This window comes from Bradyrhizobium sp., assembly GCF_035935975.1.
In the GTDB taxonomy this organism is placed as follows: domain Bacteria; phylum Pseudomonadota; class Alphaproteobacteria; order Rhizobiales; family Xanthobacteraceae; genus Bradyrhizobium.
On record NZ_DASYWN010000010.1, the window covers coordinates 172,801 to 286,840 of the forward strand.

The following is a 114,040-nucleotide window of genomic DNA, read 5'->3' on the forward strand; positions in this document are numbered from 1 at the left end:
CCGTCGAACAGCACGCGGCCGGACTTGGCGCGCCGCAGTTGCAGCACCGCACGCCCCAGCGTCGACTTGCCGCAGCCGGATTCGCCGACCAGCCCCAGCGTCTCGCCGCGCGCGACCTTCAGGCTGACCCCGGAGACGGCGTGCACCGTCCTGTCGCCGAGACCGTATTCGACGACGAGGTTGTCGACGTTCAGAAGCGGCTCTTCGCGCAGGGCAAGCTGCATCATGCGCCGACCTCTTCCGTCATCTGGATCGGATGGAAGCAGGCGTAGAGATGATCAGGCATCTCCGCGCCCTTCAAGTCAGGCTTCGCCTCATGGCAGCGCCCCGCGGCATAGCGGCAGCGCGGCGCAAAGGAGCAGCCTTTCAGCGGCCGGGTCGGATCGGGCGGACGGCCGGAGATCGCGGGCAGCGGCGTATGCGGCGCGGTCTCGAGCTTCGGGATCGCCGCCAGCAGCGCCTCGGTGTAGGGCATGTGCATGCGCTTGAACAACGCCTGCGTCGGCGCGCGCTCCACCACCCTGCCCGCATACATCACCGCGACCTCGTCGGCGCGGCCGGCGACGACGCCGAGATCGTGGGTGATGATGATCATCGCCATGTGGCGGCGGCGCTGCTCGCGCGCGAGCAGATCGAGGATCTGCGCCTGGATGGTGACGTCGAGCGCCGTGGTCGGCTCGTCCGCTATCAGCAGCTTCGGCTCGCAGGACAGCGCGATCGCAATCGCGATGCGCTGACGCATGCCGCCGGAGCATTGATGCGGATATTGCGCGAGCCGCTGCTCCGGCGCGGGGATGCCGACGGCGGCCAGCAGCTCGATGCTGCGCTTGCGCGCCGCCGGCGCATCGAGCTCGAGATGCTCCTGGATCGTCTCCATCAACTGCGTGCCGATGGTGAGCACCGGATTGAGCGAAGTCATGGGGTCCTGGAACACGACAGCGAGGTCGCGCCCGCGCAGGCGACGCAGCCGCTCCGCGTCGAGCCGCACCAGATCCTGGCCGTCGAACATGACGCGGCCCGTCAGCTTCGCCTTCTTCGGCAGCAATTGAAGCACCGCGCGCGACAGCATGGTCTTGCCGCAGCCGGACTCGCCGACGATGCCGAGCGTGCGACCCGCCTCAAGCGACAGATCGACATGATCGACCGCGCGCAGATTTCCGCGCGGGGTCGGCAGCTCGACCGCGACGTCCTCGATGGTCAGTAGCGGGGTGCTCACAGCGCCCCCTGACGCGGGTCGGTCAGTGCCCGCATGGTGTCGCCGACGAGGTTGAACGCCAGCACGGTCAGGAATAGCCCCGCCGCCGGCAGGAAGGCGAGTCGCGGCGCGACGTCGAGACTATCGCGGCCCTCACCGATCATGCTGCCCCAGCTCGCCATCGGCGGCGGCACGCCGAGGCCGAGGAAGGACAACGCGCCCTCGACCACGATGGTGACGGCGACGCCGAGCAGGAAGAAAGCGAGCAGCGGCAGGATCACGTTCGGCAACAGCTCGCGCAGCAGGATGCGCGCATGGCTGGCGCCAAGGGCTTCGGCCGCAATCACGAACTCGCGGCGCGCCAGGGTCAGCGTTGCGGCGCGCGCCACCCGCATGAAGGCGGGAATGCCGAGCACGCCGAGGATGATCGTCAGATTGGGAATCGACTGGCCGAGATAGGCGGTCACCGCAAGCGCGAAGATCAGCGGCGGAAAGGCCAGCAGCACATCCATGCCGCCGACCACCAGCGTCTCGAACCGCCCGCGGAAATAGCCGGCAAACAGGCCCAGCGCGCCGCCGAATGTCAATCCGATCATCGGCGCGATCAGCCCAACCGTCAGCGACACGCGCGCGCCAAAGATCAGCCGGGCGAGCTCGTCGCGGCCGAGCCCGTCGGTGCCGAGCCAGTGCTCGGTGGAGAACGCCGCGCGGCGCTCCAGCATGTCCATGTCCACGGGGTTCTGCAGCGGCAGCACCGGCGCGAGGATCGCGAGCGCAAGGATGATCACGAGCCAGGCGCTCGCGAGCCAGAACAGCAGACCGAGCTTGCGCTTGCGGCGGCTGGGTGCAGCCGTCGCCTCGTCCTGCATCGACAGCTCAAGCGTGGCCATGGCGGATCCTCGGATCGAGCACGGCGTAGAGCATGTCGACGATGAAATTGACGATGACGAAGCCGCAGGCGACCAGCAGCACCACGCCCTGGAGGATGACGAGGTCGCGGGTGTAGATCGCGCCGACCAGCAGCCGCCCGATGCCCGGCAGCGCAAAGATCGTCTCCACGATCAGCGTGCCGCCGAGCAGGCGGCCGATATTGATGCCCGTCACCGTCACCAGCGTCAGCGACGAGGGCTTGAGCGCGTGCACGAACAGGATGCGCGCCGGCTTGAGGCCTTTGGCCTTGGCGAGCGCGATATAGTCTTCCTGCAATGTCGCGATCATGTCGGAGCGCAGCACGCGCATGATGCCCGGCCATTCGGCCAGGGCCAGCGTCAGCGCCGGCAGCACGAAGAAGCGCAAATTGCCGAGCGGCTCCTCGGTGAACGGCACATAGCCGGTCGCCGGCAGCCAGTGCAGCTCGACCGCGAACAGGTAGATCAGCAGGATCGCCATCAGGAAGGACGGCATCGACAGCATGGCGAAGGCGCTGCCGGTCATGAACCGGTCGAACGCGCCGCCTGCGCGCGCGGCGCAGGCGATCGCAACGGGAACGCCGATCAAGAGGCCGATGAACTCGGCCATCAGCATCAATTGGAGCGAGACCGGAATGCGCTCGGCGACCGCCTGCAGCACCGTCTGCCCGGTGCGGAACGAGCGGCCGAGATCGCCCTGCAGGACGTGCCCGAGCCAGCTCAGGTAGCGCCACCACAGCGGCTGGTCGAGCCCCATGTCATGGCGAAGCGCGGCGACATTATCCGGCGTCGCCTGGTCGCCGAGGATGACATAGGCGAGATCACCCGGCAGCAGCGAGGCGATCAGGAAGGTGAGCAGCGAGACCGCGAGCAGCACCGGCAGGATGGCAAGCAGCCGCCGCACGACGAAAATCAGCATCGCGCGATCATTCCAGCCAGGTGGTCGAGACGTCGATCACGCCGTTGTAGATCTTTGGAAAGCCTTTCAGCTTGGCGCTCGACAGCGCGTAATAGGTGTTCTGGAAGGTCCAGAACCAGATCGCCTCCTTGTTGATCAGGCGGCTGATCGCGCAATAGTCCTCGGTGCGCGCCGCGACGTCGGCGGTGACGCGGGAATGGTCGAGCAGCCGATCGAGCTCCGGATCGACGAAGTTCGCCAGCGACAACGGGCTTCCGCTGCGGAAATTCGCGTACATCTGCGGATCGGGATCGGCGAGATCGACGATGCGCCAGGGCACGAGCTGGAACTGACGCGCGAAGGCGCGCGGCGGGATCGTGGCCTGGTCGACCTGCTCGATCTCCATATTGGCACCGGCGCGCTTCCAGAATTGCTGCAGCACCTGTCCGATCATGCGGCCGCGCGGCGTGGCGGTCACCAGCATCTTGAACTCGACCGGCTTGCCGTAATCCTTCAGCAGCGCCTTGGCCTTCTCGAGGTCGAACGGCAGCGCGCCGTCGTCCTTGCACTTGACCCAGGAGCCGTCGCCATAAGGATTGCTCGCGGGCCGGCTCAGGCCGTTGCTGATCGCTTGCGACATCTTCGGGCGGTCGATCGACATCACCAGCGCCTGGCGCACGCGGACGTCGTCGAACGGCGCCACCTTGGTGTTGAAGGCGTAGACCTGCGCGCCCGAGCCCTTGTAGGTGTGCACGGTGAGCTTGGAGTCCTTCTGCGCCTTCATGATGTTGTCGGCGTCGTTCTCGTCATCCCAGATGATGTCGGCTTCGCCCGATTGCAGCGAGGCGAACCGCGACTGCGCGTCGGGCAGCGGCTTCAGGATGATACGGTCGAGATAGGGACGGCCCTTGTTCCAGTAGTCCGGGTTCTTCTCCAGCACCATGCGGTCGCCGGCGGTCCATGATTTCAGGATGTAGGGACCGGTGCCGACGGGATTGCGATTGTAGTCGGCGCCCTTGGTTTTCCAGGCCGTCGGCGAATGAATGACGTTGTTCGAGCTCTGGATGGTGATCGTGGCCGGCAGGTTCACGGAGGGATCGGTCAGATTGTAGACGATCGTGTATTCGTCCGGCGCCAGCACCTCCTTGACGTTGCTGATGTAGAAGGCACAGCGGCACTTGTTGGCGGGGTCCTTCTGCCGGTCGAAATTCTCCTTGAAGGCCTGCGCATTGAACGGCGTGCCGTCGTGGAATTTCACCCCCTCGCGCAGCTTGAAGGTCCAGGTCTTGTAGTCGTCGGAATGCGTCCAGGACACCGCGAGTTTCGGCGCGGCCTCGCCCTTGTCGTCGAGCGTGGTGAGCGTGTCGAAGATCGCGGCGGCGGCGGTATTGGTCGACGTGTCGTAGACGCCGACCTTGAGCGGATCGAAGCCCGAGATGTCCATCTCCTGGCCGACGGTGATGCTGCCGCCCGATTTTTGCGCGTGCGCAGGCGAGACAAGCGCAAATGCCGCAACAAGGAAAATCGGCGCGCAATTGCGCGCTGCGGCAACAATCTTCGTCATGGTTCCTCCCGGGATCCCTCGTCCGATGTTTCGGATCGTTGAATGACTCGGGCGCGAGATTGGCGACAAATGCTCGCCACGGCAAGAGGAACACAAGGGAGATCAAATGCCGCATGCGCGTAGCGCAGCGCAAATGTTGCTCAGTGTGTCGCGGCTGTTTTGCCTGTCGGAATTGACGCGTCGTTCGACAGGCCGACCTCGTCACGCAGCGCATCGGTATGCTCGCCGAGCGCGGCCATCGTCTTCGCCGGCGTGGTGTCGGCGCCCGACATCCGGAACGGCAGATTGAGCACCTGGAAAGAGCCGCCCGCGTCCTCCACCGGGGAGAGCGCCTGGCGATGTGCGAGCTGCGGATCGGCCAGCGCCTCGGACACGGTGCGATAGGCCGAGGCCGGCACGCCGGCGGCGCTCAATGCGACGAGACACGCTTCGGTCGAGAGCTGCTTCGACCAGGCCTCGACGCCATCCATCATGTCGGCCCAGTTCTCGCGGCGCGGCGCATAACTGGAGAAGCGCGCATCGGCGATCCATTCGGGCCGCCCGATCACGCCCATCAAGCACTGGAAGGTCTTCTCGCTGGCGACCGTGATCATGACGTAGCCGTCGGCGGTCTCGGTCGGGCCGAACATCGGGCGCGGCGGCGGCTTCACCGCGAATTGCGAGCTCTGCAGCTCGATCACCGTCAGGCTCAGCATCGACTCCAGCATGGAGACGTCGATGTGCTGGCCCTGCCCGGTCACGGTACGCTGATAGAGCGCAGAGGCGATCGCGCCAAAGCCGTAGGTGCCGGTGACGACGTCGGCATGATAGATGCCGCAATAGTCCGGCCTGACCCGGCCGGGCTGGTAGGCGAGATGCGCCATGTCGTAGCCGGAGGCCGCATGGATCACCGGTGCGTAGGCCGGCAGCTCGGCCGAGGGGCCGCTCTGGCCATAGCCCGAGATCGAGCAGTAGATCAGCCTGGGATTGACCGGGCGCAGGCTGTCATAGTCGAGCCGCAGCCGGCGCATCACGCCCGGGCGAAAGTTCTCGACCAGGATGTCCGATGTTGCGACCAGCCGTCGCACCGCCTCCCGCCCGTCCTCGGACTTGAGGTCGAGCACGATGCTCTTCTTGCCGACATTGAGCTGGCCGAACACGGTGCTGCAGCCCTTGCGCAGCGGCGGCCGGGTTCGCATCGTCTCGCCGCCGTCGGTCTCGATCTTGATGACCTCGGCGCCCATGTCCGCGAGCATCCGCGCGCAATGGGGACCGGCGATGGTGGTCGAGAAATCCAGCACCCGCAGGCCCGCGAAGGCCTTTGTCGTCGTGTGTTCGTGCTTATCTGATAGCTGCATCCCCGGCGGTCCCTTAGGAACGATCAACGTTCTCTGTTGTTGGTGCGCCGACCCTAGAGGGCGGCGGCTGAGTAGGAAAGTCTTTACCGAACGAACGCATCGCGCGGGCAGGCTGAGATATCCAGGAGCAACTGGACCCGATCTTGCATAGCAGCAATCGGGATCGGAAGAGGGCAATCGTTCTTGAGGGTCTTGTTCGTCACCACGGAGATGGACGACTTCGTCCGCGTCGGCGGACTTGGTGCCGTTTCCGCTGCCCTCCCCCGAGCGCTCCGCCCCTTCGCCGATATCCGGATCATGCTGCCCGGCTATCGCGACATCATCGAACAACTCACGCATATTCAGATCGTTGGACGCTGCCCGGCATTTGCGGAGATGCCCGCCTGCTCGCTCGGCCGCGCCGCGACCAAGGACGGCCTGCCGGTCTATGTGCTGTTGTGCTCACAACTCTACGACCGGCCCGGCAACCCCTATGGCGACGAGTCCGGGCGCGACTGGCCCGACAACGACATCCGCTTCGCGCGCTTTGCCTCGGCAGCCGCTGAGCTGGCCATGGGCAAGCTGGACAAGAATTGGGCAGCGGACCTGGTCCACGCCAACGACTGGCAGGCTTCGCTCGTGCCTGCCTATCTCGCCTGGCGCGGCGCCAGGCTACCGTCGATCCTGACCATCCATAACCTCGCCTATCAGGGCCTCTTCCCGAAGGAGTCGCTGCGGCGAATTGGCATCCCCGAAAGCTCCTTCCACATCGACGGCGTCGAGTTCTACGACCAGCTCTCCTTCCTCAAGGCCGGCCTCGTCTACGCCTCGCACCTCACCACCGTCAGCGGCACCTATGCGCGGGAGATCACGACGGAGGAATTCGGCTGCGGCCTCGAAGGCCTGCTCCGCGTCCGCTCCGATGCGGCCGAGCTCACCGGCATCCTCAACGGCATCGACGAGAGCTGGGACCCGCGCTCATGCTCCCAGCTCGCCCAGCAGTTCGGCGCCGGCGACTGGATCGGCAAGAAGGCCAATGCGGACTACGTCCGCAAGCAGTTTGGCCTCGCGGTCTCGCGCGGGCCGATGTTCGCGATCGTCGCGCGCCTCGTGCACCAGAAGGGCATCGACCTCGTGCTGTCGGCCGCCGACGAGATCATCGATTCCGGCGGGCAGATCGTGGTCACCGGCTCCGGCGAGCCGGCGCTCGAGCAGGCCCTGATCGACGCCCATCGCCGCCGCCCCGACGCCATCGGCGTCACCATCGGCTTCAACGACGCCCAGGCGCGGCGCATCTTTGCCGGCAGCGACTTTACCTTGATGCCGTCGCGGTTCGAGCCCTGCGGCCTCAGCCAGATGTACGCCCAGCGCTTCGGCTCGCTGCCGATCGGCCACCAGACCGGCGGCCTTGCCGAGACCATCACCGACGGCGAGACCGGCTTCCTGTTCTCAAGACCCTCGCACGAATCCTTCCTCGGCGGCGTCCGCCGCGCCTTCTCCGCCTTCATGGCCCAGGACCAGCTCGACACCATGCGCCGCAGCGCCATGGGCCGGTCGTTCTCGTGGAGCATCTCGGCGGGGAGTTACAACGCGCTGTATCGGAAGCTGGCCTCGGTGTGAGGCCGGGGCCAAGGCGCTTCCACATCCTCCGTCATTGCGAGGAGCGAAGCGACGAAGCAATCCAGACTGTCCCAGCGGAGGGATTCTGGATTGTTTCGCGGAGGCTGTCATCAGGCCGCGCTTCGCGCGGACCCGGTGGCTCGCAATGACGATGTGGAGAGAGCGCGCGTCTCATCACCGCTCTCGTGCCCCGGACGCAGCGCAGCGTCTCTTCGACGGTGCGCTGCAGAGCCGGGGCCCATGTCACGCCGAAGTCCGCGGCCCCTGGGTCCCGGCTCTGCGCCGCAATGCTCGCGCATTGCGGCTTGTCCGGGACACAAGATTTGAACGCTCACCCCTTCCCGCGCGCATCCATCTGCGGGCGGCCGATCCAGGCGCGGTTGAGACAGCGGGTCATCCAGTCGGGCCCGGTCCCGCCATTCAGCCGCGTCATCGCTTCCTGGTAAGGGCCGACATAGCGCAGCCGGTCAGGCAATTTCGGATAGACGCGCCTGATCCATCTCAGCGCGTTATCAGCCGCTCGCGCGTCACGCGGATCGAGCTCAAAGCCAAAGCCCGCACGTATCGGCTCCGGCAGCATCCGCGCCGTGAGCGCGCGGTACCAGCGCGGCGGCCGCAGCCACGGACGTGCGCCGCCAAAGATCTGCGCGGCGATCTCCCGCGCGGCCGGGCTGACGGTCAGCGTCTCCGACTGCGTCATCGCAGCCGTGTAGGCGGCAAAGCCGGCCCAGTCCGCCGGCAAATCGTCGCCCGTCAATCCGAACAGCGCGCCGAACGTCCGGCTCCCCGTCCAGTAGCGCTCGCGCTCCTCCACCGAGAGCTGCGGCAGGACCAGGTCGTGTGCCATCAGCGCGCTCTCGACCAGCGTCGCATGAACCCAACGCAGCGAGGGGATGTCGTTGGCGCAGTAGCGCGAGCCGGCCGCGAACGGACCGACCGTCTCGGGCATCTCGCCGACGATCATGCTGTGCCGCCGATGTAATTGCCGCGACGACAGCAAGGCCCGGTCGAGCGAGCCGAACACCATGGCGAAGACGATGTCGAAGGTGCGGTGAAAGCGGCCGATCGGATCGGCGAAGGTTTTTGAATGCTCGGCGATGGCGGCCGCGACCCAGGGATGGGCGAGTTGAAGCAGCAGCGCGCGCCCGGCGCCGAGGAAGATCACGGCCTCGCGGTCGATCCGCCAGGTCACCGTATCAGGACCGAACACGCCAGCAACAGGTCCCGCCGCATCGATGCGGACCCGATCGAGCGCCAATTCCAGATCGTTCGCGGACACCACCTGCAGGGCCTCACCGACTTGCGGACCCCCAACGATCCGCAAGACCTATGGCAATTCGATGAACGGCGGACGCAGCTCCTATTCCGCCGCCATCGGCATCTCGTCGATATGCTCGTGCAGCACCACGCCGGCGAGCGGATCGAATTCGCCGATCCACGGTTTTCGCGCGAGCACAGACTTCGTATGAGCATAACCAGCGTGCCAGCGCCGCGTGATCCCGGACGGGCTGAAATCGATGTCCTTGGTATGGGTCTCGCGATCAAGCTGCGGTGCCAGCAGCCGCACCACATGCATGCGGGTCGGACAGCCGTAGCTCGCGAGCTCGCGCACGGCCGGGTCATTACGGTCGCTCTCCGGAAGCCGTGCCGCAAGCTGGTTGATGACGTGGCGCAGGCGATGGGTCTGCTGCTGGCGCACGATCTGGCTCGCGATGCGGCTGGAATACTGTACGTCCTTATGGCGGTTCAACACCTCCGCCATCGTCGTCGGCTCGGCACCGACGGGATTCCACAGATGCACGGAGAAGATCAGCGAATCCTTGCGCGGATTGTCGTCGAACACCGCTTCCGTCGGCGTATTCGAGAGGATGCCGCCGTCCCAATAGAGCTCGCCATCGATGCGGATCGCCGGGAAGGCCGGCGGCAGCGCGCCGGAGGCCATGATGTGCTTCACCGTCAGCTCGCCGTCGCGGCTGTCGAAGTAGCGCATTTCGCTGGTGCCGACATGGGCCGCACCGACCGTCAGGCGCGGCGCGCAGCGATTGGCGAGATCGAAATCGACCAGCTCGCACAGCGTCGTCTCCAGCGGCGCAGTCGAATAGTAGCCGGCGTGATCGGCGCCCAGCGGATAGGAATCCCCGGCATGCGCCAGCGGGTTGGGTCGGAAGAAGCCGGGAATGCCGTGGGTCACCGTCGACCAATAGGCCAGCTTCTCGTTGAAGCCGGGAAATCCGGAGCGCCAGTCCCAGACCGGCTTCTGCTCCATCCGCTTCCAGAACTCCCTCAGGCGCGCGAGCCGGTGCTCCGGCGCGTTGCCTGCGATGAGGCTGGCATTGATGGCGCCGATCGAGGTGCCGATGATCCAGTCCGGCTCGATGCCGGCCTCGTGGAGCGCCTGGTAGACGCCGGCCTGGTACGAGCCGAGCGCACCGCCGCCCTGAAGCACGAGGACGACCTGGCCCGGCAGGTTCATGCTCTTTCGCTGCCCGCTGTCCTGCATGTCGTTCATGTCTCGCTCCTGTCGAGCCTATGGGTATCATTCGCCAAGTGTACGCCGGGTATAAGGCTATTGTTACGTCTTGCCGTTCTCGGCGATCGCCGGGCCTTTTGGAAATGCCGGCTGGCTTCCGAAACCATACGCGCGCGCTATCGCCGCCAGCATATCATTCCCTGCCCCGATCGGTTAGATTTCGGGCCGATCTCGCTGGGAGCCGATCCATGGAAATGCACCAGGTCCGCTACTTCCTGGCGGTGGCGCAGCTCTTGAATTTCACCCGCGCCGCCGAGGAGTGCAACGTGACGCAGCCCTCGCTGACGCGCGCGATCAAGCAGCTCGAGGCCGAGCTCGGCGGCGACCTGTTTCGCCGCGAGCGCCCGGCTGCCCAGTTGACCGAGCTCGGCCAGCGCATGCATCCGCTGCTGAAGCAGTGCTATGACGCCGCAATTGGCGCGCGCTCGCTCGCTTCCTCGTTCAAGAGTGGGGAAATCGGCGCGCTGCGGGTCGCGCTGACCCATTCGATCGACCTTGCGCTGCTGATTCCGTATCTCAACGAGATCAGGCGGCAGTTCAACCGGCTCGAGCTGCGCTTCCTGCGCGGAACCAGCCGCGAGGTCGGCGAATTCCTCAAGAAGGGAGAAGCGGAGCTCGGCATCGCGGCCGAGATCGACGAAGCCTGGGAACGGCTCGACGTCTGGCCGCTGTTCACCGAGACCTTCGATCTCGTCGTCAGCCGGGAGCATCGCCTCGCCGGCCAGGATACCATCGAGCCGGACGATCTGCGCGCCGAGCAATTGCTCGGCCGCAATTATTGCGAGCACTCCCGGCGCATCTCCGCGAGCCTGCGCGAGCACGGCGTCGACGTCGATCACGGCCACGAGATTTCGAGCGAGCGCGACCTGATCGAGCTGGTGGAGGCCGATATCGGCATCGCCATGATGCCGCACAGCTCACCGGTGCCGGACAGCCTGAAGCGCGCCACCGTCGTCGGGCTCGACGCCCGCCGCACGGTCAGCCTCTACGGCGTGGCGGGCCGGCAGCGCACGGCGGTCGCCAATGCCGTGATGCGCATGCTGCGTGGCGCGGACTGGCGCATTGTTGCGGGGTAGCCGCGGGTACGATCGCCGCTCTTTCCCTCTCTCACAAAGCGGAGAAGGAAAAACGAGCGCGTTGCGCGAAATTCACCTCTCCCGGCTCGCACCTTCCAACGCCGCAAGCAGGTCGTCGATCTCCATGCGCTTGCGGAAATCGGGATCGACGAAGCGGGCTTTCACGATCCCGTCGCGACCGACGACGAACACGGCCGGGATCGGCAGCATCCAGCCGTCATTGCCGTGAAACTTCGCCATGTCCTGGTACGACAGCAATTGCTGGATCTCGGTGCCAAGCCAGATCGCGAGATTCAGAGATAGGGCATAGCCATTGTCGAGATCGGTCAGGATCGGAAACGGCGCGTTGGCCTCGTCCTTGAGGTATTCCGTGAATTGCTGGGTCTCAGGCATGATCGCAACGACCCGCGCGCCCATCGCCTTGATGCGCGCTCCGGCCTGGGCCACCGCGCGCATGTTGAGGCGGCAATACGGGCACCAATGTCCGCGGAAGAACATCACCGCGACCGGACCGCTCTCCAGCAGTGCGGACAAGCTGACGAGGCGTCCGCTTTCGTCGGGCAGCATGAACGGCGGCATTGCATCGCCCGGACGCGGCGCGGTCTCGCCGCCGCCATTGCCGTTCAATCGTACCACCAGGCGATCGACCGCCTCGCCATAGGCCGGGAAGACCTCGCGGCTCACATCGGCATAGGCGCGAAGCTGCTCGTTCAGCGTTCCCTCCATGTCACGGCAGCGCTGGAAGGCAGACTTGAGCCGCTCGGCGTCGGCTGGTGAGAGGGACGTCATGTTCCGCTCCGGCGTTCGAGATGCGAATACTAGGTTCGAGGTCCGGCCGCCCGCAAGGGGCGGCCGTTACGTGAGGGCCGGTTCAGTTCACGTAGAAATTGCCCGTCGGGTCCAGCCGGCCGGAGGCGGAGTACAGCGTGCCGTTGTCCATGAAGAAGACGGTGTTCTCGGGCACCTTCTTGGCGTTCTTCATCATAGCCTCGTGGTTCTTCTCGGCGGGGGCCATGGCCATCGCCGACATCTTGCCCGGCCCGCCATAGACATAGGCCATGCCGGCCTTGAAGTCCCAGGTGGCCTGTGAGAAGGCCGACGTGGCGATGACCGCGAACGCAGCGGCGGCAATCATGGTTTTGGACACTTTCGTCATGAGATGCTCCTCCGGATTGACGTGAACGCCCGCCAATCGGGCGCTCCGCCATCGGACGGCGGATTTGCCGAAAGCGGAAATGCCGATGCCCAATCGGTTCGATAGCCGCCGCGCATCAACATAGCGCGTGGCTATCGCATCGAGAGCGAGTCGGCATTTCAAGATGGCCGCGGTCTCGACGATGCTCCCGCCATAGCCGGCGACCATCGCGGTTACGGCCAACACAGGAGATTTCCATGTCGAAGCATCGCACTTTCCTGCGCGCGGTCTTGCCGTGCCTCGCCATCGTCGGCGCATTGACGTTACCTGCGCAGCCCGTGCTCGCGGGCGAATGCGCCGCCGACAAGATCAAGCCGAATGCGCATCAGATGGTGGACTACAAGCCGGTCGGCGTCACCGACGTCACGCTCGGCGCGATCGACCTCGGCAAACAGCCGGCACATATCGAAGGTCGCGAGCTGCGTTTCCGCAAGCTGACCATCGAGCCCGGCGGCATCGTGCCCTGGCACAGCCACGACGACCGCCCGGCCCTGATCTTCGTGCAGCAGGGCGAGATCGTCGAATACGCCTCCAACTGCATCGATCCGATCGTGCACAAGGCCGGCGACATCCGCCCCGAGGTGTTCGGCACCTCGCACTGGTGGAAGAACCTCGGGAAGGAGACGGTCATCCTCTATGTCGGCGACGTCCGCAAAGATCCCAACGACCATCACATGTAACGAGCGCCCCGGCCCCAGCGTACTCGTTACCCGGATGTGGCGTCCGGTATCCCACCATGCCGCAAGGCGTGCCGGGCGCCACATCCGCCACTGGAGATGCAGAGCCATGACCGATCTGTCCGCACAGTTGAAGCCGGCCGCGATGGCGGTGGATGTGCATTCGCCGGGGTTTGCGCTCCGATCAGTCGTGATCGGCCTCACCGCATTCCTGACCGTCGTCGACCTGTTCGCGACGCAGGCGATCCTGCCCTCGCTGACACGCCATTATGGAGTGACGCCGGCAGCGATGGGATTTGCCGTCAACGCCAGCACCTTCGGCATGGCCATTGCGAGCCTCGTCGTCGGCTTCTTCAGCCCGCGCATCAACCGCCGGACCGGCATCCTGGTGAGCCTTCTGCTTCTTGCAATCCCCACCAGCCTGCTGGCCTCCGCACCCAATCTTGCCGTCTTCACGACTTTGCGGATCGCCCAGGGCCTTTGCATGGCATCCGCCTTTGCGCTCACCCTCGCTCATCTCGGCGAGCAATGCAGCGCCATGGACACAGGCGGCGCGTTCGCCGCCTACATCACCGGCAACGTCGCCAGCAACCTCGTCGGCCGGCTGATCTCGGCAGCGGTCGCCGAAGGCCTCGGGCTCGCATGGAACTTCTATTTCTTCGCGGCACTCAACCTGGCCGGCGCGGTGCTGGTCTATTTCACCATCCAGCGCGTGCGGCCGATGCATACGATGACGCCGATCGGATCGCCGCTGGAAGCCGCGATCACTCACTGGCGCAATGCGCAACTCCGCGCCGCCTTCGGGATCGGCTTCTGCATCCTGTTCGCCTTCATCGGCACCTTCACGTTCGTCAATTTCGTGCTGGTCCGGCCGCCGCTGTCGCTGGGCATGATGGACCTCGGCCTCGTCTATTTCGTCTTCCTGCCATCGGTGATCACGACCTTGCTGGCCGGCAGGGTAGCCGCGCGCCTCGGGACCCGGCCGGCGATCTGGGGCGCACTTGCCGTTGCCGGAATCGGCTTGCCACTGATGCTGACCGCTCGCCTGGGGGAAGTGCTCGCCGGGATGATCCTGGTCGGGGTCGGGACATTCTTCGCGCAAGCCGCCGCCACCGGATTCGTGGGACAGACCGCGACCGACAACCGCGGCGTCGCCAGCGGCACCTATCTTGCGTGCTATTTCGTCGGCGGACTTGTCGGCACGGCCGTGCTTGGCCGGCTGTTCGACGCCTTCGGCTGGCATGCCTGCGTCGCCGGGGTTGGCGTCGCGCTCGCGGCCGCAGCCGTGCTGACGTTGGCCTTGAAGCGCTAACGCTTGACCGGGGCTTCCTGCGGCGGCGGCTCGTCGTCGGCGATGGCGCGCCAGGCGGCGCCGTCGAGATCGTCGTACTGACCGCTGCGCAGCGACCAGAGGAAGGCGACGAGGCCGGCCCCTCCTAGCATCAGCGCCAGCGGCACCAGGATGACCAGGATCTCCATTACGTGATCTCCCGCGCGCTGCGCGCCCGCAGCGAATTCAGCATCACCAGGATCGACGATCCGCTCATGGCGGCCGCGGCGATCAGGGGCGTGACGACGCCGCTGATCGCAACCGGCACCGCCAGCACATTATAGCCGATCGCGAGCCAGAGGTTCTGCCGCATCAGGTGCAGCGCCTTGCGTGCGGAATCGATCGCGGCGACGACAGGAGCCAGCGGCCGGCCGAGGAAGACGAGATCGGCGGTGGCCTGGCTGAGATGGGCGGCCGAGATCGGCGACATCGAGACATGGGCCGCCGCCAGCGAAGGCGCATCGTTCATGCCGTCGCCGACCATCAGCACCTTGGTGCCGCGCCGCTTCAATTCCTCGATCCGCGCGATCTTGTCGGCAGGCGTCACGCCGGCGCGCCATTCGGCGATGCCGAGCGCATGGGCCGCCGCGATCACCGCCGCCTCGCGGTCGCCGGACAGGATCTCGATGCCGATGTGACGGTCCTTCAGCGCCGCGATCACGGCTTGGGCATCCGGGCGGAGCCCTTGGCGCACCGACAAAATGAACTTTTCGCTGCCCTTGCTGAACGCGACGATGGAGGCTTCGGGATCGAGATCGTCGGTCAAGCCGACAAGGGTCTCGGCGCCGCAGAAGGACGGACGGCCCAGGCGGATCTCGACGTCGTCGACCGTTGCGCGCACGCCCTGCCCGGCTTCCTCGACCGCGCTGACGATCGGCGACCTTGCGCCCGCGGCCTGTGCGACCGCGGCGGCCACCGGATGATGGCTCGACAGCGCGAGCCGGCCGGCCAGCTCGAAAATGTCGGCGGGGATATCGGCCGCGTTGATCACCTCGAGATCCGGCAGCGTCAGCGTACCGGTCTTGTCGAAGATGACGTGGTCCGCTTCCGCCAGCCGCTCGATCGCATCGCCCGCATTGAGCAGGACGCCGGCCTTGAACATTGCGCCCGAGGCCACCGTCTGCACGGTCGGAATGGCAAGGCCGAGCGCGCAAGGACAGGTGATGATCAAGACGGCCACGCCGGTGACGATCGCATCGTGCCAGCTCGCACCGGCGATGACCCAGCCCAGGATGGTGATCAGCGCGGTCGCATGCACCACCGGCGCATAGAGCCGCGAGGCGCGATCGGCGAGCCGCATGTAGCGCGAGCGCGCCTGCAGCGCGTGGTCGAGCAGCCGCGTGATCTCGGCGAGCAGCGTCGCTTCGGAGGCCGCCGAAACCCGCACCCGCAGCGTGCCGGAGATGTTCATCGAGCCCGCATAGACCGGCGTACCCTGCTCCGCCGTGACATAGAGCGTCTCGCCGGTGATCAGGCTCTGGTCGATCTCGGAGCGCCCCTCGATCACGGTGCCGTCGACCGCGCACCGCTCGCCGGGCCGGAGCAGCACGATGTCGCCGGGATGGATCGCCGCCACCGGCACCTGCGAGATCTCATCGGGCCCGACGAACTTGGCCGCGGTCTCGGCCTTGAGCGCGGCGAGATTGCCGGCAACCGCGCGGGTCCGCCGCCGCATGTTCTGGTCGAGGAAGCGGCCGACCAGCAGAAAGGTCAGCAGCATGATCGCGGCATCGAAATAGGCGTGCTCGGCGTGGTGGATCGTCTCGACCACGGACATGCCGAGCGCAAGGCACACGCCGATCGAGATCGGCACGTCCATGTTGGTGGTCTTGTTCGCCAGCGCGCGCCATGCCGAGCGGAAGAACGGCTGGCCGGCATAGGCCGCCGCCGGCAGCGCGATCAGCGCCGACAGCCAGTGGAAGAAGTCGCGCTGCTCCGGCAGCATGTCCGAGACGTTGCCGGACCACACCGGGATCGACAGCATCATTACGTTCATGGTGGCGAACGCGGCGACGCCGAGGCAGCGCAGCAGGAAGCGGGATTCGGCGACCTCTGCCACCTCAGCGCTTTCGGTCTCGTAAGGGTAAGCCTTGTAGCCAAGTTCCTCGAGGCGATCGATGAAGCGGGCCGGATCGAGCGTTCCCTGCTTCCATTCCAGCGCGACGCGGCGGTCGGTGAGGTTCACGCGCGCCAGCGTGACATCGGGGATGGCCGACAGTCCGCGCTCGATCTTGGCCATGCAGCCGGCGCAGTGAACGCCCTCGACCGCGAGATCGATGTGCTGGAGGCCCTCGCCTGCGGCGCGGACATAGTGAGAGAAATCCCGCGTGACCTGCATGGCAAAATCCTTCAGTTCAGGATCACGCGATTACGCGACATGAACACGCGTGTGCCGCGCGCCTCGCCTTCGATCACGAGGTCCCACTGTCCCGGGGCGACGGAGGCGACATTGCCGCGATAGATGCCGATGCCGGATTCCGAGAGATCGAGCTGGAGATCGGCGCGCTTGTCGGTCGGCCGTTCCAGACGGCCGCCGAATTTCAGGCCGCTCATCGGCTGGCCCTTCGCATCGCGCGCGTCGACCTGGAGCGTGGCGGCGCCATCGGCGCGACGCTCAATATGGGCATTGACCTGCCATTTGCGCGCGGCCTGGTCCTGCGCCGCGGCGATCTCGCGGTCATAGGTGAGGCCTGCGGCGTAGGGGCTATCGACGTCGGTGCCGGGCAGCGTTGCGATCGCGAGCTTCATCATGGTGACGTTAACGCCGATCACGAGCCCGAAGAAGGCGACCAGCATCAGGAACACCTTGGTTCCGGTCAGCGGCTTGGCGGCCATGGCAGTCTCCTGAACTTACGGCGCGACGAAATTGTCGGTGGCGGTGGCGACTTCGCCGAGGCCGATGTCGGTGACGCGGAAGCGCACGGGGATCGACTTCTCCGGATTGCTGTCCGCGGGCGCGGTGACCAGCAGGCGCAGCTCGCTGGTGGTGTCGCGCGGGATCACGATCATCGGCCTGTCAGGCGTCACCGAATCGACGCCGACGACATGCGTGGTCAGGTTGGCCGGACCGTCCGCGTCGATGGCGATGACGCGGTCGTAGCCGCTCTTGTTCAGCAGCCGCACCGTGTAGGCGTTGCGGATCGAGCCGTCGCTGAGCTTGACTGCGACCGGATTGCGGTCATGCAGCACGTTGACGTCGAGCAGGCTGCGGGTCGCCAGCGTATAGATCATGAAGCCGCCGACGGCCGCGATGATCGCGCTGTAGACGACGGTGCGGGCCCGGACGATGCGGTAGATCGGCGCCTTGCCTTCCTGGCGGCGCTGGATGTTGATGTCGTTGTCGTAGCCGATCAGCCGCTTCGGCCGGCCGATCTTGGTCATCACGTTGTCGCAGGCGTCGATGCAGAGTCCGCACTGGATGCATTCGAGCTGCGGCCCGTTGCGGATATCGATGCCGGTCGGGCACACCGCGACGCATTGATAGCAATCGACGCAGTCGCCGACCTGTTCGCCGAGCGCGCGCAGCTCCGCCGCCTTCTTCACCGAGGTGCGCTTCTCGCCGCGGTCGTAGCGATAGGTGACGTTGAGCGCCCATTCGTCGGTGAGTGCGGCCTGGATGCGCGGCCAGGGGCACATATAGGTGCAGACCTGCTCGCGCATGTAGCCGGCGAGCACAAAGGTCGTCGCGGTGAGGATGCCGATCCAGATATAGGCCATCATCGGCGCCTGGAAGGTCAGCAGATCCTTCACCAGCGTCGGGGCGTCGCTGAAATAGAGCACCCAGGCGCCGCCGGTCCACCAGGCGATCATGAGCCAGATGAAGTTCTTGAGCGCGATCTCGGAGACACGCCGGAGCGTCAGCGCGCCGGCCGCCTTGTCCTTCCGCATCCGCTCGCGGCGATCGCCCTCGACGAAGCGCTCGACGGCGTAGAACAGATCGGTCCACACCGTCTGCGGGCAGAGATAGCCGCACCAGATGCGGCCGCCGACCGAGTTCATCAGGAACAGCGTGATCGCGGCGACGATCAACAGACCGGTGAAGTAGTAGACCTCCTGCGGCCACAGCTCGATGAAGAAGAAATAGAAGCGGCTGTTGGGCAGGTCGATCAGCACGGCCTGGCTGGGGGCGCCGAGGCCCCGGTTCCAGCGCACGAAGGGCAGGAAATAGTAGACGCCGAGGCAGAACGCCATCAGGCCCCATTTGATCCGGCGGAAGGTGCCGGAGACACTTTGGGGATAGACCTTCTTGCGGGCCGCGTAGAGCGGGCCGAAGTCGTCTTCCGATGTGAGCTCGTTCGGGTTCACGGTCTTGTTCATCGCGTTAGAACATCTCGAAGTGGTGCGATTAAACCTAGACCCGGCGCCGCCGCGTCGATTGATCCAGCTCAAGCGGGGGCATTTTTGTCTGCCCCCGCTTGTTATCGTTCAGCTATTTGCCGCCGCCCAGCGAGTGGACGTAGACCGCCATCGCCTTGATCGTGGCGGGGTCGAGCCGCCCTTCCCAGGCCGGCATGACGCCGGCGCGGCCCTGGCCGATGGTCTCGATCAGGGTCGCCTCGTCCGAGCCGTACAGCCAGATCTTGTCGGTCAGATTCGGGGCGCCCATCTCCGGGTTGCCCTTGCCGCCGTCGCCGTGACAGGCGACGCAATTCTCAGCGAAGATCTTCTCGCCCTTGGCGGCGTCATAGCCCTTGCGGGTCGACAGGCCCGACAGCGCGCGTACATAGTTGGCGACCGTGACGATCTCGTCGGCCTTCAGCACGCCATCCTTGCCGAAGGCGAGCATCTGGCCCTCGTGCGTCTTGGCGTGGCCGGAGCGGGCGCCGAACTGGATGGTCTGCATGATCTGGTCGAGCGTGCCGCCCCACAGCCAGTCGTCGTCGTTCAGGTTCGGAAAGCCCTTGGCGCCGGCGCCGCCGCTGCCGTGACACGGCGCGCAATTGTCGCCGAACACGGTCTTGCCCTTGGCGCGGGCGAGCGCCAGCAAGGCCGGGTCCTTCTCGATGTCGGCGAGCGAGGCCTTGCCCAGCACCGCCATCTTGTCACCGCGGATCTTCTCGAGATTGGCGAGCTCGACCGCGACGTCGGCGCGCGACGAATAGCCGAACAGGCCGGTGGTGTTGCTGGAGATCAGCGGCCAGGCCGGATAGACGATCCAGTAGCCGATCGCCCAGACGATGGTGAGGTAAAAGGAAATCACCCACCAGCGTGGCAGCGGCGTGTTGAGCTCCTTGATGCCGTCCCATTCATGTCCGGTCGTGGACTTGCCGGTGACGGAATCGATGTCGCTATGATGATCGGTCATGATCTCTTACTCCTCCCGCAGCGGCAGGCTCGCCGCTTCGTCGAACGCAGCCTTGTTGCGGGGCCAGAATGCGTAGGCGATGATCGCGAGAAAGATCGCGACGAACACCGGCGTCCAGATCGTGGTGACGAGACCGGACGCGAGATTGTCGAGGGTCAGGATGGCTTTCATCGTTGATGCCTTCTCAGCGAAGATTGGCTTTCTCGTTGTAGATCTTGAAGTCGACCAGCGTGCCGAGCATCTGCAGATAGGCGATCAGCGCGTCCATCTCGGTCGGCGTGCCGGGCTTGCCGTCGAAATTGCGCACGACGGCCTTGGCGTAGCGCTTGGTGAAGGCGTCTGAGCCGGCATTGTCGGGATCGGCCTGGGCCTTCAGGTCGGCGCCTGCGCTCGCGATCTGGTCGTCCGTGTAAGGCACGCCGACGGCCCGGAGCGTCTTCATGTGGTCGGCGATCGTATCCGGATCGACCTCGTTCTGGCCGAGGAAGGGATAGCCCGGCATCACCGATTGCGGCACGATCGCGCGCGGGTTGGTCAGATGGGTGACGTGCCAGTCGTCGGAGTATTTGGCGCCGACGCGGGCGAGATCGGGGCCGGTGCGCTTCGAGCCCCACTGGAACGGGTGGTCGAACATGCTCTCGGCGGCCAGCGAGAAGTGACCGTAGCGCTCGACCTCGTCGCGCAGCGGCCGGATCATCTGCGAATGGCAGAGATAGCAGCCTTCGCGGACGTAGACGTTGCGGCCCGCGAGCTCCAGCGGCGTGTACGGCCTGACGCCGTCGACCTTCTCGATCGTGCTCTTGAGGTAGAACAGCGGAGTGATCTCGACGAGACCGCCGATCGCGATCACCAGCAAAATGCCGACGACCAGGATGATCGAGTTCTTTTCGAAGACTTGGTGGCGTGTCCAGAACGACATGGAAGACTCCTCATTCCGCCGGCTGAAGCGCGACGGGCATCTGGACTTCCTGTTCGCCGACGCGAACGGTCATCCAGAGATTGTAGGCCATGATCAGCGCGCCGATCAGGAACAGACCGCCGCCGGCGGCGCGGATGATGTAGAAGGGATGCATCGCCTCGACGCTCTCGATGAAGGAATATTCGAGGAAGCCGAGCGAGGTGTAGGCGCGCCACATCAGGCCCTGCAGGATGCCGGACACCCACATCGCCGAGATGTAGAGGACGATGCCGAGCGTCGCGATCCAGAAGTGCCAGTTGACCAGCTTGAGGCTGTAGAGGCCCTTGCGATTCCACACCCACGGCACCAGGCAGTACAGCGCGCCAAAGGAGACGAAGCCGACCCAGCCGAGCGCGCCGGAATGCACGTGGCCGATGGTCCAGTCGGTGTAGTGGCTGAGCGAGTTCACCACCTTGATCGACATCATCGGGCCTTCGAAGGTCGACATGCCGTAGAAGGCGACGGACACCACCAGCATGCGCAGCACGGGATCGGTGCGCAGCTTGTCCCAGGCACCCGACAGCGTCATCAGGCCGTTGATCATGCCGCCCCAGGAGGGCATCCACAGCATGATCGAGAAGGTCATGCCGAGCGTCTGCGTCCAGTCCGGCAGCGCCGTGTAGTGCAGATGGTGGGGACCGGCCCAGATGTAGAGGAAGATCAGCGCCCAGAAGTGGATGATCGACAGCCGATAGGAATAGATCGGCCGCTCCGCGCGCTTCGGGATGAAGTAGTACATGATGGCGAGGAAGCCGGCGGTCAGGAAGAAGCCGACCGCGTTATGGCCGTACCACCACTGGAACATGGCGTCCTGGATGCCGCCCCAGGCGACGTAGGACTTCGAGCCGAACACCGAGACGGGCAGCGCCGGGTTGTTGCCGAGATGCAGCACGGCGATCGTCACGATGAAGGCGAGATAGAACCAGTTCGCGACGAAGATGTGCGGCTCCTTGCGCTTGATGATGGTGGCAAGGAAGACGAGGAGATAGACGACCCAGACGATGGTCAGCCAGAGGTCGGCATACCATTCCGGCTCGGCATATTCCTTCGACTGGGTGACGCCGAGCAGATAGCCCGTGCCCGCGACCAGGATGAAGAAGTTGTAGCCGACCACGACGAACCAGGGCGCGAGATCGCCGGCGAGGCGCGCGCGGCAGGACTTCTGCACGACATAGAAGGACGTGCCGACCAGCACGTTGCCGCCGAAGGCGAAGATCACCGCGGAGGTGTGCAGCGGCCGCAGGCGGCCGAAGCTGGTCCAGGGCAGATCGAAGTTCAGCGCCGGCCAGGCCAGCTGCGAGGCGATGATGAGGCCGACCAGGAAGCCCGCGATGCCCCAGAACATCGCCATGACGGCGGTGAACTTGATCGGGCCCATGTTGTAGTTGGGGCGCCCGTTGATCTCCTGCGGCGGCAGCTCCGCCGGGCGATCGAAGTAGCGGTTGATGATGACGAACACCGCGGCGAGACTCGCCGCCGCGCTGAGCGCGGCATGGAAGGCGAATGGCGCATCCAGCGCCTTGGCCGAGGCGATCACGCAGAGGAAGGCGGTGACTGCGAACACGACAGCCAGGCCGCTTTCACCGATGGTCATGGATTTGGAGATGGAGGGCTGGCTCATGCGGATTCTCTCTGAAAGAACACGGGGCCAGAAACCACATTCACCCTCGCGGGGAATTGATTGAAATCAAGACATGCGTTTTGGTTCTAAGTGTCGGGCAGACATTTTTCGGGATGCCTCCGTATTTTTGCGGCGCAGCTAGTCGCAGTGCCCTCTCCCCTTGCGGGAGAGGGCAGCAAGGACCGTGCTACAAGCTCATTGGGGTGAGGGGTTGGTTCCGCCCAGACGGTCTTTCCGTGGAGAGAACCCCTCATCCGGCGCTTCGCGCCACCTTCTCCCGCAAGGGGAGAAGGGAAGAAGGCAACTCGTCAGTCGCGCGCGGTCGCCTTGAGTGCGGCGATGACGTCCTCGCGGGCGATGATTCCGACCAGCTTCTGCGCACCGTCGAGCACGATGATGCTCCTGATGCGGTGCTCGACCATGATCTGGAGCACGCGCGTCAGCCGCGTGTCGGGACTGACATAGATGAACTCCGGCGTCATGACGTCGCCGATCTTGCGGCTCATCAGGTCGTGATAGCGCGGCAGCATCTGGCTCGGCGAGAACGCGAAGCACTTCAGGATGTCGAACTTGGTGACGATGCCGACCACCTGACCGTCGTCCTCGACCGGATAGGAGTTGAAATCGTCGATCTCGAACATCTCGCTGAGCGCGAGCAGATCCAGGTCGCGCTGCACCGACTTGACGTCGCGCGTCATGTAGCCGTCGACGGTCTCTTCAAGAAATTTGTACACGGCGCGTCCTCCTCGAATGGCTTTGGCCGGGCGGCCGTCAGTGCGACAGCAGCACGCTGCGCGCCGATTGGGTGACCAGATGTTCGGTGAAGCCGCCAAGGATCAGCTCGCGGAAGCGCGAATGACCGTAGGCGCCTGCAACGATCAGGCCCGCGCCGACATCGCCGGCGACCTGCTCCAATTGCGCGACGGCGGTTTCGTTCCGTGCAGCCTCCGAGATGCGCGCGCTCGCGGTGACGCCGTGACGGGCGAGCCAGGCGGCCACGTCGGTGACGCCGGCCATCACCGCCGAACGGTCGGCATCGCTCTCCGGAACCTCGACGATGGTGACGTCCCGCGCCTTGCGCAGCATCGGCAGCGCGTCAACCACTGCGCGCCGCGCTTCCGGCGTGTCCTTCCACGCCACCAGCACGCTGCGCAAATCGAGCCAGTTGGCCCGGTCGGGCACAACGAGCAGCGGACGGCCGGCCTGCATCACCAGATCCTTGGGGCTCGCCAGCGCGAATGCGTCGGAGAAGGCCGGGCTCTGCCCGCCGCTGACGATGATGTCGGCGCAGCGCGCCTGCGCCAGCACGAATCGCGCCGGAAAATCCATGGCGCTGCGCCATTCCACGCGGCCGCCGCGCGCCTTCGTGGCGGCGCGAAACTGGGCCTCCAGATCGGCGAGGCGCTTCCTGACGGAGGCTTCCTCCCGATCGATCAGGTTCTGGGCCTCCGCGCCGTCGGTGAAATAGAGCGGCGGCGCGAACCGCCCCGCCGCAACCCCGATGATGGCCGCCTCGAATCGCTCGGCGAGCTCGCCCGCGACCTGGAGACGCGCCTCGTTGGACTGGTCGAGCGCCAGGCTGACCATCACGGTCGCGTATGTCATCGGGATTCTCCGCAATGCTGTGAACTGGCGCGAAATCTAGCCTCGCCGGCGCAAGACAGGATGAGCTAGATCAAACCGCCGGGTGCCACCATGCGGGAAATCCGCCAATGGAATCAGACATCCGACCTTGCCTCCGGCCCGCCCATGGGCGAAATTGCCGCCATGTTCGCGGCGCCCCGCCCGCCGCACCAAAACAGGGAGCCACTGCTTGTCGCCGACCCGCGTAACGCATCCGCCAGACGATCATCGCGGCGAGCATTTCCGGGTCCGGATCGAGGGGTTCGGCGTCGGGACCTGGGATCTCGACCTCACGACGCGGGCGCTGGAATGGTCGGAAACCGCGCGGATGCTGCTGGGGATCGAGCGCGGCCAGCCGGCGAGCTACGACCTGTTCCTGTCACGTCTCGAGCCAGGGGACCGCGCGCGCGTCGAGAGCGCGATCCGGCAGGTCATGGAGCGCGGCGGCGGCTTCGACGTCTCTTTCAGGATTGCCGGCAACTCCGACCGGGGCAAATGGATCAGGGCCCGCGCCGGCCTGATTCGCGATGAGGCCGGCGTCGCCCGTCATCTCAGCGGCATCCTCCTCGACATCGACGAGGAGAAGCAGGTCGAGGAGGCGCTGCGCACGCGCGAGACCCACCTCCGCTCCATCCTGCACACCATTCCCGACGCCATGATCGTCATCGACGGCCGCGGCATCATACAGCTGTTCAGCACCGCGGCCGAGCGCCTGTTCGGCTGGTCCGAGCAGGAAGCGATCGGCCAGAACGTCAGCATCCTGATGCCTGAGCCGGACCGCACCCGCCACGACAGCTACATCGCGCGCTATCGCAGCACCAACGATCCGCACATCATCGGCATCGGCCGCATCGTCACCGGCAAGCGCCGCGACGGCACCACCTTCCCGATGCATCTGTCGATCGGCGAGATGCAGTCCGGCGGCGAGCCCTATTTCACCGGCTTCGTCCGCGACCTCACCGAGCACCAGCAGACCCAGGCGCGGCTCCAGGAGCTGCAATCCGAGCTCGTCCACGTCTCGCGGCTGACCGCGATGGGAGAGATGGCCTCGGCGCTCGCGCACGAGATCAACCAGCCGCTGGCGGCGATCAGCAACTACATGAAGGGATCGCGGCGGCTGCTCGCCGGCAGCACCGATCCGAACACGCCGAAGATCGAAAGCGCGATGGATCGCGCGGCGGAGCAGGCCCTGCGCGCCGGCCAGATCATCCGGCGCCTGCGCGACTTTGTCTCCCGCGGTGAGTCCGAAAAGCGGGTCGAGAGCCTGTCCAAGCTGATCGAGGAGGCCGGCGCGCTCGGGCTTGCCGGCGCGCGCGAGCAGAACGTGCAGCTCCGCTTCAGCCTCGATCCGGGCGCCGATCTCGTGCTCGCCGACCGCGTGCAGATCCAGCAGGTGCTGGTCAATCTGTTCCGCAACGCGCTGGAGGCGATGGCGCAATGCGAACGGCGCGAACTCGTCGTCGCCAACAAGCGCGTCAGTGAAGACATGATCGAGATCGAAGTCTCCGACACCGGCTCCGGTTTCCAGGACGACGTCATCCCGAACCTGTTCCAGACCTTCTTCACCACCAAAGACACCGGCATGGGCGTCGGACTGTCCATCAGCCGCTCGATCATCGAGGCTCACGGCGGGCGCATGTGGGCCGAGAGCAACGCATCGGGCGGCGCGACATTCCGCTTCACCTTGCCGGCAGCCGACGAGAACTGAGCTATGACGACCAAGGGACATGTCTACGTCATCGACGACGATGCAGCGATGCGGGACTCGCTGAACTTCCTGCTGGATTCCTCCGGCTTCGGCGTCACGCTGTTCGACGACGCGCAGAGTTTTCTCGACGCCCTGCCCGGTCTTGCCTTCGGCTGCATCGTCTCCGACGTGCGCATGCCGGGCCTCGACGGCATCGAGCTGCTCAAGCGGATGAAGGCGCAGCAGAGCCCGTTCCCGATCCTGATCATGACCGGTCATGGCGACGTGCCGCTCGCGGTCGAGGCGATGAAGCTCGGTGCGGTCGACTTTCTCGAAAAGCCGTTCGAGGACGACCGCCTCACCACCATGATCGAGACCGCGATCCGCCAGGCCGAGCCCGCCGCCAAGAACGAGGCGATCTCGCAGGACATCGCCGCGCGCGTCGCCTCCCTCAGCCCCAGGGAGCGCCAGGTCATGGAGGGCCTGATCGCCGGCCTCTCCAACAAGCTGATCGCCCGGGAATACGACATCAGCCCGCGCACCATCGAGGTCTACCGGGCCAACGTCATGACCAAGATGCAGGCCAACAGCCTGTCGGAGCTGGTCCGGCTGGCGATGCGGGCCGGCATGCTCAACGATTGAGGCAAGTCAAGTTGGGATTCTTTGGCTGTGATAGCCAAGGCTGCATGATCGAGATTGGCTCGCACCCCCAGCGACTCCCAATGGCATCAGCGGCAAAGCCCACCGTCTATGTGGTCGACGACGATGCCGCCGTGCTGGGCTCGCTACAGTTTCTGCTGGAAACCGACGGTTTTGCCGTGCGGACCTTCAGGAATGCGACCGCGCTGCTCAATGCCAGCGGGGCGCCGGGCGCCGATTGCTATGTGATCGACTACAAGATGCCCGACATCAACGGGATCGAGCTCGCCGGCCGGCTGCGCCAGTCCGGCGGCGACGTCCCTGTCATCCTGATCACCGGCTATCCGGACGTGAATATCTCGGCCCGGGCGGCCGCGGCAGGCGTCAAGGACGTGATTTTGAAGCCGCTTCTGGACGAAAACCTGGTCAAACGCATTCGTGGCGCGATCCAGGAACGGCGCCGGAATTGACCTACGGGATTCTACGTAGGCCCTCGTAGCCCGGATGGAGCGCAGCGCAATCCGGGATCTGCTTCAGCAACCGACGGCCCCCGGATTTTCGCTTCGCTCCGTCCGGGCTACGAGCCCCATGACCATGACCTACGGGACTATACGTAAGGGCCCCCCCTTAAGATATCTCGCGAAATTTTCGAAGCACCCGATACCGCGTACTAAAGCGCCATCACAACGGAGATGGCGCAGATGCTGACCCAGACGCTCAACACCCAGGCGATCAACACCCAGATCGGTGGCAAGATTGCTCCCGCCCATCCCGTGACCGATCAGTTCGGCGCGATTGCCGGCCATGTCGGCCTGGTCGCCACCGAGTTCTCCTATCGCAAGGACGAGGAAATCTACGGCGAGGACGAGCCGTCCGAATACGTCTACCAGGTCGTGTCCGGCGCCGTGCGCAGCTACAAGCTCCTCTCCGACGGCCGCCGCCAGATCGGCGCCTTCCATCTTCCCGGCGACGTGTTCGGCCTCGAATCCGGCCCGACCCACCGCCTCGCCGCTGAAGCCATCATCGACACCACCGTCCGCCTCGTGAAGCGCGCGAGCCTCGAAAAGGCCGCCGGCACCGACGTGCAGGTCGCCCGCAAGCTCTGGGCCATGACCGCCTCCGAGCTGCGCCACGCCGAAGATCACATGCTGCTGCTGGGCCGCAAGACCGCGATGGAGCGCGTCGCGACCTTCCTGCTCGAAATGGACCGTCGCCTCGCCGTCGCCGGCATGATGGCGCTGCCGATGTGCCGCCGCGACATCGGCGACTATCTCGGCCTGACGCTGGAGACCGTCTCGCGCGCGCTGTCGCAGCTCCACGCCCAGGGCATTCTCGGTTTCTCCGGCGCCCGCCAGATCGTGCTGCGCAACCGTCAGCGCCTGCACAATCTCGACGCCTGATCCTTTTCTTCCTCCCCCCACCCACTTGGCCGGCTGACCTTGTTCAGCCGGCCATTTCTTTTGGCGCGGCCAGACCCGTGCGCCGCGTCTCCGGCATCACGAAGAGAATCAACAGGAGCCCCGTCGCCGCGACGCCCGACAGGCCGATGAACGCGGTGGCATTGCCGAACTTGTCGCTGACATAGCCGCCGAGCACGGTGCTCAGCGATGCGCCGATCCCGGTTGCGGTGCCGACGATGCCCTGGGCGAGGTTAAAGTGCCCGCTGCCGAAGGCGACATCGGCCACGATCAGTGGGATCATCACCGCGAACACCGCCGCGGTGATGCCGTCGAACACCTGCACGGCGACCAGCAGGTACGGATCGCGCACGGTGGCAAACAGCAGGCCGCGAATCGTCAGCGCGCCGAAGCCGATCAGCAGCAGCGGCCGCCGACCCCACGCCTGCGCCTTGCGCCCGACGGAGGGCGACAGCAGCGCCACGATCGCCTGCGGAACGACGATGCAGAAGGCGACGAGTACCGTCGCCCACTGGCTCGACCGCGCCGTCACGGCGCTCGCCATCAGCGGCATCATCGCGGCGTTCGCCAGCTGCAGCAGCAACACGCTCAGCGCAAAGACGATCAGCGGCTTCTGCCGGATCAAATGCCAGATATTGGTGTCCCCGGCGACCTCGGCCTCGCGCGGCATCTCGCCGTGACAGCGCGCGATATCCACCTCCTCCTCGCGAATCCGCGACAACGCGATCAGGGTCGGGATCGCCAGCAGGAAGGTAACGAGGAACACCGAGCGGCTCGACAGCAGATAGCCGGCCGTGCCCATCACCGCGGCGGCAACACCATTGCCGAGCGAAGCAAAGCGCGCATTGCGGCCGAGCCGTTCACTGATCGCGAGCGGGCCGACGAGGCCGAGACTGATCGCGGCGATCGCCGGTCCCAGCACGCAGCTCGCGGCCGCATGCAGCGTCGCCGCCGTCACCACCACCGGGAAGATCGGCATCGCCGCATAGGCCAGCGCGCAGAAGCCGATCGTCACGATCGCCAGCGCCGCCACCAGCCGCTCGGATTTGGCGGCATCGATGATGGCGCCGCCCGGCATCTGCCCGATCAGCGCGACGATGCCGCCGATCGACAGCACGAGGCCGATCTCGACCTGGGTCCATTTCTGCGTCGTCAGATAGACCGCGATGAAGGGACCGAACCCGGTCTGCACGTCGGCGAGGAAGAAGATGAACCAGTCGAGGCCGCGCAGGCTCTGGCGCGACGGCGCAGGGATGCCCGCAGGCGGCGGCACGACGACGTCGTGCCGCTCAACGCGGCCGGCACGATCCTCGGCGGCATGGTTCGGCTTGCTCGACAACAGCACCGGCGGCCATCCCTCCCCGTGCCTCACTGTATCGCTTGCAGCGGTTGCAGGCTGCCGGACGCACCTAACACGACCATCGGCGTGTCTTCCTTGTACTCGGGCGCGGCAGCGACCTGCGCCTTGGTCAGTTCCAGCGTGATGCTGTCCTTCTTGTTGGCAATCTTGCCGAACCGCATTGCGTTCCAATCCACCACGATCTTGCGGCTGCCGACGCCGAGAAAGCCGCCGAAATCGATCACGGCGGCCCGCACATGTCCGCTCCGATCGACGATGACGTCGACGATGCGGCCCATGTCCTCGTCCGCGGCGCTGCGCACGTCACGGCCGAGCACGCCGTGGGCATCGCTCGCGCCGATGATTGTCACCGACGGCGGCGGCGCAGCATCCTTTGGCGTCACCGGCACAGTGGAGGCCGGCGGCTGCACCGTGGCCGGCGCATTCGCCTCACTTGGAGGCGTAGTTGGAACGACCGCAGGCGGCTCCTCCGCCGCGCGTGATACCGCGACCGTCAGGCTGGCTGCGATCGCCATGCTCAGGACCACCGCTCCGATCGTACGCATGGTACCCTCCTCGCCGGCGCCGTCAGCGCGCCAGCACGATCGACACCTGAATCTGGCCGCGCGTGCGCAGGACTTCCAGCGCGACGTCGTCGCCGTGGCGGCTGACGCGCAAATCCACGCTGGATTCGCCGAGGCGCAGGTCGCGCAGGATCACCTCGTGCAGGAATGCCGGCAGATGCGGATTGCGCAGACGGATCTCGCCGCGCGCGACGTCGAACTCGAGACCGAGCGCCGCCTCCAGCAGCGTGAAGGGCGTGGCGCTGGCCCAGGCCTGCGGCGCGCAAGCGACCGGATACAGCGTCGGGCCGCGTCGCTTCTCACGACGGAAGCCGCAGAACAATTCCGGCAGCCTGCGCAGATCCATGTAGGTCGCGGCATCGAACAGGCCCTTGAAGACATGTGCGACCGAATGCTTGAGCCCGTAGCGCGCAAGCCCGAGGGCGATCAGCGCGTTGTCGTGCGGCCAGACCGAACCGTCATGATACGACATCGGGTTGTAGCGCACCTCGGTTTGCGCGACGGTGCGGATGCCCCAGCCCGAGAAGAAATGCGGCCGCATCAGGTCGGCGGCGACGAGCCGCGCGCGATCCTCGCGGACCATGCCGCTGAACAGCACCTGCCCGGCATTCGAGGTCCGTACCTTGCATTGCCGCTTCCTGCCGTCGAGCGCGAGCGCGTAGGTGCCGAGCTCTTCGCACCAGAACGCCTGCTCGAAGCGCTCGGCCAGCGCTTTGGCTTCGGCTTCGAGCTTGCGCACGCGGTCCGGCCTGCCGAGCCGCAGCGCGCAACGCGCGGCCAGCTGCTTGGCGGCGTAGACGTAGCCCTGGACTTCGGCGAGCGCGATATTGCCTTCCGCAAGCTGGCCGTCGGCATGGAAGATCGCGTCGTAGGAATCCTTCCAGCCCTGGTTGGCCAGCCCCTTCTCCGTCGCGCGCTGATATTCGACGAAGCCGTCCTGATCAGGGTCGCCGGGACCGTCGATCCAGGCCAACCCCGCCTCGATGGCGGGCCACAGCTCGATCAGGGTCTTCTCGTCGCCGGTGCGCTCGAAATAGGCGCCGGCAAGCAGGATGAACAAGGCGGTGGAATCGACGCTGCCGTAATATTGCGAGAACGGCACCTCGCGCAGCGCCGCCATCTCGCCGCCGCGCATCTCGTGCAGGATCTTTCCCGGCGCGGCATCGGCGAGCGGATCGACGGCCTTGGCCTGGAAATGCGCAAGCCGCCTGAGCACGCCCTTGGCGACGCGCGGGTCGACCCACAGCATCTGCAGCGCGGTGATCAGCCCGTCGCGGCCGAACGTCGTCGAGTACCAGGGAATGCCGGCATAGGGATAGCGGCCCTGCGGCGTCTCCGTCATCAACATGTTGAGGTCGGCCATGGCCTGGCACAGCACCTCGTTGAAGATGTTGTTGGAGGTCTCGATGCTGGCCGCGCCGATGGTGGATTGCCGCATCTCGCGTCGGTGGGCCAGGAGGCCCCTGAAGAACCGCGCCGGCTTCTCCGCGACCGGCCGGTTGCAGGATACGGCCACGAACAGCGACTTCGATTCATGCGGATCGAGCTCGACCTGCCAGCTTGCTGCGTTCACCGACAGCCGGGTCGGACGCGGGTCGAAATGCAGTCCTGTCGTGCGCTCGGCATCGTCGAGGCCGCGATATTCGAACAGCACGTCGGTCGGTCCAAGCAGCTTGCTCGTGCCGGTGCCGCGGCGTGGGCGTCGCTCGCCGCGGACCTCGAACAAATCTGCAAAGTCGTTGTCGAACAGCAGCGTCAGATCGAAGCTGGCCCGCTGCTCGCCATGGTTCTGCACGCCGATGCGCTGATACGCCGTGCCGCGCCACAGGAAGATCGTGCGCACGATGTGCAAGAGATCCTTCTGGAAGACGAGGCGGCCCTGGCGATAGATGTCGGGATTGGTGAGATCGACGGTCAGCGCCGAATTGTCGTCGCGCAGGTTAGAGCCGAGCAGCAACGGCTGGAGATCGTCGAGCACCAGCTCCAGCCGCGCCAGATAGCGCGTGTCGTGGTGAAACAGCCCATCCGGCCCGCCGGCCGAGGCGCCGATGTCGCCATGGCTGTCGAGCACGATGAAAGTGTCGTCGTGCTTGAGGGACCGCCGCGGGCGCGCGGCGGGCCCCGTCATCGGGATGTAGAAGGTCTGCTCCGCGACGGCCTCCACCGTCTGCGATACGGAAATGATCTGGCTAACGGCTTCGGCTGCCATGAGCTGCTCCCCTGCGCCTTGTTTCGAAACGCGACCAACGCGAACGCGACTGTTGGGTTTACGCTGCGAACTTCGCGAGCCGGCTCATCTCCTGCGTCACCAGCTCACGGTAAGGACCGTGACCCTGCATCAGGCGGTCGGGCGCACCGTCCTCGATGATCTTACCGTGCTTCAACACGATCACGCGGTCGAAATTGCGCAGCGTCGCCAGCCGGTGCGCGATCGCGATCACGGTGCGGCCGCGCATCAGGCGCGACAGTGCCTCGCGGATCGCCTCCTCGGATTCGCTGTCGAGCGCTGCGGTCGCCTCATCCAGCAGCAGGATCGGCGCGTCCTTCAGGAAGGCGCGCGCGATCGCGATGCGCTGGCGCTGGCCGCCGGACATTTTGACACCGCGGTCGCCGACCATGGTGTCGAGGCCCTCGGGCAGGCTGTCGATGAAATCGCAGCGCGCCGCGATCGCCGCGCGCAGCACCTCGTCGTCGGTCGCGTTGGGGCGGCCATAGCGGATGTTCTCGCGGATGGAGCGATGGAACAGGGAAATGTCCTGCGGCACGACCGAGATGGCCTCGCGCAGGCTCTGCTGCGTCACCATCGAGATGTCCTGGCCGTCCACGGTCACGCTGCCCTCGTCCACGTCGTAGAAGCGCTGAAGCAGCGTGAACAAGGTCGACTTGCCGCCGCCGGACGCACCAACCAGGCCGACGCGCTGGCCGGGCTGCAGGCGCAGGCTGAAGCGCTCGAAAATCTTGTCGCCGCCGGGATAGCCGAACGTGACATTGTTATACGCGATCGCCGCACCGCTCTTGACCAGCGGCTCCGCCTCGGGGTGATCGCGCAGTTCGTGCGGGATCAGCAGCGTCGCGATCGCCTCGGTCAGGCGCGCCACGTGCTGGGTGACATCGACCAGCGCCACGGCGAGGTCGCGCGTCGCGCTCAGGATGGAGATGCCGAGCGTACAGACCAGCACGACGTCGCCGGTGGTTGCCTCGCCCTGCTGCCAGAGCGTGACCGCCCAGGCCATCAGCGCGATCGTCAGCAGCACGGTGACGGCCGCATGAAACAGCCGCAGCTTTTCCAGATAACGCAAGCTGCGGCTTCGTGCGGTCAGTTCCCGGTTGACCGTCGCGTCGAAACGCTCGTGCTCGTGGCCGATGCCGCAGAAGGCACGGACCAGCGGCATGTTGCTGATGACGTCGATCATTTCGCCATCGACGGCCGCAGCCTTGTCGGCGAAGTCGTCATGCAGCGGCTTGCCCGCGGCAGCCAGATGGAACATGGCGATCACCATGCCGCCCGCAATGACAGTCAGGCCGAGCGCCATATAGGGACTGACGGTTCCAATCAGCGCGATTGCCGCAATTGTGGCAATGCACGGTGGCAACACATTCCAGACGAACATGTTCTCGACCGTGAACACGGCGTTGGACGTGGCGGTAATGCGGCTCGTCAGCATGCCAGGCATGCGGTCGGAGAAGTAACTCGGCGCATGCCCCGTCAGATGACGAAATATGTCACGGCGTAAATCGCCCGTGACACGAACGAAGGTAAAGCTCGCTGTCCAGCTCGCGATGCGCCACAGGAAATTGTCCGCGGCGATCAGCGACATGAGCAGAATGAATGCCAGCCATACGCTGCCACCATGCGAGGTTCCCGCAGACAAACTGTCGACGAGGGATTTGACGCCGTATTGCGTGCCTACGGAGCAGGCAACGGCCGCGACGACAGCGGTCAGGATCACCATATGCGACGCCAGCCGTCGTCGAAGATAGCGCAAGACAAAGGCAAATGGCCTGCGCGCGTATCCAGAAAGATGATCCATGTGACTACCGACCCCGTCGTGATGATTTGAGTTTCTCTGTTAGCCGATTGAACATCGACCGCTTCGCCTCGGTTCCCGGGCAAAACCATCACGACATGCGGATGCGGGCGATGTGAGATCAGCTGATGGCAGCATCGCGGCCGCGTCGCAGTGTGTCGAAGAAGTAACGTTCGCTACAAGGAACTTCGCAAATGCGAGAACGTTCCCTCGACTGGCATGCCGGTGCCGTGACACGGCGGGGGCTTAACTTCCATGATTGCACAGAGGAGAAGGTGAGATGCGCATCGCGCAGGTAGCTCCGTTGACGGAGGCTGTTCCACCCAAGCTGTATGGCGGCACCGAGCGGGTGGTGCATTGGTTGACGGAAGAGTTGGTTGCCCTCGGACACGACGTGACACTGTTCGCCAGCGGCGACTCGCAGACGTCGGCGAAGCTGGACGCATTGTGGCCGCGGGCGCTTCGCCTTGACGGTTCCGTGCGTGATCCCAACGCGCTGCATATGGTTCTCCTCGAGCGCGTGCGGCAGAAATGTGACGACGAGGAGTTCGACTTCCTCCATTTCCATCTCGATTATTATCCGTGGTCGCTGTTCCACCGGCAGCCGACGCCGTTCGTGACCACGCTGCACGGCCGGCTCGATCTGCCGGAGCATCAGCCGGTGTTCAACACCTTCTCCAGGATGCCTGTGATCTCGATCTCGAACGCACAGCGGCGGCCGGTGCCGCAGGCGAACTGGGTGACGACGATCCATCACGGCCTGCCGGAGAATTTGCTGACGCCGAAGCCGGCCAAGCAGGAATATCTCGCCGTGCTCGGCCGCATCGCGCCGGAGAAAGGCGTCGACCGCGCCATCAAGATCGCGATGCATTGCGGCATTCCGCTCAAGATCGCGGCCAAGGTCGATCGCGCCGACCAGGACTATTACGACGAGATGATCAAGCCGATGATCGTGAACAATCCGCTGGTGGATTTCATCGGCGAGATCGGCGATCATGAGAAGTCCGACTTCCTGAGCGGCGCGCTCGGCTTGCTATTGCCGATCGACTGGCCGGAGCCGTTTGGTCTGGTGATGATCGAGTCCATGGCCTGCGGCACGCCGGTCATCGCGTTCAACCGCGGCTCGGCGCCTGAAATTATCGACGAAGGCCTCACCGGCTTCGTGGTCGAGGACATCCTCAGCGCGGCCGGTGTGGTCAACCGTCTTGCGCAACTGGATCGCACCGCCATCCGCAAGCAATTCGAGAAGCGCTTCACAGCGCGGCGGATGGCGCTCGACTATCTCGCGGCCTATCGAAGCTTCACCGAGGCCACCGCGCCGCGGATCAAGCTGGTGAGCAGCGCGGAGTAAGGGGGCACGCTGCCGCTACACAACGAACTGTCATGCCCCGCGAAGGCGGGGCATCCGGTACGCCGCGGCTTCTCGGTTCAGCCACGACCGTCTCGGCGTACTGGATCGCCCGGTCAAGCCGGGCGATGACACCGAGTGTGGGGCGAGCGGTGACAACGAAAATGAGGCGGTTGTCTCGCCCTAATCCACCACCGCCCGCTTCGGCTCCACGATCTCGAACATCCGCGGAAACTCGTCCATCAGCCCCATCAGCTCGGCGAGCCGCATCGGATTGCCCGACAGCTTGACCTTCCCTGCCGCGACCGCTTCCGGAAAGCTCGTCAGCTTCGCGATCACCTCGTCCAGCGTGGCGCGCGCGAGCGTGAAGCTGGCGTCGGCGGTCTCCGCCTGCACACCTTCCGTGTAGGTGAGTGCGCAATTCTCCAGGTTGAGCACGAAGGTCTCGCCGGTGTCGGAAAAACTCCAGTTCAGCACGATGTGCTTGCCTTCCGCCTTTGGCCCGTTGAGGCGGATGCCGAGCACGTCCCAGAGCTGCGAGGTGCGGAGCGCGGCCAGCGTCTCGCGCGGCATCGGCGGGCGTGCCGGGGTCTTCGGCATGCCCTGCCGCAATTCCTGCGCGCCGAACAGATAGGCGTTGCGCCAGGTCGAGCTCTCGGCGGCATAGCCTAGCTGCTCCAGCGTATCCGCCAGCAGCGCGCGCGCCGCCGCATTGTCGGGCTCGGCGAAGACGAGATGGCTGAGCGCCTGCGCGATGAAGCGGAATTCACCCTTGTCGAAATCCGCGCGTGCGCGCGCGAGAATGGCGTCGGCACCGCCCATATACGCGACATATTTCTTCCCGGACTCGACCGGCGGCAGCGGATCGAGATTGACCGGATTGGCGTCGTACCAGCCGAGATACTTTTGGTAGATCGCCTTCACATTGTGACGGATGTGGCCGTAATAGCCCCGCCCATGCCAGGCACCCTCGAGGCTCTTCGGCAGCTGGATCGTCTCGGCGATCTCGGTTGCGGTGAGGCCATGGTTCATCAGCCGGATCGTCTGGTCGTGCGCGAACTTGTAGAGGTCGCGTTGCTGGCGGATCATCGTGCCGATGCGATCGCGGCCCCACACCGGCCAGTGATGCTGGCCGCACATCGCCTCCGCCTTGCCGTCCCAGAGCTGCAATGCCTCGCCCAGGTACTTCGACCACGCCAGTGCATCGCGCACGTCGGCGCCGCGGAACGGCAGCAGATTGTGGAAATTATGCGTGCAGTTCTCGGCGAGATTCAGCAGCTTGTAGCGCGGGATGAAGAAATGCATCTCCGCCGGCGCCTCGCTGTTCGGCGCCATCTGGAATTCGAATTCGACGCCGTCGATGACGCGCTTGTCCCCGGTCGCCATGATCAGATCGGTCGGCCGCAGCAGCGCGACGCCGCCCGCGGCCATCGACTTGCCGAGCCCGTTGTCGACCTGCCCCCGCACGCCCTTGGCGAGGAACGGCCCGAACTGGTATTGCGCCCGGCGCAGCATCGCCGGCCCCGCAATGATGTTCTCGGAGACGGCATGCTCCATGAACAGGTTCGGCGCGATGATCGGCACGCGCCCCGTCGCCAGCGCATCCTCCTCGAGCACGCCGCGCGCGCCGCCCCAATGGTCGGTGTGGGTATGCGTGAAGATGATGGCCGCGACCGGCCGCAGGCCGCGGTGCTTGAAGTAGAGGTCGAGCGCGGCACGCGCACCCTCGATCGAGGTCAACGTATCCACGACGATGACGCCGCTGTCGCCCTCGATCAACGTCATGTTGGCGATGTCGAGCCCGCGCACCTGGTAGACGCCGGGCACCACCTCGAACAGGCCATGATGCATGTTGAGCCGCGCCTGCCGCCACAGACTGGGATTGACCGTGGCCGGCGCCTGCTCGTCCGACAGGAAGCCGTAGGGCTTCAGGCTCCAGACCGTCCGCCCTTGCGGATTGGTGATCTCGGCATTCTCGATGCTGCCGAGAAAGCCGCGCGCGGCATCGTCGAAATCCCGCGTGTCGGAAAACGGCAGCGCATTCAGCATCGCCGTTTGCTGCGCGATGACGGACGGCGTTGCGTCCTTTGGCTCGCGGCTCGGTTCAGTCATGTTTGTTTCCTCCCGGTTGCGGGCATCTAACCGCATCTCGCGGATGATTGCCATCGCCGGTGGAGGAGGAATGCGTAGCCCGGATGGAGCGAAGCGCAATCCGGGGCCTTCGATCCAGACGTGAGAGAATCCCGGATTACGCGGCGAGCTCTTCGGCGGCCGACTGCCCCGCTGCGGCCGGGTCGGGCATGCACAGTTCGCCGGCCAGCACATAACCACCGCGGCTCGCCTTGGCCCGGTAGAGCGCCCTGTCCGAGCGCGACAACAGCGCCTCGGCGGTTCGGCCATCGTCCGGCGCGACGGCGACACCGACGCTGACACCGAGCTCGATGACCTCGCCGTCAACGTCGTACGGCGCGCTGATCGACTGAACGATACGCTCCGCCATTGCTTCCGCGTCCGTCGCCACGCGCCGCACCAGAACGAACTCGTCGCCGCCCATCCGCACCACGAGGTCCTCCGGCGCCGCGATTGCCCTGAGCCGTCCGGCGACCTGCTTGAGCAGCGCATCGCCGACGGGATGGCCGAAGCGGTCGTTCGCTTCCTTGAAGCGATCGAGATCGAGCGTATGGACGGCGATCGTCCCGGCCGCGAGCATGGCGGGCAAATCCGCCGCCAGTACCGCACGATTGGCGAGGCCCGTCATCGGATCGATGCGCGACAGCTGCTCGAACTGCCGCTTGAGCGTGATCTGGTTGATCGAGGCGTTGAAGCTCAGCCGCACCATCTCGAAACTCGCGACCACGTACATCAGAATCAGAAGCCCGAGGCCGACATGGCGCAGATCCGGCTGCATGAAGGTCACGATCGCGGCGGGCGCGGCGATGGCGACGAGGTCGAGCAGCGCCGCGACGGGACGCAGCGCCAGCCGCGCCACCACGCCGGCACCAAAGCCGAAGCCGATACCGATCGCCATCACGGAGCAGAGCGCATCGCCCAGCACGATGCTGCGCGCGGCAAACAGGCCGAGAATGAAGGCCGTCACGACGGTGCCGGCCACATAGCGCCGCTCCCAGCGCACGGCCTCGGCCCGGCCGAGTTGCGGCGGCCGCACAAGGCGGCGACGGAATGCAAGAATCTCGACCAGACGGACGATGGCCACCACCACGCCGGCGACCGTCAGGGCCGCCGTCACCCTGTCGCCGGTCTCGTAGGTCGTGATGGCGCCGACCATCGCCTGGCAGGCGGCCGCGAGAATGGTGGGCATCGTCGTGCCGTGAAGGCCCGTGATGACTTCCAGATAGACGGCATCCGAAATCGACGCCCGTCCGGATTCCATTCTGTTGAACAACATGCCAGCCCCATCCCGCTGGCATGGTCCTACCGCATATCCGTAAAAATGCGTGCGCCGGAACGCGATGGCATTTGAACGCGCGGGTTTACCGCGCGTTCACCATGCGATGCAGCGATCCCGGTTCAGTGCATCCCCAGCACCCGCGGCAGCCACAGCGTCAGGTCCGGCCAATACGTCACGATGACGAGGAAGCCGAGCATCGTGATCAGCCACGGCATCACCGCGACCGCCAGATCCGTGATCCGCATTCGCGCTATCATGGAGGCAACGTAGAGGTTCAGGCCGACAGGCGGATGGCAAAGGCCGACCTCCATGTTGACGTCCATGACGATGCCGAAATGGACGAGGTCGATGCCGAGCTTCTTGGCCGCCGGCGCCAGGATCGGGGCCATGATCAGGATGATCGAGTTCGGCTCCATGAAGTTGCCGGCGAGCAGCAACAGGATGTTGACCACCAAGAGGAAGCCGACCCAGCCGAGATTCTGCGCCGCGATCCAGTCGGCGAGCGTTGCCGGCAGGTTCTCGTTGGAGAGCACGAACGAGAACAGCACAGCGTTGGTGACGATGTAGAGCAGCATCGCACTGGTGTTGGCGGCGCGCAGCAGCACCCGCGGCACGTCCACCATCTTGATCGCCTTGTAGACGAACACCGCGATGACGAAGGAGTAGACCGCGGCCATCGCAGCCGCCTCGGTCGCGGTGAACAGGCCGCTATAGATGCCGCCGATGATGATGACGACCAGCATCAAGCCCCAGATGCTCTCGCGAAAGGTGCGGACGGTCTCGCCCCAGCTCGCCTTCGGCAGCCGCGGATAGTCGCGCTTGCGCGCCAGCCACCAGGTGACGATGCAGAGCATCGTCGTCAGCATGATGCCGGGCAAGAGACCCGCGACGAACAGCGCGCCGATCGAGGTGTTGGTCGAGACCGCGTAGACGATCTTCGGGATCGACGGCAGCATCAGGATGCCGAGCGAGCCGGCGACGGTGATGATGCCGGCGCCGAAGCGCATCGGATAGCCGTGGCGCACCATCTCCGGCAGCACGATGGCGCCGATCGCCGCCACCGTCGCGACGCTCGAGCCGCAGACCAGCGCAAACATGGCGCAGGCGACGATGCCGGCGAGCCCAAGGCCGCCATGCCAATGGCCGATCAGCGAGGTCGCAAAGTTGATCATGCGGCGCGCGACGCCGCCATGGGTGAGGAAATTGCCGGCGAGGATGAAGAACGGAATCGCCATGATCTCGAAGCCCTCGATGCCCGTGAAGAGCTTCATCGAGACGGCTTCGATCGGCACCGTGGTCAGCGTGAACAGGAACGTCATCACGGTGAGGCCGAGCGCGATCGAGACCGGGATGCCGGTCAGCATCAGCGCGATCAGCAGCGCGAACACGGTTGCGGCGCGCATCCAGTGCGGCAGCACCAGCACGCCGAACTTCTCGGCAAGGCACATGGTGAAGATCAGGATCGGCGCCATGATCAGGATGACGCCGAGCGGCGACACTTTTCGCGCGGCGGCGCGGGTGGCCGCGCCGGCGGGCTGCGGATGCAGCGCCGGCGAGCCGTCGGCCTCGACACCCTCGACATGGCTCTCGTCGTGATGCGGCAGCTCGCCGGTCCAGTAATAGGACCAGGACACCTGCAGGAAGCGGAAGCACATCAGGCCCGAGCCGAGCGGGATCGCGAGATACACGAACCACATCGGCGCTTCCAGATCGTTCGACTGCTGGCCGGTCTTGAACATCTCGCTCACGAAGGAGGCGCCGAAGGCGGCGATCATGCCGGTGAACAGCGCGCCGCAGAGCAGCGAGAACAGGATCACGTGCTTGCGCGAATGCTCGGGCAGGCGATTGACGAGCAGGTCGACGCCGACATGGATGCCGGTGCGCACGCCATAGGCGGCGCCGAACTTGGCCATCCAGATGAACATGTAGATGCAGAGTTCCTGCGCCCAGGACAAATCGAGCTCGGACAGGAAGGTGAACACCGCCATCGACAGCGAGGCGAGCCAGGTCATGCCGTGCGCGGCCGCCCACCTGGAGAGCGCGATCGATTCGCCTGCCCCGTAACGGTGCACCACCGCGATGAAGATCAAGCCGGTTGCAGCCGCGATGAGCGTTGCGATCAACCATTCTTCGAGATGATTGAGCGCCTGATTGAGCACGCGAAGCAAATCAAAGTCCCCCTATCGATGCGAAACGGTCGGGAGTGCGTACACTCCCGACCGTTGGTATTATTCTCCCGGAAACCGCGTCAGTTCATCTTGACGTCGAGTTCCTTGGCAACGAGATCGAGCACTTCCTGCCCGACCCGACCCTTGGCCCAGGTGTAGGTCGGCCGCATCGCCTCCTGCCACGCCTTGCGGTCGGCGTCGCTCAGATAATGCAGCTGGGTCTTGCCCGCCTTCTTGATCTCGGCGAGCGCATCCTCGTTCTCCTGATGCGCGATCAGATTGGTGTAGTCGGTCGCCTCATTCATCGCCTTCTCGAGCTGGGCGCGAGTGTCGGGCGGCAGGCCGGACCAGAACTTCGAGTTGACGATGACGGCATACTGTAGATGCGCGTGATAGGACACGGTGATGTCCTTCTGCACCTCGTAGAACTTCTGCGTCAGATAGTTCGAGGCGGTGTTCTCGCAGCCGTCGACGACGCCGGTCTGCAGCGCCTGGTAGACTTCCGAGAACGCCATGATCTGCGGGATCGAGCCGAGCAGGCGGAAATACTGGTCGGCGATCTTCGAGCCAGAGATGCGGAATTTCAGGCCCTTGAAGTCCTCCGGCTTCATCAGCGCGCGGTTCGACGACACCATGTGGAAGCCGTTGTCCCAGTAAGCGAGGCCGGTGATGCCCTTGGCTTCCAGCTTCTGGAACAGCCATTTGCCGACCGTGCCCTTCATCGCGCTGGAATAGGTCGCGTCATCCTTGAACAGCCAGGGCAGGTCGAGCGCCTCGAATTCCTTGATGCCGAGCGGGGCGAATTTCGCGGTCGACGGCGCCAGCATCTGCACCGAGCCGAGCTGAAGCGCCTCGATCTCCTCCTTGTCCTTGTAGAGCGAGGAGTTCGGATAGACTTCGATCTTGACCTTGCCGTCGGTGTACTTCTCGGCGAGTTCCTTGAACTTCAGCGCGCCCTTCCCCTTCGGGGTGTCGTTGGCGACGACGTGGCTGAACTTGATGACGATTGGGCTCTGAGCCTGGGTAACTGCAGGGGCGAGAGCGAACGCGGCCACAGCGACCGCGAGAAGCAGTTTGCGCATGAAGGACCTCCCCAATAACCCCTGAGAAACCGGGTCTTTTTTGTTTTGCTTTGTTGTGCGCCTTCAGTAGTGGCAGCAATCCGCCACCCGAACAACTAGACCTAAGCCCAATTTGCCGCAGCCAAGCTATCTTGACGGCTGCGGAATGCGCAACCCGCCACGCGCGCCCGCCCCCGGGAGCGAGCGCTTATGTCGCATTGCGGCAATGCCATCAGTCCTTGCGCTGGGCAACCATGAACAGACGCCGGAACGGAAACAGCGTCTGCCCCGCGGCATTCTTGGGGTAGGCTTTCGCCACGCGCGCGCCATAGGCCGCCTCGAAGGCCGCCTTCTCGTCGCCCTGCAAGATGTCGAGATAGCGCGTCAGCCAGGTCCCCTTTGTCCATTCCTTCACGGGATTCTCGCCTTCGAGCACCTGGAGATATTCGGTCTCCCAGATGTCGACATTGGACGACATCGGCGCAAGCAGATCATGATAGAAGGCCGGCCCCTCGACCGGCGGCGGCGTGACGAGATGCTCGACCTTGGACCGCCACGGTCCATCCAGCGCGGTCTCGCCGATCAGCACATGCGACGGCGCCAGGAAGTTGCGCGGCATCTGGACCGCAAGCACGCCGCCCGGCGCGACCTTCTCCATCACTGACGGAAACAGTGCCGCATGATTGGGCAGCCAGTGCAGTGCGGCATTGGAATAGACGACGTCATATTGTTTCGCGGGACGCCAATGGCCGAGGTCCTCGTGCGACCACTCGACGTCAGGCGCCGCCTTCCGTCCCGCCGCGACCATCTCGGCCGAACCTTCCACGCCCGTCACGGTCGCCTCCGGCCAGCGCTCCTTGATGAGCTTGGTGACATTGCCCGCACCGGCACCGAGGTCGGCGATCGTGCGCGGGCCCAGATCCGGAATCCGCATCAACAGATCGACGGCGGGCCGGAGCCGATGGCCGGAGAATTTGAGATATTGCTGCGGATCCCAGACCATCATTCGCGCCTTTTCTTTTTCGTGTTTCCTTCACCGGCGCTTCTGGTTACCACTGCTCGTCCCGCTCAGGCAATTCGCAATGCCTGCGGGACGGGTAGGAAACCAACACCCAACGAACGACAACAAGCAAAAGCAAACAAGAGAGCGTGACCATGGACCTCGGGCTCAAATCCAAAACCGCTGTCGTGACAGGCGCGAGCATCGGCATCGGCCGCGCCATCGCCAAGGGATTGGCTGCTGAAGGCGTGCGTGTCGTCGGCCTGGCACGGCGCACCGACCTGCTCGCAGAGCTCGTGAAGGAGGTCGGCGGCGGACTGATCACGCCGCTCGAGCAGGACGTGATGGCCAGGGACGCCGCCGAGAAGATCGCAGCCTTCGCGTTGAAGGAGCTCGGCCATGTCGACATCCTCATCAACAATGCCGGCGGCAGCCGCCCGCTGCCGGTCGATGCGCCCGACAGCAAATGGGACGAGGCGATCGCGCTCAACTTCACCAGCTACCGCCGCATCGCGCATGCGCTGCTGCCGCAGATGATCGAACGCAAATGGGGCCGCATCGTCAACATCACCGGCAAGTCCGAGCCGGAAGGCCTCAACGCCGCCTTCGCGGCGAAGGCTGCCGTGCACGCCTGGGCCAAGGGCCTGTCGCGCGAGATCGGCGAGCACGGCATCACCATCAACTGCATCCCGCCCGGCCGCATCATGAGCGAGCAGATCCGCCGCAACTACCCGCCGGATTATCGCGAGCGTTTTGCCGAGGAGGAGATCCCGGTCGGATACTGGGGCGAGCCGGAGGACCTTGCCGCGCTCGCGGTGTTCCTGGCATCACCGGTGGCGCGGTACATCACGGGCACGGTGATCCCGGTGGATGGGGGGCTGAGAAGGTATCAGTTTTAGTAGCTCGCCGATTTACACGCGGAAGGCGGACGCCGCGCAGGAATAGCGAAGGCGGCGACCGCGCCTTACGCCCCGCACATCCATCGCTCATGTCCCGGACGCAGCGGCCCGAGCGAGTCATCGCGCCTCGTAGGATGGGTAGAGCGCAGCGAAACCCATCGACGGCATCCGAGGCGACGCATGATGGGTTTCGCAAGTGCTCTACCGATCCTACGCATGCGAACGCGCGCCGCGCGCACGACAGATGCTTGATCTAGATCAAGCCCGCCACGACAGCGCCATCCCGGAATATGCGCGATGGCCGCGCAGAATGCGCCGCCCGCAGCAAGGAGTTGATCGATCATGACCTCCGCGAAGTGTTTGCGTACCCTCGTTATCGCCGGAGCCGGCGCTCTGTTGCTCGGCACCGCCGCCCAAGCCGGGCCGATCCCGACGCATCTCTCGACGATGAAATCGATGGTCGAGCCAGCCACGACTGAAGTGCAATGGCGCGGCGGCTGGCGTGGCGGCTACGGCTATCGCGGCGTCGGCTATGGCTATCGCGGCGTCGGGTGGGGCTACCGCGGCGGCTGGGGGTATCGCGGAGGCTATGGCTATCGCGGCTACGGTTATCGCGGCCTCGGATACGGCGTCGCCGGCGCCGTCGTCGGCGGCGCGATTGCGCGCAGCGCCTATTACGGAGGTTACGGCAGCGGCTACTACGGTGGCTATTATGGCGGCGGCTATCCCGCCTACAGCTACAGCTATACGCCCGCGTACAGTTATGGTTACGGATATGGCGGCGACTATTGCCCGCCCTCTGGCAGCTACGCCGGCTACTGGTAGCGAAGATTGGGAGGACGGCTTGCCGCCGTCCTCCCCTCGATCGGGATCCCTAGTTTAGTGCCAGCCCGTAGGATGGGTAGAGCGAAGCGAAACCCATCATCTTTCCTCGTGCAGACGGCTGATGGGTTTCGCAAGCGCTCTACCCATCCTACCAGCTGCCGTCGGGATTTCTCGTCTAGTTCGGCGGCAATTCTCCCGCACGCTTCAGCGCAACGCCTGTCATGATCTGGTCGTCATGCAAGGGCGAAGAATCGCCGATCTCATGACCGAACATCCCTCGCGCGAGCAGCAACACCTCATCGTCTTTATCGAGGTGGATCACAGAGTCCCTGTTCAGCACGTTGCCTGACCATCTTCGCCAACCTTTTACATAGGTCGTGACGGCCGGATCGTTCACGCTCGATACGCCCGCATATTTCTTCGCCAGGGCCGTCAGAACGAAGGAGCCCTCTTCGCCATAGCCGTAGCGATCGGTGAGAAGATTGTACCAGGCCGCCGTGCCGTGCTCGGGGGTAACGTAGATCGTCGTGACATTGCCGCCGCCGTCAGGCTGCGTGACGCCGACATAGCCCGGAAAATTCTTCTGCCAGTTGGAGATGTTCAGCGCGCCCGGATTGTTGGTCCGGATCGACCGCTTGATCGACGTGTCGTAGGGCGTGCTGGAGAAGACTCCGCCCGGCGTGAGGCTGCGGTAATTCGGCCCGGCCACGGCGGCTGCCAAGCCGATGCCGTCCTGCAGGCCGACCAGCCAGCCGTAGCGCGTCTTCGGGTTGTTGTTGAACACCGTGAGTGGCGTGACCTGAATCGCATTACCGTACTGCGTGTCGTTCCCCCTCGAGCAATGAACGACGCTGTTCTCATCGACGATGATGCCGATGTGTCCCTGGTGCCCGTGCTGGTCCGGATAGACCACCACCGCGCCGGGCTTCTTGCTCGTCGCGTCGAAAATGCCGACGGATTGCCCGACATCCGTCCATACCCCGGTCGTCTCGATCCAGCCGCCGTTGAAGTGAACGTAAAACTGATCCGCCGTCTTTCGGCTCATGCCGAGGCACCAGGCCACGAAACCCGAGCAGTCGCATAGACCGTCGTGGCCCGGCGTCGCAGAGCCGGGATTCATTCCGCCTTGTCCAAGCTTATAACGAATTCCCTGTTCGACCGCCGCGTGGGCGCGCGCGAGGACTGCAGCCACTTGCATGTTCGCTCTCCGGGATGGGTTGATAACGCGGGGATGGTACAATCTGGAATTGCGAAGCCGCAAGCTGGCCCGAGCGCGACCGAACGCCCTACCCCCGCTCTACGATGACGAACGGCGGCGGCCCAAGGAGCCAATCGTTGCGAGAGTTCTTGCGGTGCAAAAGGCAGTGGTCCGCCTAGGGCATGATCCGGAAAAGTGCGCAGCGGTTTTCCGAAAAGATCATGCCCAAACAACAACCTAAAGCGCGATGACGATTCATCCAAATCTCATCGTGCTTTAGGGCTGACGCGCCGACGGACGCGGACATCACGCTCTGATGAGGAGAGCGCACCCTGGTCTTTGCCGGGTCAGCGCACGATAGCATTCCGCCAGTGTTTTGCCCGACGGGTCAATGTCATGGCCACGTCGGATGCCGTCGCGTTGCGTTTCGAAAAACCCCTTTTCGATCAAGGGGCCTTCTACTGTGCATGGGGTTGTTTTTCGACTTTTTGTTCTGGAGCCCTCACTCCGCCTGCAAAATCTCCGCGATCGCAGCGCCCGCTTCGATGGTGCCGAGCCTGCCGCCGACGTCGCGCGTCGCCCTGCCCGCACCAATTGCCTTCGCCACCGCGGCCTCGATCGCACGCGCGGCTTCCTCGTAGCGGACCGCGCCGCTGTTCTCGCCGTGCCAGGCCAGCAGCAGCGCGGTGGAGAGGATCAGCGACACCGGATTGGCGATGTCCTGCCCGGCGATATCAGGCGCTGAGCCATGCGCCGCCTGCGCCATGGCGTAGCGGTCGCCGACATTGAGCGAGCCGCCGAGGCCGAGACTGCCGGAGAGCTCTGCGGTGAGATCCGACAGGATGTCGCCGAACATGTTGGTGGCGACGATGACGTCGAAGCGATTGGGGCTGCGCACCACATGCGCCATCATGGCATCGACGAGGATGTCGTCGACCGCGAGGCCGGGATAGCCTTTCGCTGCCTCGCGGCAGATGTCGAGGAACATGCCGTCGCCGATCTTGAGCACATTGGCCTTGTGCACGATGGTGAGATGCTTGCGCCGCTTCATCGCCAGGCGACAGGCGGCGTGCGCGATGCGCTCGCAGCACAGCCGCGTGATCCGGCGCAGCGAGATCACGACATCGGGCGTGACCAGCATCTCGCCATTGCCCTGTTCCATGTTGCGGTCGGCGTAAAACCCTTCGGTGTTCTCGCGCACCACGACGAGGTCGAAATCGCCGAGCCGGCCGGGGCGGCCGGCATAAGTGCGTGCTGGCCTCACATTGGCGTAGAGGTCGAGGCTCTTGCGAAAGTGCCTCGACGGATTGATCTCGCCACGCGCCTCGTCCTTGAAATCGAAGGTTGCGGTCGGCCCCAGGATCAGGCCGTCGGCGCCGCGGACGATGTCGAGCAGTTCGGGCCGCACCGTCGTGCCTGATAGCTTCAGGCTCGCATGCCCGACCGCGTGCTCCTCCAGCCGCAGATTGAGCTGAAAGCGTTCGGAGGCCGCGCGCAGCACGCCCGATGTCGCGGTCGTGATCTCGGGTCCAATGCCGTCACCCGGCAGAACGACGATTTGCATGGCGTTTCCCCAAAATGGCAGTCACGGCGCGATCATACGCCGGTGCGAGGCGTCATCGCCTGACCTTCGCGCATACAATGCATGCGCGCTTGTGCCTGTGGAAGCGGCCTGCGGCGTAGTACATGCCAAAAGTCCCCTTGAGGCACGCCGCCGGAGCCACGCGCGAACGCAATGACAATCACGTTACCTGCCGCCGCGCGCGAGCCCGATCATCCCATTGCCGACGGCCTGCCCGCCACGCAGCGGCGCTGGGCGATCGCCGCGATCTTCACCGCGCTGGCGATGGCCTCGCTCGACACCGCAATCGCCAACATCGCGCTGCCCGCCATTGCCGCCGACCTGCACGTCTCGCCGGAGCAGTCGGTCTGGGTCGTCAACGTCTACCAGATCGCGCTGGTCGCGACGCTGTTGCCGCTCGGGGCTCTCGGCGAAATCGTCGGGCACCAGCGCATCTATCTCGGCGGCCTGATCCTGTTCACCGTCGCCTCGCTGTTCTGCGCGGTGGCGTGGTCGCTGGACAGCCTGCTGGTCGGACGCACGCTGCAAGGCCTCGGCGCCAGCGGCATCATGAGCGTCAACACGGCGCTGGTGCGCTTCGTCTATCCCGGAAAGATGCTCGGCCGCGGCTTCGGCCACAACGCGCTGGTGGTTGCCACCGCCTTCACCTTCGGCCCCTCGGTCGCCTCCGCCATCCTCGCGCTCGGCCCGTGGCCCTGGCTGTTCGCCGTCAACATTCCCTTCGGCCTGGTCGCGACCGGCATCGGCTTTGCGATGCTGCCGAAGACGCCGCGCGCCGATCACGGCTTCGACTTTCTCGGCGCGCTGCTGGCGTCGGCCTGCCTCGGCCTGTTCATCACCGGCATCGGCAGCGCCGCACACAATCTGTCGCCTGTTGTCGTCGGCGTCGAGCTGGTCTCGGCGCTCGCGCTCGGCTTCATCCTGACGCGCCGCCACGCCGATCATCCCGCGCCGATGCTGCCGATCGATCTGTTCAGCCGGCCGATGTTCGCGCTGTCGGCGGCAACCGCCGTGTGCTCCTTTGCCGTGCAGGGTCTCGCCTTCGTCTCGCTGCCATTCTATTTCGAGGACGTGCTCGGACGCTCGCAGGTCGAGACCGGCTTCTTCATGACGCCCTGGCCGCTGGTCGTCGGCATCATGGCGCCGATCGCGGGCCGCCTCTCCGACCGCCATGCGGTCGGCTTGCTCGGCGGCATCGGCCTCGTGCTGCTCGGCCTCGGCATGGCGCTGCTCGCGATGCTTCCATCCAATCCCGCCATTCCCGACATCATCTGGCGGATGGTGATCTGCGGCATGGGGTTCGGCTTCTTCCAGGCGCCGAACATGAAGGCGGTGATGTCGAGCGCGCCGCCCCATCGCAGCGGCAGCGCCTCGGGCATCGTCGCCACCGCGCGCCTGACAGGCCAGACCACGGGCGCCGCACTGGCTGCGCTCTGCTTCGCGCTGGCCGGCCACGACGGCGCGACCGTCGCGCTCGCGCTCGGCGCCGGGTTTGCCGCGCTCGGCAGCGTCATGAGCTTTCTGCGGCTGGCGGTTAAGTAGGCGGAACGGGTTCGCCCGCGCCACGCCCTAGAAAGCCGCAGGGATCGGCTGGCTCACGGTCGCCGCCGCGTCGAGCGGCTCGCAAGTGATCTTCCGAGTCAGGCTTGGCCAGCCCGCGGTGCCGCGCGTCGGCACAAACGTGTCGCCCTGGGGCTTCAGCACGATCGGCTCCGATTTCAGGCAGACGTCAGGAAATGCGATGCCATGTCCGCCGCCTTGCGTGAAATGCCCGACCAGCATCTGGGAGGCCTGCATCATTGCCGCCGGCGAAGCCCGCATCGGGCGTGCGGGGTCGAACGCACGATAGCACGGCCAGTCGGTGTGATTGGCCGCGAACTCATAGACGATCCTGCAAGCCGCCCCCGCCGATTTCTCGAAGGGTGCATCCGAAGGCGCCGCGGCGTCGCGCTCGAAAACCAGGGTCTCCAACGTCAACGCCTCCGTCGTCGCATCGGGGGCGACGGGCTTGCCCGGCTCGACCGCGATCTCGCCGCGCGAAAACACGAGCTTGGTCCTGGGCTGGGCATCTCTGGTCTCCAGCACCATCATCGGCCGCTCGGCCCACGACCGGTCCAGCACCACGTCGCCGCCGCCCATGGTCAGCCGCACATTGCCGACCGCCGGATTGTCGTTGGCGAAATCGATCATGCGCAGGTACACGTTCGACTTCGATGCTTCCAGGCTCAGGAAGCGCAAATCGTCCACCTGGCGCGAGATCGGCATCATCGGATCGAAGCGGTCGTCGATGTTGAACCGCACGATCCTGTTCAGCCTGGCTGCGGCCGGTCCCTTGGCGGCCGCCGGCGGCGCGACGTCGATCACGAGCAGGGACCCGCCCGGCGAATAGGTGTTGCCGAGCGCGCGCTGCCAGAGTGCGGTCAACGGCGACTCCGTCCGCAGATCGACGTCCCGCGCGAAAGATATCTGCTGCCCGGGCCGGATCACCGAAAAGTTCTGGAACGCGCCGAGCGCCGCGCCCTTGCCGACGCCGTCTCCGGAGAAGTTGACGCATTTGGACTGGTCGTCGTTTCCTGAACCCTCGATCGGCCTCGACGCTGAACGCGAGCAGAAGCTGAGATCGTGCGCGGCTGTCTTTTGCGGACTGATGGCGGTCGCGTAGATGGGGTCCGGCGCGCCGGGGATCTCCATCGGGAGCGGAGAGGTTGCGAACATGTCGACCTCGACCATGGTCAGGGATGAGCGCGCTTCGATCGAGCAGAGATCCCGCTTCGGCAATGTGTTGGTAAGCAGTCGCGCCGCATCGGCAAGGACGATGCAGGAGGTGGTGTCGCGCGGGTTGTTCCGGCTCATCCAGATCAGGTGATCCTTCCCTGCACCGTCGACCAGCAGATACGGCGCCGCATGACGGCGGCGTGGCGGCAACCACACCGGAACGGTTTGCGACAGCATGGGCTTGCGCCCGAGCAGCGCCTCCGGCAGCTTGGTCACGCCGACCGACCGCAATTCGGCGCTGACCTGGTTCTGATCCTGCATGGTGTCGAAGACGGGCAGCTTCGCGCAGGTCGTGCAGGTGACGGCGACAGCGGACCTGACGTTCTCGAAGGTCAGGATGACCTGATCCGGCTCGCTGCGATATTTGACGGGGTCCACGGCCTTGAACGGGTGATCCACCACGCGGCTGGCGACGAAGCCGTTCGAGCGCGATGGATCGGACTCGAACTCGAAATAGGTCGATCGATCCCAGCCGCGATAGGAGCCGTATCCGCCGAGACTGACGCCTGCCAGAACCATCTTCGAATCGGTCTGACATCGGATCGCGCTGCTCGCCTCGCTCCCGTTGCGAATATAGGTGCACAGCCGGAACGCCGCGTTTTGCAGGATTCGGTCGCAGTCGCTCTGGCTATAGCCGTAGGTGGCAAGGCCATGGCGATAGCAGAGGTCGTGAGCGACGCAGGCCTGCCGGAAGCGCTGGAGCACCAGATGACGCTTGCCGGCGTCATCCTTGCTGCCGTCGAAGAAGATGTTGGTCAGCGCCGGAAGACTGCAGTTCAGCCCCTCGCCGCTGCCGCCGAGCGTGCTGACGACCTCCGGCCCGGACTGGAACGCAGTGATCGTGGCAGGCATCTCTCCGTCGGAGATGTCCTCGACGTTCTTGTAGAGGGAGTCGGCGACGAACGAAGGCACATAAGCAAGCGTAAGCCCCAACGCGATCGCCGCGATCACCGCGACCGACCAGCCGATCATCTTCCTGGACATGACCTACCCCGCCAAAGCCGAGCTCTCCGCAATCGGATCCTGATCGCCGCCGGGTACTGAATCTCGCCGGGCCGGCGCAATTGCCGGCGCGACCGCGAAATCGCGAGCGGTGTCATCCCGATCACGATCAGCCCGAGGTTGTTTTGCTGTCAAGCGAACAGCTCACACTTGCCGCCCGGAATTCGGCTCCAGCGACCGGGCGGATCGACGCAGCCGCGCGCTACGGCCGGCGCGTCGATGCGCCGTCGGTGGGAGACCGCTCTAGTCTTTGGATGTCAGGCCAGATGCCGCGCACCGACCGAAGCAACCGAATTGGCCATGTCCGCGTCCAGCGCAACGAGGCGCTCGTCGATCCCCGCGATGACCTTGCGCGAGAACGGGCCGAGATGCGCATAGGCCGCGATCATCTGCACCGCGATGCGCGCCGACGACGTGTCGCGCTTGGCGCAGTTCATGAAAGTCTGCCAGAGCGGGCGCCCGTCCGGAATGGACGTGACCACGCGGTGCACGGTCTCCATCGCCCCGACCCTCGCGCGGATATCGCCTTCGGCGAGTTCCTGACGTTGCCTGGACCGGTCGAGCAGCGTCATCAGCTTGTCGACGCGGCCCGCATAGGCCGCCGGGCTGTAGATCCGCTCCAGCACCGTCCTGTAGTCCAGGAGAATATCGCGCAGTGGCCGCACCGGATCGAAATTGATGCCGTCCGTGCACTGGTCGCCGCCCGTCGCGGATGCCAGATCGTGACCCACGTGCAACCGGCCCTCCTTCTCAAGCCGACGCGTGAGCTGCGTATTCGGCAACGCATAGAGCAGGCCCACCATGGCGACCGGAATTGCGGCCTCCTCGATGAAGTCGACCATGGCATCCGCCATCGCGACCTTCTCGTTGTCGAAGCCGACGATGAAGCCCGCAGTGACCAGCATGCCGGCAGCGTAGATCTTATGGATGCTCTCGGCGATGTTGCGCCGCGTGTTCTGCTTCTTCCGCATCGCGACCAAGGTTTCGGGGTCCGGGCTCTCGATGCCGACGAAGATGCCGAAGAAGTTGGCGGCGCCCATCAGCTCCAGCAACTCGGGATCGTCGGCCAGATTGACCGAAGCTTCGGTCGACAGCTCGAAGGGATAGCCGTGAGCGCGCTGCCATTCGGCAAGCTGGGGCAGGAACTGCCGTAGTGACTTCTTGTTGCCGATGAAATTGTCGTCGACGAAATCGAGATGGCCGCGGTAACCCATCGCGTAGAGCGTTTCGAGCTCGACGAACATCTGCTCCGTCGTCTTGGTCCGCGGCACGCGGCCGTAGAGCTCGATGATGTCGCAGAACTCGCAGGTGAACGGACAGCCGCGCGAATATTGCACACCGAGATAGAGGTAGTCCTCGAACCTCAGCAGATCGAAGCGCGGCACCGGCGTCTTGGTAACGTCGGCCTGGAATTTTGGCGCGGTAAACACGCCGGAGCGTGCACCGCTGTCCCAGGCCGCAATAAAGTCGTCGATGACGCTCTCGGCTTCCCCGAGCACGCGGAAGTCGGCCTTCTCGTAGATGTGCGGGCTCGACGTCGGATCGGGACCGCCGACCACCACCGGCTTGCCCGCGGCGCGGCACTTGTCGATCAGGCGCAGCGTGTCAACCTGCTGCGGCATCATTCCGCCGGTGAAGACGACGTCGGCCCAGGCAAGATCGTCGTCGTCAAATGGCTGCGTGTTGCGATCGATCAGCCGGATCGTCCAGCTCTTCGGCAGCATCGCGGCAACGGTGATCAGACCCAGCGGCGCGGCCGGGCGCCGCACCCCCATCAATTTGCAGGACTCGCCAAAGCTCCAGAACGACTCCGCCGTGAACAGAGGATAGAGCATCAGCACATTGCAAGGGCTCGCCACGTCGATGGAACTCCTTCTGCTTCGGACGCAGTGTAGCAAAGCGTGTCCGTCTTGCACCCCGGCAAAAAGGACAAACTGTCGCCGCAGCGCAGCGGTGCGCGGGTTGGGAACCGGCGTTCACGAACGAACGGCGCCCCAGGCCGCTGCCTTGGCGCGCAGAGAGAGATCGCCCCACCCGCCCGGGCCGGGCGAGGCAAAACACCGCGGGCCCCCCAATCTTCCCGCGCCGGCGAGAATCTTCGTCAGCCACCCCTCGGACTATTGATTTGAACAGTTCCAATTTGCCAGACACATTGTTCCCTGAGTCCAATCGGTGGATTGGGCCAATCAGGGGACTGCGATGGCAAACCTAACAATCAACGGAAAAACCCTCACGCTCGACGTCGAGCCGGATACGCCGCTGCTCTGGGCGATCCGCGAGAATGCCGGCCTGACCGGCACCAAATATGGTTGCGGCATTGCACAATGTGGCGCCTGCACGGTTCACATGGACGGCGTCGCCACCCGCTCCTGCGGAATCTCGGTCGCCGAGGCCGAGGGCAAGAAAATCACCACGATCGAGGGGCTCGCGTCCGGGAACACGCTGCACAAGGTGCAGCAGGCCTGGATCGCCCAGGATGTCCCGCAATGCGGCTATTGCCAGAGCGGCATGATCATGGCGGTGGCCGCGCTTCTCGCCGAGAAGCCGAAGCCGACCGATTCCGACATTGACGAGGCCATCACCAACATCTGCCGCTGCGGCACCTTCCAGCAGGTGCGCGAAGCGATCCACACGATCGCCAGCGCCTGAGGAGCCGCCCCATGAACAAGCACGTCTCTCCCAAGATGAACCGCCGCGCCTTCGTCGTCGGCACCGCCGCAGTCGGCGCAGGTCTCGCCATCGGCCTCGACCTTCCCTTCGGCGGTCCCGCCGTGGTGCGCGCGGCCGACGGCTCGCCCGAGGTCAATGCCTGGGTCGTGGTCAGGCCCGACGACACCGTCGTGATTCGCATCGCCCGCTCGGAGATGGGCCAGGGCTCGCTCACCGGCCTCGCCCAGCTCGTTGCCGAAGAGCTCGAATGCGACTGGTCGAAGGTGACGACCGAATATCCGACCCCCGGCCAGAGCGTCGCCCGCAAGCGCGCCTGGGGCGACTTCTCGACCGGCGGCAGCCGCGGCATCCGCTCCTCACAGGACTATGTCCGCAAGGGCGGCGCCACCGCGCGCGTGATGCTGATCGAGGCCGCCGCGAACGAGTGGAAGGTGCCGGCGTCCGAATGCACCGTCGCCAAGGGCGTCATCACCCACAAGGCGTCTGGCAGGACCACGACTTACGGCAAGGTCGCCGAAGCCGCGGCGAAGCTGACGCCGCCGGCCGACGTCAAGCTCAAGGACCCCAAGGACTGGACCATCGCCGGCAAGGGCCTGCTGCGGCTCGACACTGCCGAGAAGACAAACGGCACGATGATCTACGGCATCGACGTCAAGCTGCCGGGCATGCTGAACGCCGCGATCAAGGACTGCCCGGTGTTCGGCGGCAAGCTCAAGAGCTATGACGAAGCCAAGATCGCCGGCATGAAAGGCGTCAAGAAAGTCGTCAAGGTCGGCGATACCGCGGTTGCGGTCGTTGCCGACACCTGGTGGCACGCCAAGACCGCGCTGGAAGCGCTGCCGATCGTCTGGGACGAGGGCGAGAACGCCAAGGTCTCCAGCGAGACGATCGCGAAGTGGCTGGCCGAGGGCCTGGACAACGACCAGCCGGCATATGTCGGCAACAAGAACGGCGACGCCAAGGCCGCGATCGCCAGCGCCGCCAAGAAGGTCGAGGCCGTCTACAGCTACCCCTACCAGAACCACGCCACGATGGAGCCGATGAACGCCACCGCGCTCTACACGACCGACAAATGCGAGGTCTGGTGCGGCACGCAGAACGGCGAAGCCGTCTTCGCGGCGGTGCTGGAGGCCTCCGGTCTGCCGGCGGACAAGTGCGACATGTACAAGGTGATGCCCGGCGGCGGCTTCGGCCGGCGCGGCCAGACCGACTATGTCCGCCAGGCAGTGTTGATCGCCAAGCAGATGCCGGGCACGCCGGTCAAGCTGCTGTGGTCGCGCGAAGAGGACATGGCGCACGGCCGATATCATCCGATCACCCAGTGCAAGATGACCGGCGCGTTCGACGCCAACAACAACCTGGTCGCGCTGCACTACCGCCTGTCCGGCCAGTCGATCCTGTTCTCGCTGCGCCCCGAAGCGCTGCAGAACGGCATGGACCCGGCCGCATTCCAGGGCGTCGCCCAATCCGGCGAGGCCGCGTTCGGCTATTCGGTGCCGAACCTGTTGATCGAGCATGCGATGCGTAACCCGCACGTTCCGCCGGGCTTCTGGCGCGGCGTCAACGTCAATCACAACGCGATCTACATGGAATGCTTCATGGACGAGCTTGCCCAGGCCGCAGGCCAGGACCCGCTCGAGTTCCGCCGCAAGCTGATGGGCAATCACCCCAAGCATCTGGCGGTGCTCAATGCCGTGGCCGAGAAGATCGGCTGGACCACGCCGGCGCCGAAGGGTGTCTATCGCGGTATCGCGCAAGTGATGGGCTATGGCAGCTATGTGGCCGGCGCCGCCGAGATCTCGGTGACCGACGGCAGCAAGATCAAGGTGCATCGCATCGTCGCCTCCACCGATCCTGGTTACGTCGTCAATCCGGCGCAGGTGGAGCGGCAGATCGCCGGCTCCTTCGTCTATGGCCTTTCCGCGCTGTTCTATGGCGGCTGCACCGTCAAGGACGGCAAGATCGAGCAAACCAACTTCGACACCTACAATTCGATGCGCATCAACGAGATGCCGAAGGTGGAATCGGTGATGGTGCCGAGCGGCGGGTTCTGGGGCGGCGTCGGCGAGCCGACCATCGGCGTTGCCGCGCCCGCGGTGCTCAACGCCTATTTCGCGGCGACGGGTAAGCGTATCCGCTCGGTGCCGCTGCGCGACCAGAACATCACCTTCGCTTGAGACAACATGCTGCGGCGGCGAGAGATCGCCGCCGCGGCCCCATTGCAGATGCACTTGATGACGACACGCCCGGTGACACGGCGAACTGCCGTGTTCGGCATCACCATGGCGGCCGCGACGCTGGCGCGGCCATCGCTCCTGCGCGCGCAGTCCACGGGGCGTGTCGTCGTGGTCGGCGGTGGCTTCGGCGGCGCGGCGTGCGCCCGCGCGCTCAAGCGCGCGCAGGCAGATCTGCAGATCATCCTGATCGAGCCCAATGCGGTCTTCACCTCCTGCCCCTTCAGCAACGAGGTGATCGCGGGCCTGCGCGACATCGAAACGCAGCAATTCGGCTACGACAAGCTGGCCGCCGACGGCGTCACCGTGATCGGCCAGGCCGTGACCGCGATCGAACCGGAGCGGCGCAGCGTCGTGACGACCGATGGCGTCGCGCTCCCCTATGACCGCCTCGTGCTCTCCCCCGGCATCGACTTCCATTTCGATGCGCTACCCGGTTATGACGACACCGCGTCGGAAAAAATGCCGCACGCCTGGAAGGCCGGTGCACAGACCCTGCTGCTGCGCCGGCAGCTGGAAGCGATGGCGGACGGCGGCACCGTCGCCATCGCTGTCCCGGCCAATCCGTCGCGCTGTCCGCCGGCGCCTTACGAGCGCGCCAGCCTGATTGCGCACTATCTCAAGGCGAAGAAGCCGCGCTCGAAGGTGCTGGTCCTCGATGCCAAGGACAGTTTTTCGCAGCAACGCCTGTTCGAGAAGGCCTGGAAAGAGCTCTACGGTGACATGATCGAGCGCATCGCGCTGTCGCAGGGCGGCCGTGTCACCTCGGTCGATCCTTCGACCGGAACCATCGTCACCGAGTTCGGCAACTACACCCCCGACGTCGCCAATGTCATCCCGCCACAGCGCGCCGGGCGCATCGCCGAGGCCGCGGGCGCTACGGATGCGACCGGCTGGTGTCCGATCGATCCTGTCACGTTCGAATCGAAGCTCGTCAAGAACATCCACGTCATCGGCGATGCCTGCCTCGGCGGCGGCATCCCCAAATCGGCATCAGCCGCGAGCGCGCAAGGCAAAGCCTGCGCGAGCGCCATCGTCAGCCTCCTCGCAGGCCGCGCCCCGGACGCCCCGCGATTGACCGGCGTCTGCTACAACACCGTTGCGCCCGGTTACGGCTTCTCGCTGGCCGGCAATTACCAGCCGAAGGGCGACATCTTTGCCGAGGTCGAAGGCGGCGCGACCAGCCCGGTCGATGCGCCGCGCGAGCTGCGCGCCCGCGAGGCGAGTGAAGCCGAGCGCTGGTTTCAAACCATCACGGCGGACACCTTTGGCTAGAGCACTTCTCCATATCGCAGCGCTGATCGGCGCCGGCCTTGTTCTGACTTCCGGAGCAAGAGCGGACGAGCTCGTGCCCTACAAGATCATCGGTGACACCATCCCGGAACCACTCACGGGCACACCGGGCGATCCCGCGCGCGGACGCGCGCTGGTGGTGGCGCGCACCACGACCTGCATCCTCTGCCATTCCGGTCCCTTCCCGGAGGCGCGGTTCCAGGGCGACCTCGCGCCCGATCTCACCGGCACCGGCAGTTGGTGGTCGGCGGGCCAGTTGCGGCTGCGGCTGGTCGATGCATCGCGCTTCAACCCGCAGACCATCATGCCCTCCTATTATCGCAAAGACGGGCTAGTCCGGACGGGACGCAATTTTGCCGGCAAGCCGATATTGTCCGCCGCGGAGATCGAGGACATCGTGGCTTTTCTTGTAACGCTTCGGGACTAGGTGCATGCCGACAACGCGACGACAATTTTTGAGCATTGCCGGAGGCGTCACGGTCGCCGGCGCGATCCCGATCGTCACGCTGCGGCCGCTGCAAGCAACGCCCGCCATGCTCAACACCGCCATCCGCAACGTCGTCGGCGAAGCCCAGATTCGTATGGGCAAGGTCAAGCTCGACATTCCGCCGCTGGTCGAGAACGGCAACACCGTGCCGATGACGGTGAGCGTGGCGAGCCCGATGACGGCGACCGAGCACGTCAAGAGCATCCACGTCTTCAACGAGAAGAACCCGCAGCCGAACATCGGCAATTTCTACCTCACGCCCGCCTCCGGCCGCGCCCAGGTCTCGACCCGGATCCGGCTCGCCGACACCCAGAAGGTGGTGGCGATCGCCCGCCTCTCCGACGACACGTTCTGGCAAGTCGTCGCCGACGTGGTCGTGACGCTGGCGGCTTGCACCGAGGAGATGAACTGATGGCCGCGCTGATCAACGTTCCCTCAAAGGCGAAGCGCGGCGACATCATCGAGATCCGCACGCTGACCTCGCACATCATGGAAACCGGCTTCCGCCATACCGCCGATGGTCAGCTCGTGCCGCGCGACATCATCACGAGCTTCACCTGCCGCTACAACGGCACCGAGGTCTTTCGCGCCGACCTGTTTCCGGCCACCGCGGCGAACCCCTATCTGTCGTTCTTCACGGTCGCGAAGGAGAGCGGCAAGCTCGAGTTCGAATGGATCGGCGACAACGGCTATTCGTCCACCGCGTCGGCGTCGATCACGGTCGAATGAGATTTTGGCACGCGATAGCGGCAGCGATGCTGTTCGCTGCGGCCCCTGCCCTGCTCGCCGACGAGATCCCGTCGGCGGCGCGCCGGTCCGGCTATACCTTCATGGGTCCTGATACGCGCGCCATGCAGAATGACGACACCGCCAATCCGGGCATGTTGTTCGTGCTCGACGGCGAAGCGCTCTGGGGCAAGAAGGCCGGCAGCGCCGGCAAGGCCTGCGCGGATTGCCACGGCGATGCACGCAGCAGCATGAAGGGCGTCGCGGCGCGCTATCCCGCCTTCGACAAGGCGCTGGCGCGCCCCGTCACGCTCGACCAGCGCATCAATCTCTGCCGCGCCAATCATCAGCAGGCGAGCCCGCTCCCCTATGAGAGCCGCGACCTGCTCGCATTGTCCGCCTTCGTCGCCCATCAGTCGCGCGGCGTCGCGATCACGGCAGGCGACGATCCGCAACTGAAACCCTTCGTCGCGCAGGGACACAAGCTCTTCATGCAGCGCGAGGGCCAGCTCAACCTCGCATGCACCAATTGCCACGACGACAACTTCGACAAGCGCCTCGCGGGCTCGCCGATCACGCAAGCGCAGCCGACCGGCTATCCGCTCTATCGGCTGGAGTGGCAGACGCTGGGCTCGCTGGAGCGGCGCCTGCGCAGCTGCATGACCGGCGTTCGCGCCCAGGCCTATGATTACGGCGCGCCGGAGCTCGTCGCCCTCGAGCTCTATCTGATGTCGCGGGCGCGCGGCCTGCCGATGGAGACGCCGGCGGTGCGGCCGTGACCGGCTCGAATTAGGACTAGGCATACGCGGCGCGGTCGCTAGTATCCCCTCCCAAAGACGACGATGAGTCACAGGGAGGACTTGAAGTGGTGGACTACAGAATCTCGCGCCGTACGCTCTTGACAGGCACCGCAGCGGCTGGCGCGCTCAGCCTGACCGGATTGCCGGCGCGCGCCGAGGTCAACTGGAAGAAATACGCCGGGACCAAGCTGGAGGTGATTCTCGCGAAGGGTCCGCGCGGCGACAATCTGCAAAAGAACCTCAAGGAATTCACCGATCTCACCGGCATCCAGGTCGAAGCTGAGCAGATTCCCGAGCAGCAGCAGCGCCAGAAGGTCGTGATCGAGTTCACCTCGGGCCGGCCGAGCTTCGACGTCGTCCATCTCAGCTATCACGTGCAAAAGCGGCAGTTCGAGAAGGCCGGCTGGCTCGCCGACATGACGCCCTACATGAAGGACCCGACGCTGACCGCACCGGACCTCGTCGAGAGCGACTTCTCCGCGGCGGGCCTGCAATACGCCAAGAACGACAAGGGCCAGATGCTGTCGCTGCCCTGGTCGGTGGACTATTTCATCCTCTATTACAACAAGGAGCTGTTCGCGAAGAAGGGCGTCGCCGTCCCCAAGACCCTCGACGAGATGGTCGCTGCGGCAGAGAAGCTGACCGATCCCAAGGAAGGCATCTACGGCTTCGTCGGACGCGGCCTGCGCAACGCCAACATGGCGATGTGGAGCAACTTCTTCCTCGACTACGGCGGCGAATTCCTCGATGCCAAGGGCAACATCCTGACCGACGGTCCGGAGGCCATTGCCGCGACCAAGCTCTACCAGACGCTGCTGACGAAGACCGCTCCTCCCGGCGTCGCCGGCTTCAACTGGATGGAGTCGATGGCCTCGTTCACGCAAGGACGGTCCGCGATGTGGATCGACGGCGTCGGCTGGGCGCCGCCGCTGGAAGATCCGGCAGCCTCGCGCGTCGTCGGCAAGGTCGGCTACACCGTCGTGCCCGCCGGGCCCAAGGGACAATATTCCTCGACCTATGGCGACGGCATCGGCATTGCGGCCGCGAGCAAGAACAAGGAAGCCGCCTACCTGCTCTGCCAGTGGGCGGTCTCGAAGCAGCAGGGCGCGCGCCTGCTGCAGGCCGGCGGCGGCGTGCCGTTCCGCAACTCGATTCTGAACGATCCCGAGGTCCAGAAGGGCGTGAAGACCAAGGAGTGGCTGCAGTCGGTGATCGAGTCCGGCAAGATCAGCAAGCTTGGCCTGCCCGTCGTGATCCCGGTCGCCGAATTCCGCGACATCGTCGGCGCGGCGCTCACTGCCACGCTGTCCGGCGCTGATCCCGCGGCCGAGCTGAAGAAGGCGAACGACCAGTACCGGCCGATCCTGGAGCGTAGCGAAAAGACGTGAGTGCGTTGATACAAGCGGATCCGGCCGCGGCACAGTCCAGTGCCGCGCCGGAAAAAGAGTTGCGGCCGCCGTCCTACTGGCCGTTCGTGGTGCCGGCGCTGGTCGTCGTGATCGCGATCATCATCTTCCCATGGGTCTTCACGATCTGGATGAGCCTCAACGAATGGAAGGTCGGCTCGCCCACCACCTTCGTCGGGCTGTCCAACTATCTGCGGCTGACCAGCGATCCGCGCTTCCTCGAGGCGGTCGTCCACACCATCGTCTATACCGCGCTGTCGGTGCTGCTGCCGCTGGTGCTCGGCACCTTCGCCGCCGTGGTGTTTCACCAGAAATTCGCGGGCCGCGGTTTTCTGCGCGGTATCTTCATCATGCCGATGATGGCGACGCCCGTGGCGATCGCGCTGGTCTGGACCATGATGTTCCACCCGCAGCTCGGCGTGCTGAACTATCTGCTGTCGCTGGTCGGCATACCCGCGCAGCTCTGGGTCTTCCACCCCGCGACCGTGATTCCCTCGCTGGTGCTGGTCGAGACCTGGCAGTGGACGCCGCTGGTCATGCTGATCGTGCTCGGCGGCCTCGCCGCCATCCCGACCGACCCCTATGAGAGCGCGCAGATCGACGGCGCCAATCTCTGGCAGGTGTTCCGCTTCATCACGCTGCCGCTGATCATGCCGTTCCTGTTCATCGCCGGCATGATCCGCATGATCGATGCGGTGAAGAGTTTCGACATCATCTTCGCGATCACGCAAGGCGGGCCCGGCTCCGCGTCGGAGACGATCAACATCTATCTCTACAGCGTCGCCTTCACCTATTACGACCTCGGCTACGGCTCGGCGATCGCGGTGGTGTTCTTCCTGCTGATCGTCCTTCTCGCGGCGGTGATGCTTTACGCCCGCCAGCGCATGCTGTGGACAGAAATCGCGAGCGACGCATGACACCCCGTCAGATCATCGGCAAGATCGGCCTGTGGCTTTCGGTGTTCGTCATCGTGTCACCGGCCATCCTGTTCTTCCTCTGGATGCTGTCGCTGTCGCTCAAATTCGAGATCGACAACGCCGCCTACCCGCCGGTGTTCTTCCCCGAGCATATCGCCTGGAAGAACTATGCCGACGTGCTCGCCTCCAACCGCTTCCTGACCTATTTCGTCAACAGCCTGATCGTGACCGGCAGCGCGACAGCGCTGGCGCTGATCGTCGGCGTTCCCGCCGGCTACGGCATCGCGCGGATGGCCGCGCACAAATCGGCGATCGTGATCCTGATCGCCCGCATCACGCCCGGCCTGTCCTACCTGATCCCGCTGTTCCTGCTGTTCCAGTGGCTCGGCCTGCTCGGCACGCTGGTGCCGCAGATCATCATCCACCTGGTGGTCACGGTGCCGATCGTGATCTGGATCATGATCGGCTATTTCGAGACGACGCCGCTGGAGCTGGAGGAAGCCGCGCTGATCGACGGCGCCACGCGCTGGCAGGTCTTCCGCCACGTCGCATTGCCGATCGCAAAACCCGGCATCGCGGTCGCCTTCATTCTCGCGGTGATCTTCTCCTGGAACAATTTTGTCTTCGGCATCGTGCTGGCCGGACGCGAGACGCGCACTTTGCCCGTCGCCGTCTACAACATGATCTCGTTCGACCAGTTGAGCTGGGGACCGCTCGCCGCCGCCGCGCTGATCGTCACGCTCCCCGTGCTGCTGCTGACGGTGTTTGCGCAGCGGCAGATCGTGGCCGGGCTGACTGCCGGGGCCGTCAAGGGCGGGTGATTGCCCATCCTCGCAGCATGTCGAAGACTATCGTTTCGCAGCTTCGGCCTGCGGCGCGGCAGATTGGGCCGCAGCAACCGGTGTGGCCACCGAAAGTCCGTAAAGCCGCCAGTTGCCGCCGACATTCTGGAACAGCAGATCGAAATCGATCTGCAACGGCCTGGTCGGGATGTTGCCGCTGAGCCGCAGCATTCCGCTGGTATCGATCGCCGGAGGCGTCGACAATCGCGGCGCCAGAAGCGCGGCGCCAAACAGGTCGAACTTGCGCGCCCGGAGATCGGCGAACACAAGCGCAAGGTCGGCCGCACTGTTCCTGGCCTGGAATTCGGGTGCGGCAAGGTCTCGCAACACCGAATAATTGCCGGAGCGATTGGCATCATTCAGCGTCAGAAGCGCGGAGCGGATCAGATAAAGCGCCTGCTCGACGGAGATCTGGGGCCCCTGCCTTGTCGCGGTTGCGGCCGGCTGAACCGCCCAACGATCCGCGAAGCCGGACGGCGATGGTTGCGTCTCTGCTTCCGCGGGTGCGCAAGCCGCGACGAGGAGCAGGCACGCCACAAATCGTGGGGAGAGCGCGATCATGTCCTCACCAGCCCATGCGCAGGCCAACGCGCCCTCCGGCGACTTTCTCGTCCGGCCCGTAGCCGATGCCGCCGTTGAACTGCATATTGCCGTTGAGGCGTAGCGCCGCATTGAACGCAAGACCATTGGCTCGCTCGAAGGTCCCGTAGTTCATCGCGATGGCGAAGCTCTCGTTCGGCAGCAGCGTCGGTACACCCGCCATGGCAAAGGCCATCGCGACGCCGCTGGTCGCCTTGCTGGTGCGGCTATTGAGGTCGTCGATGCGGCCGTTGATGGTGGCGAGCTGGCCATTGATAGTGCCGAGCTGGCCGTTGATGGCACCCAGATCGGCCGTCGAGGCGATCCCGAGTGCGCCGAGGCTGGTGGTTGCCAGATTGCCGGCGCCGTCAGACGTCACGAGTTGCGTTGCGCCGCTTTGCGCGGCCTTGCTTGCCGACGAGGTGATGCCGGCCATGGTATAGGTGTTGCCTGCCGTGCCGAAAGTCTGCTGGTTGGCGCGCGTCACTCTGGCGCCATTGCCGAAAGCGGCCGAGTTGGCGAAGCCGGCGCTGGTATTGTTGCCGACGGCGACGGCGTTGGCACCGGTAACCGATACGGTGTTGCCGATCGCGATGGCGCCCGAGCCGGTCACTGTCGCAGCGTTCGACATCACCAGCGCATTGGGCGCATTGACGGCATTGCCGGAGCCGAACACGGAGGACCCGGCGGCGCTTGCCGTGGCGCCCACGGCGTTGTTGGAGCCGACCGTGTTGACGTTGTCGCCCCAGCCGGTCTGGTTGGTGCCGTTGATCTTGTTGTTGTCGCCCAGCACAAAGCTGCCATTTCCGTTCAGGGTGTTGGGATCGCCGATGGCGAAGCTGCCATTGCCCCGGACGACCTGCCCGGTGCCGAACGCGCCGCTGTTGTTTCCGGTGACACTGTTGCTCGCGCCGACCGCCGTGCTGTTGGCGCCGGTCACCACGCTGTTGGAGCCGACGGCCGTCCCGTTCGTGCTGCCTGCGTTGGCAACCGCCCACGCACCGACCGCCAGTGAGCTGTCCCCGGCCGCATAGCTGCTCGTGCCGTAGGCCGAGCTGGACATGCCGGTCGCGGTGCTCCAGCCGCCGGATGCGGTCGCGTAGTCGGCGGAGGCCTTTGAGCTGGTCCCCACCGCCGTGGACATCCAGCCGGCAGCTTTACTATTGGCGCCAGCGGCCAGGGCGAAATCGCCGCTCGCGTTGCTCGCGTAGCCGGAGGCGGAGCTCTCGTAGCCGCTGGCCGCGCTCTGCGCCCCCGTGGCCGAGGCGTACCGGCCGGCCGCGGCGGCGCCGTAACCCACCGCCGTGGTTTCGACGTTGGTCGCCTGGCTCAAGGCACCGACGGCAAGACTGGAGTCGCCAAACGCGTTGCTGGACGCGCCGTAGGCCGAGCTGGACGCACCACCGGCCAGACTTCCAGTGCCGCATGCCGTACTTCCGGCAGACCCCGCGCCTGCGCCGCCGGTGCTGTTGCTGGCGTCGACGCAGACGAACTGCGCCCGCGCGGGTGGAGTATCGAGCAAGGCGCCAAGCACGAATGCCGCCACAGCACATATCGTTGCCGGCCGCATCCGCCGCCTCGCCGCCCCCCTCCCGGTTCGTCCGGCCGTCTCGCTGGTCCGCCCCTCGGCCGATCGCACCGCAAGACTCATCCACCGCGTGTTCATCGCTCACCTTCACGTCGTTGCAAATTGCGCGGGCCGGCAAACACACGCATCTGGCCCGCGCGCGATAATATGAATATTCATGTCCGGAGACTGCGGTTCGACGGCGTGGAAACTTGCCTGATCGTCCCAATTTGCAGACCAACTGCCGAAGGGGGCGGCCTGGCATGACGAAAATTCCGTATCTGCGCTTTGACAGCGCGGAATTACCTGCCGCCGAGCGCCTTGACCGCTACCGTGCGATTCTCACGCACTATGAAGTGTCGCTCCCCGACGGCACCGACCGGGATGCGTTCGAGGTCCATGCCGAGGCCTGGCTGCTCGGCGGCCTGGTCGCCGCGTCGACCCGGATGGGGCCGGTGCGCTTCACCCGCTCCGCCGCGCTGGCAAAGGCCGATGGCCGCAACTCGTTCGCGCTGCTTCTGCTCCGTCGCGGCGCCTGGAGCGGCGAGGTCGACGGCGAACCGATCTCGGCCGGCCCTGGCCAGGTGCTGGTGCTCGATCTCACCCGGCCCTTCGATGGCATCGCGACGGCGACCGACACCATCAGCCTGGACGTCGAGCGCGATCCCATCGTCAGCGCCGCGCCCGATGGCCTCGACCTGCACGGGCTGGTGCTCGACGGCGCCGCCGGCCGGGTCCTCGCTGACCAGATGACGCTGTTGCGGAGAAGGCTTCCGGCGATGGACGAAACCGAGGCCCCCGAGGCGGTCCAGACGACGCTCGGCCTGCTGCGTGGATGCTTTGGCGTGGCTGCGCGGCCGCGCGAGCAAGGTCTTGCCCGGCGCGACATCGGCATCCTTCATCGTGCCAGCCGGTTCATCGACCAGAATCTGGGCCACAGCGACCTGTCGGTGGCGACCATCTGCCGCGAGATCGGCGTGTCGCGCTCGGTGCTCTATCGCGTGTTCGCACCGCTCGCGGGCGTCGCGGATTACATCCGCGGGCGCCGGCTCGAGGCAATCCACGTACTGCTCGACGACGCGGGCGAGAATCGCTGGAATGCGGAGATCGCCGCTGAATTCGGCTTCGTGAGCCAGGCGCATTTCAGCCGAAGCTTCCGGCAACACTTCGGCTACTCGCCACGCGCAGCGCGCGACACGCGCCTGCACGATCTTGTAGCCGCAGTCGAAGCCGGCCCCGAGCTGTTCCGTGAGTGGATCGGCCGGCTCGGCTGAACCGCCGACGCGTGCGGGACCAAAAAAGGAAACGGCCGGGCAGCTCCTCGCCGCCCGGCCGCCGACAATGCCTTCGTTCCTACTCCGCCGGCGCTGCGTGCATCTCCGGATGCGCGGCATAGTGCTCGCTGGTGCCGAGCTTGCTCGCTGCGAACAAGCCGGCCGCCATCACGGCATAGGCGAACGCCACTGCGGGCGTGACGCCAAAGCCGCCGCCGATGCCGACGGCTTCGCCGTGCATGAAGCCGAAATAGGTCAGCACCGCACCGACCAGCGCGAAGGCCGAGGCCTTCTCGAAATCGCGCTCGATGATGAAGACGCCGATCGCACCGAGGATGAGGCCGCCGAGGATGGAGCCACCGCCCATCACTTCCAGGCCGTGATAGAACACACCCTGCTGCGGCAGCGCGGCGACCGCCGCGGTCTTGACCGCGTCGGCCTTGTCGGCGGCCATGCCGCCGACGGTCGCCGCAGCATTCATGGTCGAGGCCAGCATCGTGTCGATCTGGAGCTTGGCCCAGGCGGCAAGATGCGGGGTCAGCGCCAGCACGATCGCCGGCGCATGCTTGACCGGCGTGGTCTGGAACGCCTGCGCGCCGATGAGCATGCCGATATAGAGCAGGATCGGCGAGATCGCGACGACGGGCACCAGCGCCAGCAGCACCGAGATGATGCCGAACCAGGCCAGCACCACCACCATGATGCCGGTCGCCGCCGAATAGCCGATGCGGCCACCCATCGCCTTCCAGCCGGGATGGCCGATATAGACGGCGTTGATGAACGGATTACCCATCAGGCAGCCGATCAGGCTGACGACGCCGTCGGCGGTGAGCACCCGCGTGGTCGGATATTCGTCGCCGGCGGCTTCCGCGCTCTCGACATTGTCCATGGCCTCGACGAGGTCATAGATGCCGAACGGAATGGCGGTGACGAGAATGATGCCGAGGAATTCGAAGCCGGAGAAGACGTAACCCACCGCCGGGATCGGCACCGAGAAGCCGAAGTTTGCGAAGGCAGCGCCAACGCCCGCGATGCTCAATCCGCCGAGGCCGAGCCCGAACAGGTTGGAGCCCCAGGCGATGATCATGCCGGCCGCGATCGCGACGAGGCCTGCGGGAATGCCGCGCCAGTATTTCACCCCGCCGAACCAGCTCACCAGGATGATGGCGAAGCAGACCAGACCAATCTGCGGCGTCATGTACATCTCGAGCGCCGGCCGCATCGAGATGAAGGTGACGGAGACGCCGGCGAGCGTGCCGAGCAGCGCCGCGCGCGGCGTGATCTTGCGGATGAACGGCGCGATGAAACCGCCGATCATCAGGATGAAGCTCTGGAAGAACACCCAGACGAGGCCGGCCGACCAGCCCTTGAGCGGGTCACCGGTCTTGAGCGTGATCGGCAGCATGATCACGAAGGTCACGATGAACATGTGCGGCACGCTGACGCCCGAGGGCAGCGCGCAGACGTCGTTGCGGCCGGTCTTCTGCGCGAGGCGATAGGCGAGGAACGCGTAGTAGAAGGTGGAGAGGCACATCATCAGCCCGAGCGCGGGCAGGATGCGGCCGAACACGAGACTGTCAGGCATCTTCAGGACGAAGCGCAGCAGGCCCGTGAGCACCAGCATGTTGACGAGGATGTTGGTGCCGAAGCCGAAAAACGCGTTCCAGTCGCCCGATGTCCATAGTGCCGGCTTGAACTCGGACGTATTGCTCTCAGATTTGCCGGCCGTCCCCGTCAATGTGCTCATGATCATACCCCTATGTGGTCGAAACCTTCATCGCCTCCAGTACTGCGGCTGAGCTAGCGACCCAGCCGAAGATGCCGCCCTGGGCCTTGATCATCTTCAGGCCCATCTCGTGAAACTCGGGGAAGTAGGATGCGCAGCCGTCGGAGATGACGACGCAGCGGTAGCCGCGGTCATTGGCCTCGCGCACGGTGGTATTGACGCACACTTCAGTGGTGACGCCGCACACCAGCAGATTCTCGATGCCGTATTTCTCCAGCACGTCGGTGAGCTCGGTGGCGTAGAACGCGCCCTTGCCGGGCTTGTCGATCACGACCTCGCTGTCGAGCGGATAAAGCTCGGGAATGATGTCGTGGCCGGCTTCGCCACGAATGAGGATGCGGCCCATCGGGCCGGGATCGCCGATGCGCAACGACGGCGCGCCGCGCTCGACCTTCGCCGGCGGCGCATCGGAAAGGTCGGGCAGATGGCCCTCGCGGGTGTGGATCACCAGCATGCCGGTGTCGCGCGCGGCCTTCAGCACCGCGCCGATCGGCTTCACCGCGCGCGCGAGCTGGCCGACGTCATTGCCGAGCGTCTCGCCGAAGCCGCCGGGCTCCATGAAGTCGCGCTGCATGTCGATGATCACGAGCGCGGTCGACGACCAGTCAAGCTTGATCGGCTCGGGCTCGGCGCTGATGACGCCCAGTGTCGGCTTGGTTGAGTTCAACATGACGCAGGCCCCCGCGAGAACTCTCTTTGCCAGGAGTTCTGCAAACGCCGTGCCATTGTGTACAATGGCGGAGGGCCTTGGCGAGCTTCAGAATCCAGTGTGCTATCAGCGCGTTGCGCGGAGGGCGTGCGGCTGCTTATTCGCTGTGCGACGGCTTTGCGACGGGCATTTGCTCAACAATTGAGCCCTGATGAGAGATTGAGCGGACGCCCCTTCGAGCCGACCGGCTGGCCAATCGCGCCTTCTGCCCGCGCCGGCTTCTGAGAGCCCGCCTTCTACCGGACCGCCCGAACTGGATCACGGACCGCGGATCAAACCCATCGGATGCCGGCTACGATCACTGACCGATCCAAAGGTTGTGACCCGATATTCCGTCGATCTGCGTCCCGCCCTGGCTGACATAGATCCCCACAGGAGTCGGGTTGAGGCTCGTCGTGAGCGTCAGCCTGCCGCCACCGATGTGGTAGGTCACATCCTCGTCAGTGTCATTGTTGAGCGTCACCCGGCAGGTGCCGGACGAAGCGTTCGCCGCACTGAGCCGATCGATCGCGATCGTGAAGGTGCCACTGTTGCCAAAGGCGTTGTACGAACCGGCAAATCTCGCCAGCATATCGCTAAACGACGTGAAACTGCCGGATCCCACCTGAAAGAGGCCGACATAGATCTTGAGATTGCCCGCATGCGTTCCGAAATACTGACCGAGTCCGACCATCACTCCCCCCTTCAAAGCGCGTCCACGATATCCTTGATCGCCTTCGCAATCTTGTCGCGGTTTTCCTTCGAATTCGCCTTCTCGATCTTGTCGCCGATGGCGATGATACGCATGGCCGCCTGCCAAACCGCGTTGAAGGTCGGTGCGTCATCCTCGCCCGAGGCGATCTTGGCGAGATTGGTGTTGATCTTCTCGAACGCAGCCAGCTCCTGCTTGGTGCCGACGTCGGCGTGCTGGTCGTAGTCCGAGGCCGCCTTGGCGACGTCGGTCACCGCATCCTTCATGGAGCCCCACATCGCCGAGAAGCACGTCACGAACTCCCGTGACGGCAATCCGTTCGCCGGAAGCCCGTGCTTGTCCACGGGGAGATTGTTGAACTCCGCACACTCCTTGACATCCTTAGCCGGTTTCAGGCTCGAACCCAGCCTAGTATAGGCCTCGACGAAGTGTCCGACCGCCTCCGCCGTCTTGATCTGCTCGATCTTGGCCAGATAGTCGCGCAGATTGGCGGCGTTCGACGAAATGAGCTTCTGCGTCTTTTCGTCCTTGAGGAACTTCTTGATCCTGTCGAGGCGCTTCTGCTCATCGATGAATTTCGCGCCTTCGACGATCACCGGCGCTACGATCGACTTGAACAGCTCGAACAGGGTCGTGAAGGCCGCGATCACGCCGGACTCGTCCACCGGCTTCAGGCCATAGTAGACGCCGGCGAAGTCGTTGATGTCGCCTTCGCAGCTCTTCTTGATGTCGGCCTCCACCTCGCCGGAGTTCATGTCCTTGCTGTCGACCTGAACCTGGTAGTTCGCAAACAGCGCCTTGAACGCAACGATGATGTTGTTGAGATCGGTCGAATCGGTGATCTCGGATTTCGCGGTCTTCTTGACCTCGGCCGTCACCGCGTCGAGATAGGTGATGGACGCGCGCAATGCCACCTGCTTGACGCGTGGATCACAAAGCAGGCCGCTGACCTTCGGCAAGGTCGGCGGCTGCGCGAGATCCTTCTCCGTCAAATACAGGGAAAGCTGCTGGCGTATCCGGTACAGAAGAACCTCGGTACGCCTGTTCTCGAGCGGCGGCGCGGCCGACTTCGTCAAGGCGCCGGTGGCCTGAACAAGCGCCGAAATCGTCGGCGGAAGGCCTTCGGGCTGGTCTTCCTCACCCCGTGCCGCACCCGTTGCCGCGAGCATCACCAGAACGAATGCCGCAAATTGCCTCTTCCACATCGTCATTCCTCCCAAAGTATCGAAGCCGCCTCGGGGATCTTTGGCGCCCCGGAGGAATCGTAGAGTGCGTTGCGAATCTCGGAGGTCGGAAGCGCACAGTTTGAATCGTCGTCGACCCGGCCGCTGGTGTGAACGGCAACGATGCTGCTTCCGCCCCTCAGCAGGATGGGTGCGCCGCTCGAATCTTCAGTGGTGTCGCAACCGTGGACGCGGCGGCCGGGCTCACCCGAGCAGACCGGCTTGGTCTTCGTCACGCACTGCGAGTCGGCGGAGAATTTCTTGGTGACGCGCTTCTCGCTCTCATGCCAGGTCACATAGGCCTCCAGATCAGCGCCGTCCTTGCATGACTTCCAAGGGTCGCCGGCCGCGAGCTTGAGGAAGGAGCCCGCAAACTGCTCCGGCAGGTCCTGAACCTTGATCAGCAGGAAGTCGAGCTGGGTCGCGAGGGAATCGTCGCCGTTGAGCGGAACGGCGGCGAGGCCCGTGGGCCAAGGCGACGTCAGTTCGTCCGAGTTGAAGTAGACGCGATACTTTGCGGCCACGAACGCGTCGTGCCGATGACAGTGATGTGCGGACAGGATGATTCCGCGCCCGAGATGGGCGCCAGTGCAGATTTGGGCGCGATTATCGGTGCTATCGATCAGGATCGTCACCGTCGCAAGGCTTGCAATGGCCGTGCGCCGTTTGAACACGTCTTCTGGAGGATCCCCGATGGGGTAGGCCCGATAGGGCGGGAGATCGAACGCGCACGAAGGATCCTTCGGGCGACCGGCCGTGCTTGCACAATTTGCACCGGCATATCCACTAGGCCGCTCCGGGAGCTTCGGCATGGGCGTGGTGCCGTCGTCGCCGACCACGAAGAACGGCGTAGCCTTGCCCGGGGCGGATCGCGAGACGGTGGCGGACCACGGCTTTTCCTGAACCCGGGCAGCGTTACCACTGTACGACGGGTTTAGCCGGAGAGGATCCGCCGTCAGCCGAACACGATCATGCTCGTTGAGCTGAGCGAGCTTCAATGGTCCCGCGGCGAGGTTGCGCAATGAGCGTTGCGCACTCTCGTCAAAGCGCAGTGACAGTTGTCCACCGCTTGGCGCGGCTGACAAGGCGACCGCTTCAGGACCCCCGATGAGGGAATTCAGGGGGTCGAGCACGCGCGCCTCTATGTTCACCAGGCTCATCGCCTTGGAGCGCAACTGAACGCTCTTCGCGCTTTCTAACGAGCACGCGCCGGCCAAAGCCGGGACTGGTGCGAGCCCGACGACGAGCAGCGCAAAGAGACAGGGATTGCGAAGAAACAGCCGCATATGATCGTCCCAATGGCCGGCGAAATTGCGGCTCCTCAGGAGCTGTCGGGGGATCGGACGGTTAGGGAGCCAGACCTGCCACAGCAGGGCTAGCAGCATGCGCTTTGAAAAAACCTCTTTAGCCGATGGCTCGAAGGAGAACGAAAAATCTCAGAGTTCAAATACAACGAATCTCGGAGGCGCGCGATCGACGACAACATCCAGCTTCAGCGCCGCAACCCTCCATCCTCTGGTTGCGATCTTTCGAAATCTGGTTGGAATTGTCAACTGCTCTTCAGACGCATTCGGGGAGTTTGCACTGCGACCCGGTGTCAGACGCCTCCGGAATACCCCAGCTCAAGGGTTCGACGCCCCATACAGCCGCCGATGCTCCTCCTCATACGGCGCATACGAATCCTTCAGCGTCGCCATGTTGAGCAGCATGGTCGCCACCACCGCGCCCGTCTTGTCGAACACCCGCGTCTTCGCCCAGGCGCTTTCGGTGCGGCGGCTGCCGGACAGCGCGACGACCTCGCGTTCGATCTCATACTCTTCGTCGACGAAGAGCGGGCCCTTCACCAGGCGGATCTCCTGATCGGCAAACAGGCCGACGGCCGGTCCCTTGGCCGGCAGCGGGTCCTCCTTGGAGCGGTACTGGAACAGTACGCTCAGCATTTCCATCGGGATGATCGCCCTGCCCCATGGATTTTCCGCGCCGGAGTAATACGGCGAGGTCTCCGTGATGACCGCGAGCTTCTGTCCGAGGGAGAACGGATAGAGGTCGCCCATGTTCTGATCGAACGCCATTCGCACCGTCTGCCGCTTGCTGGTATGTGCGACCTTCACGTCGCGCAGGATCACGGGATCGGTGAGCGGCTTGAGCTCGCCGAGGCGCGTCTCGAGCGCGGTCGCGACGGCGGCATCGCCGACCGAGGCCGTGCCCCGCAGCACCTCGGTGCCGTCGCGCTTGACCATCTGGATCTGGCACTGGCGCGTGCCGGGCAGCGGCTTCGACAGGATCGCCTGCACCTCCTCGCCCTCGTAGCAGACGCTGCGATAATGCGCCGAGAGACAGCCGCTCTCGAACCAGGCCTGCCCCCACAGTCGCGCACCAAGCGGGGCGAACTGGCTGAAATGCGTGGGACCCTCGATGGTGCCGCCCTTGAAGCCGAGCTTTTGCGCGGTGGCGTCATCGTGGATCGAGGCGTGCGCGTCGTAAGTCTGCGCCTGCAGCATCTGGCGCGGCTGGCGCCATGGCCCGATCAGCGCCTCGGCCGTCTCTGATATCTCGGTGTCGAATGCGTTCGCCGTCATGATGTTCTCCACACGCAAGCCATGACTAGCAGGAGCGCCACGGATGCGGCCAGCGATATTGACTTCGCCCGCCCATGCTCTTGACTGTCACAATTCGCGTCGCGCAGCCGCAACTCCTCCCGCAGCGCACACCCCACGCCGAACGAGAGACGAAGGACTTCTGAAATGACGCTGATGCAGGTCGAGCTGGACGACAAATACCGGCTCGAATCGAAGCGGATCTTCCTGTCCGGCACACAGGCGCTGGTCCGCCTGCCCATGTTGCAGCGCGAACGCGACCGGCTCCAGGGGCTCAACACCGGCGGCTTCATCTCCGGCTATCGCGGTTCCCCGCTCGGCATGTACGACCACGCGCTGTGGCGCGCGAAGTCGCACCTCCAGCAGCACGACATCGCCTTCGTCCCCGGCCTGAACGAGGACCTGGCTGCAACCGCGGTCTGGGGCAGCCAGCAGGTCGGTCTGTTTCCCGGCGCCAAGGTCGATGGCGTGTTCGGCATCTGGTACGGCAAGGGCCCCGGCGTCGACCGCTCGGTCGATGCGCTCAAGCATGCCAATGCGGCCGGCACCTCGCTCAATGGCGGAGTGCTCGCGCTCGCCGGTGACGACCATGGCTGCCAGTCCTCGACATTGGCGCATCAGAGCGAGCAGGTGTTCGCGGCGGCGCTGATCCCGGTGATCAATCCGGCGACGCTGCAGGATTATCTCGACCTCGGCCTCTACGGCTTTGCGCTGTCGCGCTTCTCCGGCTGCTGGGTTGGCTTCAAGGCGATCAGCGAGACGGTCGAGAGCTCGGCCTCGATTGACAGCGACCCTGAACGCATCAAGATCGTGCTCCCCGACGATTTCGAAATGCCGCCCGGCGGCCTCAACATCCGCTGGCCCGATCCGCCGCTGGAAGCCGAGAAGCGCCTGTTCGGCCCGAAGATGGCCGCGGTGCAGGCTTTTGCCCGCGCCAACCAGCTCGACCGCATCGTGCTCGATTCAAAGCCCGCGCGGCTCGGCATCGTCGCCACCGGCAAGGCCTATCTCGACCTGCGCCAGGCGCTGGCCGACCTAGGGATCACCGACAAGGACGCGCAGGATCTGGGCCTTCGCATCTACAAGGTGGCGCTGACATGGCCGCTGGAGGAAAGCGGTGCCAAGCGCTTTGCAGAAGGCCTGCAGGATGTGCTGGTGGTCGAGGAGAAGCGCGGCTTCATCGAAGACCAGCTGATGCGCATCCTCTACAACATCGATGCCTCCCGGCGCCCGACCGTCACCGGCAAGCGCGACGAGAGCGGCGCGCCGCTGCTGCCGAGCGAAGGCGAGCTGACGCCGACCATCGTCGCAGGCGCGCTGGTGGCGCGCTTGCGCAAGCTCGGCCATCACAGCCCGGTGCTGGAGCAGCGCCTCGCCCGGCTCGAGGCCTTCGACAACCCGGTCACGTCAAGCTCGCAGATCAAGCTCGCGCGCACGCCATTCTTCTGCTCGGGCTGCCCGCACAATTCCTCGACGCGCGTGCCCGAAGGCAGCCGCGCCATGGCCGGAATCGGCTGCCACGGCATGGCCCTGAGCATGCCGACCCGCCGCACCGATCTGATCTCGCATATGGGCGCCGAGGGCGTGAACTGGATCGGCCAGTCGCCCTTCACCACCGAGAAGCACATCTTCCAGAATCTCGGCGACGGCACCTACACGCATTCCGGGCTCCTCGCCCTTCGCGCTGCGTCTGCCGCGGGCATCAACATCACCTACAAGATCCTCTACAACGACGCGGTCGCGATGACCGGCGGCCAGCCGGCCGAAGGCGCCTTCAACGTCGCGCAGATCGCGCATCAGGTCTGGGCCGAAGGCGTCAAACGTCTGGCGATCGTCTCGGACGATCCGACCAAATACCCCGAAGGCAATTACTTCCCGCAGGGCGCGACCATCCATCACCGCCGCGAGCTCGATGCCGTGCAGCGCGAGCTGCGCGACATCAAGGGTCTCACGGTCGTGATCTACGACCAGACCTGCGCCGCGGAAAAGCGCCGCCGCCGCAAGCGCGGGCTCTATCCCGATCCCGCCAAGCGCGCCTTCATCAACGAGCTGGTCTGCGAAGGCTGCGGCGATTGCTCGCAGGCTTCCAACTGCGTCTCGGTGCAGCCGCTGGAAACCGAGTTCGGCCGCAAGCGCCAGATCGACCAGTCGAACTGCAACAAGGACTTTTCCTGCGTCGAAGGCTTTTGCCCGAGCTTTGTGACCGTGCATGGCGGTTCGCTCAAGCGGATGAAGACCTCGGCGGTCGATTCCGGCCAGCTGTTCGCCGACTTGCCGCTACCTGCCGCGCGTGAGCTTGATGGACCCTACAACATCCTCGTCACCGGCATCGGCGGCACCGGCGTCATCACCATCGGCGCCCTGCTCGGCATGGCCGCCCATGTCGACGGCCGCGGCTGCTCGGCGCTCGACTTTACCGGCCTGTCGCAGAAGAACGGCGCGGTGATGAGCCATGTGCGCATTGCACCGAAGCCGGAGGACATCTCCGCCGTCCGCATCACCACCGGCGGCGCCGATGTCATCCTCGGCTGCGACATGATCGTCTCGGCCGGCCCGACTGCGCTGAGCCGCGCCGAGCGCGGCGTGACCAGGGCCTATATCAACGCCGATCTGCAGCCGACCGCGAGCTTCGTGCAGAATCCCGATCTCGATTTCGAGATGGGCACGATGCAGACCGTGCTGCGCGACGCCATCGGCGACAAGAACCTCGACATCATCGACGCCACGGGTATCGCCGCGGCGCTGATGGGCGACAGCATCGCGACCAATCCCTTCATGCTCGGCTTCGCCTTCCAGAAGGGCGCGATCCCGCTGTCGCTGGAGGCCCTGCTCCGCGCCATCGAGATCAACGGCGCCGCGATCGAGATGAACAAGCTCGCCTTCACCTGGGGCCGCCTCGCCGCCCACGACATGTCGCGGGTGCGCAGCGTGTTGCAGTTCAAGAGCCGGGCGTCGGCGCCGACCAAGTCGCTCGACGACATCATCGCGACGCGCGCCGAGTTCCTGACCGGCTACCAGGACAAGGCCTATGCCGACCGCTATCTCGCGGCCGTGGCCAAGGTGCGCAAGGCGGAGAATGCGGCCTCGCCCGCCTCCACGGAGCTGACCGAGGCCGTGGCAAAGAACCTGTTCAAGCTGATGTCCTACAAGGACGAGTACGAGGTCGCGCGGCTCTACACCGACGGCAGCTTTGCGAAGAAGGTGTCGGAGAAGTTCGATGGTGACTTCACGCTGAAGTACCATCTGGCACCACCGATCTTCGCGAAGCGCGACAAGACCACCGGACATCTCCAGAAGCAGGAGTTCGGCGGCTGGATGCTCCACGCCTTCCGCGTGCTCGCCAGGCTGAAATTCCTGCGCGGCGGCGCGTTCGATCCGTTCGGCCGCACCGAGGAGCGCCGGACCGAGCGCAAGCTGGTCGCGGATTATCTCGGCATGATCGACCAGCGGATGGCCGGGCTGAAGGCGGAGCAGATTCCGCTGCTGGCACGGCTGGCAAGGGTGCCGGAAACGATCCGCGGCTTCGGCCACGTCAAGGAAGCCAACGTCAAGCTGGCGTCGGCGGAGAAGGCGCGGCTGGAGGCGGAGCTCGAGAACAGCCGCTTTGCGGCGGCGGCGGAGTAGCGGTTACGGATGCGCACTCTCTCCGCCCGTCATTGCGAGGAGCAAAGCGACGAAGCAATCCAGAATCTTTCCGCGAGAACAGACTGGATTGCTTCGCTACGCTCGCAATGACGAGATTGTAGGACGCGCTCGCCACACACTCGGTGTCATCGCCCGGCCTCGACCGGGCGATCCAGTACGCCGAGGCGATTGTGGTTCAACCGAGAAGCCGCGGCGTACTGGATGCCCCGCCTTCGCGGGGCATGACGGCGGGGGGGATGGCTAGGCTGGAGTTCCTGCGGCCGCGCTTGGTGCCACTGACGCCACCGCCCCCTCCGCCAAATGCCGTCCCGCGATATACCCGAACGTCAGCGCCGGCCCGAGCGTGATCCCCGGGCCCGGATAATTCCCGTTCATGATCGAGCCCATGTCGTTGCCGCAGGCATAGAGGCCTGCGACCGGCGAGCCATCCTCGCGCAGCACGCGCGCCTGCGCATCCACCTTCATGCCGATCGCCGTGCCGAGATCGGCTGGATAGATGCGCATCGCAAAGAATGGCGCGCGGAGGATCGGCGCGACGCAGGGGTTGGGCTTGTGAGCGACATCGCCGAGATGCCGTTGGTAGATGGTGCTGCCGCGGCCGAATTCGGGATCGCGGCCCTCTTTCGCACCGGAATTGTAGCTCGCAATCGTCGCCGAGAGCACCGACGGCTTGATGCCGAGCTTCATCGCCAACTGCGCGATGTCAGGCGCCTCGACCAGTTCGCCGCTCGCCACATAGCGCCGCACGTTGCGCGTGAACGGCTTGATGCGGCCGAGACCATAGGCCCACAGGAACGGGCGATCGCAGATCAAATAGAATGGCCGGTCCGGCTCGCCATTGCCATCGCGCAGCATGGCGAGCACGAACTCGTGGTACGACAGCGCCTCGTTGACGAAGCGACGGCCGGCCGCGTTGACGGCGATCACGCCGGGCTTGGCGCGGTCGGTCACCGTATGCGGGAAGACGCCCCGGCTGCCGTCGGCGCGGGTGAACAGCGAGGCCGGCACCCAATAGGCCGGGCTCGTCGCCTCCGTGTTGAGGGCGGCACCGGCCGTCGCGGCGAGCCGAAGCCCGTCACCCGTGCCTGCTGAGTTGGTGGCCGAGACGAAGCCGGCCGCGGCCGGGAAGAAGCGCTTGCGCAACGCTGTGTCGTGCGAGAAGCCGCCGGTCGCCAGCACCACGCCACGACGCGCGCCGATCAAGCGATCGCGCGCGCCGTGGCGGATCACGATTCCGGCGACGCGATCGCCCTGCATCGACAGATCCTCGACATCCGCGCTGAACAGGATATCGACCTGCCGCGCCAGCAGCGAGGCGTAGAGCCGCGCCGCAAGCGCGTTGCCGAGATGCAGGGTCGTGCCGCGCGGGCTGCGCAGCCGCTGCAACGCGTACTCTGAAACGAGCCGCGCCGCGCGCAGGGTCGAACGCAGCGACTTCCCGATCCGGCGCAGATGCGGGATGTCGAGGCGGTTGACCATCATCCCGCCGAACAGCGTGAACTCAGGCAACGGCGCGCGCAGTCGCGCGAAATGCGCGCCCAGCCGGGTGCCGTCGAACGCGACCGGCTCCAGCACGCGCCCGCCCGACGTCGCGCCCAGCCGCTCCGGATAATAATCGGGATAGGCTTTCACCGGCTGCAGCCGCACTTCGGTGTTGGCTTCGAGCCAGGCGACCGCCTCCGGCCCGCGCGCGAGGAAGGCGGCGCGCAAGCCGGCATTGGCGGGCTCCGGCACCGTGCTCGAGAGATAGCGGACGGCATCCGTGATGCTGTCGGACAGCCCCGCCTCTTTCATCTTGGCATTGGCGGGGATCCAGACCATGCCGCCGGACCACGCCGTGGTGCCACCGACGAAGGCGGTCTTCTCGATCACCAGCACGCGCAGGCCCTCGGCGGCCGCGACTGCCGCGGCCGTCATGCCGCCGGCGCCCGCGCCGATGACAACGACGTCGTAGGTCTCCTGCGCCGGCATCATGCGGCTGGGGTCCGGAAGCGAGGCATGACACCGTCATACCCCGCCCGCCGTCCCGCAGCTAGCGCTGCGGCTTCCGCTCGATCGGATCGATGTCGATCGCCCGCAGTCGGCCGAGCCGCAGCACGTCCATGGCGAGCCGCCGGCCGATCCGGTCGCGGTCGAGCACGCGGATCAGATCGTCGACGCCGTTGATGTCGACGCCGTCGAGCCTGATGACGACGTCGCCGGGCAGCAGGCCCGCCTTCGCCGCGGGTCCATCCGGCTCGATCTGCATCAGCAACGCGCCCATCTTGTTCTCGACGCCGGCCAGCACCGCGTGCCGCCGCGGAACCGGCGCGGTCTGTCCGGCCACGCCGATGAAGGCGCGGCGGACATAGCCGTGGCGGATGATCTCCGACAGCACGAACTGCGCGGTGTTGCTCGCGACCGCGAAGCAGATGCCCTGCGCGCCGTTGATGATGGCCGTGTTGATGCCGATCACCTCGGCATTCGACGACACCAGCGGCCCGCCGGAATTGCCGGGATTGAGCGCGGCATCGGTCTGGATCACGTCCTCGATGGTGCGCCCGCTCACCGAGCGGATCGACCGGCCCAGCGCGGAGACCACGCCGGCGGTGACGGTCGACTCGAAGCCGAGCGGATTGCCGATCGCGATCACGAGCTGGCCGCGCCGGAGCGTCTTGGAGTTTCCGAGCGCAGCATAGGGCAGATCGCGCACGCCGTTGGCGCGCAGCAGCGCCAGATCGGTGTCGGGATCGACGCCGAGCACCCGGGCATCACCGACATGGCCCTCGACGTCGCGCAGCCGGATCTCCTTGGAGGCGCCGACCACGTGGCTGTTGGTGAGCACGAGCCCATCCGGCGAGATCACGATGCCGGAGCCAAGCCCGCCGCGCTCGCGGCCGTTCGGCACCTTTGGCCCGGTCTCGACGCGCACGACCGCAGGACCGACACGGTCGGTCACGTCGATCACGGCGTTGGAATAGGCGTCCAGCAGCGCCCGGTCATCGACCGGGGCAGCTTCTGTCGCCCGCGATGACGCGGCGTCATCGACGATATCTGAAGTGAAATCCAGCATGGCAAAAGTCCTTGAGGGTCACACAGATGGTGGCCTTTTCCCTGCCGCGCAAGTGGCTCGCCGGGGCGCAAGGCTGGACTGCCAGTGCTTGACTACCCAGGTGGCTAGGTCGCCCGCCGCAGCGTGCCGGCCCTGGCCTTGACCGGATCGAGCAGCGACCAGTCGCCATCCGGCAGCACATAGCCCTTGGGGAACGGCGCGCGCAGCTCGAGGCCGAGGGAGCGCAGCACGCGGTCGTCGCGATAGTAGCATTGCAGAACGACGCGAACGAGCGTTGCCGCGGCCGCGCCGCCATTCTTGCGAAACTCCTGCGCCACCGCGTCGCGCCTGGCGGCATTGAGCTCGGCGAGCGGCTGGCCTGCGAGCCGCGCCAGATGGTCCAGCGCCGCCGTCACCAGTTTGGTGTCGCGGCCGAGGGTGGCGAGGATATCGGCCTGGATCGCGGCATCGTCGGCGCCGGGCACCTTGTACTCGTCGCTAGCGGGAACGATCATCCCGGCGACGGTGCGGAGGTCGTCGCGCTGGGTGCGCGTGAGTTGATTATCTGCGGTCATGACGGCCTCAGTCGAACAGGTTGGCAAGGCGCTGCTTCATCTGGTCGGCGATGTAGAGCGCGAGGGCCTGGATGGTGGAGGTCGGGTTCACACCGCCCGAGGTGACGAAGATGCTGCCGTCGACGATAAAGAGGTTCTTCACGTCATGCGTGCGGCCCCATTCGTTGACGACGGAGCGCTTGGGATCGGTGCCCATCCGCGCGGTGCCGAGCAGATGCCAGCCGCCCCAGGGGATCGGCGAGTTGATGCAGATGTCGGTGGCGCCCGCCATTTCCAGCACTTCGCGGCCGCGGGCGAGCGCATGCTCCATCATCTTCCGGCTGTTCTCGCTGATCGTGTAGTCGATCTTCGGCGCGGGGATGCCGTGGCTGTCCTTCAGCACCGGATCGAGCGTGACCTGGTTGTGCTCCTCCGGCAGATCCTCGCAGATCGCGGAGAAGCCCAGCCGATGGCCGTTGAGCTTGCGGAAGACGCGGTGGTGATCCTCGCCCCACGGCAGAATGCCCTTCTGCTCGCTGACGACGGCCTCGAACACCGGACCTGCACCGCGCACGAACTGCACGCCATAACCGCGCACGAAGCCGCGCGAGAGGTCCGTGTCGTACCACTCCTTGCTCCACAGGCAGGTCGGCGGCGCGCGATTGGAGTCGGTCGGCTCCTTCACATAGCCGTAGATCTGCGCATAGGGATGGAACATCAAGTTCTTGCCGACGAGGCCCGATGAATTTGCAAGGCCGTTCGGAAAGCGGTCGGATTTCGAGTTGAGCAGCAGCCGCGGCGTACCGACGCCGTTGCAGGCGATGATGACGACATGCGCCGGCTGGAACTGCTCGACGCCGTCCTTGTCGTAATAGACCACGCCCGTGGCCATGCCGTTCTCGTCGGTGGTGATCTCGCGCACCCGGCAATGGGTGCGCAGCTCGACGCCGGCGCGAACCGCATGCGGCCAATAGGTGATGTCGGTCGAGGACTTCGCGCCCTGTGCGCAGGCCGGCGTGCAATGGCCGAGATTGATGCAGCGGGCGCGGCCCTCATAGTCCATGGTCGCGACCGTCGTATCCGACGGCCACCAGTGCCAGCCGAGCTTGTTCATGGCCTTGCCGATGATGGCGCCGGACAGTCCCATCGGCTGCTGCGGCATCGGCGGATGCGTCAGCGGCGAGAGCGGATCGCCTGATAGCCCCGACGTGCCCATGATCCGGTCGTTCTCTTCGAAGAACGGGGTCAGCGCGTCGTAGTCGATCGGCCAGTCGTCGGCGACGCCGTCGAGCGTCTTCACCTTGAAATCGGAGGGATGCAGCCGCGGCCAGTGCGCGGTGTACATCACCGTCGAGCCGCCGACCGCATTATAGTTCACGACCTTGATCGGCGAATTGTCGTCGTTGATCGGATAGTCCTCGGGCCGGCCGCGCACGTTCGGGCTCGACGACCACTCGCCGTAGAACTTGGCCTCCCAGTCGCGGCCTGTGCTGGGATATTCCGCCGGGTTCATCCAGCCGCCCTGCTCCAGGCAGACGATATGCATCTTGGTTTCGGCCAGCGACCACGCCACCGCCGCGCCTGAAGCGCCGGCGCCGATGATCAGGACGTCCACGGGGTCTTTCATCAAAACTTCTTCCTCCCGCCCTCGCCGCTTCAGGGGCGATTCGGCCTTCGCTGGCATCTCTGCAGTGCCGGACGATAGGGGTAGATCGGCGGGCGAGTAAAGGCGGGCGGGCGAATGTCGCACTTCGCAGGGCGCAGACCATTGGTATCGTCCCATCCGGATGCTAGGAACGAGGGGCTAGAGCAATCGACAGCGAGAATTTATGTCCTTCGAGAATTCATTTGCCGCCGCCCGCGCCTTCGCGCTCGCTTTGTTTCTCGCTCTCTCGGGGTTTCCGGCGGCCTCCGGCCCCGCCTCCGCGCTGACGGCGGCTGCGACCGTCCGGGATGCCAATTCGATCCAGCTCGGCGACGTCACCTATCGGCTGGACGGGGTCGACGCCCCCGAACTGGACCAGGTCTGCATCGATGATCACGCCGATCCCTGGACCTGCGGCATCGAAGCCCGCGACCAGCTTGCGAAGCTGATCAACAAGCGCTCCGTGCGCTGCGACGATGTCGGGCCGGAGAAGAGCTTCGGCAAGCGCCACCGGGCGATCTGCACGGCGGAAGGCGACAAGACCAGCCTGAACGAGCAGCTGGTCAAGCTCGGCTACGCCATTGCCCGCGAGCCGATCAAGGCGAACGTCAAGCCGGCGGCGAGCGAAGCCAAGAGCGCCTCGGCCGGGATCTGGAAGGGCTGCTTTGTTGCGCCGCAAGAATTCCGCACCGGCAAGAAGGACGGCGCGCTGCTGGGCGCCGCCTGCCGTTCCGATCGCGACAAGGAGATCCGCGCCGTGCTGTTCCCTGAGGACCTGGCGATGCCGCCGAGCTGCAGCATCAAGGGCAAGCTCGCGGTGCGTGCGCGCGTCACCGGCAATATCGGCATCTATCACCTGCGGGGCTGCCCGAGCTATCCCGCGACCACCAAGCCGGACCGCTGGTTCTGCTCGGAGGACGACGCCCAGGCCGCAGGCTTCCGCAAGGCCTACAACTGCCGGCGGCCAAAGTGAACAACTGGTTCACGCAGGCGTGAGTGGTAGCCGGAGACAGTATTGATCCGGAATTGAACTCGAGGGGGAGTTGCTACACCTATATGTGTACGCAAGCGCTTTGCGCGAGCGTTTCCTTGGCGGCAATCCGGCTTCGGTCCGATTGCTTTGCTCGGGCGTTTCCTCCCTAGACTTGGGCCGCTTGTCGCAAACAAGCGGCTCTTCTTTTTGGTGCGCCCTACATCCGCGTCTTCATGATCTGGTCCATCGGCGGCATGTTCGCGTTCAGATGCGACATGATCCAGACGGTGCCTCCGACCACCAGGAAGACGACCAGCAGCCCGAACGCGAGGGCCAGCACGTTGTTGGTGTTGTCAGGCCCCGTGGTGATGTGCAGGAAGAATACCAGGTGCACGCCCATCTGCGCGATCGCGAGCACGATCAGCGCGACGGGGATCGAGGGCTGCCAGACCAGATCGGTCCCGGCGATGAAGAACGACGTCGCGGTCAGCAGCAACGCAAGACCGAGACCGACGACATAGCCGATGATGCGCTCGCCGACGCTGTGTTGCTCTTCCTCGCCGGGCGCCAGATCGTGTCCGGCCGGCACGTGCGTCTGATCGCTCATACGGCACTCCCAAGCAGGTAGACGACAGAGAAGACACCGACCCAGATGATGTCGAGCGCATGCCAGAACAGCGCAAAACACATCATCCGGCGCAACACGTCGGCGCGAAAGCCCTTTGCGAACACCTGGGCCATCATGGTGAGCAGCCACAGCACGCCGGCCGACACGTGCAGACCATGGCATCCGACCAGCGAGAAAAACGACGTCAGGAAGGCGCTTCGCGTCGGACCATAGCCACGCGCGATGAGGTCGGCGAATTCCCTGAACTCGATGAAGAGAAAGATCAGCCCGAGCACGCAAGTCACGGCCATGCCGAGATAGAACCAGAACCGGTTGCGGACGTCGGCCGCGATGCTGGCCATGCCGCAGGTGAAGCTCGACAGCAGCAGGCAGACCGTCTCGATCGCGACGTTCCGCTGCTCGAAGATCTCCGCGCCCTTCGGGCCGCCCGCGGTCTGACCGTGCAGCACCGCATAGGCCGCGAAGAAGCAGGAGAACATCACGATGTCGGAGAGCAGGAACACCCAGAAGCCGTAGGCAGTCACGATCCGCTTCGATGCAGGTCCGGGATGCTCGATCACAACGCCGATGTGATGGGGATCGGCATGGGCGTGGCCGGCGGTCGCGGTCATCGACATCAGATTGCTCCCGCCATGCTGACGAGGCTGCTCCGCTCCTCGAGATTGACGCGGTCGATCGCGGCGACTTCCGCGGCCGGAATGACGTATTCGTCATGATCGCGCCAGGCGAACACGACGAAGGTCGCGAACGCACCGATGCCGCCCAGAATCACCATCCACCAGATGTGCCAGATCAGCGCGAAGCCCATGATGGTGGCGAAGAATGCGCAGACGAAACCGGTCGGCGAGTTCTTCGGCATTTCGATATCCTGATACTCGGGCTCTTCGTGCTCGAGCGATTGCTGCTGGGCGCGGCTCTTCATATCCCAATAGGCGTCCTCGCCGCGCACGTCGGGATGGAAGGCGAAGTTGAACACCGGCGGCGGCGACGAGGTCGCCCATTCCAGCGAGCGGCCATCCCAGGGATCGCCGGTGCGGTCGCGCAGCGCCTCGCGGTTGCGGATGCTGACCACGAGCTGCATGATCTGGCAGATCACGCCGATGCTCAGAACGGCCATGCCGAACACGGCCACGATCATCCATGGCCGCCACGCCGCGACATCGTAGTGCTGCAGGCGCCGCGTCATGCCCAGCATGCCCGCGATGTAGAGCGGCATGAAGGTGACGTAGAAGCCGAGGAAGGTGAACCAGAACGCGGCCTTGCCCCAGCGCTCGTCGAGGCGGAAGCCGAACGCCTTCGGGAACCAGTATTCGAAGCCGGCGAAGGCGCCGAACAGCACGCCGCCGATGATGACGTTGTGGAAGTGCGCGACCAGGAACATGCTGTTGTGGAGCATGAAGTCGGCCGGCGGCACCGCGACCAGCACGCCGGTCAGGCCGCCGATGATGAAGGTGACCATGAAGCCGACCGCCCACAACATCGGCGTCGCGAAGCGGATGCGGCCGCCATACATCGTGAACAGCCAGTTATAGATCTTCACCCCCGTCGGCACCGCGATGATCATGCTGGCGATGCCGAAGATGGCGTTGACGTCGGGTCCGGCCCCCATCGTGAAGAAATGATGCAGCCAGACCATGAAGGAGATGACGCAGATCGCCATGGTCGCCAGCACCATGGAACGATAGCCGAACAACGCCTTGCCGGAGAAGGTCGAGACCACCTCGGAGAAGATGCCGAACGCCGGCAGCACGAGGATGTAGACCTCCGGATGTCCCCAGGCCCAGATCAGGTTCATGAACATCATGACGTTGCCGCCGGCTTCATTGGTGAAGAAGTGGAAGCCGAGGTAACGGTCGAGCAGCAGCATCGCGAGCGTTGCGGTGAGGATCGGGAACGCCGCGACGATCAGCAGGTTCGAGGCCAGCGTGGTCCAGCAGAACATCGGCATGCGCAGATAGTTCATGCCCTTGGTGCGCAGCTTCAGCACCGTGGTGACGAGATTGATGCCGGCGACCAGCGTGCCGACGCCGGAGATCTGCAGCGACCAGGCGTAGTAATCGACGCCGACGCCGGGCGAATAGGACAGCCCCGACAGCGGCGGAAAGGCGAGCCAGCCGGTGCGCGCGAACTCGCCGACGACCAGCGAGACATTGACCAGCAGCGCGCCGGTCGCGGTCAGCCAGAAGCCGACCGAATTGAGCGTCGGGAACGCGACGTCGCGCACGCCGAGCTGGAGCGGAACGATCAGGTTCATCAGCCCGATCACGAACGGCATCGCCACGAAGAAGATCATGATGGTGCCGTGCGCCGAGAAGATCTGGTTGTAGTGCTCGGGCGGCAGATAGCCTTGCGACTGGTAGGCGACCGCCTGCTGGATCCGCATCATGATGGCGTCGCTGCCGCCGCGCAGCAGCATCACCGAGGCCAGCAGGATATACATGACGCCGATCCGCTTGTGATCGACGCTGGTGATCCATTCGTCCCAGAGATAGGGCAGATGCCCCTTCACCACCACCCAGATCAGCACGCCCAGGATCGCGACCAGCACCATCGCGCCCGCGATGAGCGGAATCGGCTGGTCGAACGGAATCGCCGACCAATCGAGCTTACCGAGCATCATGGCCTCCACTGTGGGGGCGGCCGGCGTCGGAGAGCAGCTCCGGCCCCGGTCCCGGCGGAATGTGCTGGGTCGCGATCAGGTCGAACAGCCTGGGATCGTCGAGGCGAAAGGTCAGCCTGTTCCTCTCGATGCCCTGCTGCATCAGCTTCTTGTAGCTATCCTCGTTCAGCACGGCATCGCTCTTCGCCGTCGCCGCCACCCAATCCGGGAAGGCAAGCGGCGAGATGACGTTGACGTCGAACATCATGTCCGGAAAGCCGTCGCCGGAGAAATGCGCCGACAGGCCCTGCAGCTTGCCTTCATTGTCGGCGCGCAGGTTCAGCCTCGTGACCATGCCGTTCATCGTGTAGATCATGCTGCCGAGCTGCGGGATGAAGAACACGTTCATCACGCTCGACGACGTCAGCTGGAAATTCAGCTCTGCGCCGGCCGGCACCGTCAGCGTGTTGACTGTGGCGATGCGCTGATCCGGATAGATGAACAGCCATTTCCAGTCGAGCGAGACGGCCTGGATCCGCACCGGGCTGCCGGTCCCCGGCACGGGCGCTGCGGGATCGAGCTGATGCGAGCCGATCCAGGCGACGCCGCCGAGCAGGATCACGGTGAGCGCGGGGATCGCCCACACCACCATCTCGACACGCCCGGAATAGACGAAGCCGGGCTGGAAGCGCGCCTTCGGATTGGACGCGCGAAACCAGAACGCGAAGGCCAGGATCGCGATGATGGTGGGCACCACGATCACGAGCATGATGAAGACGGAATCGACCAGGATGGTGCTGTTGGCAGCAGCCACGGGCCCTTGTGGATCGAGCAGATTCATCGATACACCGCTGGCGATTGGGAAGCCCCGGGAGAAAGCGTAACGCGAAAATCCCCCCGTACCAAACGCAGTTGTATCACTGCGGTTCCGCAAGCCGTCTTCCAGAACCGCCCGATCCCGTGCGGCGGCATGCAATTCCATGCGATGTCAATGACATCCGCGCGGGACGGCCGGCCTTCTCTGGTACGCAGCCCGTTGCTATCGTCTGGAAAAAATACCGGGACGGAACGACATGCAGGGCCCTGAGGACGATGCCGGCCTCGCCGGCAAGGTGGCGTTGATCAGCGGCGGCGGCGCCGCAAGCGATGGCATCGGCAACGGCCGCGCTGCAGCAATCCTGCGCCCCCGCGCCGGCGCAAACGTGCTGGTGGCCGATGGCGGCGTCACGCTGCAAGCCCCCGAACGCGAGTCGCAAGAACACGAGAGGAAACACGGAAATGGCCCGCCTGCCCTATCTCGAAGCCGACCAGGTCGCACCCGAATATCGCGACATGCTCAAGCGCAACACCAATCTGCACAAGCTCCTGGTCAACTCGCCGGAGATGGCGCGCGCCTTCAACGGCATCGGCGGCTACATCCGCTTCAAGAGTAGGCTCGACCCGCGGCTGCGCGAGCTTGCGATCCTCCAGGTCGGCTGGATGGAGAAGTCGGAATACGAGTTCACCCATCACGTGAAGATCGGCAAGGAGTTCGGCGTCACCGACGAGGACATCGCCGGCCTGATGGCGGAGACCGAGGGCAAGCCGTCGAAGCTGGAGCCGCTGGCCAAGGCGATCCTGAAAGGTGCCCGCGAGATGGTGCGCGAGCTCGCGATGTCGGATGCGACCTTCGCCGAGATCAAGAAGGATCTTTCCGACGAGCACATGGTCGATCTCGTCCTGACCATCGCCTTCTATTGCGGCGTGGTGCGCGTGCTCGCCACCATGAAGATCGACAACGAACCCTATTACAGAGAGGTACTCCAGCAGTACCCGATCCCGGGAGTGAACTGACATGCGCTTGAAGGACAAGGTTGCGATCGTCGTCGGCGCCGGCCAGAGCCCCGGCGAAGGCATGGGCAATGGCCGCGCCACCGCGCTGACCTTCGCGCGCGAGGGCGCGAAGGTGCTCTGCGTGGACCATCATCTGGACTCGGCGCAGGAAACCGTCGACCTGATTGCAGCGACGCATGGCACCGCCGCGGCCTTCAAGGCCGACGTGACCAAATCCGTCGACATCAAGGCGATGGTCGCGGATGCCAAATCGCGCTGGGGCCGCATCGACGTGCTGCACAACAATGTCGGCGTGAGCCTGTCCGGCGGCGATGCCGAGTTGCTAGAGATCACCGAAGAGGCGTTCGACCGCGTTGTCGCGATCAACCTCAAGAGCTGCATTCTGGCGGCGAAGGAAGTGATCCCGATCATGCGCGCCCAGAAGAGCGGCGCCATCATCAACATCTCCTCCATGGCCGCGATCACGACCTATCCTTACGTGGCCTACAAGGCGACGAAGTCGGCAATGATCGCCTTCACCGAACAGCTCGCCTACCAGAACGCCGAATACGGCATCCGCGCCAACGTCATCCTGCCGGGCCTGATGAACACGCCGATGGCCGTCGACACCCGCGCCCGAGAATGGTCCAAGACCCGCGCCGAAGTCGAAGCCGAACGCGACAGCAAAGTGCCGCTGCGCAAGAAGATGGGCACCGGCTGGGACGTCGCGAACGCCGCCCTGTTTTTGGCGTCGGACGAAGCGAACTTCATCACCGGCGTGACGCTGCCGGTGGATGGCGGGGCCAGCGTGAGACGGGGGTAGCAGCCGCGAGTGCGGTGCTCCTTCCCTTCTCCCCTTGCGGGAGAAGGTGGCGCGAAGCGCCGGATGAGGGGTCTGCCTCCACGCGTCCCGATGCACGTGAATGCGCTGAGGCGGACCCCTCACCCCAGTCTTGGCGTGTCAGCCTGCAGTGATGCCCTCTCCCGCAAGGGGAGAGGGCGCAGCAATGCGCGCTTCGCTGACCCACAAGGGTGCAGCGTCATCGTGGCGCACTCGTCACCCGCCAGATCATCCCATTGCCATCCTCGGACACCAGCAGCGATCCATCCTTCGCCACCGCTACGCCCACCGGCCGCCCCCACACCTCTGTGTCATTCACCACAAACCCCGTGACGAAATCCTCGTACTCGCCGGTCGGCTTGCCGTTCTTCATCCGGATGCGGATCACCTTGTAGCCGGTGCGCTTGGAGCGGTTCCAGGAGCCGTGCTCGGCGGCGAAGGCGTTGCCTTGATACTCGGACGGAAACTGCGTGCCCTGATAGAAGGTCATGCCGAGCGAGGCCGAGTGCGGCTGGATCAGCACGTCGGGCACCGTCACCTTGTCCTTGAGGTCCGGCCGCGCGCCGGCGTGGCGCGGGTCTTCGTTGCCGCCGATGTAGAACCACGGCCAGCCGTAGAACGCGCCCTCCTTCACGCTGGTGACGTAATCAGGCACGAGATCGTCGCCGATTCCGTCGCGCTCATTGGTCGAGCACCAGGGCAGCCCGGTCTGCGGCTCGATCGCAAGGCCAACGCAATTGCGGATGCCGGTGGCATAGATCTTCCGGTCCTTGCCTTCGGGCGTGAAGGCCAGCACGGTGGCGCGCTCGGTCTCGCTGGCCCAGGCCGCGCCGAGCGGTTGCGTCTTCGACCAGCCATCCAATCCGCCCGGCGGCGTGCCCATGCCCTCGGCGACGTTGCTGAGCGAGCCGACCGACACGAACATGCGCCTGTTGTCGGGCGTGAAGACGATGTCGCGGGTGGAATGGCTGCCGTCATGCGGCAGGCTTGCCACGATCGTCTCCGCCCTGCCGCGCGCCTTGAGATCGCCGGCCTGATAGGGAAACCGGACGACGCTGTCGGTGTTGGCGATATAGACCCATTGCGGATTGTCGCCGTTCGGAAAGAAGGCGATGCCGAACGGCCGTCTCAATCCGCTGGCAAACACCTCGTTGGTCGCGGCCTTGCCGTCATCCCCGGCGCGCAGCACGCGGATGGCGTCGGCCCGCGTCTCCGCGATGAAGACATCGCCGTTCGGCGCGACCCTGATGATGCGCGGCCCGCGCAGGCCTTCGGCGAACAGCTCGATCTTGAAACCGGCCGGCACCTGGGGCGTAGCCTGCGGCGGCCGCGGCACCACACGCGCGGTGCTCGCGACCGACCGCGTGGCGCCAGGGCTGACGAGATCCTGCGGCCGGATCAACCTGACCGTGCCGGGCTTGTCGGACTGCCAATCGCCATAGGCGTCCTTGCCCTGCAGCAGCGGCTCGGCCTGCGCACCAGCGGCAGCCAGCATCACAGCAGCCAGCACCGCGGACCATATCCTGCTTTTCACGTCGTCTTCCTCCCGGCCTGCACGTCAGAGGCGTCAACGCCGATCGCCCCGCAAACCTTCTGCGACAGGCAAAACACCTGCCGCATCCCACATCAGCTCATGCTCGCACGATGTGCATCAGCCGCAGCCCATCGTACTGGAAAACACCGCCGATAGGTGCGACACATTGTAGGGGCTGGGCCGCCGGTTGCGGCCATCAAAGCTGCGGCATCGGTACCGCAATTGATGGGGTGATCATGTGGGGATCCATCATATCGGAGTGGGCGAGCCTGCTGCTCCGCTGGCTGCATGTGGTGGCGGCGATCGCCTGGATCGGCAGTTCCTTCTATTTCATCGCCCTCGACCTCAGCCTCAAGCCGAGAGGCGATCTGCCTGACGGCGTGCAGGGCGAAGCCTGGCAGGTCCATGGCGGCGGCTTCTACCGGATCATGAAATATCTGGTCGCCCCCAGCCAGATGCCGGACGAGCTGACTTGGTTTAAATGGGAGGCCTACACCACCTGGCTGTCCGGCTTCGCACTGATGGTGGTAGTGTATTATCTCGAGGCCGATCTGTTCCTGGTCGACAAATCGATCCTCGACCTCACGCCATTCCAGGCCGGCCTGTTCAGCTTCTGCAGCCTCGCACTGGCGTGGCTGCTCTATGAGGTCGCGTGTCGCACCGGCCTCGCCCAGCGCGAGCTGCCCTTCGCCATCGGCGGCTATCTGTTCCTGGTCGCGCTGACCTATGCCTTCACCCACGTGCTGAGCGGCCGCGGCGCCTTTAACCAGATCGCGGCGATCATCGGCACCATCATGGTCGCCAACGTCTTCACTCTGATCATTCCGAACCAGAAGAAGATCGTGACCGCGCTGGTCGCCGGACAGGCACCGGATCCGAAGCTCGGCAAGACCAGCAAGGAGCGCTCGGTCCATAACAACTACCTGACGCTGCCCGTGGTCGTGCTGATGATCAGCAACCATTATCCGCTGCTCTACGCCACGCGCTTCAACTGGATCATCGTCGCCATCATCCTGGCGCTCGGGCCGGTGATCCGCCACTTCTTCAACGAGCGGCATGCCGGGCGAAAATCGCCGTGGTGGGTGTGGGGCGTCGCAGCAGCGGGCGTGATCGCGATCCTGTTCCTCTCCGCGGCCGGCCCGCGCGAGGTGAAGACCGGCGCGCTGTCGGCACAGCCCACGATCGCCAATGTCGAGGAGATCGTGATGTCCCGCTGCAGCATGTGCCATGCGGCCGAGCCGGTCTGGGCCGGCATCGTCACCGCGCCGAAGGGAATCCTGCTCGATGCGCCCGAGCACATCCGTCGCAACATCCGCCTGATCGGGCGCGTCGCTGCCTGGTCCAGCGCGATGCCGCCGGGCAACATCACCGAGATGACCAGCGAGGAGCGCGCGATCCTCGCTGCCTATATCGAGCAGGCGCGCTGACGCCGACGCGCGTCGAGACAGCGTTTCGCGGAATGAAATTCCGCATTTCCCGCCGATTTGAAAATGACTTGATCGCCCATCCGGCGTAGACAGGACCAGTGGCCGCCGACGCGGCGGTTCAAGTCAGTTTGCATTCGGGGAAATCACAGTGGCTCTCAAGAACGTCATCGGTATCGACCACGCCGTGGTCATGGTGAAGGACCTCGACAAGGCCGCCGAGAACTACCGGCAACTCGGCTTCACATTGTCCCCGCGCGGCACCCACAGCGCGCATATGGGCACCGGCAACTACACCATCATGTTCGACCCCGACTACATGGAGCTGCTCGGCGTGCTGGTGGCGACCGAGCACAACGCGCCGGCCCGCGCCTTCGTCGAGCGACAGGGCGAAGGCATCGAGCGTATCGCCTTCACCGCAGTCGATTCTGCGGCCGGCGCCGAAGAGATCCGCGCACGCGGCCTGACGCCGATCGGCCCGACCGATTTCGAACGCCCGGTGACATTGCCTGACGGCACGATCTCGGCAGCCAAATTCCGCACCTTCATGTGGCCGACCGCCGAGGCGCCGGGCGGCGTGCGCATCTTCGCCTGCCAGCACAAGACCCGCGAGACGGTGTGGATCCCCGAGCTGATGAAGCACGCCAATGCGGCGAAGCGGATCAAGCAGGCGCTGATCGCAACACCGGAGCCCGTGAAGGAAGCCGCGCATCTCGCGCGCCTGACCGACCGCGAACCGCAGGCCGAAACCGACGGCGCGGTCACCGTGCCCTCCGGCGGCGACCGCGCCGACTTCGTCTATCTGACGCTGGACCAGCTCGGCAAACGCTATCCCGGCGTGCCGCTCGCGGGCCTCTCCGAGCGCGGCGGCGCGGCGCTGGTGCTCGTCAGCGGCGATCTCGCGGCGACCGAAAAGGCGCTGGGCCCGGCGGCCGTGCGCAGCGGGGCCGCGATCTGCGTGCCGCCGGCCAAGGCCAACGGCACTCTGCTCGCCTTCGTTGCTGGCTGATTTTAACTAATTCTTTAACGTGTGTTTACCCGGCGGCTTTAGGATTCCCGGCAGTCCAAGCCGTCCGGAACCAAGCGCATGTTCAAAGAGGGATCGCCGATCGCCTATGACGCGCCGGCCGAACTGAAGAAATGGCCGTCGCTGAAGGGCGAGAGACAGAAGGACAGAGGTCCGCCCTATCTCGTCTACAACGGCACGCTCGCCGACTGCGTCCGCGAGCTGATGGACAAGCCGATCAAGGGTATCTCGCTCTACGACATCATGACGAGGCCGCAGCCGGCGTTCAACCAGACCGTGCTGTCGCCCGGTGACGCCGCCGAGATCGCGATGCGCAAGGATTTTCCGAAGGCGTAGCCGCCGCGCGACCACTCGTACGCGCGATCCGCATGGCGGCGCGCGAGCGCTCCTCGGGTTAGGTCACACCGGTTTCTCGTCGTCCGTCGCCGGCGAGGTCACCACCAGGAACACGAGATCGGTCAGGCCGGAATTCGAGATCGCGTGCTCGACGCCCGGTGGCAGGAAGATCACGTCGTGCTTGCGCACGACATGGTTCTTGCCGGCGATCTCCATCAGCCCCTCGCCGTCGAGCACGTGATAGACCTGCTCCTGCACCTTGTGATGATGCCGCGCGACATAGGCCATCGGCTGGTACATCGAGATGCGGTAGTCGATCCGGCGCGCGCCCGCGGTCTCCGGCATCACCAGCGGTTTCGACAGCGCACCGCCAAAGTGATTGGGGAATTCGCGCCAGGGTACCTCGGCGATGTTGCGGATGAAGGCGCCGCTGCTGTCCTCGATCATCATCCTGCTCCCTAGTTCACCAGCGCGCCGCCGTCGATATAGACGATCGATCCGGTGGCGAAGCCGTTGGTCATGAAGCTTCCGATCTGCCGGGCGATGTCCTCGGCCATGCCGACGCGGCCGACCGGCAGCGCGGCGGCCGTCTTCGCCAGCATCTCCTTGCGGGCCGCTTCCGGCATCGCAGCCCGGATCGGCGTGTCGATCACGCCCGGCGACACCGCATTCACACGCACCGGCGCAAGCTCGAGCGCGAGCGCACGGGCCAGCGATTCCAGCGCGCCGTTGGCCGCGCTGACGATCGCCGAGTTCGGCCGCGGCCGGACGCTGAGAAAGCCGGTGACCAGCGTCAGCGAGCCGCCCGGCCTGATCTCGGCCTCACGCGCGACGCGCCAGGCACCCCAGAACTTGCCTTCCATCGTCGCACGGACGTCCTCCATCGGAACCGTCTTGAATGGCCCGGTGCGAAGCTGCGCGGCCGTCAGCACGACATGATCGACAGCGCCGGTGCGCTTGAACAGTTCGGCCACGCTCTGATCATTGGTGACGTCGGCTGGGATCGCCGTCACCTTCAGCCGTTCCGCGACCGGATCGAGCTTTGCCGCACTGCGCGAGGCGATGACGACGTCCGCGCCCTCCCTTTTCGCAAGCTCCGCCGTGGCGAGCCCGATGCCCGAGGAGCCGCCGATCACGACGACTTTCTTGCCTGCGAGCGTCATTCCCATCTCCCTTGATGTTCTTGATTGATGATGTGCGCGCCGCGCGATCAGCCGGGCTGGAAGCGCGTGCCGATGCCCGCTTTGCTCTGGCCGAGGCCCGGCAATTCCCATAGGCCCGCGCCGGCCGGATTGACGTCGGCGGCGATGTCGACGTCGATCAGGTAAGGCTTGTTGGCGGCGATGCCCTTGCGGATCGCTTCGCCGATGTCACCGGCGCGATCGACCCGCACGCCCTCGACACCGCAGGAGCGCGCCATCGCCGCGAAATCGGGATTGTAGCGCTCGCCCGTCTCGGGATGCCTAAAGTCGGTGGCAAGCTCGCGCCCGCCGAGATAGCCGCGCTGAAGGCCGCGGATCGAGGCATAGGCGTAATTGTTCCAGACCACCCAGACCACCGGCAGATTGTACTCGACCGCCGTGCCCAGCACGTTGGCATGCATGAAGAAGGCGCCGTCACCACAGACCGACACGCAGGGACGATCGGGCGCGGCGAATTTCGCACCCATCACGCCGGCCACGCCAAAGCCCATCGGGCCGAAGCCCATCGAGCCGATCAGCGAGTCCGGCCGCTTCGGCTTGCAGAAGCCGAGCAGCCAATTGTGGTGCACGCCGATGTCGGAGACGAGGATGGCGTCCTCCGGCAACGCCTTGTCGATCTCGGCGGCTGCGCGCTGCGGATTGATCGGCGTGGTGTCGTCGGAGAAGCCGGGCGCGACGAACTTGTCCCATTCCTTGCGATAGCCGTCGATCTGCGCCAGCCACTTTTTGCGCGCGTCGGATTTCCTGAACAGGTTGTCGCGGCGATCGAGTTCGGCATGGACCTGGCGCAGGAAGGTGCGGACGTCGGCCATCAGGCCGAGCGCGACGGGATAGTTGCGGCCGATCTCCTCGGGGTCGATGTCGACATGGATCAACCGCGTCGGCGGGATCGTGAAGGAATAGCCCGGGATCCACGAGCTCGACGTGCGATCGTCGAAACGGACGCCGAGCGCCAGCAGCACGTCGGCCTGCCGGGTCGCATGATTGGCCTGGTAGTGCCCGGCGCGCGCGACGAGGCCAAGCGCGAGTGGATGATTGACGTCGAGCGCGCCGAGACCACTGGCGGACGCCGCGACGGGAATCTGCAGCCGCTCGGCGAGCTTGCGCAGCTCCTCCGCCGCGCCGCCATAGCGCACGCCCTGCCCGACCAGCATGACCGGCCGCTCCGCCGAAAGCAGCATGTCGACGGCCTTCTCGACACCTTCGGGATCGGCGCCGCAGCGGCTGGAGATGTTGGCGCTCCACTCGATCGCCTTCGGCGCCTCCTCGGCCGCCGACTCCATGAAGACGTCGAACGGCACGTCCACCACGACCGGCCCCGGCCGTCCCGTCACCATCGTCTTCCACGCCTGCCGCACCGCGAGCGGCACCATCTCGCCGCGCGTCGGCTGGAACACCTTCTTGCACATCGTGCGCACCGTGGACGGGAAGTCGGCCTGATAGTGCCGGTACATCTCCTGGAATGCGCCGCGGTTGAACTGGCTGGTCGGCACGTTGCCGGTGATCGCCATGAACGGTACGGAGTCGAGGAAGGCATTGGCGAGCGAGATCGGCAGGTTCGCTGAGCCCGGCCCACAGGAGGTGAAGGTCGCGGTCGGCCGGCCGGAGACGCGGTAGTAGACGTCGGCCATGAAGCCGGCGACGCTCTCGTGATGCACGGAGATCGTCTTGATTTCGGCGGAGCGCTCGTACAGCGCGTCGATGAACTGGATGTTGCCGTGGCCGCACAGCCCGAACACCTGCGGCACCTTCTCCTGTATCAGATAATCGACAATGACCTGGGCGCCATTGAGCATGTTCTTCGACATCAACCCGTCTCCCTCTCGGCCCGACGACTTCTTCTGTACCGATGCGGGGAACGCGGCCGGTCATCACAGGGCCGCGGCGAGCCTATTTCTCATAATGCTGTACGTCAATTTATATTGTGATAGGCTCTGGACCGAGGAAACGCAGAGCTCCGCGCCGACGGCCGCGCCTGTTGCGTGCTAGTCTCGCCAGACGGAGCCACGATTCACCCGAGGGAGCCCTGTCCTTGAGATCGCGTACCAAGCCTACGACCGGCGAGAAGCCTGCAAGCGCGCGCAAGGCCGCGATCCCCAAGCTGGTCACCGCTTCCAAGGTGAATGGCGACGACGAGGCCGACGACAAGCAGCGTGGCGGCGGCGTGCAGTCGCTCGGCCGCGCCTTCTCGATTCTCGAAGAGGTCGCGCGCCATCGCGAGGGGATCGGGCTTGCGGAGCTGAGCAAGCTGGTCGGCCTGCACAATTCGACGACGTTTCATCTCGCCAAGACCCTGGTCTCGCTCGGCTACCTCCGCCAGGAGAAGGACAACAAGCGCTATCGCATCGGCCGGCCGCTGTTTGCGCTTGCGGCAAGCGCGCTCGACGAGATCGAGATGGTCAATGTCGCAACGCCCGTGCTGGAGGAGCTATCGCGCCAGACCAGCGAAAGCAGCCATTTTGCCGTGCGGATGGGCGATGCGGTGATTGTCATCGCCCGCACCAGCGGACCCGGTGCGTTCCAGCTCACCGACCGCGTCGGCGTCGTGCGGCCGGCTCACTGCACCGCGCTCGGCAAGATCATTCTGGCCTCGCTCCGTCCCGAGCAGCTCAAGCGGTTCCTCGATCGCGCCGAGCTGAAACCCTCGACGCCAAAGTCCATCACCGATGCCGGCGTCCTGATGCGCGAGATCGCCGAGGTGCAGCGCACCGGCGTTGCCTTCGACGACGGCGAGTTCAATCCGGAGGTGCGCTGTGTCGCGGTCCCCGTGACCGATTTCACCGGACAGGTGATCGGCGCGCTGGGCATTTCCGGCCCGATCTGGCGCCTCTCCAACCAGGCGCTGCACGCCGGCGCGCAGGTGGTGCAGGCCGCCGCCGACCGCCTGTCGGCCGAATTCGGCGCCAAGGACCGGGCGCACAAGGCGTTCGCCCAGAAAGTCTAGGACGCGCACGAGCGGCGATTTTGCCGGTTGACACCGGCAATGCCGTTCGGGATTATCCTCCCGCATTAGAAAAACATCTCTCACAATATCGGATACCCGATTTGGAAGAGGGAGCGATGCACCCGGGAGGAAACAGACATGATCCGCTACCCGCGACGGACGTTGTTACGGGCGGGCGCCGCCTTTGTCGGCGCATCCGCATTTGGGTTTCCCGCCATCGTGAGGGCACAGGCCGAGAAGATCCGGATCGGCCACCTCACCCCGCTCACCGGCTTCCTCGGCGTGATCGGCAGCTACGCGCAGCTCGGGGTGAAGCTCGCCGCGGACGAGATCAACGCCTCCGGCGGCATTCTGGGAAAGCAGATCGACCTGCTCTCGGAAGACTCGATCAATCCGGCAACCGCCGCGACCAAGGCGCAGCGCATGCTGGAACAGGACGGCGCGGTGGTGCTGCTCGGCGAGATCTCCTCGGCCTCCTCGCTCACCATCATGCAGGTCGCCGAGCGCAACAAGAAGGTGTTCTTCTCGACCGGCGCGCGGTCGGATGCGCTGCGCGGCAAGAATTGCAACAAATACTCCTTCCACTGCGACATCCCCAACACCGTGATGGTCAACGCGGTCGGCACCGCGCTGTCGCAGAAGGGCATGGTGAAGGGCAAGAAGTTCTTCACGCTCACCGCCGACTACATTTTCGGTCATGACCTGCTGAAGGCCGCAAAGTCCTTCTTCGGCGCGCATGATGCGAACCTGATCGGCGACGAGCTGATCGCAACTGATGTCACCGACTTCAGCCCGTATCTCCTCAAGGTGCGGCAGGCAAAGCCCGACGTGGTCTGCTGCAACCTCGCCGGCAACCAGGTCACCAACCTCGTCAAGCAATATGCCGAGTTCGGCCTGCCCTACCCGCTGGTCGGCTTCAACCTCAACACCGGCGATGCCTGGGCCGCGGGCGCGGGCAATCTCAGCGGCACCTGGCCGACGGTCTGGTATCACACGCTCGACAATCCGACGTCGCAGGCCTTCGTCGCCGCCTTCACCAAGAAGCACGGCAAGCCGCCGGAGAACCACGCCTGGATCGACTACGTCACGCTGAAGCTCCTGGCGGAGGCGATCAACACGACGAAGTCGACCGACAGCAATGAGCTGATCGCCTATTTCGAGAAGCAGACCCAGTTCGACATCGGCAAGGCGCGCAAGGCGTATTTCCGCTCCTGGGATCACCAGCTGGTGCAGGAGGCCTATCCGTTCACGGTCAAGCCGAAGGACCAGATGAAGGACCAGTGGGACATGCTGGTGCTCGGCGACGTGGTGCCCGCGGCAAACGATCCGCTCGAGACGATCTATCCGACCCGGGAACAGAATCCCTGCGAGATGAAGGCCTGACGCGCCAACGCGCGGCAAGGACGCAACATGCAGTTCGAGTTCCTGCTGGAACAGGTGGTGAATGGCCTCGTGCTCGGGGGCTATTACCTGCTCATCGCGCTCGGGCTGTCGCTGATCTTCTCGGTCGGCGGCATCGTCAACCTCGCGCACGGCGCCTTCTATGCGCTCGGCGCCTATGTCTGCGTCGAGCTGACCAAACGCCTTGGCTTCGGCGCTTCCGTGGTGATCTCGCCGTTCGCGGTCGCCCTGCTCGGCATCCTGTTCGAACGCTTCATCCTGCGCCGGTTCTACACGGCTGACCCGATCCTGAGCCTGCTCGTGACCTTCGGCCTCGCAATGGTCGCGGAGCAGGCCATCCGCATGATCTGGGGCGCAGCCCCGGTCTCGACCGAGATCCCGCAGAGCTTTCGCGGCTCGGTCATCGTCGGCGACTTCCTGTTCTCGCGCTACCGCCTGCTGATCCTGGCCGTCGTCGCGGCGATCCTTTTCGGCATCTGGCTGTTGCTGCAAAAGACCTCGTTCGGGCGCGTGGTCCGCGCCGGCATCCAGCGGCCGGACATGGTCGCCGCGCTCGGCATTCGCCTGCAACCCTATATGACCGCGATCGTGATGCTCGGCGTCGGCCTTGCCGCACTCGGCGGCGCCTTCTTCGCGCCGATCACGACGGTGCACCCGGCGATGGGCGCCGAGATCATGACGGTGGCCTTCGTCGTCGTGGTGATCGGCGGGCTCGGCAGCTTCTGGGGCGTCGTGATGGCGGCCCTGCTCGTCGGCGTGGTGCGCGGCATCGCCATTCATTTCGAGCCTGCGGCCGGCGAAGCCTCGATCTACATCCTGATGTTCCTGGTGCTGCTGGTGCGCCCGCGCGGCTTGCTCGGCGAGCGCATCGAGAAGTTCGAATGACGCGCGCCTCAACCATCGAGAAGCTACGGCCTCTGCTGATCGCAGCCGCCGCGCTCGTCGCGCTGCCCTTTGTGCTAAAGCTGTTCGGCCTGTCGCTCAACACCGGCACCTGGATCGTCGGGCTCGCGATCGCGACGATGGGGCTCAACCTCTGCATCGGCTACACCGGTCTCGTCTCGTTCGGCCACAGCGCCTGGTTCGGCATCGGGGCCTATGCCGCGGGCCTGATCCAGCTCCGCTTCTTTCCCGGCGAGATCTGGCTGCCGCTGCTGGGATCGATGGTCGTCGTCGCGATCGCCTCGACCATCATCGGCATGCTGATCCTGCGCCGGCGCGGCGTCTATTTCTCGCTGCTGACGCTGGCGCTCGCCGCGCTGGTCTACACCACCGCCTTCCGCTGGACGAGCCTCACCGGCGGCGAGGACGGGCTCGGCGGGCTGAAGCGCGGCGGCATCGGTCCCGTCAGCTTCGACGGCGCGCTCAACTATTACATCGTGGTCGCGGTGATCGGACTGGCTGTGCTCTATGTGCTGATGCGCCTGGTGCGCTCGCCGTTCGGGCATGTGCTGGTCGCGATCCGCGAGAACCAGCTGCGCGCGAGCTTTCAGGGCTATCCGGTCGAGCGCTACAAGCTCGCGGTGTTCGTGATCTCTGCCGTCGTCACGGGGTTAGCCGGCGCGCTGATCGCGTTCCTGAACTATCTGGTCTCGGCCGAGGCCGTCTCGGTGCCGTTCGCCGGCGAGCTGCTGGCCATGGTCGTGATCGGCGGCATGCGCAGCCTGCTCGGTCCCGCGCTCGGCGCGCTGTTCTTCATCCTGTTCCGCGAGCTGTTCTCGATCTGGACATCGGACTGGCTGTTCTGGTTCGGCCTCACCTTCGTGGCCTTCGTGATGTATTCGCCCGGCGGCCTCGTCGGCATCGGCGCGCTGATCATGCGGCGCCTTCGTCCGCCACCGGAAGAGACGGCGGCAATGAGCCGGCGCAAGATCTATGACGGCCTGCCGCTGCCCGATTTCCTGCGGCCGCAGGCGTTGCAAGGCACCGTGCTCGAGGTCAGCGGTGTGTCCCGAAAGTTCGGCGGCATCCGCGCGGTCGAGAATGCCAGCATCACCGTCGCGGCCGGCGAGATCCACGCGCTGATCGGACCGAACGGCGCCGGCAAGACCACGCTGTTCAATCTGGTCTCCGGCCTCTACGCGCCCGACCGCGGCACGATCCGCCTGCAGGGTCGCGACATCGCCGGGGTGCCGGCGAACCTGATCTGCCATCAGGGGCTGGCGCGCTCGTTCCAGATCACGAACCTGTTTCGCGGGCTCACGATCTACGAGAACCTGCGCCTGTCGCTGCAGGCGCGGCGATCGATGCGCTTCAACATCTGGAACGACATCGATGCGTATCAGGACATTCACGCCGAGACTGCCGCGCTGACCAAATTCCTCGGCCTCGAAGGGATCGAGACAATCGAGGGCGGCGAGCTCTCCTATGGCGGACAGCGGCTGGTCGATCTCGGTATCGCGCTCGGCTCCAAGCCGCAGGTGCTGCTGCTCGACGAGCCGCTCGCTGGCCTCGCCGCCGCCGAACGCGAGCGGGTGTCCAACCTGGTCAAGAACATCGCGGCCAACATTCCCGTGCTGATCGTCGAGCACGACATCGACCGTGTGCTGGGCTTCTCGCAGGTGGTCACCGTGATGAACCAGGGCGAGGTGCTGATGTCCGACTGCCCGAGGGCGGTCCGGGCCGATCTGCGGGTGCAGGAGATCTACACCGGCAAGGGCATTCCCGCCGTCGAGCACCGGCGCAGCCTCGAAGAGGCCGGCGAGCACGCGACCGTGCTGCGCCTCGACGGCGTCAACACGTTCTACGGCAAGAGCCACATCCTCAACGACGCCGCGCTCGACGTGCGCGAAGGCGAGATCGTCGCGCTGCTCGGGCGCAACGGTGCCGGCAAGTCGACGCTGCTCAAATCCATCGCGGGCCTCGTGCCGGCGGCCTCCGGCAGCATCGATTATCGCGGCACCGACATCGCGCGCCTGCCCGCCCCCGATATCGCGCGGCGCGGCGTCGGCTATGTGCCGCAGGGCCGCGGGCTGTTTGCCGGCATGACGGTGCGCGAGAATCTCGCGCTCGGGCGCCTCGCCCGCAAGACCGACGGCCGCGACGGCGTGGTCTGGAACGAGGAGCAGATCCTGCACTATTTTCCGCGCCTGAAGGAGCGCATGAACGTTGCCGCCGACTATCTCTCCGGCGGCGAGCAGCAGATGGTGGCGGTCGCCCGCGCCATGTCCGGCAATGTCCGCCTGCTGCTGCTCGACGAGCCGTTCGAGGGCCTTGCCCCGGCGGTGACGCTGGAGCTGTTCGGCGTGTTCGACCAGCTCCGCCGCCACATGTCGATCGTGATCGTCGAGCACAATCTCGATCTCGTGCTCGCGCTCGCCGACCGCGTGTTCGCGCTGGAGCGCGGCGCCGTGTTCCACCAGGGCCCGGCGGCGCCGCTGCTGAACGATCTCGGCTATCGCAAGCAGATCCTGTGGCTGTGACGCCTACTCCGCCTTGATGTTCGCGGCCGCAACGACCTCGGCGAGCTCCTTCGTCTCCTTCGCGATCTTGGCGGCGTAGTCGGCAGGGCTGAGCACGCTCACGACGCCCTGCGAGCCGAGCTTCTCCTCGACCGCGGGATCCTTTGCGGCCGCGACGATCTCCCGGTGCAGCGTCTCCAGGATCGGCGCCGGGGTTGCCTTCGGCATGAAGAAGCCGACCCAGAACGACAGGTCGAAGCCGGGATAGCCGGCCTCCGCGACCGTCGGCACGTCGGGCAGCGAGGGCAGCCGTTCGGCCGAGGACACCGCGAGCGCGCGCAGCTTGCCGCCCTTCACCAGCGGCACCGCGGAGAGCGGATCGAACACCGCGAGCACCTCCTGCGCGAGGATGCCGACCTCCGAAGCCGCGCCGCCGCGATAGGGCACGTGGATCATCTTGATGCCGGCGCGCTGGCTGAGCAGCTCCATGGCGAGATGGGCGAGATTGCCGTTGCCGCCGGAGCCGTAAGCGAGCGCACCCGGCGCAGCCTTCGCCGCGGCGACGAGATCGGCCACCGTGTTGATGTTCGCCGTCTTGGGGTTCTCCGGATTGACGACGAGCACGAGTGGCGCCGAGACGACGGTCGTCAGCGGCGCGAAGTCGGCTTGCGGGTCGTAGCGGATGTCCTTGAACAGCGTCTTGTTGAGCGTGATCGTGGACGAGTTGCAGGCGAGCATGGTGTAGCCGTCCGCATCGGCATGCGCGACGCCTTCGGCGGCGATCATGCCGTTGGCGCCGGCGCGGTTCTCGACCACGAAGGGCTGCCCGAGCCTTGCACCGAGCCGGTCGCCGATGATGCGCGCGACGACGTCGACCGGGCCGCCCGCGCTGAAGCCAACCATGACCTTGACCGGCCGCACCGGATATTTCTGCGCGAGAGCCTCGGTCGTCAGCACACACGCGCACAATCCGGCGATCAGCGCCAGCAGGCGAGCCGTTCGTTGCATTGGTTCTCTCCCCAGACCTCTGGCGCGCCGCTTGTGCATGCTTGTTGGTGCGGCGCAGGCAAGCCGCATGATTAGCGGCCACGCTGGATTCCGCAATCGCGTTTGCGCGCCGGCATTCCGCCGCGCGGCAGGCGAGCACCGCTTCCAAACAAAAAGTTCGAAAACAACCCCATGCACAGTAGCCGGCCCCAGCAAGAACAAGGACTTGCGCGCGCGGCCAGGGGGTTTGACTCGTCGGGCAAAACACTGGCAGAATGACATCATCGCAACAATCGCAAGCCCGCATCCCGGCCCGGCCACAACCGGTGCGATGTCGTTGCGCGTAAACCCTTCATCGACATCCCGAAATTCGCATCCGCGCGCAACGGCGAACGGCCGTTCGCGCGCGCCTGCGCCCGGCAAAGGACACCGCCCATGACGACAGCTCCCGAACTCCACGTCACGTCGAAGCTTGCGGCAAACGATCGCAGCGTTCCCGCTGCAAGCCCGCGGATCAAACTTTACAAGCGACGCATCGCGATCAGCCATCCCGACCCGGAGGCCGCCGAGCGGCTGCTGGCCGAGGCGCTCGGTGCCGCCGACCGCGACGCGCTGCACGGCATGCTGAGACAATTGGTCAAGGCGAGCGCGGTCGCACAGAAACCCGATGAATCCAATCTCGCCTTCATGGTCTCGATGATCAGGAGCATCGCGCCGAAGGATTCCATCGAGTCCATGCTGATATCGCAGATGGTCTCCGTTCACATGGCCGCGATGCGCAGCGCCTGCCGCCTCGCCTGCACCGCCGATCTCATGCAGCAGGAGAGCGTCACCCGCGCATTGACGCGGCTCTCCCGCACCTTCGCCGCCCAGGTCGAAGCCCTGAACCGCCATCGCAACAGCGACGAGCGCGCGATCACGGTGACGAACCTCTCCGTGCAGGACGGCGGCCGCGCGATCGTGGGCAACCTCACGCAGCATGCGAACGTGCTCGTTGCGGAGGCCGGGCTGGAGGACGCAAGGCAAGGTGCGGACCGATGACGAGCGGACACGCCCGCAACACGGACGCGATGCAGTCGAGCCCGCGATGCGGCGCGAGAACCCGCGATGGCGGGGCGTGCCGCGCACCGGCCATGTGCGGGAAGGAGCGAGGTCGCATGCATGGCGGTGCATCGGGGGTCTGGAGCCCCCAATTCGCAACAGGAACGCGTGGAGGCATGGGCTGTGCGCAAACGAATACATCACTGATACAGTGCGACACCTAGTTCAAATTCGTGGACTGCACCCCTGAAGTGAGACACGATAATTACAGTGACAGTGGGGTTGTCACGATGCGCTACCGCACTTTGTTTTGCGCGAAAGCGGTTTCGAACTCAAGGGGCGACTGGTATCCGAGCGCCGAGTGCAGGCGCTCTTTGTTGTAGACCTCCGCGATGAAGCTGTTGATTTGGCGGCGGGCGTCGCCCAGGTCGGCATAGGCCTTGCCGTTGATCTGTTCAGCCTTGAGCGTTTTCATGAAGCTTTCAGCCTTGGCGTTGTCGAATGGATTGCCCGGCCTGCTCATGCTGATGGTGATGTCGCGATCGGCAAGCCGCCGGCGATAAGCGATGGAAGCGTATTGCACGCCGCGATCGGAGTGATGGATCAGACTGCCAGGGGCCGGTCCCCGAGCTGCGATGGCTTTCTCCAGCGCAGCGATGGCAAGCGAGGCGTCGAGCGTGTCCTCGAAGGCCCAGCCAACAGCCTTGCGCGAGAACGCGTCGAGAATGACGGCAAGATAGGCAAAGGTTTTGGCGAGATGCACATAGGTGATGTCCGCGACCCAGATCTGGTCGGGTGCGGACGGCACCAGGCCACGGACCAGATTGGGGACGACGAGAAAGCCCGATGGCCGCTCCGCGGGCGGCTTCAGGAACGGCGTCTTGCGCTGCGCCAGCAGGTTATCTTCACGCATAAGTCGCTGAACTTTCTTGGCGTTTACGACCATGCCCTGGCGTCTGAGGGTGGCTGTCACCCGCCGATAGCCGTAGAAGACGTGCTTGAGGCAAATGCGCTGGATCAAGTCGCGCAACTCGCACTCGGCCGTCTCGCGGTCGCGTTTGATGTGATGGCGGTAATACGTCGCGCGCGACAGGCCCGCGAGGTGACACAGGCGTTGTACATCGGCATGAGCATCGAGTGTCTTCGACGTCATGGCTTTGATGACTTCGATGATGCGGATGCGGGTTTGCCTTGCGCTGCCGGCCGCTTCAATGCGCGCAAGGCTTGCCGAAAAAAATCGAGATCCATCTGCTGGCGGCCCACTAGCCGTTCGAGTTCGGCGATGCGGGCTTTGGCGAGCGTGAGGGCGGAGCGCTTGTCGTCGTACGTCGCTAGCGGCTTGAGCTTGCGGGGGCCAGGTTTGGGGCCGGGCTTCCGGTTCAAACCGTCCGGCCCATCGGCGTTCCAGGCTTTGATCCAGTCATGGAGAATCTTGCGAGAGATTCCAAGCTCGCGGGCCACAGGCAGGACGCCTTCGCCCCGCTCAACCCGCTTGATCGCCTTCAATTTGTAAGCCGTCGGAAGCTGACGCTTCTTTCCTCGTCCTGCCACAGGTCATCCTCGAAATGCCTGTCACTGTAATTATCGTGTCTCACTTCAGGGGTGCAGTCCATTCGGCTGTGCTTTGACACTAGAATTGGATACCAACACCCAACAATCGTTCCTTATTCGTTCTCGCCAACAACGGCTTGCGCGCGCAGCATGCATATGCAACCATTGAGTGTATTTAAGATGAGATTTCAATGCTTTGCCCTGAAGCATCCTGCCGAACGCCGATACTTGCGCATGTCGTGCGTTGCCACGTTTGTGGCGCGGACGTCGGATTTCCTAACGTAAGAGCGGCGGACGCCGCTGACGAAAGAGCGGCGCTACAGCAGCGCTTGAAGAATGCTGAGATTGCTGCAGATGCAAGGGGTAGACGAAGCACTTCACGTATATGACGCTCCCTCATTGAGGGATGACGTTATCGCGCTCAACGGTAGGGCGACTGTCCTAAGATCGATGGGTCGATTTGCCGAGGCTCTAGAAATTGCGCACTATGCGATTGAGCTTTATCCGACCGAACCAGTTTTGCGGTGCTCGCAGGCAGAAATATACCGTGTGCAGGGTGATCTAGTTTCAGCGCTGGGGCTTTACGACGACGTAAAGAAAAGTTCGCCCAATACATCCGTTGCTTACACTGGGTATGCAGAGGTCTTGCGCGACATGAGAAGGTATCCAGAAGCGATAGCTGCTTACAGGGAAGCCCTCTCTCGATTTCCATCAGACGCATATGTTGCGAATGGGTATGCCAATATTCACAAGGTAAACGACGAACTGGACGAAGCGCTCCGCTTGTATGAAGGCAATGTGAGACAGTTCCCCTACAGCCTGGTTGCGAAAGCCGGACGGGCCGACCTCTTAAAACGGCTCGGAAAATATGAAGACGCGCTAATGGCGTACGACGAAATCATTCGAATCGCGCCGAGCTATGCGGCCGCACGAAATGGCAAAGCGGCAATTCTCGTTGTTCGCGGCGAACACGCTGCGGCGTTGTCTCTGTTGCCCACCAACGATCCAGCTACGAGAGATGACTGGATCGCGTGGAACATACGCGGTATGGCCCTGATAAAAGGTGGAGAACTCGCACGCGGTATTGAACATTTGGAGCAGGGGCGGAAGCAGACACCCTTCGCCAGAGAGAGGCGCTATCTTGAACGAGCACTTAGCGTGGCAAGAATGCAGACGGGCGACTTCAACCACGCGGTTAACGTCCTCAGGGAGGTTGGGGGGCTCGGACTGTCTAACATATTGAGACTGCATGCTTACGCAGGGGACGGACAGTTGGTTGAAGCTCAAACTGCTTACGAGCTACTGTCGATTACCTGCCCTTCTCAATTGCTCGATCGTAGAGACGCAATCGCGGCCCGGTTCGGGTTGATAAAGAGTGACCAACGACACGCTAACGACAACTGGATTTTTCGGAGAGAGACAGAGGCACTATTGCAAGCTGCTTAGTCGCCGAATTGATTGAGGGTCCACAGCGACAATGAAGCTATCTGCGAATTGATCTTTGCCCGAAGGAATTGGTTGATAAGCCCGAGCATTCGTATGGACGTTAGGGATCGCACCAAGCCCGTCGGTCCGGCTAGAGAGAATCCGCCGGCGCCGATCGCCTCAGCCCAGCGCACTGGCATGTGAGCGGAACCCGGCGCATTCTACCGGGAACAGATTCCTAGCTCCGCACTTGACAAATGATAGGACAGTGAGGTGCAGCCATGGGCCAGTCAAAACCGATCCGCCCGACCGCGATCGTCGTCGAGGACGACGACATTCAGCGCGAGATGCTCGCGCCGCTGCTCTAAGAACGCAATTTCGAGGTGCTGCAGTGCGAGGACGCCGAGACTGCCGCGCTCGCGCTGAAGGCGAAGCGCCCTGCCCTGATCATCACCGACATCAACCTGGTTGGAAAGATGGACGGCGTCGATCTCGCGCACTATGCGCAGCAGCAGCATTCCGATGTGCGGATCATCGTGATCTCGGGCCGTCCGCTGCCGCGGACGCTGCCCGCCAGCGCAAAGCTCTTCACTAAGACGGTCCAGCCGACGGCACCCACACCTTCGCCGCCCAGGTCGAAGCCCTGAACCGCCATCGCAACAGCGACGAGCGCGCGATCACGGTGAAAAACCTGTCCGTGCAGGACGGCGGACGCGCGATCGTTGGGAATGTGACGCAGCATGCGAACGTGCTCGTTGCGGAGGCGGAGCTGGAGGACGCAAGGCAAAGGATGAACCGATGACGAGCGGACACGCCCGCAACACCAGCCCGATGCAGGCGAGCCCGCGATGCGGCGCGAGAACCCGTGATGGCGATGCCTGCCGCTCACCGGCCATATGCGGGAAGGAGCGATGTCGCATGCATGGTGGCGCGACGAGGAGTGGCGCGCCGAGCGGGAATGGGAATGCGCGGAAGCACGGACTGTTCACACGAGGAGCCAAGGTCGAGCGGGACGAGGTGCGGCTGTTGCTCGACGAGGCGCAGGAGCTGCTGCAGTCGTTGAAATGACCGGTCGGCGAAATCCTGCCGCCGCTCCCCGGGATTGATGGGCTGCCGGCCCCGTGACAATTTATACGTGCCTGTGAAGCAATTCACACGCCTGCTGTTGCCGACGTAGCTAGCTTGGTCGGGTCCCGATCAACAGGCGGAGCGGTGTCATGGGGGCATTGAACCTTTTGCAGGTGCTTTGGCAGGAACGGCGGGCTCTCGCAGGCATCCCGCTAGAATTGCCCGAAGACAGAGATCCATTACCTGACGGCTCGCCAAAACGGCCGGCACCGACGGCCCGGTCAAAGTTTGCAGTCTCCGGGTTTGCACTCACCGAGACGCGGGTTCAAGCTTCGCCGCCGCCATTGCGGCGGCCGACCGATCGAGTCCCCGGAGAACTCCTTGACGTCTATCAGGCGCTCAACGCGGACGACCGGTGGGCGCTGTGCCTGTCAGGCGGCGGCATCCGCAGCGCGGCGTTTGCGCTCGGAATTCTGCAGAGGATTGCCGCGTTGAAGGTCGCGTCGAAGCGCAAGGATGAAGAGCCCGGCTCGGCCCTCAAGCAATTCGAGTACCTTTCGACCGTATCGGGCGGCGGCTATATCGGCAGCTGGCTATCGGCATGGCTGTTTCAGGAGCGGCGGCGCGAAAAGGAGAACCAGGCACGGGTCGTCCCACCTCTCGTCGATACCGGCAGTCCAAGCATCCCGCCGGATACGGTGGTTCCAGCACTCAACATGCGAAAGAGCCGCAATCCGCTCGGAGATCACGAGGAAGCGGAGCCGATCTCCAACCTCCGGCGCAACTCGCACTTTCTCGCTCCGAGCTTTTCGTCGATCTCCCCGGATCTGTGGAGCGACGTTGCCAGCGTCCTGCGCAATCTGTTCCTGAACTGGATCCTGCTCGTCCCCCCGATGATCCTGGCGGTGCTCGTCACGAAGGCGCTCTACTTCGCCGTCCTCGATGCGCACAGCATCACGGAGAGGTCATGGTGGTTCCTGATTCTGATGATCATACCAACCCTCTGCTTCTTGATTTCCTTGTCTTTCTCTGCCGCCAATCGACCTGCCCGCGGAAGGATCAATGTCGCGCAGCCCCGATTTCTTGCATGCGATCTCGCGCCGTTTCTCATCGGAGCCGCATTGCTGGTCTTCGTGTTGCAAAGCCCATACGGCTTATCGGTACTGACGTATGTGACCGATCTCCTCGGCTTCAAATTCGGCCAGGAGGTCAAGGGGGCTCAATTCTATGCCCGCGTCATCACGCGCGGCGCCGTCCTCGGCGCTGTCTTCTACACCTTCGCCTGGGTTCTGGCGCGCGCATGGACCGGTGTCTTCGGCAAGACGGCCCGCCCACCGCGCGAACCCGCTCCCTGGCAACGCTGGATCGATCTTGGCGCCTGGGGCCTCGCCGGCGCAGCGTTCGGGTTGCTGAGCGCCGCTGGCCTGGCCTTGCTGTGGTATCTGAACCGGTCCGGCTCCGATGCCACGACAGCGATCTTTGCCTGCATCCTCGGCCTGCCCTGGATCGTGATGGCGCGGATCGTCGCCGACGTGATCTACATCTCGTTTGCCGAGTTCCTGTCCGAGGTCGACGTCGGACTCGAATTCCAGGCGCGGTCGAGCGGAATCTTCACGCTGGCCTATCTCGGCTGGCTGCTGTGGTTCGGACTCGTGCTTGGTGCGCCGCCGGCTGCAGCATGGATCGAGGGTCACCTCGGCAGCGCGGCCGTCCCTTCGCTCGCGACAGGGGGAGGCATTTCGGGCCTGATTTCCGTCATCCTGGGCGCGAGTTCGAAGACCAAGGCCGCAGCCGAGCAGGTCTCGGGCTTTCGCCAATATCTCGGACTCAACACGATCGCGGCGATCGCGGCATCGATTTTCGCGGCCACCCTGGTCGCACTGCTGTCGATCGCCTGGGACAGGACGTTCATGTCGTTCCAGTCCGGTGCCGATGACCATATGCCCTGGGCAGTCGTGGCCGTGGCGGCTCTCTTGCTGGGAGCTCTGATCCTTGCCGCCTCGCGTGTCCTCAACATCAACCGCTACTCGCTCCACAGCCTCTACCGAAACCGGCTGGTTCGCGCTTTCCTCGGCGCCTCGCGCAGCGAAAAGGAGCGTGACCGGACCAAGAATGCCTTCACGGATTTCGACGGTCGCGACAGCCCGATGCTGCATGAGCTCTGGGATCACGGCGTCGTCCCGACGGGAGCGAACTGGAAGCCACTCCACGTCATCAGCGCCGCGCTCAACCTCGTATCGTCCAAGAACCTCGCTTGGCAGGAACGGATGGCGGCGCCCTTCACGTTCTCGCCGCTCCATTGCGGCAGCGGCAGCTCGGCATTTTCCGACGGCGCCTACCGGTCCAGCTTCGCCACGACCGACCAGCCGCAGCCCTACGGCGGAAGGCTCGGCCTCACGCTCGGAACCGCCATGGCGATCTCCGGCGCTGCCGTGAGTCCGAGCATGGGCTACAATTCGTCGCCGGGCGTCGCTTTCCTGATGGCGCTGTTCAATGTGCGCCTCGGCTGGTGGCTGGCCAACCCGCGCGGCGACAACCCCGACTACGCGGAGGTCAAGCCGACGAACGCGCTCCGGCCGTTTTTCATGGAGATGTTCGGCCTGACCAGCGAGACCGAACGCTGGGTCTACCTGACCGACGGCGGGCACTTCGAAAATCTCGGGCTCTATGAAATGGTTCGTCGGCGCTGCCGCGTGATCGTCGTCAGCGACGCCGGCTGCGACCCCGATTATTCCTTCGAGGATCTCGGCAATGCGCTGCGCAAGATCTGGATCGATCTCGGCGTGCGCATCGACCTGCACGGCCTCGACCTTCTCAAGAAGCGCTTCAAGGAACGTCCGAGCCCGGCGAAGGAAGGACCTTACTGGGCAATCGGCGACATTCTCTATGGCGAGGCCGACGGCGGCAAGTCGGAAAACGGACTGCTCTTGTACTTCAAGTCCGGCCTGCACGGCACGGAGCCCATGGGCGTCCTGAGCTATGCAATTGCCCACTCAACCTTTCCGCACGAGACGACGCTGAACCAGTTCTTCTCGGAATCGCAGTTCGAGAGCTACCGGGCGCTGGGTTACGAGATCGCAGAACGTGCATTTGAATCCGGCGAGGGACTTTCGACCGACGCCGCAACCGGAGCGCCGCCCACGTTCCTCTCGATCATGGAGAAGCTCAAGAGCAAGGTCCCGCCGGACGCCGCACCTGTCGCGGAACTGGCGGAGAAATAATCGGCGACGACGCATCACGGAGGCGCACGTCGCTCCGCGCCTCTTCTCGAATTATTGACAGGCAAACTGCAAAGCTAATCTTTACAGTTTACCTGTATATCTGCTAAACGCCTCGCATGAGCAATTCATCAGGTGCCGCGGCGGGACGCACGTCCGCGCTCGCCGAAGAGCTTCGCCTGCTGATGGGAACCCTGAAGCGGCGGCTTCGCGAGCAGGGTCAACGCGAAGATCTTCCCCCGTCGCAGATCGCCGTTCTGCTGCGCCTCGAAAAGGACGGACCCGCGACCGTTTCCGGCCTCGCCCGGCTGGAGGGGATGCGCCCGCAATCGATGAGTGCCGCGGTCGCGGCGCTGGAGGCTGCGGGCCTGGTCCGCGGCGCACCCGATCCCGACGACGGCCGGCAAACCATCATGTCCCTCACCGACATGTGCCGCGAGCGGCTGCGCACCGGCCGGGCCGCGCGGCAGGATTGGCTGTCGCGCACCATCGCAGCAAAACTGTCTCCGCGCGAGCAGCAGGAACTTACATCAGCGGTCAGGCTGTTGAAACGGCTGGTCGAAGATTGACGCCGGCCTTTTCCGCAGCGGTCACGGACATCATCCCATCGAAAGGACGATCATGGCTCTCACGATGCTCGATCCGATCTCGGCCCTCATCATCGTCGATCTGCAAAGCGGGATCGCCGGTTCGCCCCTCGTCCATTCCATCGATGAGGTCGTGACGCGCGCCTGCGATCTCATCGCGGCGTTTCGGCGGCATCGATTGCCGATCGTGCTGGTCAATGTCGACGGCGTTGCACCCGGACGAACCGAGCGGCCACGACGCGCCGGGCAGCTTCCCGAGGGATGGACCGACTTTCTTCCGGAGCTCGGCCGGCAACCCGACGACATCGTGGTGACGAAGCGGACATGGGGCGCGTTCGCAAGCACCGATCTGGAAGGCCAGCTCAGGAGCCGCGGCGTCACGCAGGTCGTGATCGCCGGCGTCGCCACCGGCACCGGGGTCGAATCCACGGCACGGCAGGCCTTTGAGGCGGGCTTCAACGTCACGCTCGCCCTCGACGCCATGACGGATGCGCGACCGAGCGCGCACGACTACAGCATCGCAAACGTATTTCCGCGGCTTGGCGAAACCGGCTCGACGCAGGCGATCATCGACCTTCTCGAAAGGACCCACGCGCATGAACTGGCTTGACCTCGTCGCCTATTTCTTCGGCGGAGCCTTCCTCACCAATGCCATTCCCCATGTCGTCGCCGGCATGATGGGCGAGCCGTTCCAGACGCCATTTGCAAAGCCGCCGGGCGAAGGGCTCTCGACATCGACCGTCAATATCGTGTGGGGCTTCTTCAACCTCCTCGTCGGATATTGCCTGATCTGCCGCGTCGGCGGCTTCGACCTGAGGAGCACCGGCGATGTCGCAGCCGCCGGACTCGGCGGGCTCCTGATCGGCCTCTTCCTGGCGCGGCGGTTCGGACGATTTCACGGCGGCAACGAGCCCCGGCAAACATGAGGCGCATCTTTCGTTCGCTGCGGAGCTTCAACTACCGGGTCTGGGCCGCGGGCGCGCTGGTGTCCAATGTCGGAACCTGGATGCAGCGGGCGGCCCAGGACTGGCTCGTGCTCACGGAGCTGACCGATCACAGCGCGTCCGCCGTCGGCATCGTGATGGCGCTGCAGTTCGGACCGCAGCTCTTGCTGATGCCCTGGTCCGGATATGCCGCCGACCATTTCAACCAGCGCCGGCTGTTGATGGCGACCCAGGCCACGATGGGCGCGCTGGCGCTGATCCTCGGGCTTCTCACCGTCACCGGCCTCGTGCAGCTCTGGCACGTCTATGTGTTCGCGTTCCTGTTCGGCTGCAGTGCGGCGCTCGATGCCCCGGTGCGGCAGACCTTCGTGGCCGAACTGGTGGGCGATGCCGATCTGTCGAATGCGATCGCGCTGAATTCGACCACGTTCAACGCCGCGCGCATGATCGGGCCGGCGGTGGCCGGTCTCGTCATCGCCTCCGTCGGCACCGGCTGGGCATTCCTCTTCAACGGCGCCTCGTTCATGGCGGTGCTGGCATCGCTGTCGCTGCTGCGAACATCGGAGCTTCGCCCCAACGCCCGCGCTCATCGTACCAAGGGCAGCGTGCTGCAGGGATTTCATTATGTCTGGTCCCGTCCCGACCTCCGGACGACCCTGATCATGCTGTTCCTGATCGGCACGTTCGGGCTCAACTTTCCGATCTTCATCTCGACGATGGCCGTCGGCGTCTTCAACACCGATGCACGCGGTTTCGGCCTGCTGTCCTCGATGATGGCGGTGGGAACGATGTCCGGCGCCTTGCTGGCCGCAAGCCGCGAGCGGCCGCGCTTCAACGCGCTGGTGCTCGGTGCCGCGATCTTCGGCCTCGGCTGCACGCTCGCCGCACTGGCGCCGGGCTACTGGCTGTTCGCGGCGGCGCTGGTCGTCATCGGCGTCGCCGCCCTGACCGTCATGAACACGTCGAACGCGCTGATGCAGCTTTCCACTGAACCGGCGATGCGCGGGCGCGTGATGGCGCTTCGGCTCGGCGTCGCACTGGGCGGTACGCCGATCGGCGCGCCGATCGTCGGATGGGTTGCCGATCATTTCGGCCCGCGATGGGCACTCGGCATCGGGGCGACCGCAGGCTTCGCGGCTGCCATCATCGCCGTCGGGGCGCTCTCCCGGCACGCGCACGAAGGCCAGTTCGATCTGCCGCAACAGCGGTGACCTCGCCATCCACGCACAGTCATGTGAGCGGACCCCGGCGCACTGCACCGGGAACAGATTCCTACCTCCGCACTTAACAAATGATAGGACAGTGAGGTGCAGCCATGGGCCAATCAAAGCCGATCCGCCCGACAGCGATCGTCGTCGAGGACGACGACATCCAGCGCGAGATGCTCGCGCTGCTGCTCGAGCAAAGCAATTTCGACGTCCTGCAATGCGAGGACGCAGAGACCGCGGCGCTGGCGCTGAAGGTGAAGCACCCTGCCCTGATCATCACCGATATCAATTTGGTCGGGAAGATGGATGGCGTCGATCTCGCGCACTATGCGCAGCAGCAGCATTCCGACGTGCGGATCATCGTGATCTCGGGCCGTCCGCTGCCGCGGCCCCTGCCCGCCGGCGCAAAGTTCTTTACCAAGCCGGTCTACCCGA

The 114,040-nt window shown here is 65.0% G+C and carries 102 protein-coding genes and 2 pseudogenes (2 of these 104 running past the window's edge); 46 read left to right on the plus strand and 58 right to left on the minus strand.

The genetic code is table 11. The features are described from left to right. The 6 genes from VGR99_RS04490 to VGR99_RS04515 form a co-directional block, all read right to left on the minus strand. Positions 1-227, minus strand: partial view of an oligopeptide/dipeptide ABC transporter ATP-binding protein gene (locus tag VGR99_RS04490; protein ID WP_326897094.1) — the 5' end (the start) only. 745 nt of this gene lie to the left of the window's left edge; the window shows 227 of its 972 coding nt (coding positions 1-227); the start codon lies at positions 225-227; its stop codon lies off the left edge, out of view. After that, entirely contained in the window at positions 224-1,216 is a 993-nt protein-coding gene (locus tag VGR99_RS04495; RefSeq protein ID WP_326897095.1) for an ABC transporter ATP-binding protein, read from the minus strand. The genes VGR99_RS04490 and VGR99_RS04495 overlap by 4 nt, the downstream gene beginning before the upstream one ends. Further along, positions 1,213-2,085 carry an ABC transporter permease gene (locus VGR99_RS04500; RefSeq protein ID WP_326897096.1) on the minus strand — a complete coding sequence of 291 codons (873 nt, stop codon included), beginning with the start codon at positions 2,083-2,085 and terminating at the stop codon, positions 1,213-1,215. Before VGR99_RS04500 ends, VGR99_RS04495 begins: the two co-directional genes overlap by 4 nt. Then, complete coding sequence (locus VGR99_RS04505; protein ID WP_326897097.1) at positions 2,072-3,022, minus strand: ABC transporter permease; 951 nt, start codon at positions 3,020-3,022, stop codon at positions 2,072-2,074. Before VGR99_RS04505 ends, VGR99_RS04500 begins: the two co-directional genes overlap by 14 nt. Positions 3,023-3,029: 7 nt before the next feature. Next, complete coding sequence (locus VGR99_RS04510) at positions 3,030-4,565, minus strand: ABC transporter substrate-binding protein (RefSeq protein WP_326897098.1); 1,536 nt, start codon at positions 4,563-4,565, stop codon at positions 3,030-3,032. A 140-nt stretch (positions 4,566-4,705) separates the two neighbouring features. Beyond that, entirely contained in the window at positions 4,706-5,902 is a 1,197-nt protein-coding gene (locus VGR99_RS04515; protein WP_326897099.1) for a CoA transferase, read from the minus strand. Positions 5,903-6,085: 183 nt separating this feature from the next. Here VGR99_RS04515 and glgA point away from each other — a divergent pair, with 183 nt between their 5' ends. Then, a complete protein-coding gene (glgA, locus tag VGR99_RS04520) occupies positions 6,086-7,501 on the plus strand; it encodes a glycogen synthase GlgA (protein WP_326897100.1) in 1,416 nt (471 codons plus the stop codon). Positions 7,502-7,832: 331 nt separating this feature from the next. Here the strand turns inward: glgA and VGR99_RS04525 are convergent, their stop codons facing one another. Together VGR99_RS04525 and VGR99_RS04530 are read right to left on the minus strand one after the other, a co-directional pair. Next, complete coding sequence (locus tag VGR99_RS04525; RefSeq protein WP_326897101.1) at positions 7,833-8,783, minus strand: oxygenase MpaB family protein; 951 nt, start codon at positions 8,781-8,783, stop codon at positions 7,833-7,835. A gap of 78 nt (positions 8,784-8,861) precedes the next feature. Further along, a complete protein-coding gene (locus tag VGR99_RS04530; protein WP_326897102.1) occupies positions 8,862-10,010 on the minus strand; it encodes a patatin-like phospholipase family protein in 1,149 nt (382 codons plus the stop codon). 209 nt (positions 10,011-10,219) lie between these two features. Here VGR99_RS04530 and VGR99_RS04535 point away from each other — a divergent pair, with 209 nt between their 5' ends. Next, on the plus strand, positions 10,220-11,107 hold the full coding sequence (locus tag VGR99_RS04535) for a LysR family transcriptional regulator (RefSeq protein ID WP_326897103.1): 888 nt from the start codon (positions 10,220-10,222) through the stop codon (positions 11,105-11,107). A 72-nt stretch (positions 11,108-11,179) separates the two neighbouring features. Here VGR99_RS04535 and VGR99_RS04540 read toward each other — a convergent pair whose 3' ends face one another. Both VGR99_RS04540 and VGR99_RS04545 read right to left on the minus strand, forming a co-directional pair. Beyond that, a complete protein-coding gene (locus VGR99_RS04540) occupies positions 11,180-11,896 on the minus strand; it encodes a peroxiredoxin-like family protein (protein WP_326897104.1) in 717 nt (238 codons plus the stop codon). Between the two features lie 82 nt (positions 11,897-11,978). After that, entirely contained in the window at positions 11,979-12,263 is a 285-nt protein-coding gene (locus tag VGR99_RS04545) for a hypothetical protein (protein ID WP_326897217.1), read from the minus strand. A 236-nt stretch (positions 12,264-12,499) separates the two neighbouring features. On the opposite strand from VGR99_RS04545, the gene VGR99_RS04550 reads away from it, so the two are divergent. Both VGR99_RS04550 and VGR99_RS04555 read left to right on the plus strand, forming a co-directional pair. Then, a complete protein-coding gene (locus VGR99_RS04550; RefSeq protein WP_326897105.1) occupies positions 12,500-12,982 on the plus strand; it encodes a cupin domain-containing protein in 483 nt (160 codons plus the stop codon). A gap of 106 nt (positions 12,983-13,088) precedes the next feature. Then, complete coding sequence (locus tag VGR99_RS04555) at positions 13,089-14,291, plus strand: MFS transporter (protein ID WP_326897106.1); 1,203 nt, start codon at positions 13,089-13,091, stop codon at positions 14,289-14,291. On the opposite strand, the gene ccoS is transcribed toward VGR99_RS04555, so the two are convergent. The 10 genes from ccoS to VGR99_RS04605 all read right to left on the minus strand — a co-directional run bounded on the left by ccoS (position 14,288) and on the right by VGR99_RS04605 (position 23,798). After that, on the minus strand, positions 14,288-14,458 hold the full coding sequence (ccoS, locus tag VGR99_RS04560) for a cbb3-type cytochrome oxidase assembly protein CcoS (RefSeq protein WP_326897107.1): 171 nt from the start codon (positions 14,456-14,458) through the stop codon (positions 14,288-14,290). The genes VGR99_RS04555 and ccoS overlap by 4 nt on opposite strands. Then, positions 14,458-16,647 carry a cation-translocating P-type ATPase gene (locus tag VGR99_RS04565; RefSeq protein ID WP_326897108.1) on the minus strand — a complete coding sequence of 730 codons (2,190 nt, stop codon included), beginning with the start codon at positions 16,645-16,647 and terminating at the stop codon, positions 14,458-14,460. Before VGR99_RS04565 ends, ccoS begins: the two co-directional genes overlap by 1 nt. An 11-nt stretch (positions 16,648-16,658) precedes the next feature. Further along, positions 16,659-17,144: a FixH family protein gene (locus tag VGR99_RS04570; RefSeq protein ID WP_326897109.1), complete on the minus strand. Its 486-nt coding sequence runs from the start codon at positions 17,142-17,144 to the stop codon at positions 16,659-16,661. 15 nt (positions 17,145-17,159) lie between these two features. Further along, positions 17,160-18,626: a cytochrome c oxidase accessory protein CcoG gene (gene ccoG, locus VGR99_RS04575; protein WP_326897110.1), complete on the minus strand. Its 1,467-nt coding sequence runs from the start codon at positions 18,624-18,626 to the stop codon at positions 17,160-17,162. 112 nt (positions 18,627-18,738) lie between these two features. Further along, on the minus strand, positions 18,739-19,614 hold the full coding sequence (gene ccoP / locus VGR99_RS04580) for a cytochrome-c oxidase, cbb3-type subunit III (RefSeq protein WP_326897111.1): 876 nt from the start codon (positions 19,612-19,614) through the stop codon (positions 18,739-18,741). A 6-nt stretch (positions 19,615-19,620) separates the two neighbouring features. Next, entirely contained in the window at positions 19,621-19,785 is a 165-nt protein-coding gene (locus tag VGR99_RS04585) for a CcoQ/FixQ family Cbb3-type cytochrome c oxidase assembly chaperone (RefSeq protein WP_027528922.1), read from the minus strand. Positions 19,786-19,798: 13 nt separating this feature from the next. After that, entirely contained in the window at positions 19,799-20,533 is a 735-nt protein-coding gene (ccoO, locus tag VGR99_RS04590) for a cytochrome-c oxidase, cbb3-type subunit II (protein WP_326897112.1), read from the minus strand. A gap of 10 nt (positions 20,534-20,543) precedes the next feature. Next, positions 20,544-22,193, minus strand: a complete 1,650-nt coding sequence (ccoN, locus tag VGR99_RS04595) for a cytochrome-c oxidase, cbb3-type subunit I (protein WP_326897113.1) — start codon at positions 22,191-22,193, stop codon at positions 20,544-20,546. Between the two features lie 308 nt (positions 22,194-22,501). Further along, the gene (locus tag VGR99_RS04600) at positions 22,502-22,927 is read right to left on the minus strand and encodes an HPP family protein (protein ID WP_326897114.1); all 426 of its coding nucleotides are present in this window, start codon (positions 22,925-22,927) and stop codon (positions 22,502-22,504) included. A gap of 37 nt (positions 22,928-22,964) precedes the next feature. Continuing rightward, positions 22,965-23,798 (minus strand): universal stress protein, encoded by an 834-nt coding sequence (locus VGR99_RS04605; RefSeq protein ID WP_326897115.1) that lies wholly within the window; start codon positions 23,796-23,798, stop codon positions 22,965-22,967. A gap of 208 nt (positions 23,799-24,006) precedes the next feature. Here VGR99_RS04605 and fixL point away from each other — a divergent pair, with 208 nt between their 5' ends. From fixL to VGR99_RS04625, 4 genes are all read left to right on the plus strand, one after another. Then, a complete protein-coding gene (fixL, locus tag VGR99_RS04610) occupies positions 24,007-25,524 on the plus strand; it encodes a sensor protein FixL (protein ID WP_326897116.1) in 1,518 nt (505 codons plus the stop codon). A 3-nt stretch (positions 25,525-25,527) separates the two neighbouring features. Beyond that, positions 25,528-26,145 (plus strand): response regulator FixJ, encoded by a 618-nt coding sequence (gene fixJ / locus VGR99_RS04615; protein ID WP_326897117.1) that lies wholly within the window; start codon positions 25,528-25,530, stop codon positions 26,143-26,145. Between the two features lie 44 nt (positions 26,146-26,189). Continuing rightward, positions 26,190-26,612: a response regulator gene (locus tag VGR99_RS04620; RefSeq protein ID WP_326897118.1), complete on the plus strand. Its 423-nt coding sequence runs from the start codon at positions 26,190-26,192 to the stop codon at positions 26,610-26,612. Between the two features lie 231 nt (positions 26,613-26,843). Then, a complete protein-coding gene (locus VGR99_RS04625) occupies positions 26,844-27,542 on the plus strand; it encodes a helix-turn-helix domain-containing protein (protein ID WP_326897119.1) in 699 nt (232 codons plus the stop codon). Positions 27,543-27,585: 43 nt separating this feature from the next. On the opposite strand, the gene VGR99_RS04630 is transcribed toward VGR99_RS04625, so the two are convergent. The 4 genes from VGR99_RS04630 to VGR99_RS04645 are packed head-to-tail and all read right to left on the minus strand — an operon-like array spanning position 27,586 to position 33,514. Beyond that, on the minus strand, positions 27,586-28,905 hold the full coding sequence (locus VGR99_RS04630) for an MFS transporter (RefSeq protein ID WP_326897120.1): 1,320 nt from the start codon (positions 28,903-28,905) through the stop codon (positions 27,586-27,588). A gap of 23 nt (positions 28,906-28,928) precedes the next feature. Continuing rightward, complete coding sequence (locus VGR99_RS04635; RefSeq protein WP_326897121.1) at positions 28,929-29,465, minus strand: PRC-barrel domain-containing protein; 537 nt, start codon at positions 29,463-29,465, stop codon at positions 28,929-28,931. A gap of 22 nt (positions 29,466-29,487) precedes the next feature. Next, positions 29,488-31,692, minus strand: a complete 2,205-nt coding sequence (locus VGR99_RS04640) for an amylo-alpha-1,6-glucosidase (protein ID WP_326897122.1) — start codon at positions 31,690-31,692, stop codon at positions 29,488-29,490. A gap of 58 nt (positions 31,693-31,750) precedes the next feature. Further along, positions 31,751-33,514 carry an ABC transporter ATP-binding protein gene (locus VGR99_RS04645; protein ID WP_326897123.1) on the minus strand — a complete coding sequence of 588 codons (1,764 nt, stop codon included), beginning with the start codon at positions 33,512-33,514 and terminating at the stop codon, positions 31,751-31,753. Positions 33,515-33,791: 277 nt separating this feature from the next. Here VGR99_RS04645 and VGR99_RS04650 point away from each other — a divergent pair, with 277 nt between their 5' ends. Next, positions 33,792-34,862 carry a glycosyltransferase family 4 protein gene (locus VGR99_RS04650; RefSeq protein ID WP_326897124.1) on the plus strand — a complete coding sequence of 357 codons (1,071 nt, stop codon included), beginning with the start codon at positions 33,792-33,794 and terminating at the stop codon, positions 34,860-34,862. A 180-nt stretch (positions 34,863-35,042) separates the two neighbouring features. Here VGR99_RS04650 and VGR99_RS04655 read toward each other — a convergent pair whose 3' ends face one another. The 6 genes and pseudogenes from VGR99_RS04655 to VGR99_RS04680 all read right to left on the minus strand — a co-directional run bounded on the left by VGR99_RS04655 (position 35,043) and on the right by VGR99_RS04680 (position 42,500). Beyond that, a complete protein-coding gene (locus tag VGR99_RS04655) occupies positions 35,043-36,971 on the minus strand; it encodes an alkyl/aryl-sulfatase (protein WP_326897125.1) in 1,929 nt (642 codons plus the stop codon). A 136-nt stretch (positions 36,972-37,107) separates the two neighbouring features. Next, a complete protein-coding gene (locus VGR99_RS04660) occupies positions 37,108-38,265 on the minus strand; it encodes a GGDEF domain-containing protein (RefSeq protein WP_326897126.1) in 1,158 nt (385 codons plus the stop codon). A 122-nt stretch (positions 38,266-38,387) separates the two neighbouring features. After that, positions 38,388-39,671, minus strand: coding sequence for a TRAP transporter large permease subunit (locus VGR99_RS04665; protein ID WP_326897218.1), 1,284 nt, complete (start codon positions 39,669-39,671; stop codon positions 38,388-38,390). 240 nt (positions 39,672-39,911) lie between these two features. After that, positions 39,912-40,280: pseudogene (locus tag VGR99_RS04670) on the minus strand (TRAP transporter small permease); the annotation flags it as partial. A gap of 236 nt (positions 40,281-40,516) precedes the next feature. Continuing rightward, complete coding sequence (locus VGR99_RS04675; protein ID WP_326897127.1) at positions 40,517-41,518, minus strand: DctP family TRAP transporter solute-binding subunit; 1,002 nt, start codon at positions 41,516-41,518, stop codon at positions 40,517-40,519. A 211-nt stretch (positions 41,519-41,729) separates the two neighbouring features. Next, positions 41,730-42,500 (minus strand): methyltransferase domain-containing protein, encoded by a 771-nt coding sequence (locus VGR99_RS04680; protein WP_326897219.1) that lies wholly within the window; start codon positions 42,498-42,500, stop codon positions 41,730-41,732. Between the two features lie 152 nt (positions 42,501-42,652). Between VGR99_RS04680 and VGR99_RS04685 the strand changes: the two genes are divergently transcribed. Continuing rightward, entirely contained in the window at positions 42,653-43,396 is a 744-nt protein-coding gene (locus VGR99_RS04685; protein WP_326897128.1) for an SDR family NAD(P)-dependent oxidoreductase, read from the plus strand. A 342-nt stretch (positions 43,397-43,738) separates the two neighbouring features. After that, positions 43,739-44,221, plus strand: coding sequence for a hypothetical protein (locus VGR99_RS04690; protein ID WP_326897129.1), 483 nt, complete (start codon positions 43,739-43,741; stop codon positions 44,219-44,221). 175 nt (positions 44,222-44,396) lie between these two features. On the opposite strand, the gene VGR99_RS04695 is transcribed toward VGR99_RS04690, so the two are convergent. Next, positions 44,397-45,413: a hypothetical protein gene (locus tag VGR99_RS04695; protein ID WP_326897130.1), complete on the minus strand. Its 1,017-nt coding sequence runs from the start codon at positions 45,411-45,413 to the stop codon at positions 44,397-44,399. A gap of 508 nt (positions 45,414-45,921) precedes the next feature. Then, on the minus strand, positions 45,922-46,983 hold the full coding sequence (locus VGR99_RS04700; protein WP_326897131.1) for an isocitrate/isopropylmalate dehydrogenase family protein: 1,062 nt from the start codon (positions 46,981-46,983) through the stop codon (positions 45,922-45,924). A gap of 171 nt (positions 46,984-47,154) precedes the next feature. Between VGR99_RS04700 and VGR99_RS04705 the strand changes: the two genes are divergently transcribed. Then, positions 47,155-48,543 (plus strand): MFS transporter, encoded by a 1,389-nt coding sequence (locus VGR99_RS04705; RefSeq protein WP_326897132.1) that lies wholly within the window; start codon positions 47,155-47,157, stop codon positions 48,541-48,543. Positions 48,544-48,570: 27 nt separating this feature from the next. Here the strand turns inward: VGR99_RS04705 and VGR99_RS04710 are convergent, their stop codons facing one another. After that, a complete protein-coding gene (locus VGR99_RS04710) occupies positions 48,571-50,760 on the minus strand; it encodes a hypothetical protein (RefSeq protein WP_326897133.1) in 2,190 nt (729 codons plus the stop codon). 275 nt (positions 50,761-51,035) lie between these two features. Further along, positions 51,036-52,643, minus strand: a complete 1,608-nt coding sequence (locus VGR99_RS04715) for a B12-binding domain-containing radical SAM protein (protein ID WP_326897220.1) — start codon at positions 52,641-52,643, stop codon at positions 51,036-51,038. A 334-nt stretch (positions 52,644-52,977) separates the two neighbouring features. Here VGR99_RS04715 and VGR99_RS04720 point away from each other — a divergent pair, with 334 nt between their 5' ends. The 10 genes from VGR99_RS04720 (at position 52,978) to VGR99_RS04765 (ending at position 62,132) form a co-directional block, all read left to right on the plus strand. Continuing rightward, a complete protein-coding gene (locus VGR99_RS04720; protein WP_326897134.1) occupies positions 52,978-53,427 on the plus strand; it encodes a (2Fe-2S)-binding protein in 450 nt (149 codons plus the stop codon). 11 nt (positions 53,428-53,438) lie between these two features. Continuing rightward, a complete protein-coding gene (locus VGR99_RS04725) occupies positions 53,439-55,625 on the plus strand; it encodes a xanthine dehydrogenase family protein molybdopterin-binding subunit (protein WP_326897135.1) in 2,187 nt (728 codons plus the stop codon). 48 nt (positions 55,626-55,673) lie between these two features. Then, positions 55,674-56,957: an NAD(P)/FAD-dependent oxidoreductase gene (locus VGR99_RS04730; RefSeq protein ID WP_326897221.1), complete on the plus strand. Its 1,284-nt coding sequence runs from the start codon at positions 55,674-55,676 to the stop codon at positions 56,955-56,957. After that, positions 56,950-57,402: a sulfur oxidation c-type cytochrome SoxX gene (gene soxX / locus VGR99_RS04735; RefSeq protein ID WP_326897136.1), complete on the plus strand. Its 453-nt coding sequence runs from the start codon at positions 56,950-56,952 to the stop codon at positions 57,400-57,402. The genes VGR99_RS04730 and soxX overlap by 8 nt, the downstream gene beginning before the upstream one ends. Before the next feature lie 4 nt (positions 57,403-57,406). Further along, positions 57,407-57,874, plus strand: coding sequence for a SoxY-related AACIE arm protein (locus VGR99_RS04740; protein WP_326897137.1), 468 nt, complete (start codon positions 57,407-57,409; stop codon positions 57,872-57,874). Beyond that, on the plus strand, positions 57,874-58,191 hold the full coding sequence (gene soxZ / locus VGR99_RS04745; protein ID WP_326897138.1) for a thiosulfate oxidation carrier complex protein SoxZ: 318 nt from the start codon (positions 57,874-57,876) through the stop codon (positions 58,189-58,191). The genes VGR99_RS04740 and soxZ overlap by 1 nt, the downstream gene beginning before the upstream one ends. Further along, positions 58,188-58,967: a sulfur oxidation c-type cytochrome SoxA gene (gene soxA, locus VGR99_RS04750; RefSeq protein ID WP_326897139.1), complete on the plus strand. Its 780-nt coding sequence runs from the start codon at positions 58,188-58,190 to the stop codon at positions 58,965-58,967. Before soxZ ends, soxA begins: the two co-directional genes overlap by 4 nt. 86 nt (positions 58,968-59,053) lie before the next feature. Then, positions 59,054-60,376, plus strand: a complete 1,323-nt coding sequence (locus tag VGR99_RS04755) for a sugar ABC transporter substrate-binding protein (RefSeq protein ID WP_326897140.1) — start codon at positions 59,054-59,056, stop codon at positions 60,374-60,376. Next, positions 60,373-61,311: a sugar ABC transporter permease gene (locus VGR99_RS04760; RefSeq protein WP_326897141.1), complete on the plus strand. Its 939-nt coding sequence runs from the start codon at positions 60,373-60,375 to the stop codon at positions 61,309-61,311. Before VGR99_RS04755 ends, VGR99_RS04760 begins: the two co-directional genes overlap by 4 nt. Further along, positions 61,308-62,132, plus strand: coding sequence for a carbohydrate ABC transporter permease (locus tag VGR99_RS04765; protein WP_326897142.1), 825 nt, complete (start codon positions 61,308-61,310; stop codon positions 62,130-62,132). Before VGR99_RS04760 ends, VGR99_RS04765 begins: the two co-directional genes overlap by 4 nt. Positions 62,133-62,159: 27 nt before the next feature. Here VGR99_RS04765 and VGR99_RS04770 read toward each other — a convergent pair whose 3' ends face one another. Both VGR99_RS04770 and VGR99_RS04775 read right to left on the minus strand, forming a co-directional pair. Further along, positions 62,160-62,825, minus strand: coding sequence for a hypothetical protein (locus VGR99_RS04770; protein WP_326897143.1), 666 nt, complete (start codon positions 62,823-62,825; stop codon positions 62,160-62,162). Beyond that, entirely contained in the window at positions 62,719-64,302 is a 1,584-nt protein-coding gene (locus tag VGR99_RS04775) for a hypothetical protein (RefSeq protein WP_326897144.1), read from the minus strand. Before VGR99_RS04775 ends, VGR99_RS04770 begins: the two co-directional genes overlap by 107 nt. A 227-nt stretch (positions 64,303-64,529) precedes the next feature. Here VGR99_RS04775 and VGR99_RS04780 point away from each other — a divergent pair, with 227 nt between their 5' ends. Then, entirely contained in the window at positions 64,530-65,573 is a 1,044-nt protein-coding gene (locus VGR99_RS04780) for a helix-turn-helix domain-containing protein (RefSeq protein ID WP_326897145.1), read from the plus strand. A gap of 79 nt (positions 65,574-65,652) precedes the next feature. On the opposite strand, the gene VGR99_RS04785 is transcribed toward VGR99_RS04780, so the two are convergent. The 6 genes from VGR99_RS04785 to VGR99_RS04810 form a co-directional block, all read right to left on the minus strand. Then, positions 65,653-67,320 carry a regulator gene (locus VGR99_RS04785; RefSeq protein WP_326897146.1) on the minus strand — a complete coding sequence of 556 codons (1,668 nt, stop codon included), beginning with the start codon at positions 67,318-67,320 and terminating at the stop codon, positions 65,653-65,655. A 10-nt stretch (positions 67,321-67,330) separates the two neighbouring features. Next, positions 67,331-68,029: an isochorismatase family cysteine hydrolase gene (locus VGR99_RS04790; protein ID WP_326897147.1), complete on the minus strand. Its 699-nt coding sequence runs from the start codon at positions 68,027-68,029 to the stop codon at positions 67,331-67,333. A gap of 337 nt (positions 68,030-68,366) precedes the next feature. Beyond that, on the minus strand, positions 68,367-68,741 hold the full coding sequence (locus tag VGR99_RS04795) for a hypothetical protein (RefSeq protein WP_326897148.1): 375 nt from the start codon (positions 68,739-68,741) through the stop codon (positions 68,367-68,369). An 11-nt stretch (positions 68,742-68,752) separates the two neighbouring features. Then, complete coding sequence (locus VGR99_RS04800) at positions 68,753-69,964, minus strand: hypothetical protein (RefSeq protein WP_326897149.1); 1,212 nt, start codon at positions 69,962-69,964, stop codon at positions 68,753-68,755. Positions 69,965-69,966: 2 nt separating this feature from the next. Further along, on the minus strand, positions 69,967-71,268 hold the full coding sequence (locus VGR99_RS04805) for a hypothetical protein (RefSeq protein WP_326897150.1): 1,302 nt from the start codon (positions 71,266-71,268) through the stop codon (positions 69,967-69,969). Positions 71,269-71,604: 336 nt separating this feature from the next. Further along, entirely contained in the window at positions 71,605-72,561 is a 957-nt protein-coding gene (locus VGR99_RS04810; protein ID WP_326897151.1) for a hypothetical protein, read from the minus strand. Between the two features lie 165 nt (positions 72,562-72,726). Here VGR99_RS04810 and VGR99_RS04815 point away from each other — a divergent pair, with 165 nt between their 5' ends. Then, positions 72,727-76,203, plus strand: coding sequence for an indolepyruvate ferredoxin oxidoreductase family protein (locus VGR99_RS04815; RefSeq protein ID WP_326897152.1), 3,477 nt, complete (start codon positions 72,727-72,729; stop codon positions 76,201-76,203). A 261-nt stretch (positions 76,204-76,464) separates the two neighbouring features. On the opposite strand, the gene VGR99_RS04820 is transcribed toward VGR99_RS04815, so the two are convergent. The 4 genes from VGR99_RS04820 to VGR99_RS04835 all read right to left on the minus strand — a co-directional run bounded on the left by VGR99_RS04820 (position 76,465) and on the right by VGR99_RS04835 (position 81,436). Continuing rightward, positions 76,465-78,198 (minus strand): FAD-dependent oxidoreductase, encoded by a 1,734-nt coding sequence (locus VGR99_RS04820; RefSeq protein WP_326897153.1) that lies wholly within the window; start codon positions 78,196-78,198, stop codon positions 76,465-76,467. A 58-nt stretch (positions 78,199-78,256) separates the two neighbouring features. Then, a complete protein-coding gene (locus tag VGR99_RS04825; protein WP_326897154.1) occupies positions 78,257-79,276 on the minus strand; it encodes a S1C family serine protease in 1,020 nt (339 codons plus the stop codon). Positions 79,277-79,380: 104 nt separating this feature from the next. After that, a complete protein-coding gene (locus VGR99_RS04830) occupies positions 79,381-79,830 on the minus strand; it encodes a hypothetical protein (RefSeq protein ID WP_326897155.1) in 450 nt (149 codons plus the stop codon). Between the two features lie 7 nt (positions 79,831-79,837). Continuing rightward, positions 79,838-81,436: a GMC family oxidoreductase gene (locus VGR99_RS04835; RefSeq protein WP_326897156.1), complete on the minus strand. Its 1,599-nt coding sequence runs from the start codon at positions 81,434-81,436 to the stop codon at positions 79,838-79,840. A gap of 202 nt (positions 81,437-81,638) precedes the next feature. On the opposite strand from VGR99_RS04835, the gene VGR99_RS04840 reads away from it, so the two are divergent. Beyond that, the gene (locus tag VGR99_RS04840) at positions 81,639-82,427 is read left to right on the plus strand and encodes a thermonuclease family protein (RefSeq protein WP_326897157.1); all 789 of its coding nucleotides are present in this window, start codon (positions 81,639-81,641) and stop codon (positions 82,425-82,427) included. A gap of 217 nt (positions 82,428-82,644) precedes the next feature. On the opposite strand, the gene cyoD is transcribed toward VGR99_RS04840, so the two are convergent. The 4 genes from cyoD to VGR99_RS04860 are packed head-to-tail and all read right to left on the minus strand — an operon-like array spanning position 82,645 to position 86,495. After that, complete coding sequence (gene cyoD, locus VGR99_RS04845) at positions 82,645-83,034, minus strand: cytochrome o ubiquinol oxidase subunit IV (RefSeq protein WP_326897158.1); 390 nt, start codon at positions 83,032-83,034, stop codon at positions 82,645-82,647. Beyond that, positions 83,031-83,672, minus strand: a complete 642-nt coding sequence (locus tag VGR99_RS04850) for a cytochrome (ubi)quinol oxidase subunit III (protein ID WP_326897159.1) — start codon at positions 83,670-83,672, stop codon at positions 83,031-83,033. Before VGR99_RS04850 ends, cyoD begins: the two co-directional genes overlap by 4 nt. Further along, positions 83,672-85,672, minus strand: coding sequence for a cytochrome o ubiquinol oxidase subunit I (gene cyoB / locus VGR99_RS04855; RefSeq protein ID WP_326897222.1), 2,001 nt, complete (start codon positions 85,670-85,672; stop codon positions 83,672-83,674). The genes VGR99_RS04850 and cyoB overlap by 1 nt, the downstream gene beginning before the upstream one ends. Continuing rightward, positions 85,662-86,495, minus strand: a complete 834-nt coding sequence (locus tag VGR99_RS04860) for a cytochrome ubiquinol oxidase subunit II (RefSeq protein WP_326897160.1) — start codon at positions 86,493-86,495, stop codon at positions 85,662-85,664. Before VGR99_RS04860 ends, cyoB begins: the two co-directional genes overlap by 11 nt. Before the next feature lie 437 nt (positions 86,496-86,932). Here VGR99_RS04860 and VGR99_RS04865 point away from each other — a divergent pair, with 437 nt between their 5' ends. Beyond that, on the plus strand, positions 86,933-87,487 hold the full coding sequence (locus VGR99_RS04865; RefSeq protein WP_326897161.1) for a carboxymuconolactone decarboxylase family protein: 555 nt from the start codon (positions 86,933-86,935) through the stop codon (positions 87,485-87,487). A 1-nt stretch (position 87,488) separates the two neighbouring features. Next, positions 87,489-88,289 carry an SDR family NAD(P)-dependent oxidoreductase gene (locus VGR99_RS04870; RefSeq protein ID WP_326897162.1) on the plus strand — a complete coding sequence of 267 codons (801 nt, stop codon included), beginning with the start codon at positions 87,489-87,491 and terminating at the stop codon, positions 88,287-88,289. Between the two features lie 217 nt (positions 88,290-88,506). Here the strand turns inward: VGR99_RS04870 and VGR99_RS04875 are convergent, their stop codons facing one another. Further along, on the minus strand, positions 88,507-89,841 hold the full coding sequence (locus tag VGR99_RS04875) for a sorbosone dehydrogenase family protein (protein WP_326897163.1): 1,335 nt from the start codon (positions 89,839-89,841) through the stop codon (positions 88,507-88,509). Positions 89,842-90,077: 236 nt separating this feature from the next. Here VGR99_RS04875 and VGR99_RS04880 point away from each other — a divergent pair, with 236 nt between their 5' ends. The 3 genes from VGR99_RS04880 (at position 90,078) to VGR99_RS04890 (ending at position 92,628) form a co-directional block, all read left to right on the plus strand. Then, on the plus strand, positions 90,078-91,268 hold the full coding sequence (locus tag VGR99_RS04880) for a urate hydroxylase PuuD (RefSeq protein ID WP_326897164.1): 1,191 nt from the start codon (positions 90,078-90,080) through the stop codon (positions 91,266-91,268). A 148-nt stretch (positions 91,269-91,416) separates the two neighbouring features. Continuing rightward, the gene (locus VGR99_RS04885; RefSeq protein ID WP_326897165.1) at positions 91,417-92,274 is read left to right on the plus strand and encodes a VOC family protein; all 858 of its coding nucleotides are present in this window, start codon (positions 91,417-91,419) and stop codon (positions 92,272-92,274) included. 78 nt (positions 92,275-92,352) lie between these two features. Continuing rightward, positions 92,353-92,628 carry a hypothetical protein gene (locus tag VGR99_RS04890; protein WP_326897166.1) on the plus strand — a complete coding sequence of 92 codons (276 nt, stop codon included), beginning with the start codon at positions 92,353-92,355 and terminating at the stop codon, positions 92,626-92,628. A 63-nt stretch (positions 92,629-92,691) separates the two neighbouring features. On the opposite strand, the gene VGR99_RS04895 is transcribed toward VGR99_RS04890, so the two are convergent. From VGR99_RS04895 to VGR99_RS04905, 3 genes are read right to left on the minus strand one after another with little or no spacing between them, the layout of a single operon-like run. Next, complete coding sequence (locus tag VGR99_RS04895) at positions 92,692-93,078, minus strand: cupin domain-containing protein (RefSeq protein ID WP_326897167.1); 387 nt, start codon at positions 93,076-93,078, stop codon at positions 92,692-92,694. An 8-nt stretch (positions 93,079-93,086) separates the two neighbouring features. Beyond that, on the minus strand, positions 93,087-93,791 hold the full coding sequence (locus tag VGR99_RS04900) for an SDR family oxidoreductase (protein WP_326897168.1): 705 nt from the start codon (positions 93,789-93,791) through the stop codon (positions 93,087-93,089). 47 nt (positions 93,792-93,838) lie between these two features. Further along, the gene (locus tag VGR99_RS04905; RefSeq protein ID WP_326897169.1) at positions 93,839-95,638 is read right to left on the minus strand and encodes a thiamine pyrophosphate-binding protein; all 1,800 of its coding nucleotides are present in this window, start codon (positions 95,636-95,638) and stop codon (positions 93,839-93,841) included. A gap of 224 nt (positions 95,639-95,862) precedes the next feature. Between VGR99_RS04905 and VGR99_RS04910 the strand changes: the two genes are divergently transcribed. The 4 genes from VGR99_RS04910 (at position 95,863) to VGR99_RS04925 (ending at position 101,597) form a co-directional block, all read left to right on the plus strand. After that, positions 95,863-96,774, plus strand: a complete 912-nt coding sequence (locus VGR99_RS04910; RefSeq protein ID WP_326897170.1) for an IclR family transcriptional regulator — start codon at positions 95,863-95,865, stop codon at positions 96,772-96,774. A gap of 138 nt (positions 96,775-96,912) precedes the next feature. Then, positions 96,913-98,157 (plus strand): ABC transporter substrate-binding protein, encoded by a 1,245-nt coding sequence (locus VGR99_RS04915; protein ID WP_326897171.1) that lies wholly within the window; start codon positions 96,913-96,915, stop codon positions 98,155-98,157. A 27-nt stretch (positions 98,158-98,184) separates the two neighbouring features. Further along, on the plus strand, positions 98,185-99,060 hold the full coding sequence (locus VGR99_RS04920; protein WP_326897172.1) for a branched-chain amino acid ABC transporter permease: 876 nt from the start codon (positions 98,185-98,187) through the stop codon (positions 99,058-99,060). Then, positions 99,057-101,597 (plus strand): branched-chain amino acid ABC transporter ATP-binding protein/permease, encoded by a 2,541-nt coding sequence (locus VGR99_RS04925; protein ID WP_326897173.1) that lies wholly within the window; start codon positions 99,057-99,059, stop codon positions 101,595-101,597. The genes VGR99_RS04920 and VGR99_RS04925 overlap by 4 nt, the downstream gene beginning before the upstream one ends. A gap of 3 nt (positions 101,598-101,600) precedes the next feature. Here VGR99_RS04925 and VGR99_RS04930 read toward each other — a convergent pair whose 3' ends face one another. Then, positions 101,601-102,584, minus strand: a complete 984-nt coding sequence (locus VGR99_RS04930; protein ID WP_326897174.1) for a tripartite tricarboxylate transporter substrate binding protein — start codon at positions 102,582-102,584, stop codon at positions 101,601-101,603. Positions 102,585-102,998: 414 nt separating this feature from the next. Between VGR99_RS04930 and VGR99_RS04935 the strand changes: the two genes are divergently transcribed. Together VGR99_RS04935 and VGR99_RS04940 are read left to right on the plus strand one after the other, a co-directional pair. After that, entirely contained in the window at positions 102,999-103,604 is a 606-nt protein-coding gene (locus VGR99_RS04935) for a hypothetical protein (protein ID WP_326897175.1), read from the plus strand. 29 nt (positions 103,605-103,633) lie between these two features. After that, positions 103,634-103,828 carry an HGGxSTG domain-containing protein gene (locus tag VGR99_RS04940; RefSeq protein ID WP_326897223.1) on the plus strand — a complete coding sequence of 65 codons (195 nt, stop codon included), beginning with the start codon at positions 103,634-103,636 and terminating at the stop codon, positions 103,826-103,828. Between the two features lie 71 nt (positions 103,829-103,899). Here VGR99_RS04940 and VGR99_RS04945 read toward each other — a convergent pair whose 3' ends face one another. Continuing rightward, a complete protein-coding gene (locus VGR99_RS04945) occupies positions 103,900-104,757 on the minus strand; it encodes an IS3 family transposase (protein ID WP_326897176.1) in 858 nt (285 codons plus the stop codon). After that, positions 104,754-105,155, minus strand: coding sequence for a helix-turn-helix domain-containing protein (locus tag VGR99_RS04950; RefSeq protein WP_326897177.1), 402 nt, complete (start codon positions 105,153-105,155; stop codon positions 104,754-104,756). Before VGR99_RS04950 ends, VGR99_RS04945 begins: the two co-directional genes overlap by 4 nt. 354 nt (positions 105,156-105,509) lie before the next feature. On the opposite strand from VGR99_RS04950, the gene VGR99_RS04955 reads away from it, so the two are divergent. Further along, a complete protein-coding gene (locus VGR99_RS04955) occupies positions 105,510-106,601 on the plus strand; it encodes a tetratricopeptide repeat protein (RefSeq protein ID WP_326897224.1) in 1,092 nt (363 codons plus the stop codon). Positions 106,602-106,870: 269 nt separating this feature from the next. Here the strand turns inward: VGR99_RS04955 and VGR99_RS04960 are convergent, their stop codons facing one another. After that, on the minus strand, positions 106,871-107,098 hold the full coding sequence (locus tag VGR99_RS04960) for a hypothetical protein (protein WP_326897228.1): 228 nt from the start codon (positions 107,096-107,098) through the stop codon (positions 106,871-106,873). On the opposite strand from VGR99_RS04960, the gene VGR99_RS04965 reads away from it, so the two are divergent. The 9 genes and pseudogenes from VGR99_RS04965 to VGR99_RS05005 all read left to right on the plus strand — a co-directional run. Next, a complete protein-coding gene (locus tag VGR99_RS04965; RefSeq protein ID WP_326897225.1) occupies positions 107,003-107,227 on the plus strand; it encodes a hypothetical protein in 225 nt (74 codons plus the stop codon). The two genes, VGR99_RS04960 and VGR99_RS04965, sit on opposite strands and share 96 nt — an antisense overlap. Further along, positions 107,200-107,382, plus strand: a pseudogene (locus tag VGR99_RS04970) (hypothetical protein); the annotation flags it as partial. The gene VGR99_RS04965 and the pseudogene VGR99_RS04970, both read left to right, overlap by 28 nt. Before the next feature lie 29 nt (positions 107,383-107,411). After that, a complete protein-coding gene (locus tag VGR99_RS04975) occupies positions 107,412-107,648 on the plus strand; it encodes an HGGxSTG domain-containing protein (RefSeq protein WP_326897226.1) in 237 nt (78 codons plus the stop codon). A gap of 491 nt (positions 107,649-108,139) precedes the next feature. Next, on the plus strand, positions 108,140-110,869 hold the full coding sequence (locus tag VGR99_RS04980; protein WP_326897178.1) for a hypothetical protein: 2,730 nt from the start codon (positions 108,140-108,142) through the stop codon (positions 110,867-110,869). Positions 110,870-110,985: 116 nt separating this feature from the next. After that, a complete protein-coding gene (locus VGR99_RS04985; protein WP_326897179.1) occupies positions 110,986-111,435 on the plus strand; it encodes a MarR family winged helix-turn-helix transcriptional regulator in 450 nt (149 codons plus the stop codon). A 52-nt stretch (positions 111,436-111,487) separates the two neighbouring features. Next, a complete protein-coding gene (locus VGR99_RS04990; protein WP_326897180.1) occupies positions 111,488-112,063 on the plus strand; it encodes an isochorismatase family protein in 576 nt (191 codons plus the stop codon). Beyond that, the gene (locus VGR99_RS04995; protein WP_326897181.1) at positions 112,050-112,379 is read left to right on the plus strand and encodes a hypothetical protein; all 330 of its coding nucleotides are present in this window, start codon (positions 112,050-112,052) and stop codon (positions 112,377-112,379) included. The genes VGR99_RS04990 and VGR99_RS04995 overlap by 14 nt, the downstream gene beginning before the upstream one ends. Then, positions 112,376-113,608 carry an MFS transporter gene (locus tag VGR99_RS05000; protein WP_326897182.1) on the plus strand — a complete coding sequence of 411 codons (1,233 nt, stop codon included), beginning with the start codon at positions 112,376-112,378 and terminating at the stop codon, positions 113,606-113,608. The genes VGR99_RS04995 and VGR99_RS05000 overlap by 4 nt, the downstream gene beginning before the upstream one ends. A 104-nt stretch (positions 113,609-113,712) precedes the next feature. Next, positions 113,713-114,040, plus strand: partial view of a response regulator gene (locus VGR99_RS05005; protein ID WP_326897183.1) — the 5' portion only. The gene runs 32 nt beyond the window's last position; 328 of the gene's 360 nt are visible here — the first part of the coding sequence; it begins with the start codon at positions 113,713-113,715; its stop codon lies off the right edge, out of view.

Excerpts from the sequence above, each read along its gene's own strand:
- VGR99_RS04500 (WP_326897096.1), bottom strand. The coding sequence starts at position 2,085 with ATGGCCACGCTTGAGCTGTCGATGCAGGACGAGGCGACGGCTGCACCC.
- VGR99_RS04505 (WP_326897097.1), bottom strand. The coding sequence starts at position 3,022 with ATGCTGATTTTCGTCGTGCGGCGGCTGCTTGCCATCCTGCCGGTGCTG.
- VGR99_RS04510 (WP_326897098.1), bottom strand. The coding sequence starts at position 4,565 with ATGACGAAGATTGTTGCCGCAGCGCGCAATTGCGCGCCGATTTTCCTT.
- VGR99_RS04515 (WP_326897099.1), bottom strand. The coding sequence starts at position 5,902 with ATGCAGCTATCAGATAAGCACGAACACACGACGACAAAGGCCTTCGCG.
- VGR99_RS04530 (WP_326897102.1), bottom strand. The coding sequence starts at position 10,010 with ATGAACGACATGCAGGACAGCGGGCAGCGAAAGAGCATGAACCTGCCG.
- VGR99_RS04535 (WP_326897103.1), top strand. The coding sequence starts at position 10,220 with ATGGAAATGCACCAGGTCCGCTACTTCCTGGCGGTGGCGCAGCTCTTG.
- VGR99_RS04540 (WP_326897104.1), bottom strand. The coding sequence starts at position 11,896 with ATGACGTCCCTCTCACCAGCCGACGCCGAGCGGCTCAAGTCTGCCTTC.
- VGR99_RS04545 (WP_326897217.1), bottom strand. The coding sequence starts at position 12,263 with ATGACGAAAGTGTCCAAAACCATGATTGCCGCCGCTGCGTTCGCGGTC.
- VGR99_RS04550 (WP_326897105.1), top strand. The coding sequence starts at position 12,500 with ATGTCGAAGCATCGCACTTTCCTGCGCGCGGTCTTGCCGTGCCTCGCC.
- VGR99_RS04555 (WP_326897106.1), top strand. The coding sequence starts at position 13,089 with ATGACCGATCTGTCCGCACAGTTGAAGCCGGCCGCGATGGCGGTGGAT.
- ccoS (WP_326897107.1), bottom strand. The coding sequence starts at position 14,458 with ATGGAGATCCTGGTCATCCTGGTGCCGCTGGCGCTGATGCTAGGAGGG.
- VGR99_RS04565 (WP_326897108.1), bottom strand. The coding sequence starts at position 16,647 with ATGCAGGTCACGCGGGATTTCTCTCACTATGTCCGCGCCGCAGGCGAG.
- VGR99_RS04570 (WP_326897109.1), bottom strand. The coding sequence starts at position 17,144 with ATGGCCGCCAAGCCGCTGACCGGAACCAAGGTGTTCCTGATGCTGGTC.
- ccoG (WP_326897110.1), bottom strand. The coding sequence starts at position 18,626 with ATGAACAAGACCGTGAACCCGAACGAGCTCACATCGGAAGACGACTTC.
- ccoP (WP_326897111.1), bottom strand. The coding sequence starts at position 19,614 with ATGACCGATCATCATAGCGACATCGATTCCGTCACCGGCAAGTCCACG.
- VGR99_RS04585 (WP_027528922.1), bottom strand. The coding sequence starts at position 19,785 with ATGAAAGCCATCCTGACCCTCGACAATCTCGCGTCCGGTCTCGTCACC.
- ccoO (WP_326897112.1), bottom strand. The coding sequence starts at position 20,533 with ATGTCGTTCTGGACACGCCACCAAGTCTTCGAAAAGAACTCGATCATC.
- ccoN (WP_326897113.1), bottom strand. The coding sequence starts at position 22,193 with ATGAGCCAGCCCTCCATCTCCAAATCCATGACCATCGGTGAAAGCGGC.
- VGR99_RS04605 (WP_326897115.1), bottom strand. The coding sequence starts at position 23,798 with ATGACATACGCGACCGTGATGGTCAGCCTGGCGCTCGACCAGTCCAAC.
- fixJ (WP_326897117.1), top strand. The coding sequence starts at position 25,528 with ATGACGACCAAGGGACATGTCTACGTCATCGACGACGATGCAGCGATG.
- VGR99_RS04620 (WP_326897118.1), top strand. The coding sequence starts at position 26,190 with ATGATCGAGATTGGCTCGCACCCCCAGCGACTCCCAATGGCATCAGCG.
- VGR99_RS04625 (WP_326897119.1), top strand. The coding sequence starts at position 26,844 with ATGCTGACCCAGACGCTCAACACCCAGGCGATCAACACCCAGATCGGT.
- VGR99_RS04635 (WP_326897121.1), bottom strand. The coding sequence starts at position 29,465 with ATGCGTACGATCGGAGCGGTGGTCCTGAGCATGGCGATCGCAGCCAGC.
- VGR99_RS04640 (WP_326897122.1), bottom strand. The coding sequence starts at position 31,692 with ATGGCAGCCGAAGCCGTTAGCCAGATCATTTCCGTATCGCAGACGGTG.
- VGR99_RS04645 (WP_326897123.1), bottom strand. The coding sequence starts at position 33,514 with ATGGATCATCTTTCTGGATACGCGCGCAGGCCATTTGCCTTTGTCTTG.
- VGR99_RS04650 (WP_326897124.1), top strand. The coding sequence starts at position 33,792 with ATGCGCATCGCGCAGGTAGCTCCGTTGACGGAGGCTGTTCCACCCAAG.
- VGR99_RS04655 (WP_326897125.1), bottom strand. The coding sequence starts at position 36,971 with ATGACTGAACCGAGCCGCGAGCCAAAGGACGCAACGCCGTCCGTCATC.
- VGR99_RS04660 (WP_326897126.1), bottom strand. The coding sequence starts at position 38,265 with ATGTTGTTCAACAGAATGGAATCCGGACGGGCGTCGATTTCGGATGCC.
- VGR99_RS04665 (WP_326897218.1), bottom strand. The coding sequence starts at position 39,671 with ATGCGCGCCGCAACCGTGTTCGCGCTGCTGATCGCGCTGATGCTGACC.
- VGR99_RS04675 (WP_326897127.1), bottom strand. The coding sequence starts at position 41,518 with ATGCGCAAACTGCTTCTCGCGGTCGCTGTGGCCGCGTTCGCTCTCGCC.
- VGR99_RS04680 (WP_326897219.1), bottom strand. The coding sequence starts at position 42,500 with ATGGTCTGGGATCCGCAGCAATATCTCAAATTCTCCGGCCATCGGCTC.
- VGR99_RS04685 (WP_326897128.1), top strand. The coding sequence starts at position 42,653 with ATGGACCTCGGGCTCAAATCCAAAACCGCTGTCGTGACAGGCGCGAGC.
- VGR99_RS04690 (WP_326897129.1), top strand. The coding sequence starts at position 43,739 with ATGACCTCCGCGAAGTGTTTGCGTACCCTCGTTATCGCCGGAGCCGGC.
- VGR99_RS04700 (WP_326897131.1), bottom strand. The coding sequence starts at position 46,983 with ATGCAAATCGTCGTTCTGCCGGGTGACGGCATTGGACCCGAGATCACG.
- VGR99_RS04705 (WP_326897132.1), top strand. The coding sequence starts at position 47,155 with ATGACAATCACGTTACCTGCCGCCGCGCGCGAGCCCGATCATCCCATT.
- VGR99_RS04710 (WP_326897133.1), bottom strand. The coding sequence starts at position 50,760 with ATGTCCAGGAAGATGATCGGCTGGTCGGTCGCGGTGATCGCGGCGATC.
- VGR99_RS04720 (WP_326897134.1), top strand. The coding sequence starts at position 52,978 with ATGGCAAACCTAACAATCAACGGAAAAACCCTCACGCTCGACGTCGAG.
- VGR99_RS04725 (WP_326897135.1), top strand. The coding sequence starts at position 53,439 with ATGAACAAGCACGTCTCTCCCAAGATGAACCGCCGCGCCTTCGTCGTC.
- VGR99_RS04730 (WP_326897221.1), top strand. The coding sequence starts at position 55,674 with ATGCACTTGATGACGACACGCCCGGTGACACGGCGAACTGCCGTGTTC.
- VGR99_RS04740 (WP_326897137.1), top strand. The coding sequence starts at position 57,407 with ATGCCGACAACGCGACGACAATTTTTGAGCATTGCCGGAGGCGTCACG.
- soxZ (WP_326897138.1), top strand. The coding sequence starts at position 57,874 with ATGGCCGCGCTGATCAACGTTCCCTCAAAGGCGAAGCGCGGCGACATC.
- soxA (WP_326897139.1), top strand. The coding sequence starts at position 58,188 with ATGAGATTTTGGCACGCGATAGCGGCAGCGATGCTGTTCGCTGCGGCC.
- VGR99_RS04765 (WP_326897142.1), top strand. The coding sequence starts at position 61,308 with ATGACACCCCGTCAGATCATCGGCAAGATCGGCCTGTGGCTTTCGGTG.
- VGR99_RS04770 (WP_326897143.1), bottom strand. The coding sequence starts at position 62,825 with ATGCGGCGCTACGCCTCAACGGCAATATGCAGTTCAACGGCGGCATCG.
- VGR99_RS04775 (WP_326897144.1), bottom strand. The coding sequence starts at position 64,302 with ATGCGGCCGGCAACGATATGTGCTGTGGCGGCATTCGTGCTTGGCGCC.
- VGR99_RS04785 (WP_326897146.1), bottom strand. The coding sequence starts at position 67,320 with ATGAGCACATTGACGGGGACGGCCGGCAAATCTGAGAGCAATACGTCC.
- VGR99_RS04790 (WP_326897147.1), bottom strand. The coding sequence starts at position 68,029 with ATGTTGAACTCAACCAAGCCGACACTGGGCGTCATCAGCGCCGAGCCC.
- VGR99_RS04795 (WP_326897148.1), bottom strand. The coding sequence starts at position 68,741 with ATGGTCGGACTCGGTCAGTATTTCGGAACGCATGCGGGCAATCTCAAG.
- VGR99_RS04800 (WP_326897149.1), bottom strand. The coding sequence starts at position 69,964 with ATGTGGAAGAGGCAATTTGCGGCATTCGTTCTGGTGATGCTCGCGGCA.
- VGR99_RS04805 (WP_326897150.1), bottom strand. The coding sequence starts at position 71,268 with ATGCGGCTGTTTCTTCGCAATCCCTGTCTCTTTGCGCTGCTCGTCGTC.
- VGR99_RS04810 (WP_326897151.1), bottom strand. The coding sequence starts at position 72,561 with ATGACGGCGAACGCATTCGACACCGAGATATCAGAGACGGCCGAGGCG.
- VGR99_RS04815 (WP_326897152.1), top strand. The coding sequence starts at position 72,727 with ATGACGCTGATGCAGGTCGAGCTGGACGACAAATACCGGCTCGAATCG.
- VGR99_RS04820 (WP_326897153.1), bottom strand. The coding sequence starts at position 78,198 with ATGATGCCGGCGCAGGAGACCTACGACGTCGTTGTCATCGGCGCGGGC.
- VGR99_RS04825 (WP_326897154.1), bottom strand. The coding sequence starts at position 79,276 with ATGCTGGATTTCACTTCAGATATCGTCGATGACGCCGCGTCATCGCGG.
- VGR99_RS04830 (WP_326897155.1), bottom strand. The coding sequence starts at position 79,830 with ATGACCGCAGATAATCAACTCACGCGCACCCAGCGCGACGACCTCCGC.
- VGR99_RS04835 (WP_326897156.1), bottom strand. The coding sequence starts at position 81,436 with ATGAAAGACCCCGTGGACGTCCTGATCATCGGCGCCGGCGCTTCAGGC.
- VGR99_RS04840 (WP_326897157.1), top strand. The coding sequence starts at position 81,639 with ATGTCCTTCGAGAATTCATTTGCCGCCGCCCGCGCCTTCGCGCTCGCT.
- cyoD (WP_326897158.1), bottom strand. The coding sequence starts at position 83,034 with ATGAGCGATCAGACGCACGTGCCGGCCGGACACGATCTGGCGCCCGGC.
- VGR99_RS04850 (WP_326897159.1), bottom strand. The coding sequence starts at position 83,672 with ATGTCGATGACCGCGACCGCCGGCCACGCCCATGCCGATCCCCATCAC.
- cyoB (WP_326897222.1), bottom strand. The coding sequence starts at position 85,672 with ATGCTCGGTAAGCTCGATTGGTCGGCGATTCCGTTCGACCAGCCGATT.
- VGR99_RS04860 (WP_326897160.1), bottom strand. The coding sequence starts at position 86,495 with ATGAATCTGCTCGATCCACAAGGGCCCGTGGCTGCTGCCAACAGCACC.
- VGR99_RS04865 (WP_326897161.1), top strand. The coding sequence starts at position 86,933 with ATGGCCCGCCTGCCCTATCTCGAAGCCGACCAGGTCGCACCCGAATAT.
- VGR99_RS04870 (WP_326897162.1), top strand. The coding sequence starts at position 87,489 with ATGCGCTTGAAGGACAAGGTTGCGATCGTCGTCGGCGCCGGCCAGAGC.
- VGR99_RS04880 (WP_326897164.1), top strand. The coding sequence starts at position 90,078 with ATGTGGGGATCCATCATATCGGAGTGGGCGAGCCTGCTGCTCCGCTGG.
- VGR99_RS04890 (WP_326897166.1), top strand. The coding sequence starts at position 92,353 with ATGTTCAAAGAGGGATCGCCGATCGCCTATGACGCGCCGGCCGAACTG.
- VGR99_RS04895 (WP_326897167.1), bottom strand. The coding sequence starts at position 93,078 with ATGATGATCGAGGACAGCAGCGGCGCCTTCATCCGCAACATCGCCGAG.
- VGR99_RS04900 (WP_326897168.1), bottom strand. The coding sequence starts at position 93,791 with ATGACGCTCGCAGGCAAGAAAGTCGTCGTGATCGGCGGCTCCTCGGGC.
- VGR99_RS04905 (WP_326897169.1), bottom strand. The coding sequence starts at position 95,638 with ATGTCGAAGAACATGCTCAATGGCGCCCAGGTCATTGTCGATTATCTG.
- VGR99_RS04915 (WP_326897171.1), top strand. The coding sequence starts at position 96,913 with ATGATCCGCTACCCGCGACGGACGTTGTTACGGGCGGGCGCCGCCTTT.
- VGR99_RS04920 (WP_326897172.1), top strand. The coding sequence starts at position 98,185 with ATGCAGTTCGAGTTCCTGCTGGAACAGGTGGTGAATGGCCTCGTGCTC.
- VGR99_RS04925 (WP_326897173.1), top strand. The coding sequence starts at position 99,057 with ATGACGCGCGCCTCAACCATCGAGAAGCTACGGCCTCTGCTGATCGCA.
- VGR99_RS04930 (WP_326897174.1), bottom strand. The coding sequence starts at position 102,584 with ATGCAACGAACGGCTCGCCTGCTGGCGCTGATCGCCGGATTGTGCGCG.
- VGR99_RS04935 (WP_326897175.1), top strand. The coding sequence starts at position 102,999 with ATGACGACAGCTCCCGAACTCCACGTCACGTCGAAGCTTGCGGCAAAC.
- VGR99_RS04940 (WP_326897223.1), top strand. The coding sequence starts at position 103,634 with ATGCAGTCGAGCCCGCGATGCGGCGCGAGAACCCGCGATGGCGGGGCG.
- VGR99_RS04945 (WP_326897176.1), bottom strand. The coding sequence starts at position 104,757 with ATGACGTCGAAGACACTCGATGCTCATGCCGATGTACAACGCCTGTGT.
- VGR99_RS04955 (WP_326897224.1), top strand. The coding sequence starts at position 105,510 with ATGCAAGGGGTAGACGAAGCACTTCACGTATATGACGCTCCCTCATTG.
- VGR99_RS04960 (WP_326897228.1), bottom strand. The coding sequence starts at position 107,098 with ATGCTGCTGCTGCGCATAGTGCGCGAGATCGACGCCGTCCATCTTTCC.
- VGR99_RS04975 (WP_326897226.1), top strand. The coding sequence starts at position 107,412 with ATGCAGGCGAGCCCGCGATGCGGCGCGAGAACCCGTGATGGCGATGCC.
- VGR99_RS04985 (WP_326897179.1), top strand. The coding sequence starts at position 110,986 with ATGAGCAATTCATCAGGTGCCGCGGCGGGACGCACGTCCGCGCTCGCC.
- VGR99_RS04990 (WP_326897180.1), top strand. The coding sequence starts at position 111,488 with ATGGCTCTCACGATGCTCGATCCGATCTCGGCCCTCATCATCGTCGAT.
- VGR99_RS04995 (WP_326897181.1), top strand. The coding sequence starts at position 112,050 with ATGAACTGGCTTGACCTCGTCGCCTATTTCTTCGGCGGAGCCTTCCTC.
- VGR99_RS05000 (WP_326897182.1), top strand. The coding sequence starts at position 112,376 with ATGAGGCGCATCTTTCGTTCGCTGCGGAGCTTCAACTACCGGGTCTGG.